Genomic DNA, 115,343 nt, shown 5'->3' with positions numbered 1-115,343 from the left:
AATATGCGTGACGAGTTTGCTATGGCGTATGGCATTGCGAAGAACATTCTCGACAGCGCGACAAAACATCATGCTGTCAATGACTACCGTCTTTTTGGGTATATCGTCAATTTTTAGCTGCTTGTTTTTGTTTGCCACTTCAAAGTTAGCGTCGGTAAGCACATCGTTGAGTACTAAAGACAAAGCGTGTTTTTGCATGTTGGCTTCGCCAGCTTCAGCACGACTAAGAGTAAGTAATTGGCTTACCAGCGCTTCCATACGATCAGCCTCCCGCTCAACACGAGATAACGTGGCAGGGTCTACATTTTGCTGATGGGCAAGACCTAGCGCCATTTGCAGTCGCGCTAGGGGTGAACGAAGTTCGTGAGACACATCGGCCAATAATCGCTTTTGTGCGCCCCACATTGATTCGAGCTGTTCAGCCATTTTATTGAAATCGCGCGCCAACTGACCTAACTCATCCTGACGCTTGGCAGCCTTGCCCACCCGCGTTTGCCAGTCGCCGCTTGCTAAACGTTTTGCTGAACCCTGAATGTGCAAAATAGGGTTGGTCAGCGTTTTGGCGAATAGCCAGCTCAAAAGCGTGGTAGTAATAAGTGCAATCGCCAAAAACAGCAGAACCGGAGGAGTTTGCTTTTCGGGCATATCTAGCTTTACCGCAAAAAGCGCAAAGCGTGAATTGTCTCGCTCGAAGAAAACCGGGCCGAGAATTTTGAATGCGCCGCGCTTTACTGCAATCGGGGAGGTTTGATTTACCAAACGCAGTAAATCTTCTTTATCGTTGTCACGAAGCGGAGGGCCTCCACCTGAAATAAGGCGGTTGTCGCGAATATCTACCGCAACCAGTCGACCTCTCACGCCACGTGAATTGCGATCTAGCGTCTCATGTAACGGTAGGTCCTGAAAGCGCCCACGCTGCATCCGCTCAATGGCTTGATTTAAATCTTCTACTTCGCGAGGCTTTATTTGCACAACTTGAAGGTCTTCAAAAAAGAGGCGACTTCCCCAAATGGCCAAAAGCGATGTAACAATGAACGTTGCCCAAAACCACAGAAACAAACGGCCCATGATGGCCCGCGTTGGGCTGATGCTGCGTAACAGTTTTACCATTAATGGCTTCCAACAATTAACATGTACCCTACTCCGCGGATGGTTTTTATTTTTTCATCTACGGCTACTGCACTGATTTTCTTTCGCAGATTGCTAACATGCATATCAATGCTTCTGTCAAAAGCTTGCAGTGGCTTACCGAGTATCTTTAAGCTTATTTCTTCTTTCGTTACCCGCTGAGCGGCATTTAGCATTAGTAAGCGCAAAATTAAAAACTCAGTTGTGGTTAGCGTTAATTCCACATCGTCTACTTTAGCGAGCTGGCTACTTGGGCTTAAAAAGATGCCATTCACAAATAAATCTTGTTCCACCGCTCCTCCCGTTGAGGAAAGATTATGACGACGCACAATCGCTTTTATTCGCGCCACCAGCTCACGATGGTTAAACGGTTTCGGTAAATAATCATCGGCGCCCATTTCCAGACCTAAAATGCGGTCGTAATCATCGCCTCTTGCTGTCAACATAAGTACAGGCGTGCTATGGCTGACACGAAGTTTTTTCAACACATCGAAGCCATCCATCTTTGGCATCATCACATCCAATAAAATAAGATCGTAATGTCGTCCAGATACAGCTTCAGATAACCCTTCTTCGCCGTCGTTACGCACTTGCACTTGATAACCCATACTCGACAGGTACGTGGAGAGCATTTCAGTTAGCTCAAGGTCATCATCAATAACAAGGATAGACTGCAAATGAAAATCTGAACTCATGGTATTAAACTCTTTAACGGTTGGAACTGCTGACCTTTGATTCATGAAAGTGCCTGTAATTTTTATAAACTTCAACCTGCGCTTGTGGTGAGTCTTGTCTAAATTAAACGAAAAACACTGACAAACGCATACTATATCTTTTCAGACCTTTACAATTACAAAACGGCATCACCTTTACAGAAGCTTTACAGTGTGTTGACTGCTTTTTGTATTTATCGCGCTAGGATTAACGTGTCCGAACAAAAAGGAGACGACAATGAAAAAGTTATTAATTGCTAGTGCAACTGTAGCGGCGATTAGCTTAGGGGGACTTGCGTTGGCTCAGCCAGCAGGCCCTGGTATGCGTCACCACGAACCGGTTAAAGAAATTGTTAAACACCTTCGCGGTTTAAGCTTAAGCGACGCACAACGCGAAGAGATAAAAACACTCATAAGCGCATTTAAAGACGCTAACCCTCGACCTGAAAATCACGATAGTGAGAAGCCAAGTTTCGATTTTGAAACTGCTTCTGAGGCACAAATCAGCACCTTTATACAAACTCAACTTGAAGAGCGTGAGTCGAAACACTTTGCGCTTGCGCAACTACGCCACAATATTTTTAACGTGCTAAGTGAAGAGCAGCAAGCGAAAGTCTTGGCACGCGAAGAAAGTAGAGATCAAAAAAGAGCGGCGAGAGGCGATAAGCGACGCAACGCGTCTGACGAGCAAAAGTCACAATTTGCAAAACGTATGGATGATGAAGGCAAAGGCAAAAAATTCCGTGGTCACGGTAAAGGTGAAAGAGGCGACAGAGATCACCAGCGGGATGGCACGCCGTTTAAAGGCATTGACCTGACCGATGATCAGCTGGCAAATCTTGCTGAACTTCGTGAATCATTCAAGGATACATCCAAAGCCAATAGAGAAACGTTGCGAAGCTTCAAGGAAGCCCAGCGCGATCTGATTAGAAGCTCGTCTTTCTCACAAGACTCTTGGAACGCTCTTGTTGCCCAGTACAAAGACGACCTTGTCAGTGCTGGTGTTGAAAAGGCCAAACAGCGCCAGGCCATGTTTGCAGTACTAACGCCTGAACAGCAAGCTGAGTTAAAAGCGCAGCGCGAAGAAGGTCGAAAGCTACGTGACTTACTGCGTTCTTAGTATTCAGTAACACCCTAACCCACCGTAAAAAGTGCTGGCCTTGGCCAGCCTTTTTTATGGCTGGCTTCCAACCTGCTGACTTTCTTTTAAACTACGTTTCGCCGAGAGAGTTAACGGCGTGACAAAGTCACCAATATGTACGCTATCACTACCTGACTCCGCTTTAAGCAAGCTGACGTCATCAGAAACTTCGTACACCTGCAAAGTCAAAGTCTTCGTTGAAAACAGTCCCGGCTTTCTTGATAAGCCCAACGCAGGCAGCGCCCGTTGCTTAACCAATGAAAACTCATCGCCCACGGCTAACCCACTATTTTTACCCAGATCTATAGCAATGTAGTCAGGCGAGATATCAATGACCTGCGCATAAGTCGTTTCGCACTGAAGTGCCGCGTGAATGTCAGTAATAGCAGCGTGTACCGTATTGAGGACCATGCGCCCAAAATCACTGCGCCACAACAAGCTGTTGCTCATATCCACCGAATAATGTTGAGAAAAGGGCCAATCGGCCTCGCTGTGATAGCTATCATTAAAAATCACCTTGGCTTTGAAAGTGTCGAGCACGTAAACCTGAACGGTAAAATTCCGGCGAAGCGCGACACCATCAGTTTCAAATACCGAGGTAGCCTGCGACACCTGTTCGAAAAGAGAAATGTCCTTTACAAACCCGAATACCACGAACTGCTGCCCATATTCACTTCGCAGAAAAGTCGACATAGTCGTTAAATCAATGTCTGACAGACTGGAGGTTAACCAGGTGTTAGCGTTAATAAGAGAAACAGGAATCTGGCTTACATCTCCACTTTGATAAAGACCGTTGAGTTGCTGAGCAAATCGTTGAGACACGTGGCTGCCAAATGAATAGAGCATGCCAGTCGCGGCCTGTTGAGGCGATGTTAAAGGAAATTCGGTCACTAAAATGCGATGGGCAAGTCCGTTGTTAGTGCAATTGAACAGAGGCGTAATGTTTACATTCACCACCACTGTAAGCGCGTCATCTTTGAGTGTTTCGCTTATGATCTCTACTCTTTGAACTCTGCCCTGAGAACGAATTTCGGCTTTGCTGGAAAGGAGTAGCCCGTCTACCGTGATATCCTGCGCGGAAATGGTACTGCCACTGCGAAAAGCCGCATCAGCAATAGCATTTTGTATGGCGCTGGTTCTCACGTCGCTAAGTTCTGCGCCAGCGAGTGCCATCGTAGCTTCACCCTGTACCCATTGAGCCCATGCGTGCTGAGTAACCAAAGAAGGAAGTAGTACCAGCACAGCAGTAAGACTGATGCGTAAGCTTGGCAAAATAGTGCCTTTCATAGCGCTTATCCAAATATTGAAAACAGCTTGCCAATCACTGTTCGCTGCTGATTATCTTGCAGCTCACCCGTACCGCTATACTCAATTAATGCGTTGCCGACTTTTGAAGACAATACGGTATTACTTTCATCCACATCTTTTTTTCTGACCTCTCCTGAAAAGCGAATGTATTCTTTTCCTCTGTTCATCGTTATCCACTTTTCACCCGTTACCAGTAAATTCCCTGCCGGCGTTATTCCCGTAACATACACGGTAATGCTGCCACTCATCGAATTTGACTGCTTAGTTTTAGCAGAGCTGGCGAACTCACTGTCCTGTTCGTGCTCCACCTCAACGTCATCTTCGTCAATTCGAATTCCCCCCACTTTTAGTGTGACGGGAGACAAATCAAAGGATGTGTTTTTATCTGTATTAAAATCGAGCGACTTCTCCGACTGCGTCTGTTCTTCAAGCTTAACTAGAATCATGTCGCCCACTTTGAAGCTTGCGTGGCGTTCATAAAGCCCTACAGAGTGCTCAGGATTAAATAGCGACCCCGTGGGTACATGCAAGGTCGACGTTGGCTCCATCCTAGGGGGGGAGTAACGGGGATCGCCAGGCGACGGCTCTTCCTCAACAGGCTTTACAGCTCGTTGCGACACATTTGGGTTGGTAGGGCTACTTTGAACAACCTGTTCTTCGTCAGTGAGTGTTTGGGCACAACCACCAAGTGTAAAGATTGCGATTAGTGTGTGTATATGGCATCGAACTTTCATGACATTGCTCAGTATTAGTTTTTATGCAGTGTGTAAATTAAGTGCCATCCATGACCTAACGGGAGCAAGTGTAAACGAACAAATTAAAAGAAATCTCGTTCACTTGACTTATTTGCAAAACCTTTACAAATCAAATATATGCCTGCGGGTAAGGGGATGTTATGGCCTTAGAAAACACAACAACTAACACTGCTGAAAATGGCGTCAGCGCACTACTTTCAAAATTTGGTTTACATACTGCTGACATTGAAAATAAATCGGCAAATTCAACAGAAGTAGCCAATGAAGCGGCAACCAGCGGCCAGTCTTTGCCGTCTTTGTTCGCATCGTTACTCGCAATAGAGAATCAACCGAATGAAGCTGATGCAATCGACAGCAAAATATCAGGCGAAGCTAATCTCTCAACACAATCTAATATACTTACCGGCACAGCCAGCGATGTTCAAGGCGCATTATCTTTGCTTTCTGGTACGAGTAGCGTCAATGGGGTTTTATCAGATGATGCAATTGCCACCATGCAAGGCACGCTGTTAAATGCATTGCAAAACGATGTATTTCAATCGCTAGTTACCAACAATGATACGTCCGTAAATGCTACTACTAGCGTTCTGGGAAATGGTGATAGCAACACGGCTGCCAATAATCAAAGTGATACTACTCCAACACTCTTCGATAATTTGTATTCCGGCGCTTTCGGAGACGATGGGCTTGATCTTAAAGACGGATTTGATGCGTTAAACATTGCAAATCACCTACCCATAGTTTCGGATATTTATGAAGCAACCACGTCAAATCACACGGCCGCGGCAGCAAGCTTGGCGGGAAGTTTTTTATATGGCGGAATAGGCGGATTAATGTATAACGCTATCGATTTGACCGTAGAGAATGTGACAGGACAAAGCATCTCAAACAATATGTGGTCGATGGGGCAGTCTTTACTCGCGTCAGTTTTTAGCAATCCAAGCATCGACAGTAAGGTAAGTGCTAATATTTCAGGTGCGCCACAAACGCAGGCGAGTGATGCCACCGCATCTATTCAGACTGATGATATAACCGCCGAAATAACCAACAAGGCAGCAGATGCTGCCTACCAGTTCGTTCAACGAGGTTTCAATTAACCTAAAGACCACCTTCTGCCCACCAAACTACAAGGCCGTTGATTTAACCAATCTTAAAAATTCGGTTTAACTGGCTTGTAGTCGGGTGACAGAAAAAGCGGCGACGTTATTACTAAGTCAGCTGTGGCGGGTGTGCAGGCAACTGGCACATTCCATACCGAACACAGTCGTAGCAGCGCTTTAACATCAGGGTCGTGAGGCGCTGGGTTTAGCGGATCCCAGAAAAAGAAAAGTGCATCTAGCTTGTTCTCAGCGATGAGTGCTCCTATCTGCTGGTCGCCACCAAGCGGGCCACTTTTGTAGCGCGTAACTTCTAGCCCCGTTTCATTGGCAATTAAACCGCCTGTTGTGCCTGTTCCCACTAAATTACACTGTTTGAGCACATCAATGTGCTGCTTAACCCAAGCAAGTAGCTCAGGCTTTTTATGATCGTGCGCAACAAGCGCCAAGGTAAGTTTGCCCATTTTATTTTCCGAGTTAATCCTAACAACCAATACTCACGGCCACTGTCGACATACGGTAACAATTTACCAGCTTTGCATGGTTAGACACTGTAACTAGTCATATCAAGCATTAATGATGAACGACGTGCATTACTGGTAAACATTTCCACTCAACCATATCGTACAGTGAGTATAAATATTCAGTTCTATTGCGTAACTTGTCAACTTACTGTCACAACTATAAATATATTATTAGTTATATTTTTTGTGGCGTAGTCGCCGCAACCACCCAATAAAATATTTATACATTTTTATTGCATAAACATTCAGATTAGATACACTAGTCGACGGTTAAAGCATCCAACTCATAATTTTGAGTTGCGACTTGATAGGAATTGATGATGACACAACCAACTCGCGTTGTTGGTTCAACCACTGGCAACGATAAAGAGTTTACCTCTCCCCTGGCTGGCTACACGATGCATAGCGTACGACGATGCGTGCGCCTTTCTATGCTTTTGCGGTAGCACACTTTTTACCTTTGTAATGTGGTAGCGGTTAGGCAAGGATTTACGCCCAACCAGTTTACAAAGGTAAAAAGTGTTTTTTTTCTCCTTTTATTGAATTTTTGATTATGTACAGCGTTTCGATTATTGGTGCCAGTGGTTACACAGGGGCACAACTTGTTCAGTTAGTTATTCAGCACCCTAAACTTGCATTAGCGGGGACTTACGTATCTGAGAATAGTAGCGATGCGAGTAAAAATATTGCAGAGCTTCACGGCAACTTGGCTCACGTTAATGCCACACTGACGCCTATTTCGGATGCGGCATTAAAAGAAATGGCTGACGGTGTCGATTTTATCTTTCTTGCCACTCCTCACGAGGCGAGCCACGACTGGATGCCTGTCCTATCTTCGGGCAAAGCCAAAGTGCTCGATTTGTCGGGTGCATTCAGGCTAAAAGACACCAATGTCTTCGAACAGTTCTACGGCTTTCCACATACGCAAGAGCAAAGCTTGGCTCAAGCTGTTTACGGCCTTGCCGAGTGGCACGAAGCGCAAATTGCCTCTGCCGACGTTATCGCTGTGCCGGGTTGCTATCCCACTGCGAGCCTTAGTGCACTTAAACCTCTTGCTCACAATAATTTACTAGATGAAAGCGTACGCCCAGTAATTAACGCTGTTTCCGGCGTATCGGGTGCAGGCAGGAAAGCCAGCCTAAACACCAGCTTTTTTGAGGTTAGCCTGCAAGCATACGGTGTGCTAGGTCACCGCCATACCCCTGAAATTGAAGCTTACTTGGGTACCCCAGTTATCTTTACGCCGCACTTAGGTAATTTTAAAAGAGGAATTTTGGCGACCGTAACCGTTAAGGTTAAAGCTGGTACCACCAGCGCACAACTTGAACAAGCGTACACTGACGCCTATGCTGATAAACCCATTGTGCGTTTGCGCAAGAGTTTTCCAAAAATTGATGACGTTGCTCATACCCCATTTGTTGATCTGCACTGGAAATTAGATGAAGCATCTGGATACGCAGTGATTACCGCTGCAATCGACAACGTAATGAAAGGTGCTGCCTCTCAGGCAATACAGTGCCTTAACATAATGACGAAACAACCAGTAGAGACAGGGTTAGTACTATGAGTGTTTCACCAATTGTAATTAAAGTTGGCGGTGCATTACTCGACGACACCGCCGCAATGACACGTTTATTTCTAAGCGTAAAAGACGTGCAGGCCACACGCCCCGTCGTAGTGGTTCACGGAGGCGGACCATTAGTGGAAACGCTTATGGCGAGTCTTGGTCTTCAAAGCACAAAAATAGATGGCCTTCGGGTTACGCCCGATGAACATATGCCTTATATCTGTGGAGCACTCGCAGGCTCTGCCAATAAGCAGCTATGCGCAGCGGCTTTGGCTTCAGGCTTAACCCCTGTTGGTTTGTCGTTGTTAGACGGCAATATGGTGGTGTGTGAGCCACTAGCTGACCAATACGGCGCAGTGGGCGTACCGTCAACAGCAGATGTATCATTTCTAAAAAGCGTATTAGCCCAGTCAACACTACCGATTATCAGTTCTATTGGTTCAAGCCCACAAGGCAGATTACTAAATGTAAACGCCGACCAAGCCGCAACGGTTATTGCCGAGCTTCTTAACGCTGAACTTTTACTCCTTTCCAATGTTGACGGTGTGCTTGATGGTGACAAATTGCTAATTAGCGAACTTAGCGCTGCAAGCATATCGAAGTACGCAGATGAAGGCGTTATTACCGACGGGATGAAAGTAAAAGTGGATGCGGCACTCGCCTCAGCGGAGAATTTAGGCCGCGCAGTGTATATCGCGAGTTGGGCCGCCGACATCAACGACATTTTAAATAAAAAAACGGGCACGCAAATACTGCCCTCAGCACTGACAAATACACCGTCAAAAAACGCTGATTTACCCCACACCGACTTTACAAAAGGCAATGCCGGAGAAGTACAATGAAACAGGACCTACTAACCTTTGCAGGCTGGACACCCGACGCAATGAAAAACTTGCTGCAATTGGCTGTAGAAATTAAACAAGCCCCAGCAAGTTACAGCAACGTGCTAGCGGGGAAGTCAATTGTTGCCCTGTTTGAAAAGCCGTCTTTGCGAACCCGCGTTAGCTTCGATATTGGTATCAACAAGCTTGGCGGCCACATGGTGTATTTAGATGTGCAGTCGGGCAAATTAGCAGGCCGTGAAGACGCAGTAGACACCGCCGCTAACCTTGCATGTTGGGCTGACGCCATAGTCGCTCGTGTATTTTCTCACGAGACGCTGGAAACCTTTTCTAAGGCAGCAAATGTGCCCGTTATCAACGCATTGTGTGATAAATATCATCCATGCCAAGGCCTTGCCGACTACCTCACAATGTTTGAACGCTTCGGCAAAACCGAAGGTCTTACCATGGCCTATGTAGGCGACGGCAACAATGTAACCCATTCTCTGTTAATTGTTGGGGCGCTGCTAGGTTGCAACCAAGTTGTAGTCACGCCAGAGGGGCACGAAGCGGCACCTGAAATTGTGGCGCAAGCCAAAGCGATTGCCGAGAAAACGGGTGTATCGATTGTTGAAAGCACAGAGCTTAGTGCTGCTAACGGTGCAGACGTTATCTATGCAGATACATGGCTTTCAATGGGTGACGAGACGCCACTTGAAGTGATCAAAGAAAAGTTCATGCCTTATCAGGTAAACGAAGCGTTGATGGAAGCAACCGGTGCTAGCTACGTTATGCACTGCCAACCTGCCCATCGCGATTTAGAAATTACGGGCTCGTTGATTGATAGCGATAAATCGCTATTAATGCAGCAAGCCGAAAATAGAATGCATGGCCAAAACGCCATTCTTACTCAATTACTTAACGCTTAAAAAGACGCCTACAAAGACGCTTAGAAGGATTATTTAGATGCAAAACGTTAAAAAAATCGTGCTGGCCTATTCAGGCGGGCTTGATACATCAGCCATCATTCCATGGCTTAAAGAAAACTATGGCTGTGAAGTTGTCGCGTTTGCAGCAGATGTGGGTCAAGGTGATGAAGAACTAGAAGGTCTTCATGAAAAAGCTATCGCATCTGGCGCAAGCGAATGCCACATTGTTGATTTGAAAGAAGAGTTCGTAAGCGAATATATCTTCCCAACTATCACTACCGGTGCGGTTTACGAAGGTGAATATCTACTGGGTACGTCAATGGCACGTCCGGTTATCGCCAAAGCGCAAGTTGAGATTGCGCGTAAAGTAGGTGCCGACGCACTATGCCACGGCTGTACGGGTAAAGGTAACGACCAGGTACGCTTTGAAAGTACCTTTGCTGCCCTAGCCCCAGACCTTACGGTAATCGCGCCATGGCGTGAATGGGACATGGTAAGCCGTGAAGATCTATTGGCTTATCTAGCTGAGCGCAATATTCCAACCACGGCGTCAGCAACAAAAATTTACAGCCGCGATGCAAACGCATGGCACATTTCACACGAAGGCGGCGAGCTTGAAGATCCATGGCAAGAGCCTACCAAGCAAGTGTGGACCATGACCGTTGATCCTGAAGATGCACCTGATACTCCAGAGCGCGTAACCCTGTCTTTTGACGAAGGTAAACTGACTCATGTTGATGGTGAGGCACTCTCGCCGTATCAAGCGCTAGTTAAACTTAATACTGTTGCTGCGGCGCATGGCGTTGGACGTATCGACATTGTTGAAAACCGCCTTGTTGGTATGAAGTCACGTGGCTGTTATGAAACCCCAGGAGGCACCGTACTGCTTAAAGCGTATAAAGCCCTAGAAACTATGGTGCTAGATAAAGCTGCGCTTAAATACCGTGAGCAGATTGGTCTTGAGTTCTCACACGTGATGTACGACGGCCGTTGGTTCACTGCCCTTAACGATGCACTGCTTGCTGGCGCTGCGTCTTTTGCTAAGAAAGTGACAGGCGATATCGTGGTTAAGCTTTATAAAGGCCAAGCTACGGTTACCCAGCGTAAATCGCCGAACAGCCTTTACTCTGAAGACTTTGCCACCTTTGGTGCTGACGATGTTTACGACCAGAAGCACGCTGAAGGCTTTATCCGCCTGTTCAGCCTTTCAAGTCGTATCGAAGCACTGAAAAAACAAGGTGAACAATAAGCTTTACCTACAATAGTAAAGCTTAAGTCAGAACAGCATTTAAGGAGCATCACATGGCGTTGTGGGGTGGCCGGTTTGAATCCGGTGCAAGTAGTATGTTTAAACAGGTTAACGACTCGCTGCCGTTTGACCAAGTTATGGCAAGCCAAGATATTCAAGGCTCTATCAGTTGGTCGCGTGCGCTGCAAAAAGCAGGCGTATTGACCGTTGATGAACAAGCCCAGCTTGAGTCTGCATTGAGCGAGTTAAAAGCGAAAGCTGATGCAGGTGAATTAGACTTTAACGCATCTAGCGAAGAAGACATTCACAGCTTTGTTGAAGCTGCGCTTATAGAGAAACTTGGCGATATTGGTCGTAAGCTTCATACTGGGCGTAGCCGAAACGATCAGGTTGCCACCGACTTTCGCTTGTGGGTACGTGAACATATTGCCTCACTTCGCGCTGATGTTTTAGGTGTGATCAAATCGCTTCTTAATGCCGCTAGCCGTCATCAAGAAGCGATCATCCCAGGTTACACCCACTTACAGCGTGCACAGCCTATTCACTTTGCACACTGGTGCTTGGCTTACGTTGAAATGCTAAAGCGTGACTTAAGCCGTTTAGACGACTTGAAAGTACGCATGAATCAGTGCCCTTTAGGTTCAGGCGCATTGGCAGGTACTACTTTCCCTGTAGACCGTCACGCCATTGCTGAAGAACTGGGTTTTGATTCTCCATGCCTTAACAGCCTAGACGCTGTGTCGGACAGAGACTTTGTGCTAGAGCTTTTATTTGTAGCCAGCACTAGCATGATGCACTTGTCACGTCTTGCCGAAGACATGATTTTCTATAACTCTGGCGAAGCAGGATTCTTACAGCTTGGCGATAGTGTAACCTCTGGTTCATCGCTTATGCCGCAGAAGAAAAACCCTGATGCGCTTGAATTAATGCGCGGCAAATGTGGCCGTGTGTTTGGCTCATTGCAGGCCCTGCTAGTTACCATGAAAGGCCTTCCTCTTGCGTATAATAAAGACATGCAAGAAGACAAAGAAGGCGCTATCGATACGGTTAATCAGTGGCATATTTGTTTATGTATTGCCAGCGAAGTGCTTGATTCACTGCAGTTAAACGAAGAGCGCTGTCGTGTTGCGGCAACCCAAGGGTTCTCTAACGCCACTGAACTTGCCGATTATCTGGTAGGTAAAGGTGTACCGTTTAGAACAGGCCACGATATTGCAGGACGCGTTGTGCTTCAGGCCATCGACAAAGGCTGTGCCATTGAAGATTTACCACTAAGCGACATGCAGGCGATTTGCGACAAAATTGAAGACGACGTATACCCGGTACTACAGCTAGAGTACGGCGTGAATCAACGCAATATCTTGGGCGGCACCAGCAAAGAAACCGTGACGAAAGCACTGTATCAAGAGCTGGAAAACTTGGATAAGCAAGGGTAGCGACAAGGAACTGCTTAGATGGTATTAGCGCATCATGACGGCATAAAACTGTTTCGCAGTTCACTGCCCTATATTAATGCTCACCAGGGAAAGACCTTCGTTTTGATGTTCGGTGGCGAAGCCATCGAACATCCTAATTTCCCTAATATTATTCACGACATTGCCCTGCTTAACAGCTTGGGCGTGCGCGTGGTCGTAGTGCACGGTGCCCGCCCTCAGATTGATCAGCGCGTAGCCCTTCGCAACATCGAAGGTCGCTTTGAAAGCGGTGTACGCATTACCGACAAACAAACCCTTGAGTGCGTTAAAGATGCCGCCGGCTCGGTACGCTCTCAGGTAGAAGCCTTATTGACTATGGGGCTACCAAACTCACCTATGCACGGCTCGCAAATACGCGTGTGCTCGGGCAACTTGGTCGTTGCCAAACCAATGGGCGTGCGAGGCGGCGTTGATTTTGAAAACACTGGTTTAGTGCGCCGTATTGATACGACCGGCATTAACGATCATTTAAACGATGGCTCAATTGTGCTGCTATCGCCTATGGGCTATTCATCAACAGGAGAAGTTTTCAACTTATCTCACGAAGATGTAGCTACGCAGGCGGCTATAGCCCTTAAAGCTGACAAGCTGATCGTATTTTCGAATTTTGATGGTGTATACAACCGCGAAGGTCGTTTACTTCGCACCATTGAACGCCCTCAACTAGAGCAGTTGATCATGGCAGGCGACATTACCACCGAAGATACGGTGTTAAGTGCCCTTACCACCAGCGTTGCTGCAGGTGTGCCTCGTGCCCACTGCATCAGCTTTGAAAAGGACGGTGCCTTGCTTCAAGAGCTGTTCACTCGCGACGGTACGGGCTCGCTAGTAATGGAACATCATTATGAACAACTGCGTGCAGCGACCATCGAAGATGTGGGCGGTATCTTAAAGCTGATAAAACCACTAGAAGAAAGCGGCGTATTGGTAAAGCGTTCTCGTGAGCGTCTAGAGAACGAAATTAACCAGTTTATAGTGATAGTGCGCGACGGCATGATCATCGCCTGTGCAGCCTTGTATTTATACCCTGAAGACGGCTGTGCCGAGTTAGCCTGCGTGGCAACCCATCAAGACTATCGAGGCAAAAACCGTGGCGAACGGATTTTAGATGAAGTGCGCGCCCGTGCTAAAGAAGCCGGTATTAACAGCATTTTTGTACTGACCACAGTTACCGCACACTGGTTTTTAGAGCAAGGGTTTGAACCTGCTGACATAAGTGCGCTACCTGCCGTGAAGAAAGAGCTGTATAACTTCCAGCGTAACTCTAAAGTATTCACTTTATCGGTATAAGGCCCTACGCACTAAGCTCAATCAATTAAGACGTTTCCTTATTGTTAATTAGTAAGGAAACTTCCCTCTCCTTTTTTTATCATATTGAATATATTAGTGTTATGACTATGTTTATTGCTACCACTAACATTAGCAAAGGGTTATATTAAACCATTCACTCCCGTGAATTATTTGCAACACTCTAGTATTGAACTTATTTAAACGTCAGCGGTTTACTAGTGATTTCTCGAACAATAAGAATTTTAAAACACTATCTTTTAGTTGATGAAGATAACCTAAGAACCACCGATGCTGACGTGTGGCGCCTCAGTGTGCTGCGCACTATTCTGCTCATTGGCGTTGTCCTTACCTCGGCCATCGTGGCGCACTCTTCATATACTGCGTATGTACAGGAACTTTATTATGTTATGTACTTAACGCTGGGCTTCACTGCCTTTCTCTTCGCCACACTTTCGATAGGCTTGAAGCATATAAAGATCGCTTCTGCTTGCTTAGTCTTAGCGGTAGTTGGAGCCTCTCTGTGCATACTCTTCTTCACAATAGACTTAGAATCAGCGCGTTATGGCTTACTTTTGCTGTTTACGCTGCCTATTATTATTCGAGTTTTGTATGGGGTGAAAGCATCCATTGCGACCATGCTGTTCAATCTCATTCCGTATTATTTACTGCTGAACAATACGCAAGTATCTCCTTTGTTCGGCATTGATATTACATTGCCGGATACCCACACGTATTTAGCATCGTTAATTTTCCTGTTTTTCAATTTCTGCATTCCAATGGCTGTACTGCGGGTCATGTCGTCATTAGAAAAACAGTCTGAGCACAATTTATTACAAAGCAAAAAGCTTAATAAACTTGTTAGCCGTTATCAGGAAATTTTTAACAATGGTGGTACACCGTCTTTCTTTTGTGACGAACAAGGACGCATAATTCAGGCTAACAAGGCTGCAAGAGCGCTAGTCAAAAAGTACCGCCCAGAAAGTGAATATATTCAAGATCTCTTCTCTTTATCTCACCCCATTACAAAGGGCGTAAATCAACACGCTTCCATTTTTAACGCACCCGAACGAGAATTTAAGCTTCAACCTGCTAGCCTTGAGCATCACAAAAAACAACTTATCCACTGCCATGATATATCCGCCAATAAGAAAAGCTTGATGGAGTTTGATGCATTCAAGAAGCAGCAGTATGAGAAGCACTATTTTAATGAACTAACGGGACTGAAAAACCATCACTTTTGGAAAATAGCGGAGTCGAGCGAGAGTATTTTAAATCGACATATTGTCCTGCTGAAACTGGCTAACCTCAGAGAAGTAAACCTGCAATACGGTTACAGTCAAGGTGACCAGCTGCTTTTAAGCGTAGCGTCACTTTTACAAAGCGAATTTACAAATGATGTCTCGGTATACCAATTCCCTGGCGCTAAATTCTTATTTACCGTAAACGGCAAACATCTTTCAACACAAAGTATAGAACATTATCTTGAGCGTCGATTGCCCACCAGCATGGTTATCAACTCAGCGCGAGGCACTGTAGAACATATGCTGAAATGGCGAGCGGGGCATTATCATGCCAGTCGTGAAATTAGTTTAGATGCGGCCGCCGAGTGCTGCGCAATAGCGCTAAGCCAAAGCGATGAATTTGCGCCGTACATCTCATTTAGTATCAATACGGTGAAAACTATTCGAGAAAATACGCAACAAAAAGATAAGGTAAAGGCCCTTCTTGATAATGGGTGTCTTGCTTTGTATTTGCAGCCTCAGGTGTCGCTCCATGGCGTTACGGTGGGCTACGAAGTGCTGGCAAGATTGAAAGAGCCAAAGTCTGGTACCGTTCTTCAACCATTTCAGTTTTTGCCTTTGGTTGAGGAAAACAAATGGGAAGTACTGTTCACGCAAAAAATTATCGATGGCACCTTGGCACTTTTAGACAAGTGGCCTAGCAACCTACCCAAGGTCCCCCTAGCGATTAACTTATCGGGGCCAGAATTACTTAGCGACCTCTTTTATGAAAAGCTATTACGTCGCTTCTCAGAGAGCCCTGAGCTTGGAGCACGCCTTAAATTAGAGCTAACAGAGACGTCTGTATTAGCCAGCCATTACGAGACTAAGCGACGCCTAACGTCGTTAGCCAATGTAGGAGCAACCATTATTATTGACGACTTCGGCACTGGTCACGCATCACTTTCCCAGCTTATTGATATGTCTGCTAGCGTTATAAAGGTAGATAGAGAGTTTGTAGAAAGGGTGGAAACGTCTGAACGACATCGCAAGATTGTTAAGATGACTCTAGACCTCGCTAAGAGTTTAGACATGCAGACCATTGCCGAAGGGGTAGAAACACAGGCACAGCTGCGTGTACTTAAAGACATGGGTTTCAATATTTTCCAAGGATATTTATTTGGAAAACCGGCTCCTATTGAGCATTGGGTTAAGACGGCAAAAGCACGCGCATAAAAACATGAAAATCGCGACTTGCGTTCAACATGTGTAATTATCAGAAATTGAAATAGTCGTACTATTGCAAATCTTAACAATCGGCGCTTTACTGGTATGACCAGAAGCGTAACGAAAACTAAGGTATGCCTTGTGAGCAAGACGATGACAAAGGACATTCAAGTAACCTGTGAAGATGGTACTCATCTAGCAGCTTCACTTTTCACTCCACATTCCCCCGCTAAAGCTGCAGTTATGATTGGCCCTGCAACGGGTATAAAACGGCAATTCTACAGCGCTTTTGCCGCCTATTTATGTGAACAAGGCTTTGGTGTTATCACCTTCGATAACAGAGGTATTGGCGGTTCGGTAAAAAGCAGCGTTAAAGAAAGCGATGCGTCGTTGGTAACATGGGGCGAGCAAGATATGCCAGCGGTGCTAGAGACATTGAAAATTCATTTCCCTAACGTCCCCTACTTTCTTGTTGGTCATAGTGCAGGTGGTCAGCTGCTGGGTTTGATGCATAATGTGCACGACCTTACTGCCTTTTGTAATTTTGGTAGCTCTTCGGGCAGTCTGAGAAACATGCGTAAAAGCTATTTGCTAAAAGCCCATTTCTTCATGAATTTCTACATTCCCGTGAGTAATTTACTGTTCGGCCATACTAAATCTCAGTGGGTCGGCATGGGAGAGCCACTACCTAAAAAAGTGGCCCGTCAGTGGCAAAAATGGTGTAACGGTAAAGGCTACGTAAAAACAGGCTTTGGCAGTGATGTTAACGAGCATCACTACGACACCATTCAGATACCTTCTAAATGGCTGCTCGCCAATGACGACGATATTGCTAATATTCATAACGTTCACGATATGATTAGCGTTTTCCCCAATATGGAAGCAGAAGTTGAGGAGCTAGATCCACAGGCCTACAACGTAAAAGAAATAGGTCACATGAAGTTTTTCTCCCGTAAATGTCAGCATTTATGGCCTAAGGTCACCAATTATTTTAATCAGTATGTGTGATATTACCCTCGAGCGAGCGCTTTTTATCAAAGCGCTCGAACTCAATATGGGCGCTCTGGTTACGCGCTAAGCAAGTGTGTATATTCTTCCTTCATTTGAAGGAATGAGGCCTTGCTGATGTTCGCTAAAGTCATCTTGTAGAGCGCTCAAACCTTCACGCTCTTTAACGTTTAACCAACCGGCGCTCCACACAATGGCTTTTGATACAAACCCGCTACTTAACTTCTGGTACTCAGCAACCCCAATCTCAGACATACGCTGCTGTATATGAGCAGGAGCAAAGAAGAACTCCTCATCGCTTGACGGCTTAATGTCCTGCCAGTGAGTAAGCCCTACGCTGATGTATCTTGTTAGGTGTTCACCAAGTTTATGTTTGATGGATGCTTTGACCTGAGCATTACCTGACATGTCGACCACAACAGTGCTTTTCAGTTGCAACATGTCCAGCTGTTCATAACCAATAACGGCGCCGTATACACCCAATGCTTCTAGTGATGCAACACGCTTTTCAGAGGTTACACCTATTGCGTTAATACCGGCTTCTTTAAACGCAAAAACAAGCCCTAAACTGGTTTTGCTTGAAGCACTTAATACTAATAACTGCTCTCTTTGTGCCCCAGGTATAGCATCGACCACTTCTGATAAACAAAAGGACGTTGCGTAAAGCGGCCACAGCAACATCTGAAAGTTTTCTTGCTCGTGCTGCTTAGTGCTTATTTCAGCGTTAGCGTGGGCCGTTAGTGAAGGAAGTGGTCGGTAGACATTATACCCTTGGGGCAACTTCAAACGATGAGGGCTACAGTCTATTAAATTGTTGTTTGTCACCGTAGTGTTAGCCATAACCAAATATTCAGCGGGCGGGAAATAACCAAGGAAACGACTTCCTACTTCTACCGCATCGTTGTTAGAGCTAATTACTTGACCCACGCCCCATACCGGAATAACACCCCAGTTTTCGTTACTACTTGTATTAATGGGTGGAAAAAACTGCCAATAACCAAGCTTGTCACCCACCATATAATAGGTCAAGTTATTGGCAGTAAACGCGAACCTTTCAATTTTGATTACTACGTTTTTTGCCTTTCCAGCACCCTCTGTCTGCGCGTTATCAGGGCTATCAACTGTTTGCATTATCCGAAAGCGATTTGGGTTCGTTTTGTCTATTTGAAACTGTTTCATCGATATTTATAACCTTTTAAAGCTGTCCGCTCGCTTTTAAGCTGTGTATGTAAGTCATCAGCTTTTGCATGGCCGGTGCCGCTGCTTGCTTCAATCGCCCTAACACCTGCATTTTTTGCATATCGTCTTTTGCCACGCCGTGTACTATTTTTGAAAAGCCATCTAGTCGACAATGGTAAATCCACGCTTTAAGCGCTGGGTCTTCACCCCAAATTTGCATGTTTCGTAACATTGCTGCAGTCATTGGTAACCAATCGATGTCGCGATTAGGCAGCGGGACCACTTGTGTCAGCATCTGCTTTTGTTGTTCATCGCTGTAGGCCGCCTCAACGTGAGCAATAAGCGCCGCACTAAAAACAGGTTGATAGGCACGCACTGTTTGAGGGGTGATGGTGTCGCCATCAAACACCGCTTTCATCTCTAAATTAGTAAGTGCAGAAGCTGAGCAGTCAATAACCAACGCGTTATCTGGCATACTCCACGTTGTATCTTCAAATCTGAGCTTATCGCGGCTGATATGTTTAACCCGACCTTGTCTAACGACAGATGGTAGAGTTTGTAAGGCTTTAAGCTCTAATTCGCTCACCGTTGCGCCGTGAAACATACTGGGTCTTACTTTCTTATCAATACGCAGTAAAACGCCCCGCTCTTCTAGTTTGTCGAACATATCCTCGATGGAACTTGACGCAGCGATAGCTTCCATTTGGTTTGCTTGTGCCCCAATAGAGTCAAAGAAGAATTCATCTAAAGGCTGGGTATTTTTCCGGTTCAGTAACCATGCATCTCGCGATACTACCCAGTGGATATTATGCGGGGCGACGTGATTTTCAAGTAGCCATAGGCAGGTATCAATACCCGTTTTACCCCCACCAACAACAACATAGTTGTTAAAGCCTTCGATATTTTCAACTACTGTATTAACCGGCGTAAATGCAACGTCGTCATCGCGGGTAAAGCTAGGTGTATGAGTAAGCGGAATATTAGTGTTTAGATAAGTGGCATCAACGATTTTCTTGTTAACCATAACGTTATAGTGCTTGCCATTTAACGTAGAAAGAAACTGTTTATTGCCCTTGTATTCGCAAAGCGGGTAATACTGCACACGGTTTGAAGATAAAAATGTTTCGTTCATTACGGCATCGAAATACGCACTCACTTCTTGCCCTGAAGCTAATCCCATTAGGCCTTCATTCAATCCTGTTTTATCAATAACGCCACGATTTAACTCTTTTGAACACACGCCGTAAAAAGCAGAAGGCTGGTGAAGAGTGACAAAGGGATAAGCATAGTTCCAATGCCCTCCGGGCTTCGCATTTTTATCTATAATCAAAATGTTAGCGTTAGTTTCGTGAAGTAGTACGTCAGCAAAAGCCATCCCTACCGCGCCAGCACCAACAATTAAATAATCGCAGGTTAATTGCTCAGTTTTCATATATAGTGTCCTTATGAACAACCTGCGGGCAGGCAGGTTAAGTGTTAAACCAAGAGATATAACGGCGTTATAAAACCACTTTACATAACGGTGTTATATTGCGCAACATGTAAATGATGTGTAAATGAAAAAAGATACGCGACAAAAGATCTTAGACGCTGCCTCAGCACTGTTTTTGAAAGGCGGAACGAATGCACTTAGCGTGCGTGCCATTGCTGACGGTGCGGGTATGTCAACGATTGGCATCTATAGCCATTTCAAAGGTAAGCAGGGTATTTTAGATGCGCTCTACATCGAAGGTTTCGAATTAGTTGAGCGTGAAATGTTGGCATCCGATGGCAATACTGCGGCAGAAAAAGTGATTAATGGATGCGAGCGTATTTTAACGTTTTCAGAAACTCATGCGGCCCATTATCGACTAATTTTTGCTTCTAATTTGAAAGACTATACGCCATCAGATGAAGCTATCGAGGCAGGTGAAAAAGCCTTTATCACGCTAACTAAGCTTACCGCTGCGTTAATTAAAAAAGATCTGTCTGTTGAAGAAAAGCAAGATGTAGCTATGCAAGTATGGGCACTAAATCATGGTTATATTACGTTGAATCAGCACGAAATTAGCAACCGTATTACTTGGAACAATTGGAAAGAACGCGCACTTCAGGCCATTCGCTTGCACGTTTACGCCCTAGTCGCTACCCAGTAAAAAAGGGGTCAGAGTACATTTTAATAAAGTACTCTGACCCCATTTACTCTATTTGCTGGCTACTGCTTTTCTCACACGAGCACCATAATCGCTGTCGGCTAAATCGTATTGAACGAACATTGCCTCTTGAACGTCCTTAGTAGCTTGGCTTAGGCCGTCAGCAATGTTGTTTACCAGCTGTTGTTTTTGATCTTCACTCATAATGCGGTAAAGATCACCGGCCTGTGAGTAGTTATCTTCGTCACGGTTATCGTAAATATCTAACCATGCGTCTTGCTCTAGCGGCATAGGCGGCTCTTGAACCTCTGGTGCTTCAGCCGGCTCACCAACTCGCGCGCGATTATTTGGATAGAAGTTGGCTCCACTTCCTGCAAGTGCTGGGTTAATTCCCGCAAAGGCTCCATCTCTTTGATAATTGTGCACTGGACAACGCGGCGCGTTTACCGGTATTTGGTTGTAGTTTGCACCAATACGGTATCTGTGCGCATCTTGATATCCAATTAGTCGCGCTTGAAGCATTCTGTCTGGCGACGCACCAATACCCGGTACCAAATTGCTCGGCGCGAACGCGGCTTGCTCAGTTTCTGCAAAGTAGTTATCAACATTACGGTTTAACTCCAACTGCCCTACTTCAATTAATGGAAAGTCGCTGTGCGGCCACACCTTCGTTAGGTCAAACGGATTAATGTGGTAATTACGCGCTTCCTCTTCATTCATAATCTGCACATTTACGGTCCACGATGGAAATTCGCCGTTATCAATGCTTTCGACCAAGTCTTGCTGAGCGCCATAAGCAGGCATCTTTGCCGCTTCTTCGCTAGTTAGCGTTTTAATACCTTGGTTAGTTTTAAAGTGCCATTTCACCCAATAGCGTTCGCCTGCGTTATTCCAGAAACTCAACGTATGAGAGCTATAGCCATTCACATGGCGATATGAAAGTGGAATACCGCGATCAGACATCAAGATTGTCGATTGGTGTAATGACTGAGGGTTGTTCGCCCAAAACTCATACACGGCCTGCGGATCCGGCAAATTCGTACGCGGGTTTTTCTTTTGACTGTGAATGAAGTCAGGAAACTTGATGCCATCTCGTAAGAAGAATACCGGAGTATTATTTCCTACCATGTCCCAGTTTCCCTGTTCGGTATAAAACTTCACTGAGAAACCACGAGGATCACGGGCATAGTCACTTGAATCCTGACCACCACCTACGGTAGAAAAGCGCAAAAACACGCCGGTTTTTTGCCCCTCTTTTTGCAGAAAGTCTGCAATAGTGTAGTCAGATAAGCTCTTAGTTAGCGTAAAGGTGCCATATGCAGCACTGCCCCTTGCGTGAACTACACGCTCTGGAATTCGCTCGCGGTTGAAGTGCGCAAGCTTCTCAAACAAATAATGGTTGTCGAACGTAACCGGCCCGCGTGGCCCCGCTGTTCGACTCTGATTATCATTGGCAACGGGCGCACCATTGCTAGACGTTAGCGTAGTAGGTTTTATAGCTGCACCTGAAAATGGACACTTACTCATTGCGAATTCCTTCTGTTTATTTCTCACCGATTTTTAGTCTTACTAAAATTGGGTGTCAGTGTGTGATTAAAGAAATGGTGTTAATCACGCTTTTCGTTTAAACAGATAGTCGCTGATTTAATAAAACAATTAAAACGAACAAAATAGATAGTTATAATCGTAATTACTGAATCATTGTCCAAAATTGGTTTCATGCTTAGAATGCATTGATGTGGTGTTATCGAGACAACGAATACGCGAGGCTTTTTATGTCGCTGTATTTAATGTCAGGTAAGCGTTAAGCGGCGTCTCTCCTGTTATTAAGCCAGCACCAGAACGCTTTAAGGCCACAGTACATTTGTCTCTCTGCGTATTACTTTTTTGCAATGAAAGTCTAGCTTTGACCTTTGTCCGTAACTAAAGAGACAAACGTTTGTCTAATGCTAAGGGCTTGAGACATGGCAAAGCCACTCATCTTCATTACTGGTTTTTTAATGCTGTGCATTATCACTTTTGCGTCTTGGAAAACCTTTGAAACATTAAGCCATTTCAACGATAAAAATAACGAGCTTTCTTTTATGGGCAGCTCAGGATGGCAGTGGCACAACAAATCACAGGGGCTTCAAATAAAACGAGTCGATGGCTATTTGCCTGCGCTGAGAAAAGTATCCAAGAGCAAAGAATATGCATCGCTCATTACCATTACAGAAAACGGCAGCTATCGCGGCTTTGTGTTTTTCGACCAAGATTGTGAAGAAGGCGCTATTGTCTCTGAGAAAGTAACTTACGCCGATACCAAATCACCACAAATTGAAGTGTTGCACTGCCTTCATGGAAAGCTGGTGTATATGAAAAACTGGCCGGCAGTACCCACCGAACGCTGGAGAGGTCGTGTGGGCAATTTTGAATTTAATGAAGCTTTGAATGAGTGGGATTTCACACCACTTCAAAAAGCCTATTTGAAGAGTGTTGCAGAGCTCATCTGAAAATTGGGGTCAGAGTACTTTTTAAGCTATCGGGCCAGAGTAAGTTTTGACCCCGTTTTATGTTGGTGCCCTTCGTTAGCCATTCTGATGCTAAAAAGATGACAAACATAACTAAAGTACTCTGACCCCATTATTTAGGCTTTGGTGAGTGCGTCGTCGATATCTTTTGCGCTGTGGCGGTTTTCTAACTGACCATCGTCGCCCCAGGTCTTATTGACAATACGGCCACGTTTAACGCCTTCTCGCTGCTCTAGTTGCTTAGCCCAGCGGACTAAATTGGTGTACTCGTGCACTTGAAGGAAAGTGGCTGCATCGTACAGATTTCCGAGCACTAAATTGCCGTACCACGGCCATATAGCCATGTCAGCGATACTGTACTCGCTACCTGCCATGAACTCATTGTTTGCTAAGTGCTTGTCTAGCACATCTAACTGACGCTTAGTTTCCATGGTAAAGCGGTTGATAGGATATTCCATTGGATATGGCGCATAGCTGTAGAAGTGCCCGAAACCACCGCCTAAGTAAGGCGCTGACCCCACCTGCCAGAACAGCCAGTTGAAACATTCCGCCTTTGCATGGGCGTCTTGCGGAATGAACTTACCGAATTTTTCCGCCAAGTAAACTAAGATTGACCCAGACTCAAATAGCTTGGTTTCTGGTGACGTTGTCGTGTCGACCATAGCAGGAATTTTACTATTCGGATTAACGTCAACAAACCCAGAAGAAAACTGATCGCCCTCACCAATGTTAATCAGCCAAGCGTCGTATTCTGCTTCGCTCACGCCAGCTGCCAACAACTCTTCAAGCATGATGGTAACTTTCTGACCATTAGGCGTAGCTAACGAGTATAGCTGCAAACCATGTTCACCATTAGGACGAGCCTTCTCATGGGTAGCGCCTGACACAGGACGATTAATGCTGGCCCACTTGTTGCCGTCATTCTCAGCCTGAGTCCAAACTTCTGGTGGTGTGTAGTTACTTTCTGTCGACATAGCAATTCCTTTAAATGACTTTATCGTTAAGGTTAGTGCAATACATAGCTACTAAGAACAGCTTTTAAAGACTTATAGCTCAACGGTGTCGACTAATAAACGGCGATATACGTTTATTGACATAAAAAAGCCGCGCTTTAGCTTTATCCAGAGCGCGGCTTTATGAATAAAAGGCGAGCAGTCCGTTGCCCGCAAACTGGTAATATCGATAGTTGCCATAAGCTTTTGCCAGCGATAACCGTGGCAGAATCGATAGTGTGTAAGAAGGATTAGCCGCGAATTACTTAACCTCGTAGTAGGCATCAATTAAGTCGGACTCATCCAGATAAGCAAACATTTCACTTTGCTCATCTACTGGGCTTTCTGAAACTGTACTAGCAGCCGTTTTAGCAGCCTTTTCATCTTGTGCTGCAACATCAACATTAGGTGCGTCGCAAGCTGAGAGTGTTGCAAGAGCGGCCATAACTAATGACGTAGAGAATGAGCGCCTAATAATTCGCGCGTAGAAAGGACTTACCTTGTTTTTTAACGTGGTCATCAATAACACCCCTTGCTCCTTGTTGTAACTATAAAGAGGTGTATCAATCATTGTGCCAACAAAAAATAAACTATTAATAACAGTAGGTTAAGAGCTTATTAACGAGAATACATATGAGCAACACATAGGAAATGTTGCGCATAGGCAACACCATATTACATTTGGTTGGAGTTCGGCCGCGAAATGGATGAAGTTCGAGCAGTGAGACGGTGGCTTACTTCAGCTTTTGAGTTGTAAGTCATGGTGAAAGCGTTGTTCACAAGTACAAAAAAAGCAGGCTAAGCCTGCTTTTATATAACATTATAGGATACTAGATGCTTACCCGCTTGTAAGGGCGGTACTCTGCTTTCCAGAAGTTACGCTCAATGCTGGCGCGCAATGCGTCGTCAGACATTTCAAGAGCAAGTCCCTGTTCCATCGCTACTCTACCCACCTCAAAAGCAATCTCTCTGCTAATTTCCGCAATGGCAGCAAGGGGTGGCAATAGTGAACCCTGACCCGTGTTGACTAATGGCGACGCTGAAGCAAGTGCGTTACTTGCAGCCATCAGCATTTCGTCACTAATAAGCTTCGCTTTAGATGCAACAACACCAAGGCCAATGCCTGGGAAGATGTAAGAGTTGTTGCATTGAGCGATAGGGAATATTTTGCCATCGTACTCTACAGGCTTGAACGGACTACCTGTAGCAATAATCACTTCACCTTCTGTCCATTCAATCACTTGCTCAGGACGCGCTTCAACTTGTCGTGAGGGGTTACTTAAAGGGAAGATGATTGGCAGTTCACAGCCTTGCTTCATGGCACGGATAACTTGTTCAGTGAACAAGCCCGGCTGGCCTGAAACACCAATAAGTACGTCTGGCTGCGCGCAGTGCATAACATCAAGTAGTGACGCATAATCTCCACTGAACGTCCAATCAGCCAAGTCAGCATTTTTCTGCTGAAGCTTTTGTTGGAAGTCGCGTAGACCTTCCATGCCTTCGGTTACCAAACCAAAACGGTCAATCATGAACACTTGCTTACGTGCTTGTTCGTCAGTCAGGCCTTCAAATACCATTTGTTGAATGAGCATTTCAGCAATACCACAGCCTGCCGAACCCGCGCCCACGAACACCACCTTCATGTCGCGTAGCTTTTGCTGCTTGGTTTTACATGCCGCCAAAATAGTACCAAGGGTAACGGCAGCAGTGCCTTGTATATCGTCGTTAAAACAACACACGTCGTTGCGATAGCGGTTTAATAACGGCATAGCATTTGGCTGCGCAAAATCTTCAAACTGAATCATTACATCAGGCCAGCGTCGCTTCACAGCATTAATGAACATATCAACGAATTCGTCGTATTCTTCCTGTCCAATACGCGGATGGCGCGCCCCCATATACATTGGGTCGTTTAGCAGCTTTTCGTTGTTAGTACCTACATCTAACATTACGGGCAATGTGTATGCTGGGCTAATTCCACCACACGCTGTGTAAAGCGATAGTTTACCGATAGGAATGCCCATTCCACCAATACCCTGGTCTCCCAAGCCTAAGATGCGTTCACCGTCAGTCACTACAATCACTTTCACTTTGCGCTTCGTTGCATTGCGAACAATGTCATCAAGCTGGTGACGTTCTTCATACGACACAAACAAGCCACGCGAACTGCGATAGATATCTGAAAACTGCTCACATGCATCACCTACAGTAGGGGTGTAGATGATGGGCATCATCTCATCGATGTGCTTTTGAATTAGGCGGTAAAACAAGGTTTCGTTATTGTCTTGAATTGCGCGCAGATAAATATGCTTGTTTAGTGCTTCGTCAAAGCTGCTGTATTGCATGTAAGCACGTTCAACCTGCTCTTCGATGGTTTCATACCTTGGTGGCACTAGACCCGTCAGGTTAAACGCCGCACGTTCCCGTGCAGTGAAGGCACTGCCTTTATTCAGTAGGGGGGTTTCCAGCAATGAAGGGCCGGCATGAGGAATATAAAGATATCGTTGTGAATCTTCTGACATTGGTTTTCCGATAATGTGTTCAGGCAAATACATCACCTAAGCCTGAAGCGGCACGCGTGCAACGTGCCTCTTAGTAATTAGAATATTTCTTCTGGCTCAGGCGCAGTAGTAGTATCCTGCGTGGCCGGATCCAACACTTCGTCATCGCGAACATAAGTCGTTGGCTCGGTTCCCTGCAGGAAATATTCGAATAGTGTCGTATGGTCTGTTCGTCTGGTCAACTTTCCACTGGTACGATCAATGCGAACGCGCACTATATTTTCTGGTACGGGCATTGGCGTATGTGGTTTATTTTCTAGAGCATGTTGCATAAATCTGATCCACGCTGGCTCAGCAGCTTTAGCTCCATCTTCAATGCCGATCATGGCGTTGCCTATCCAGTTGAATTTCTCAGCATTCTTATTAATAAGGTTTTGGTTTCGCGTAGCTCGCCCTAACTGACGCCCCATGTTGTCGAAGCCTACCCATGTGGTGGCCACCAAATCTTTGTGGAAACCACTGAACCATGTGTCTCGCGAGTCATTCGTTGTACCCGTTTTCCCAGCTATATCAGTACGCTGAAGAATATTACGAGCACGCCAGCCGGTGCCTAACCAATAGGTTTTCTTGCTCCAATTTCCGTTTGCTCTCACAGCCGTTCGCATCATTTCTGCCACTAAGAAAGCGTTTTGAGCAGTAATAACCTGAGGCGCAATCACTTTTTCTGCAGCTTCGTCATCATCGACGTCGCCAAGTAAAATATCTTGATTTAGTTCAGCGGCAAGTAAGGCTTCAATATCGGCTTCTTCGTCTTCAGGTAGTATTTCTGGATCGCTTTGATTTTCACAACGATTGCACGCCCAAACTGGGTTTGCTTTCCAAAGCTCATCGCCGTTTTCATCAAGCACTTTGCTGATAAAATGAGGGTTTACTAAATAGCCACCGTTCGCAATGACCGACATACCTCTTACTACTTCAAGCGGTGTATGTGAACTCGACCCAAGGGATACGGTTTCATCAAGTGGAATATCGTCTTTATTAAAACCAAAGCGTGTTAAGTAATCGGCCGTTTCTCTCAGACCAACACCACGCAATAGTCGAACCGATACCACGTTTTTCGATTTACCAAGGGCTTTACGCATTCTGATTGGGCCGTCGTACTCAGCTGGCGAGTTTTGCGGTCGCCAAGCTACACCCGTCGCCGCATTCCATTGGTTAATGGGAGCGTCATTGATGATGGATGCAAGGGTATAGCCACTGTCTAATGCAGCAGAATAAACGAAAGGCTTGATGTTCGAGCCCACTTGGCGCTTGGCCTGTGTCGCTCGGTTAAACTGGCTTTGATAAAAGCTGTAGCCACCAACAACCGCTTCAACCGCACCGTTTTTCGGATTAAGTGCGATAAACGCTCCGCTCACCTCAGGGATTTGCGAAATGCGCCACTGCCCTTCTTGCTGTCTGATATAAATGACCGCCCCTTCTTGAGTCACATCTGAAGCGCTTTTGGGGTCACTACCCTGCCTAAAGTCTGTAATGTAGCGTCGGGCCCAATCTAGTCCATCCCACTCTACCTTTATTGCTTTGCCATCTACAGACAACACTTCTATCGACTGCTCATTTACTTTCGTAACAACCGATGGCAAAAGAGGTTTAATGTGAGGAATCTCTTCAAGCACGCGCATGATTGATTCGTTATCCCACTCTTCTCGTGTTGTCTTATCACTTATGTCATAGCTCAATGAAAGTTGTGGAATCGCGTCATCCTTTCCTTCTGGCTTAGGAATATTCCATAAGTAGCCAAGGGCGCCTTTATAGCCATGACGCTCATCATAGTCATGAAGATTTCGAACCACCGCACGCTGAGCAGCTAATTGAAGATCTGACGTTGCAGTCGCAAAAACTTGGTATCCGCCGGTTTCTGCCTCTTCTTTTCCATAAATCTCTACCATTTCGTTATAAATGGTGTCGGCCAAATAAGGCGCATCCACTTCAATTTCAGCACCGTGCTTCTTCGCTGAAACTGGCGCATTCGCAGCTTCATCGAACTGCGCTTTAGTGATGTACTCTTCGTCAAGCATACGAAGTAAGACCACGCGTCTGCGTTCGACAGAACGTTGCGGCCCGCTGATAGGGTTAAGCACTGATGGCGCCTTGGGAAGACCTGCAATAGTAGCAATTTGAGCTAAAGAGAGTTCGTTAAGCGGTTTGCCATAGTACACTTGGGCGGCCGCCCCAAAACCAAACGCTCTATGGCCCAATTCGATTTTGTTGAGGTACAGCTCAAGAATTTCCTGCTTAGAAAGCTCTTGCTCCATGTGCAGTGCTATAAAGATCTCTTTGATCTTTCTGATATAGGTTTTCTCCCGACTAAGGAAAAACCCTCGTGCTAGCTGCATGGTTAACGTACTTGCTCCCTGACGCTTTTCGCCAGTAAGGACTAAACTTACTGCAGCACGCATTATACCAATGGGGTCAATACCATGGTGTTCGTAGAAGCGACTGTCTTCGGTAGCGAGTATGGCGTTAATTAATTCTTGCGGGACTTCCTCAAGTTTTACGGGGATCCGCCGTTTAACTCCATACTGTGAAATAAGTTTTCCGTCTTTGGTGTATATCTGCATGGGTGTTTGCAGGCGTACATCCTTAAGTACAGTAACACTTGGTAGGTCAGGTTTGATATAAAAGTAAATACCTACCAGTGCTGCAAAACCAAGAAGGCCTGATAGAAAACTAAATAAAATAAGTGGTTTGATGTACTTCACTGTAACGGATACCAAGACATTTTGTTGAAATGACGTATATTTTATACGTATGTGTTATCTCTAGAACCATACGCATAAGACTATTAGAGTAACATTGTACTTTAGAGCAACTACCTTTGAAACTGGACACTTGCACATGAAATCGCTGTTTAAGAAAAAGCTGCCGCCCATTGTGGGCTTAGATATAGGCACGCGTCAAATAAAAGCGGTGTGGTTAGAGCAATCGAAAGACGGGTTCGTCCTTCAAGGGTATGCCTGTGAGCCAATTAACAAAATCGCTTTCTCTGAGCGTGATATTAAAGATTATGAGTCAGTAAGCATTGCTCTCAAGAAAATTCGAAAGTCGCTAAAAACAAAATTAAAGCTGGCAAATGTTGCTGTGGCCGGCACGTCAGTGATCAGTAAAATCGTCTATATGGACCCAGAGCAAAGCGATTACGATTTAGAAAATCAAATTGAGATCGAAGCCGACAGTCTCATTCCCTATCCGCTTGAAGAAGTATATTTAGATTTTGAAGAAATGGGGCCAAGCACAACGCACACTGGAAAAGTAAATGTATTACTTACCGCTGCGCATAAAGATTTGGTAGACAGTCGCTTGCTGCTTGCAAGAGAAGCTAACTTTGAACCCAAAATTGTTGATATGGAAAATTATGCCATCGGCAATGCCATGGACTTTTTCCATACGCCTCATACCGAAGACATGCCACTTTGCTGTATTAATGTGGGCGCCTCGCTACTTCAAATATGCGTAATAAAAAACGGCGACGTCATCTACACCAAAGAGCACGCCTTTGGCTTAAATCAGCTAATTAACGATATTAGCGCCATTCATATGGTTGAGCGTGAAACCGCAGAGCGTCAGCTACTTGATGGCACGCTGTCTGGAAATTGGGTGGAAGATACGCTTCCTATATTTGCCGCTAACCTACAGCAAAATATCAACCGTGCATTACAAATGTATATGAGCACGCTACATGCAGAGCGCCCCACCAAAATACTGTTTAGCGGCGGTGCCGCTACTATTGAACCGTTAGTCGACATTTTAAAACAAGACTTAGGCCTAGAGGTTGATTGCTTCAATCCGTTTAGCAGCATGTCGATAAACCCTAAACTTGATGCCACGAGACTTAGCAAAATTGCACCACAGCTTGCGATTGCAGCAGGTCTAGCGAGCCGGAGCTTTACGCCATGGCACATGTAAATTTACTACCTTGGCGAGAGAAGCAGCGCCAACATCAAAAACAACAATACTTGGCAGGGCTACTTGCCGTTGCCGCCATTGTAGGATTGATTTTTTGGTTCATTGGTCAAGCTATCGACCAGCAAATCAGTAATCAAAACTCGCGTAATCAATACCTTGAACGGGAAATCGCGGTTTTAGATGCGCAAATTGCAGAGATAAAAAAGGTTAAAGATAGTAAAAATGCCATTGAGCAGCGCATGGCATTAATTGAGCAACTGCAAGCAAGTCGCAATGTGGCTCCTATAGTATTTGATGAACTTGCTAAACTCGTTCCTCCCGGTGTGGCCTTTGAGTCTATGACCAGAAGCAATAACCGTATTGAGATTGAAGGGACTAGTGATTCGAACAATCGTCTTTCCGACTTTATGCGCGCGCTGGACAACTCGAAAGTGTTCGTTGCCGCAGAGCTTTCTACCATTAAATCTGACAGCAGTGCAGCGAGAGCGATTAGCAACTTTACGCTTACGTTTTCGATAAACCCCAATGTTGCTCCCCTAGAAATAGAAAGTAGTGAGGCGCAATAACCATGAAGTTTGATGTTTCAAAACTAAAAGAACTCAACGAACTCGACTTTGAACAAATCGCTATTTGGCCAAACGAAGTTCGCATTGTTGTGGCGGCGTTTGTCGCAATATTGGTAGGTGCGTTGAGCTACTACATGCTAATAAGCCCCAAATTACCGATTAAAGATGCGGCTGAATTAAAAGAACAAGAACTAAAGTTACAGTTCGAAGCAAAGTACCGCATTGCGGCTAATTTAGAAGCTTACCAAGCCCAACTCGCGCAAATTAAAGAAGACTTCTCGTCTATGCTGAAAAGTCTTCCAACCAGCAACGAAACACCGGGTTTGCTTGACGATATCACTTACGTTGGTACCGCATCGGGCCTCACGTTTGAGTTGCTTAACTGGCAACAAGAAGTACCAAAAGAGTTTTATACCGAACTACCTATCGAAATGGAAGTAAGCGGTGGCTATCACAACTTTGGCGAATTCGTTTCCAAAGTAGCGGATTTACCTCGTATCGTTACGCTTCACGATTTTGACATAAAGCGTGAAGCAAATGGTCTGTCGCTGAAGCTGCAGGCGAAAACTTATCGTTCGGAAAACTCGACAGACATTGAAGGAGATGAACAATGATTCGTTCGTTTTTATCTCTTTTAATCATATTGTTAGTAACAGGCTGTTCACCTAAACTCGACGATCTGCATGCCTATACACAGAGCGTTAAAGAGCGTGCTCAGCCACAAATTGAACCGTATCCAGAATTCAAGACTCACCCACCTTTTAGCTATTCGGCAAGCGCTTTAAGAAGCCCGTTCGATCGCCCTAAGAACAACGCAGCTCCAGTAGCAAAAGCGCGGGTAGAAAACTGTTTACAGCCAAACTTCCAGCGCCCTAAAGAAGCATTGGAAGCCTATGGCGTGGACGCCCTCGCACTGACTGGCAACTTTGCCGTTAAAGGAGTGCAGTGGGCATTATTGAAAAGTAACGATGGCGTATTACATAAAGCTAAAGTAGGGAGTCGTATCGGCTTGTTTTATGGCAAAATTACGCAAATTAGCACCGACTCAATTACTATTGAACAGTTATTACCTGATGGTGCGGGCTGCTGGCAAAGGAAAACAACAACAATGACTACAGCATCGAAGGCGGGAGAGTAAGCATGGCCGAACGATACATATTTAACAAATCTCTGAATCGTAGAGTGCCTAGATGGTATTGGCTGGCTTTCGCTGTGGCTGCAATATTTTCATTAACCGTATTTGTTTCGCCAGTAAAAGCCCAAGAGCCTTTGTTAGTCGACCCTGATACTAAACGAAATGCATCAACCGTTACCACCACGGTCACAAACATCGACTTTACTCAAGCAGCTAACAATACCGCTGTAACACTGGTGAGTTTTGAGGGCCAAGCGCCAAAACTTCAGCTTATTGAGTCACAAGGAAAGGTATCCCTTACATTACCAAACACCAAGTTAGGCGAAGACCAATTAGTAGAACTTAATGTGACTGATTTCGGTACCTTGGTTTCTACCATCGAGACATTCGAAGATAAAGATGGCGCGCGAATTGAAGTTAATTATTCGGGCCCAGTTACGGTTAAAAATACGGTAAAAGACGGCGTAATTCGTATGGCGATAACGCCAATGGACAGCGCGCAGCAAGACGCCTTGGAAGCGGAAAAGAAATACACAGGCGACCCCATTTCACTCGATTTTCAAGATGTTCCTGTGAGACAAGTTTTACAAATTATTGCGCAGGTTAATGGGTTTAACTTAGTGACCACCGACACCGTAACAGGAAACGTGACGATAAGTTTGTCGGGTGTTCCGTGGGATCAAGCACTCGACATGATTTTGCGCGTTAAAGGTCTGGATAAACGCTTAGAGGGCAACATTTTGTTAATTGCACCGGCTGAAGAACTATCGGCTCGTGAAACCCAAGCCCTTCAATCTAAAAAGCAAGTTTCAGACTTAGCGCCTCTTCATACGGTTAATATTCCTGTTAACTATGCAAAAGCTGCTGCCCTGGCCACGATCTTAAAGTCGACAGAGGGCGGGATCTTATCTGAGCGAGGGGGTGTTACAGTAGACGAACGAACCAACACTTTACTTATTCGCGACACGTTAGCCTCTATTGATGAAGCAAGAAAAACCATCAATGCGTTAGATATTCCAGTGAAGCAAGTGCTGATTGAAAGCCGTATGGTTACTGTGCTTGACGATGTAGACGAGCAGCTTGGTGTTCGTTGGGGTTTCAGCGACCGTCAAGACGATAATGGTGTGTCGGGAAGCCTTGAGGGCGCAGACACCATTGCCGGCGGCATAGTGCCTAGCATTGATAATCGCCTTAATGTGAACCTGCCTGTGACCAGCGCCGCGGGTAGCATTGGCTTTCAAATTGCGAGCTTGGTTGATGGCACCATATTAGACCTTGAGCTTTCCGCACTAGAATCTGAAAACAAAGGCGAAATTATTGCGAGTCCTCGTATTACGGTTGCTAACCAGCATGAAGCTTACATTGAACAAGGTACGGAAATACCTTACGTACAAGCAACGTCTAGCGGTGCGACTTCAGTAGAGTTCAAAAAAGCCGTTTTGTCACTGAAAGTTACGCCACATATTACGCCTGATAATCGCATTATTTTGGATTTAGTTGTTACGCAAGATACCCGTGGCGAAACCGTTTCTACGTCTACTGGTGAGGCCGTAGCCATCGATACCCAAGAAATTAAAACGCAGGTATTGGTAGAAAACGGCGAAACCATCGTATTAGGTGGCATATTCCAACAAACCAGTTCTGATGGCGTGTCGAAAGTGCCTTTGTTTGGTGATTTGCCTGTCGTTGGTGCCCTTTTCAGAAACTCGTCACAACTTCAGCAAAAACGAGAACTACTTATCTTTGTGACACCCAAGATAGTCACTGAAAGACCATAATCCTCATTTTTAGCCTTCAAAAAAGCGCATTTTTGTGCGCTTTTTTGGTTTTCATCCTTTTTTTGTAACTAAATTTACAGGTATACGCTATTTGTTAGTAACAAAACTTGCAACGCCTTGCATGAAACTGAGATAATCCCCGCCTCGAAATTTAAGCGAGGTTTAAGGAGTGGTGCTTATTGGACACTAAATAGGCACGAGTCAATGGGTAGGCTGGTAAGGCAACAGTGCACTGCCCCTAACATGATTAAGTTGTGATATAAGCAAATATGGCTGAAAAACGTAATATCTTTTTAGTTGGCCCAATGGGTGCTGGCAAAAGTACCATCGGTAGACATCTGGCAGACGAACTTCACCTAGACTTTTTTGATTCGGATCAGGAAATTGAGCGCCGCACGGGTGCAGACATTGCCTGGATCTTCGACCTTGAAGGCGAAGACGGTTTCCGTAAACGCGAAGAAAACGTCATTAACGATTTGACAGATAAGCAAGGTATTGTACTTGCTACTGGCGGCGGTTCTATTGTAACTAAAGCTGTGCGTAATCGTTTATCTGCCCGCGGCATCGTTGTTTACCTACAAACGACAATCGATAAGCAAGTTGCCCGTACACAACGTGACAAACGTCGTCCTTTGCTACAAAACGAAGATCCAGAACAAGTACTTCGCGATCTTGCAGAAATGCGCAACCCGCTTTACGAAGAAGTTGCTGATTACATTGTTGATACAGACGACCAAAGTGCGCGTGCTGTAGCGAATCAGATTATCAGTAAAATTGGTTTATAAATTAAATATGTAATAGGAGGTGCTACGCCAATGTCAACCTTAACTGTGGAACTTGGAGAACGTAGCTATCCTATACAGATAGAGGCTGGGCTGCTTTCGCAACCTGGCCTTTTTAGTGCCTATATAAAAGGCCCACTTGCCGTCATTGTTACCAACGAAACTGTTGCCCCACTGTATTTAGAAACCGCTAAAGCGGCGTGTGGTAATGTTCAGGTTGAAACCATTATTTTGCCGGACGGCGAGCAACACAAAAATCTTGCCCAATTCGAAGTGGTTATGACACGCCTTCTTGAGCTAAACGCTGCAAGAGATACGACACTTATCGCACTTGGCGGTGGTGTAATTGGTGATCTTACTGGCTTTGTTGCGGCAACTTACCAACGCGGTGTGCCCTTCATTCAAGTTCCTACAACTTTGCTTTCTCAAGTCGACTCATCAGTAGGTGGAAAAACCGCGGTAAATCATCCTCTCGGCAAAAACATGATTGGCGCTTTTTACCAACCGGTTTATGTGGCCATTGATACTGATACCCTCGCTACATTACCCGCGAGAGAGTTTGCTGCTGGCATGGCAGAGGTCATCAAATACGGTATCATTTACGACGCTCCGTTTTTTGAATGGCTTGAAAGTAATGTAGATGCGCTTACGTCGCTTGATACTGAAATTCTTACCCAAGCTATTTCTCGCTGCTGCGAAATCAAAGCAGACGTGGTAGCAAAAGATGAACGTGAAGGTGGTTTACGCGCCATTCTTAACTTAGGCCACACGTTCGGTCACGCTATTGAAGCCGAGCAAGGCTACGGTAACTGGCTGCATGGCGAAGCGGTAGCCGCTGGTACTATAATTGCTTGTAAAGCTGCTGAAGCATTAACGTGGTTTGAAGCGTCAGAAACACGACGCGTATCGTCGCTATTTGAAGCATTTGCTTTACCGGTTGCAGGCCCAAATAGTATGACAAAGGATGACTACGTTAAGCATATGAAACGCGATAAAAAAGTGGAAGCTGGCAGTATTCGATTTGTACTTCCTCAAGGCATAGGCAAAGCGGTTGTTACCAAGGACGTCACGGACGCCATTCTTACTGACATCCTTTCTTAGTCATTAGCCCTCGCGACAACCAGGCAACGCGTCTATCTTGACTTCCCTACGTTAGTTGGAATCATAAAGAAATGCGTTGCAGGACAGTTTTTAAAGCAACGGTGAATAAGGGCAAACTCCCATGCAAAGTGAACTGCATGAACGTTTGGAATATTTGGTCAATTACTCTTCTCAGCTGATTTTTGTCAGTGGTGAGTCTATTGCTCAACAACAAAAGACCCTTGAAGCCTTTGTCTTCCAGCAACACGATGATACCGAGATTGCGTATTTAACTGCACAAGAAAATATGGAGCCCTCTGACTACCGTCGACAACTTTGTCGGCAGCTTCTTGGTCAAGTGGTGGGTAGCTTCGTTAGGCCTCTAAACGAACTACTTTCCGACCTAAATAGTCACGAAGGTCCAATTCTTATAGCCATCACCCAAGCCCACAATCTTCCTGATGCACTATTGCAAGAACTATGGGACTTGGTGTTGCAAAGTCGGTTCGCTGGTAACAAACAGCATTTAAATGTGCTTTTGTTCGCGAATAACGAATGGGCTGAGCGCGCCAAGCAGTGGCTTCCTGCAAAAAATACAGAAACCCCACTAATAATTAGCAGCCAGTCAGTCATTAGCGAACAGCCTAGCTTCGAGTCAGAGCTCGACAAAATGATTGCTTCACGTCGCGAGGCTTTTCAGGCTCATTTAGAAAATAGACAGCGTGAAAATACGCAAACTTTTATCAACCCGTTAAAGTCTAAGTGGTTTTATATCGCTGTTATATGCGTGTTCCTTGCTACGTTTTCTGGCCTTATTTACTGGCAATACGGTGATAAATTAGCATCGATTTTTGCGCCTATTAGTCAACCTTCGCCAGAACCTGAAAGAACGCAGGTTGAGCCCGGATCTGCTTATAACAAGCTTATAGGCAATGGTGAAACCGATGAAAGCGAAACAACAGCATCAAACTCAGCAACTCAAGCAACCAACCAAATAGGCAACGTAGAGCTTGTTTCCGCGCCCAATGATGATAGTGTAGACGTTGGTGGCTCGTTAATTGATGAATCGTCAGATAACGGTCCGTTGATTACCAATTGGGAAAATGCGGTTTCATCCTTACCTGAAGTTGCGCCATCTTCAGAACAGGCAGACAGTAACCAGTTTGAGAATGCCCCGATTGGAGATAATACCACTGATTCCAATGGTTCAGAGGTGGTTAGCAACGGTGCGCTACGTGATCAACAACCTGCTCAAGGTGCCAAATCAAACTCGGACGGCGTCAACGATAATGTAGCGCCAACCACAGTGGCCAGTGAATCGAGTCAAGAAGGCTGGATTGGGGAAAATGACTACGCTATACAGTTGTTAGCGATGAAAAGTGAGTCTGTTCTCAGTGAGTTCCTACGAGAAAACAATCTAACTGAGCAAACGCGAATTTATAAAACGACGCGCTATGGTGGCGACTGGTTTGTAGTAGTTAACAAGCAAATCTACACGTCGTTATCTCAAGCGCAACAAGCACGAACAAATTTACCCGAATATCCAGGTAAACAAAATGCTTTTATAAAGCGAGGAAACCAAATCCTCTCAGAGATGAGCAAAGCGCAAAATTAAGTCATTTCACAACCGTGTGGCTATAATATTTCCAGTAAATGAGCAAAATTCCGTTCTTGCGACACTTGTTGGTTGTCCGTTTTACTGATGAAAGTTACAATCTACCTTTAGTGTGGTGATATCTGATACTGATCAGCATAAAAGTATAAAGACGACCCTTTCCCTTGGAACGGCGGCGCACGGAAAAACCACCGTCTTCATTCCGTCTAGGTAGTAACGTTTAAGCATGATGCAGAAAAAAAACCGGGCTTTTTTAAAATGGGCCGGTGGCAAATACAGCTTGGTTGAGCATATTCAGGCCAGATTACCGCAAGCCAATAAACTCATTGAACCGTTTGTTGGTGCCGGATCTGTATTTCTGAATACGCAATACAAACGCTACCTGCTTAATGACATCAATCCTGATCTCATCAACTTATACAATTTCCTTAAAGCGCAGCCCGATGCACTGATTAACGATGCACGCGCGTTTTTTGATGGAAGTCGCAATGAAGAAAAGATGTACTATGACTTGCGCGAAGAGTTCAACGCAACGCAAGATGAATACTACCGAGCGATTCTTTTTCTTTATTTAAACCGACATGGGTACAACGGTTTATGCCGCTACAGCCTTCAAGGGCGTTTTAACGTACCTTTTGGCCGCTATAAAAAGCCGTACTTTCCAGAAGACGAGATGTTTGTGTTTTCGGAAAAATCGCAAAAAGCGACGTTTACTTGTCTTCCTTTTGAAAAGGTTTTTTCTAGAGCTAGGCGTGGCAATGTTATTTATTGTGACCCACCGTATGCTCCTATCAGCAAGACTGCAGCGTTTACCAGCTATGCGGCGCGAAGCTTCGGACAAGAATCTCAAGAGAAGCTGGCTGAGCTCGCCACCCGCGCGTCAAAAAAGCGAGGCATACCCGTCCTCATCTCAAATCACGATTTACCGCTAACTCGGTCGCTTTATCACGGGGCAGATTTCAGTATGCTGTCAGTTAAGCGTTCGATAAGTCAAAACGGTGCAAAGCGACAGCCTGTGGATGAAATTTTGGCTTATTTCCCTCCAGCTAACGTCGCACCAAAGCGAAACACTCGAAAAAAGAAGACGTTTCACCGCCCTTCAGTTTAGTGTGTGGTGCCTAAAAAACGTCTTATAGGTAGCGCATCGACCGCCTTACCCGCATACGATTTTAATGTGTATTCACGCAATTGCTATGCGCTATAGCCCGTATACCATTTAACGAACATAAAAAGCGTAACAACAAACAGCACGACCAAGATTACGCCAATGACGGCGAAACTGATAAAAGTGCCTTTAGTAAAGTCACGTTCGTAGTTTTTATGGCTCTGAACACCAAATAGACTAGCAACTACACTACCTAGAACTGACCAAAAACCAGTACCAGACTGCATAATTTTCCCCTAAGTGTCGTTAGCAGGTGAGGTGAAATCTCGATTACCTTCGTCGCTGTGCATCAACTCAAGTAGGTCTAAAAAGTGGAATTGGAAAGATGATGATTTCCCCGCTATCCATGACAGCCAACTGACTTCCTCAACACCCTCTTGATGACGGGCACATTGGTTTTGAATATGGCTTGCGGGCAACTTGGGGTTGAACTCCGTAACGGGTTGGAATTCGCATACTGACGAGTGTGAATTTGGCGTACTTGTGACCGCAACGCTAACAAGCGCTACCGCTCCACAAATCGCAAAAAATGGAAGAACCTTCATCCTGAATACTCCTTACACTCGTTTAAAAATTAATCTCATTATAATCAAAAGCAGGTTACGAACAAGTTAAAAATGCGTTGCTTGTAAGAAATGAAAAGCCTAACGAAAACACATTAGGCTTTTAGTACTCAACGTTTAATTTAAGAGGCCTATCCTTAGGCCTCTTAACTTAACTTTTAAAGTTCGAAATCTACTGAGTAAGCTACAGTGAATTTCAACTCGTCGTTATCTAGTGCGTCAGCACCAACATCATCTAAGTTCGTTCCAGTTACAGCAAAGCTGAAACCATCTTTCGCAATGCTTACGCCGTAGTCTGCATAGCTGTCAGTCTCACCGTCGCCAAAGTTGAAAGCTTCAACAAAGTCACCGCTGTGATAACCAGCATGTAGAGTCAACTCAGTGCCATTCAAAATTTCTGTGGTGTAATCAAAAGATGCGTAGTAAGCCTGGCCAAAGCCGAAATCTTGGCCTTCTGCTTCGTCAGCTTCGGTGTGCGCAAGTAGATAAACTGTTACGCTTACTCCACCCATGCCTACTGAACCGTAGATCTCTGCGAAATCGAATTCAGCTTCTGCGTCATAGTTGTAGTATAGGTAGCCGAAGTCATATGCAATGCCGTCAGACTCGCCTGAGTATCCGAAATATACGTCATGCTCGTAAGAATAAATATCATCTGATGCATAGCTTACGTTCGACGCCCATGTACCCGCATAAAAACCACTTTCATGCGCGTAATCGATACCACCCTGTACTGCGGCTTCGTTAACGGTTTGTGTTAAACCACGCCAAATATAGTTACTGGTTGCACTAGCGTTAGCAGTGAATGAACCTTCTGCATAGCTAGGCATGGCTGTTAACAGACACGCTGAAGAAATAGCAGCGGCAAGTATTGTTCTTTTTGTAGATGTTTTCATGTGTGTTCTCCAGTCAAATTCAAACTTGTTGTAATTCGTTTTTTCTGTCTGTGTTTTCTTTTTTGGACTGGATAACGCAAAGTTGATGCCCATTTATGGTTCACCAAAAAAACTCGCAAAAAATAAATTAACCAATTGAAATTTAAAATATAATTTCAATTAAAAAAATCACCCGCTGTCACCGAAACAAAAAAACGCTGCATAAAAATGCACCAACATAACGCGCGCTCACCAAAATTGGGCAACGCTCTGACAAAGTCCGTTTATCTTAAATTTCCGTGAAATTAACGCTGATTAACCCTTTGCATAGTAAAGAAGCACGGATTTGGGTAAACTTTCGCAAAGGTGAAACGTAAGTGGCAACGCACCTTGTTGTTTTTAGAATGAAAGGACATGCAATGAAACCATTCCTAATTGCTCCATCAATACTATCGGCCGATTTCGCTCGACTTGGCGAAGACGTAGAAAAGGTATTAGAGGCTGGCGCTGATGTGGTGCATTTCGATGTAATGGATAACCACTATGTACCCAATCTTACGTTTGGGCCAATGATTTGCGAGGCGTTAAGAAACTACGGCATTACAGCTCCCATTGATGTGCACCTAATGGTGAAGCCCGTCGATGACTTAATTGGAAAATTCGCGAATGCAGGGGCCAGCTATATTAGTTTTCACCCAGAAGCGTCTGAGCACATAGACCGCTCTCTACAGCTTATTATCGATGCAGGTTGCAAGCCGGGGCTCGTATTTAACCCAGCAACGCCACTACATTACCTTGACCACGTCATGGACAAACTGCACCACATTCTTATTATGTCGGTTAACCCAGGGTTTGGTGGTCAAAAGTTTATTCCTAGCACCTTAGATAAAGTGCGCGCGGTGAAACAGCGTGTATTAGAAAGCGGCTACGATATTCGAATTGAAATTGACGGTGGCGTAAAAGTCGATAACATTCGCGAAATAGCGGAAGCGGGCGCGGATATGTTTGTGGCTGGTTCGGCTATTTTTTCTCAACCCAACTACAGCGATGTCATTGAGCAAATGCGCAATGAACTAGCGTCACTGTCTAAAGCATAATTTTTGAAGCTTTATTTTCTCAAGCTTTATTTTCACAGTATTTAACGTATTACAGGTAAAAAGAAATGAGTAATAAACCCGTTGTATTAAGTGGCTGTCAGCCTTCAGGACAACTTACCCTTGGCAATTACATGGGTGCACTTAAACAGTGGGTTTCCATGCAAGACGACCACGACTGCTTATATATGATAGTGGATTTGCATGCTATTACTGTACGACAAGACCCTAAGCAGCTTGCTGAAGCTTGTCTAGACGGCCTTTCTCTTTACCTTGCTTGCGGTATTGATCCACAAAAAAGTACTCTGTTTTTGCAATCCCATGTGCCTGAACATGCACAGCTATCTTGGGTATTGAATTGTTACGCCCAAATGGGTGAGCTTAATCGCATGACTCAATTCAAAGATAAGTCTGCGAAGAACGAAAATAACATTAATGTAGGCTTATACAGCTACCCTGTACTCCAAGCAGCAGATATTTTGCTATACCAAGCAGATAAAGTACCGGTAGGTGAAGATCAGAAGCAGCACCTTGAATTGACTCGTGACATTGCTACACGTGTTAACAATCTATACGGCGATGTATTTCGTCTACCTGACCCGTATATCCCAGACTTTGGCGCTCGCATCATGAGCCTTCAAGAGCCTGAAAAGAAGATGTCTAAGTCTGACAACAACCCGAATAACTTCATCGGCTTATTAGAAGATCCTAAGAAGTTGGCCAAGAAAATCAAACGTGCCGTGACCGACTCTGACGAGCAAGCTAATATCTACTTTAACCCAACTGAAAAACCAGGCGTGTCTAACTTACTGACCCTACTTTCACTTGCGACGGGTAAATCAATTAAAGAGCTTGAGCCTGAATATACTGACAAAATGTATGGCCACCTTAAAGGTGATGTTGCAGACGCTGTGGTTGCTCTACTTGAACCCATTCAGGCCCGCTATGCTGAAATTCGCGCAGACAGAGCATATCTTGACGACGTAATGCGTCAGGGTGCTGAGAAAGCGTCAGCGCGAGCGGCTGAAACTTTGGCTAAGGTATACAAAGCAGTCGGCTTTATTCCAAAGCCATAACAGCCGAATTCCAACATCTTGCTACACGCCATGAAGGGTTCATTTAATCCTTCATGGCTAAAACCTTCGCAACTTAGAAATACCAAGGACTAGCACTGCTGTGTTGCTGTTAATTGATAACTTCGATTCGTTCACTCATAACCTCGCTCGGTATTTCACTGAGCTCAGCGTCGACGTTGAAGTGGTGCGAAATAACGCACTGACCTTAGACGACATATCTCGCTTAGCGCCTTCACAGTTAGTTATTTCACCGGGACCATGCACGCCTAACGAAGCGGGCATCAGCTTATCTGCGATTGAACATTTTGCAGGCAAGATTCCTATTTTAGGTGTATGCCTGGGTCATCAAGCTATAGGTCAAGTGTTTGGTGCCAAGGTAGTAGGTGCACAAGAGATTAAGCATGGAAAAATTTCACCCCTAACACACCGCAACAGTGGCCTGTTCAAAGGCTTACCTAACCCGTTTAACGTGACGCGCTACCACTCATTGGTTTTAGATCCCGCATCGCTACCTGCCTCACTGAGTGTTGATGCATGGTGTGAAACCGCAAAGGGCACAAAGGAAATCATGGCAATTTCCCATAACCATCATCCTATTTGGGGCGTGCAGTACCACCCCGAGTCACTGCTTACCGAACACGGTCATAGCGTACTGGATGCATTTCTTCAGTTTAAATCAATTTAAGTATACGAGTTTGATGCCGATACGCTTTTATAGCGTAAAAGGTTACGCTTGAAGGCCAGAATTACTCGCAATTCACTGATTTTTCGTTTAACTTTTCATAATTCGTTTTAGCCAATGCGCTGAATAAAGATTATACGAAGCATCGCACACGCAATATCAACAGTTGCAGGGTAAATAAGGCTTGCTTTCAAGCAGTAGCTACCATTTTTATCATTACCGTAGCGAAAGTAATAAAGGCCCCTGATGTACGATAATATTGCCGTTCACCAAAAAGTTATGAGCAGGAGTGCTTTTAATATGACAATGGGGGCAACCACACCGCCCACGATAGATGATCGTTTTGAAAATATGATCATATCGCCAGAGCGAGTGCTGGAAATGCTAGGAAGGCGCAAGGTGGGAGAAGTAAGCTTCGAGCAATCGGAGCAAGGTGATGCGCGCAGGCTGCTACTGCACGTTGAAAAAGTGGCGATTGAAAACAAGCGCCTTCAAGAGAAAACCGAAGCGTCATACCTTGAATCAGTGAGTCACCATCTTCACGAGATCCTTCTAGGTGAATTAACAGAGCAGCTAAGCTATACCGACGAGCTCGTTCAAAACGTACTTAACTTGCCCGAAAATATCGGCGAGCTTCTTGATGCACTTTCCGTGAAAGCATGCTCGGTTTCGAAACTAGAGCCAATTGCCGCAACCATGCCATGGCTTTATGATGAACTGATCGTTGTGGTGAATACTCCACAATTTAGACGCAAAGACTCCCGTGGGCGTATCATTGTTGTAGAGACACTGCGCACAGCATTGAGCTTTTTGGGTATTGAAAACCTACGCACATTGATACCGTCGCTCATCTTAAAGCGTGCTATGCCTCAGATTACCGACCCTTACCCGCTAATTAAACAAAAGCTTACGCCTTATACGACTGGCGTTGCCATAACGGCGAAACGCCTTGCAGCGCTTACGGATCTAAACAAAAACCAGGCTTATACCCTTGCGATGCTTAGTAATTTGGGGCGTTGTGTCGTAACAAGACTTTACTTCAAACTGTTCGATAAAATTCAGCTACATCTGTTGCAAGAATGCCAGAAAGACAAAGAGCAAAAGCGACATGAAGCGCTACTCAAAGTGGCTCCTTCAGCCAACCACCTTATTGCACTACAGCAAGAATTCGCAGATGCAATCAGCGCGGATATTCTGGAGTGGATGCATTTAATGCGCTTGCCTATTGCAGAACCTATGCGAGCGTGTGCCGATAAAGTACCCGCACAGCCTAAAACACTCAGTAAGGTACTTCATCAAGCCCGAACCTACACACAAATTCGGATGTTACATCAGTTAAAGCTTGTTGAAATGAAAGAAGTAAAGCCGCTTTTCATGGAGCAACGCTACCCTGCAGGTGCACTCGAAAAACTCAAAACCATTGATATTTTCACCCTTCCTTTGGTGAAAAACGAAGAGAATCATTAATTTTTTAGTGGATATTCATGCACTCGTTATGCACCTTTTTCATTTCATGTGCATGATGCCCCAAATTATTGACGGTTGCTCAATGCCTTGCCCGTTTTTAGCGACATTAAACAGGTAAGGCTTCCAGTCCTATCCCCCCTTTTTTATTGCCTCACAGTGCATTAAAACCCGTATGCAGCCCTTTTCTCAGCGCAAAAATTGATTATTACTAATTGATATAGCCCAGTAGTTAATAGTTATTCACTTTTCCTGCAAATTAAGCCACAGTCCTTATAAATAAAGGGCTGCAGCCCTTTGCATAGAAGACAAATGTTAAAAAAAATGGCATACTGTTGAACAAATCCGATTAGTTTTTACGCGCCCAATTAACGCTTATCGACCAAAGTAGTACTAAAATGTGCTCATAGATTCGATAAGCCAAATCACACAGTGTGATTGGCGCCCAACGCAGAGGTAACAAAGATGAACGTAACTCGCGCTACATTTGATGATGTAATGGTTCCTAACTATAACCCAGCAGGTATGGTACCTGTTCGAGGTGAAGGTTCACGCGTATGGGATCAAGATGGAGCTGAGTACATCGACTTTGCAGGCGGTATTGCAGTTAACGTTTTAGGTCACTGTCACCCAGAGCTTGTGAAAGCTCTTAATGAACAAGGCAGCAAGCTTTGGCACTTAAGCAACGTTTTCACTAACGAGCCAGCCCTTCGTTTAGCTAAAAAGCTAAATGACGCAACGTTTTCAGATAGAGTTTACTTCGCAAACTCAGGCGCAGAAGCGAACGAAGCAGCATTGAAGCTAGCTCGTCGCTGGGCGCTGGACAAGCACGGTGAAGACAAAAACCAAATCATCGCTTTCAACAAAGGTTTCCACGGCCGTACCTTCTTTACCGTAACAGTAGGTGGTCAAGCTGCTTACTCTGACGGTTTTGGTCCTAAGCCAGGCGCTGTTGACCACTGTGACTACAACGATTTAGCTGCCTTTGAAGCGCTAATTTCTGACAAAACCTGCGCGGTAATGATGGAACCGCTTCAGGGTGAAGGCGGTATTATTCCACCTGATGTAGATTTCGTAAAAGGCGTTCGCGAGCTTTGTGACAAGCACAACGCATTACTTATTTTTGACGAAGTTCAGTCGGGTGTTGGTCGTACTGGTCACCTTTATGCCTACATGGGTCTTGGCGTAACACCTGATATCCTAACTACCGCAAAATCTCTTGGTGGCGGCTTTCCAATTGGTGCCATGCTTACCACAGCAGACATCGCTGCACACCTTAAGCCAGGTACCCACGGTAGTACTTACGGTGGTAACCCACTAGCCTGTGCTGTTGCGGAAAAAGCGTTAGATATCGTGAACCAGCCAGAAGTGCTTGAAGGTGTACTTAAGAAAGAAGCCCTATTCCGTGAACTACTAGGTGCTATCAATGAAAAGTACAACGTATTTGAAGAAGTACGTGGTCAAGGCATGCTGTTAGGTTGTGCGTTAAATGAGAAATATCAGGGCCGTGCACGTGACTTCATGATGGCTGCAACGAAAGAGAACCTTATGTGTCTTGTTGCTGGCATGAACGTTATTCGTTTTGCACCTTCACTGGTTATTCCTGATGAAGACATCAAAGAAGGTCTTGCACGTTTTGAACGCGCCGTTGCTGCCGTTGTAAACGCCGAATAATTACAACACGAGTAGCGAACATGAATATCATTCGCCCTATCACGAAGGCCGACTATAACGCGCTTAAAGAAATCGCCGTTGAATCAGGTATTGGCTTTACGTCTTTACCTGTCAACGACGAGTTGCTGCAGCGTAAAATTGATCGTGCAGAAACTGCGTTTAACAAACTAAACGTAACCGAACCTGGCGATGAGTCATACTTGTTTGTAATGGAAGATACCACTACCGGACAGGTAGTGGGAACAACAGGTATTGAAGCGGCTGTTGGTATAGACGATGCGTTCTATCATTACCACCTAAGCAAAGTAGTGCACGCCTCGCGCGAGCTTAACATTCACAACACGGTAGACATTCTAACGTTTTGTAATGACTACACCGGTGTTACTGAAATATGTACGCTGTTTCTTCGCGAACAAGCCCGCGGCGGCATAAACGGCCGCTTCCTTTCAAAGGTTCGATTCTTGTTCATGATGGAGCACCGTGAACGCTTCTCAGAGACAGTTATTGCTGAAATGCGCGGTGTGAGTGACGAAGAAGGACGCTCACCGTTTTGGGAGTGGTTGGAAACCCATTTCTTCTCTATGGATTTTCCTACTGCCGACTACTTAACTGGCATTGGTAATAAAGTGTTTATTGCTGAACTTATGCCGAAGTACCCGATATACGTAAATCTGCTTAGCAAAGAAGCGCAGGAAGTCATTGGCGAAGTCCATGACAAAACACGCCCTGCTCTTCAGCTTCTTGAAGAAGAAGGCTTTTCTTGCCGCGGCTACGTAGACATTTTCGACGCAGGCCCGACGGTAGAAGCAAACTTAAGCCACATCCGCACGGCTCAGTCGAGTTTAAAACTGCCTGTAGTAATTGACGATAGCGCTGCTGCCCAAGGGCAAACGCACTACATCATTAATACATCAGTATCTGATTTTCGTGCAGTTGCCACCGAGATGACGGTAAGCGAAGAAAAGCAAGTTGCCGTGCTATCTCGCCAAGCCGCTGCTGCATTGAATGTCAAAGAGGGAGAGCACGTACGCTTCGCCCCCGTTACATTCAGAGATTAAAAGGACACCCACTATGCTACATACACATTTTATCAACGGTGAATGGGTTGCCGGACAAGGTCATGACTTAGCGTCAATTGACCCTGCAAAAAACGAAGTGATTTGGGAAGGTAAGTCTGCGACAGCCTCTCAAATTGATGACGCAATTAACGCTGCTCGTGCTGCACTTCCAGCATGGAGCATGAAAACCGTTGAAGAGCGTCTTGAAATTATTAAGGTTTATGGCACTAAGCTAGAAGAAGCTAAAGCGCACCTTGCCAAAGTTATGGCTAAAGAAACGGGCAAGCCAGAGTGGGAAACTGCCACTGAAGTTGGTGCCATGATGGGCAAAATTGGTATTTCTGAAAAAGCCTATTTCGAACGCACGGGTAACGTTGAAAACCCAATGCCTGTAGGTAAAGCCTTCATTCGACACAAGCCTCACGGCGTTGTTGCTGTATTTGGCCCATACAACTTCCCTGGCCACCTGCCAAACGGACACATTGTTCCAGCCCTTATTGCAGGTAACACAATTGTGTTTAAACCAAGCGATTTGACGCCTATGGTTGCACAAGAAATGGTGAAGTTATGGGATGCTGCTGGCCTCCCAGCGGGTGTACTCAACTTAGTACAGGGTGAAGTTGAAACAGGTAAGGCTTTGGCGTCGCATAACGATATCGATGGTCTTTTCTTTACGGGTAGCTCACGCACAGGAAAAATCTTGCACGAGCAGTTCGCAGGTCACCCAGGTAAAATTTTGGCTCTTGAAATGGGTGGTAACAACCCTCTCATCGTTAAGGATGTGGCTGATGTTGATGCTGCCGTACATGACATCGTTCAATCTGCTTTCATTACGTCCGGTCAGCGCTGTACGTGTGCACGTCGCCTATTCTTACCAGCCGATGCACAGGGTGATGCAATCCTTGCTCGCTTAATCGAAGTGACCAAGAATATTAAGGTGGGTGATTATGACGCTGAAGATCAACCATTTATGGGCGCAATGATCTCAAGCAATGCCGCTGCACTGATGGTAAAAGCACAGCAAGAGCTTGAAAACCTTGGTGGTAAAGTACTGGTTCGCCTTGAACAAAAAGATGAGAACAAAGGTTTTGCTACTCCTGGCATCATTGATGTGACTGACATGCTTGCTTCACTGCCTGATGAAGAACACTTTGGTCCACTACTTAAAGTAATTCGTTACAGCGATTTTGACGCAGCTATCGCAGAAGCGAATAACACCAGCTTTGGCTTATCAGCAGGTCTTCTAGGCGACAACGAAGAAGATTATCGCTACTTCTTCGCACGCATTCGCGCGGGCATCGTAAACTGGAATAGACCTATTACAGGTGCAAGCAGCGCAGCGCCATTTGGTGGCGTGGGCGACAGCGGTAACCACAGAGCAAGTGCGTTTTATGCAGCCGACTACTGTGCGTACCCAGTTGCTTCAGTTGAGCTTGATAAAGTTATTATGCCGGGCAAATTAAGCCCAGGCTTGTCGATGTAACTCAAGCTTTTCACGTTACAAAAAGGCCGACACGATTTTTGTGTCGGCCAGTTTAGTACCAACCCTATACGAACTATTCGTTTAAAAATAGTCAACGACAGAAAGGACCCTACCACCATGCATAGCAACATCGATACGTTGTTTAGCAACATGTGGGACGATTACGTTACCATCACTCCCTCAGCGCATAAAATTCATGCACTTTTGGCGGGTGAAGAAAACACGAACGACATCGTTAACGACCATGTAGCTTTTCGAACTTTTGCTCTTGATAAAACCCGCTTAGACAAGCTTGCTGCGCACTTCTTAGCATTGGGTTATGAAGCTAAAGGCGACTATGACTTTGAAGCGAAAAAGCTTACTGCAAAGCATTTCGAGCACCCTGACGATACTAAACCAAAAGTATTTATTAGTGAGCTTCGTGTAAATGAGCTTTCTGAAACTGCTCAAGCAATTATCAAGAAGATGGTTGATCAAATGCCTGAGTCTGTAGTGGATGCAGATAACTTCTTGTACTCGGGTAAGCATTGGGACGTTACTAAAGCAGAATACGACACACTGCTTAGCGAATCAGAATACGCGGCGTGGATGGCGGCATGGGGCTTCCGTGCTAACCACTTTACAGTAAGTGTTAATCACTTAACCCGTACTGACGAGCTTACCGACGTAAACACATTGCTTAAAGAAGCAGGCTTTGTGCTAAACACCTCTGGCGGCGAAATTAAAGGTGGTCCAGACGTATTTTTAGCGCAATCTTCAACGATGGCTGACCGTGCTGACGTAGCGTTTAGCGACGAAACTGTGGCAATTCCAAGCTGCTTCTACGAATTTGCACAGCGTTATGAAATGCCTGATGGTAAGCTTTACAAAGGCTTTGTTGCCGCATCGGCAGATAAAATCTTTGAAAGCACCAATGCTAAGTAACGAGCTTGCTTAGTCATTAAAAAAAGCCCGATAGGGCTTTTTTTGTTTATGCTTAGCTGAAGACATTACCGATTAGGCTCAGTAGTATGCCTTGCCAAGAACTGATCGTAAGGCATTGGTTTATCAAAGTAAAACCCCTGCATTAGCTGAATGTCGGCCTGCTCCATGAAAGGCAAATAAGACTCCAACTCTACGCCTTCAGCCACCACATCTATTTGCAAACTCTTTAACATGGCTATCAGACCATTAAATAGCGCATTGGCTTTGCTATCTTGGTGAATACCCTGAATTAAGCTTTTATCCACCTTAACCACTTCAAACTGGAAACTTCGCAAGTAGCTAAGAGATGAAAAGCCACTGCCAAAATCATCCAGAGACAGTCTAAACCCATGATCTCTCAACGTGTTTAATGCTCTAAGTGCTGATTTTTCATCGCGAATAAAGACCGACTCAGTGAGCTCTAGCTCAATAAATTCGGGAGACACATCATTATCCATACAGATAGACATTGCCTGATTTGGAAATTCTGGGTCAAGCATCTGATTAGCACTGATATTCACAGACAAAGGAATGGCATCACCCTGCTGCGACTCCATTATTGAAATGTAATCACATGCCGCTTCCAGTGCTTGAAGACCAATAGCACTGTCCAGCTTGTGCTCTTCTGCTATGGGAATAAACACTGCCGGCGATACAACACCGTGTAAGCCTGAAATCCAGCGACACAGTACTTCACCGCCTTTTAACTCACCGTTTAGATCATATTTACCCTGAATATAGAAATCGAGAAGGTGGTTCTCTACTGTTCTGCGCAAGTCATTCACCATACTGACCTGCTGGGTCATGCTCTCATAGAGACCTGACTCGTAAATAAACGCCTGCCCTTTACCCAGCTCTTTCGCACGGTACATTGCGGCGTCGGCGCACTGCACCAAGCTTTCTAGGTTATCACTATGTTCTGGAAATTCAGCAATGCCAATACTGGCAGACAGCCTAAGCTCCGACGTTTTTACGGTTATGGCGTCTTCTTCTATCTGGCTGATAAGCCGCTCAGAGCGTTCAGCAATTTCCTCAACATTCTGATTAGGCAATACGGCAATAAACTCATCACCACCCCACCTGCCGACTTCCCCTATTGGGCCGAATATGGCAGTAAGGAGCGCTCCTACGCGCTGAAGCTCAATATCCCCTCTTTCATGCCCTGCGTTGTCGTTAATTGCTTTGAACCCGTCCAGATCAATAAAGACCAAAACAAAGTGCTGTTCTTTTTGTACTAACCCGGAGATGGACTCACGCAGCGAATTGCGATTGGAAAGGCCGGTTAACTCATCGTGCAATGCCAGTTGACGTAGTTTGGCTTCGTTGCGTTTTCTATCGCTGATGTCGCGCATTGTGGCAATCAAATAAGATGACGTTTGCTGGTAGGTCTCAAACAAAGCCACCGAGATATCGACAACCTTAATTTCACCGTTTTGCGTCTTCACTTTCGACTCGAAGCGAATTTGTTTATCAAGCGCCAACTGCACTTTATCGACTTTCTCAGCAATGAATATTTGGTTGAAATCCAAACCAATGCATTGCTCTTTGAAAGGCGCAGCAATCAGCTGAATATATGCATCGTTACATTCTGTGATAACAAGATCAGGTGAGAGTACTAACATGGGCTCACGTGAGCTCGCAAAAGCAGAGGCCATTAAGTGAAACGATTGTTCAGCTTTGCGCTGTTGAGTAATGTCTTTTGTGGTACCAACAATTTGAAGCGCTTCACCCGCTTTTCCGCGCTTCAGCACACGCCCGCGCAGCCTTACCCACTGAAAATCGCTGTCGAGCTTTAACCGAAAAGAAAACTCTATACGGTCACGATTGCCGTGTAGCGCCATGCTCCAGTGAAACTGCAGGCCGTCTAAATCGTCCTCATGTACCCGCTCTAGAAGCTCAATTAAGGTGCCTGACCAGGTAGATACACTTTCAGAATGTAGTGAAAATGAGCGAAATTCCATAATGTCATTCTCTGCCTCCCAATTCCAAAAAGACTCCTGCGACGCCCATAGTGCAAGTTCCAAATCTTTCTGTGCACTTTGGCTTTTTTGAAGCGTAGCATACAAACTTTGCGTCTTTTCTCTCAGCAAAGCTTCGGCTTGCTCTCTCGCATTTCGCTCTCGCTTTAAACGCCTTTCAAGTAACGCAGCACGGTCGCTACCAGAAGGCGTGCTATGCGTTGTTCCATCTGACATAACATGCCTCCGTTAAACGAGAGATATACTAAATTCGTAGGTATGAGGCGTATCTAGTTGATGGGTTTCCCTTTCCAGGGTGCAGTTGTAATGAGCTGCGGCTGCGTCCATCAAGCCTTCTGCTAAAGGATATAATTCTCTTTCAGAATAATACTGTAAGCGCATGGTGTTATCGGTTCTGGATATCACCGTAAATCGGGGTAGGTCGGCGTCTGGGTAGAGCTTCTTAACCTGAACATGAATGTCGCCGTCCAAGTGCTCCAGCATATCCAACATGCCTTCTGTATTGGCCAGCACGTCGCCATGCACTGCACCTAACTTACCAAATAAGTAATAGCCGAAATCGTAGAGTAGCTCGTTAGCTGACTTACCCGTTTTCTCCACCAGCACACCTAACAGGCGTTGCATTTGTTCAAACGGGTAATAGCCCACTGCGGTATAAGCGCCGTCGTTTTCTAACCCAGCTTCCATGATGACATCGTCAGCAAACTCAGGAGAAACTTTCTCCTCGAGCATATCGATTAACGATGTAAAAACTATGCCTAGCATGTAAATTCCTCATCTAATCCCTTTTTGAGTGTAGTTCACCTAAGCATAAGAACAACTTAAACTTTATGACAAATCTTCAGATGTTTCGTCCTTGCTGGGTAAGACAACTTCAACCGTATCAACCCGCTGTAGTCCTCGCGGTAATTTATTCCCTCTTCGGCCTCTTTCTCCCTGATAGTGGGTAAGGTCGTCAGCCGTCAGTGTCATGTTGCGCTTACCGGCTCCCACTTTAATTGCGGCACCATCAGGTACAACAGCAAGCACCTTCACGTACTCTTCTCGAGATTGCGATTTTGCAGAAGGAATATTGATAAGCTTGTTCCCCTTCCCTTTACCTAAACTTGGTAAGTCGCGTAGTGGGAACATGAGCATGCGACCTTCATTAGAAATACTTAGGCACCAGTCGGAGTCTGGATTTGTAACCGGTGTTGGTTTCATCACTTTCGCCGCAGTAGGCAATGATAAGTAGGCTTTACCCGCCTTGTTCTTACTCACCATATCTTTAAATGTGCCGACGAAGCCGTAGCCTGCATCAGAACCTACTAAGAATTTGCTTTCGTCTTGCGCCATAATGACGTGTTGGAATGACTCGCCACCCACTATGCTGAAGCGGCCTGTTAGCGGCTCTCCCTGACTTCGTGCAGAAGGTAATCCATGAGCGTCACAAGAGAAAGTACGACCTGAACTATCCATGAACACGGCAGGCTGATTGCTCTTGCCTTCGGCGCTGGATAAATAGGCATCACCAGCTTTGTAGCTTAAACCTTCCGCATCGATATCGTGACCTTTTGCACAGCGTGCCCAGCCCTTTTCTGACAGCACAACGGTTACAGACTCAGCAGGTACCAGCTCTTTTTCAGACAGCGCTTTAGCTTCACCACGCTCAACAATAGGTGAGCGTCTGTCGTCACCGTACTTTTCAGCGTCTGCAAGGATTTCTTTCTTAATTAGGGTTTTAAGACGGCGATCTGAGCCTAGAAGCTGCTGGAGCTTGTCGCGCTCTTCTGCAAGTTCATCTTGCTCGCCTTTAATCTTCATTTCTTCTAACTTGGCTAAGTGACGAAGCTTCAATTCCAGAATTGCTTCCGCTTGTGTGTCACTTAAACCGAATCGCGCCATTAATTCTGGTTTTGGTTTGTCGTACGTGCGAATAATTTCGATAACTTCATCGATATTCAAAAACGCAATTAATAAACCTTCTAAAATATGCAAACGCGCTAACACTTTATCTAAACGGTATTGCAAGCGGCGCGTCACGGTATCTTTTCGGTACTGCAACCATTCAGACAAAATCGTACGTAAATCTTTCACCTGAGGGCGACCGTCCAGGCCAATCATGTTCAAGTTGACCCGGTAGTTTTTCTCTAGGTCGGTAGTTGCAAATAAATGCTGCATCAGCTGAGTTACATCGATGCGATTTGAGCGAGGCGTAATCACCAAACGGGTTGGATTTTCATGATCCGATTCGTCTCGAAGATCGCTTACCATAGGTAACTTCTTCGCCTGCATTTGCGCGGCAATTTGCTCTAGTATCTTGGCACCAGACGCTTGGTGAGGTAGAGCGGTAATGACAACATCACCGTTTTCTTCCATATACACCGCGCGCATTTTTATAGAACCACGCCCAGTCTCGTACAGTTTTTGAATATCAGCCTTTGGCGTAATAATTTCAGCTTCGGTAGGATAGTCAGGTCCATTAACGTGTTCTAGCACGTCGCTAAGCTCGGCTTTGCTGTTGTCTAACAACATGGCACACGCGTTGGCCAACTCTCTCACGTTGTGAGGAGGAATATCCGTCGCCATGCCAACGGCAATCCCTGTCACGCCATTTAATAGGATATGTGGCAAGCGAGCTGGAAGCACGCTAGGCTCGTTTAGCGTACCGTCAAAATTAGGTACCCAATCTACCGTACCTTGTCCAAGTTCATTCAGCAGCACCTCAGAGAAGCGCGAGAGCTTAGCTTCCGTATAACGCATGGCAGCAAACGATTTCGGATCATCCGGCGCACCCCAGTTACCTTGACCATCTACTAAAGGGTAGCGATAAGAGAAAGGCTGAGCCATGAGCACCATCGCCTCATAACAGGCAGAATCGCCGTGAGGGTGAAACTTACCCAGCACATCACCTACGGTTCTCGCCGATTTTTTATATTTGGCGTTTGCATTTAACCCTAGGTCTGACATCGCATAAATGATGCGTCGCTGAACAGGCTTTAAGCCATCCGAAATATGTGGAAGTGCACGATCCATGATGACGTACATGGAATAGTTTAGATAAGCGTCTTCGGTGAAACGTCGAAGAGGAAGTTGCTCTACCCCATCGCGATTAATGATGATCTCGTCACTCATGATAGTTTTTTCGTTTTGTTATTAATACCAATGCGCTCGTGCTAGTTAGGCTGTCGATTGTGGACAATTTAGCGCACCACTTAGTGAAAGCTCCCGAGCGTTAAAGGCTATTGTGGGGTAAACCGCATTTGTGTGCAATCCTTGAAACCAATTGTCGCGACTTTTGGGTCTTACTCACTGTATGGGGTGAGGGTTTGTTTTGTTATTCTTCAAAGAGAGTGGTTAAATAGCATTGGGTGAAATTTGCCGTTCAATTTTCACTCTTACGAGTAAAACTAAAAAATAATAAAGCCCCTAATCAAACGGTAACGTAAGTACAGATAATCATGGCTATCTTTCGCGTATTCTTTTTTTTATTTCTTGTTGTAAGCAGTTACCTGCCTTCGAATGCCAGCGCGCAGCATATCGAGCAGCTCTTCGATGAAGAAAGTACGCTAGATTTATCAGACTCTCTGTATTTTTTATTTGAAACCGATTATCAGCTTACTATCAGCGATGTATCACGAAGGCGCAATGACTTCCTTATGCATCCCCATGACAACCCTAACTTTGGGTTTCGTAATAATGGCATGTGGCTACTCACTTCTGTTGCCAATGTTTCAAACGATAAACACTGGGTGTTCTCAATAAATTTCAGCCAACTCGACAGTGTTGATTTTTATTTGGTGCAAAACGGCAAGGTAATAAAGCAAAGCCATCAGGGGAAAGCTCAAAAAGAACAGCGTTTTCGTGTGCCAACCTTTCGTGTTGAGCTGCCTGATAGCGATCCTGTCGACCTTTACATACGCATTGAAAGTCGCTCGTCTAGCCTAATTGCACCACTTCGAATTCAAGCCGAACCGCTACATAGCAGCTACTTCCAAATGGACAGCTTGCTCTGGGGCTTTTTCTACGGCGGATTGCTTATTCTCGCTATTTATAACCTTGCTCTATTTTTTGGCGTGCGGGAAAAAAGTCTGATTGCCTATGTTGGCTATATCGCTGCGGTTATTCTGTGGCAGTTTGTGTGGGGCGGCCATACGCACTTGCTGTTTAGTCAGGGGATCCCCTCTTGGCTGGTTGGGCATTCCGAGCTGATATTCGTAATTATTGGTATAAGCTCAGGCTTTTTTACCAAGACATTTTTGGAAACGGAAAAGCACTCTCCCACGGCACATCCTGTCATTAACTTACTGTTGGTTTGCCAAGCGTTAACAGGGCTGGTGTGCTTCGTCGATCTGCTTCCTTCTATTTGGAAGAACAACCTAGTATACGGCGTGGGTCTTGTGGCGATATTGAGTTATATCTACGCCGGGTTCGAAGCATTTTTCAATAAGTTTAAGCCCGCGCGTTACTTCATATTTGCATGGAGTATGCTCGCCACAGGCGCAATTATAGGTATGTTAAGCCTTATCGGAATTTTACCTTCCAACGACTTCACCACCTATTGTTTTCAGGTGGGTGTTTTCTTAGAAGCAGGGCTCTTTTCCTTTGCATTAATGGAGAAAAGCAGAGGCCAGCTGGAAAGCGAAGTTGAGCAAGCAACAAATGATTTGCGCAACAATATGGAGCTCATTGAAGAGCAGAATGCCCGTTTAGATATCGCGCGCAAAGATGCGATAAAAGCCAGTAACGTTAAATCTCAATTTCTGGCCAACATGAGCCATGAAATTCGCACACCTCTTAATGCTATCTTGGGGTTCAGCAAAGAGTTGAACAATGCGTCGCTGCCCACTGACCAGCAAGAGCAAGTCAGAATTGTTAACACGGCTGCGGACAACCTGCTAACAATCGTTAACGATATCCTCGATTTTTCTAAGATTGAGGCCGGTAAACTGCAAATTAATAATCAGCCTTTCTCGCCCAATAAGCTGCTTGAAGAAATGGTCACTATCATGGCTAAATCTTCCCACAGCAAGCGCATCGAATTTGTATTTGATTTGCACCCGCTCCCTGAAAAACTCATTGGCGATGTGTTTCGTATTAAGCAAGTGCTCAATAACTTGTTAAGTAATGCACTTAAATTCACGTCCAGCGGTACCATTACGTTTTCGGTGAGCGGACGCTCGCTTCCTCATGGTATTCACGAAGTAAATATTACCGTTGAAGACACAGGTATCGGAATAAGCCGACAAGACAGAAAAAAGCTATTTAACGCCTTCTCGCAAGTAGACGACGCCCTTAACCGTAATTACCAAGGCACTGGATTAGGTCTCGTGATAAGTCGAGAGCTGGTTCGCTTAATGAACGGTGATCTAACGCTAAAAAGTGTATTAGGCCAAGGCTCTACGTTTAACGTATCACTACGTATGAACCAGTTAAGCCAGAAATATGCGTTAACTAGTAGTGAAGACTGGAAAGGTAAGAACGTGGTTATTTTCGACCCGGTACCTGCAACACGTCGCTCAAGTGCAAGCATGTTATCGATTTTGGGTGCGCAGGTTACCTCTGTTGAATCACTAGATTATTTGATGTCACTTAAAGGCCAGTACGACTTTTTCATGGCAACTGTGCCGGTAAGTAAGATGGGATTGCGGGATACCTATTTAAGTCGTTTTGTACAATTCCCTGCGCAAAAGCGCATACTTTGGTATTCCGGCCCTGAACCTTTTGCGCAATACCCAAGCCTGTCGCAACATTTCCATTCACAAGCGCGTATGCCGATGACGCTTACCAAGTTAGATAGCCTGGTGCACCACCATACAACGCCAGCTAAAAATGCGATACAAGAGAAAATAGGCACGCTACCAAAAGCTAAAATTCTTGCCGTTGATGACATGGAAATGAATCTTAAACTGCTGCATACGTGGCTCGATCATTCTCCTGTCGAGCTCACCACAACGATTAGTGGACAAGACGCCGTCAATCAGTGCCAGACTCAAGAGTTTGACTTAATTCTCATGGACGTGCAGATGCCAGGCATGGACGGACTGCAGGCCACCCGAGAAATTCGTAAATCACCGTTGAATATGGGTACCCCAATAGTGGCAGTGACAGCCCACGCGTTTAAAGAAGAGCAAGAAAGATTGCTTGCCTCTGGCATGGACGATTACTTACCTAAGCCTATTGAGGTTGAGCTACTTATTACGCTTATCAATTCGTGGTGCCACAATGTTGAGCCCGGTGAAATCGTCTTTCCCTCTATCGACTGGCAGCTAGCACTTAAACGAGCAAATCAAAATCAAGATACAGCAAAAGAAATGTTAGACAGTTTTATTGCGTTACTGCCCGAAACTATCGAGACACTTTCGGCGCTTTGGGACGATCAAGATTACAATGGGCTTAAGACCGAAGTTCACAAACTACACGGTGCGTGTTGCTATACAGGTCTGCCGCGCATGCAGCATTTAGCCAACGAAACAGAGAGCTCACTTAAACTTGGTCAGCACAAGCTAGTCGAGGAAAACTTACCAGCCCTTATTGCCGAAGCCAAGAAAGTGCTTAACGAGAGTAAATTGAAGGACAGCCGCAGCTAGGCAAATAAAGTCTAATTGCTACGATGAGCTTAGCTGGCTTCAGAAGACTGCCTAGCTTTCTGGCACTGAGCAATAAGTCCTGCAAACTCGCTGGCATCCCTATCTAGCTCTGAGCTCGCGATAAAAATATCATACCCAAGGCGCTTTCTTAGCTCTACCATACGATGTGCCAGCATAGCTTTAATGCCTTTAATGATGGTCCCGTCTTCCATAACGTACTGCTTATCGTCAAACATAGATTGCTCATAACAGCTTCCAGAAGCGCAATTCTCATCTGTGTTCTGCATTAGCAATGGCCGCTGCTCCATTAACAAGTGCGTTGCAAGCCGTGGTGAAATCGTATTGAGGAAATCCGTGTAACTTTTGATTTTGAAACCGATGGTTTCAAGGGGAATATGCTCCAGCCCATGACGAACACGGGGGCAATCTGCGCGCTGTAAGTTGTCCCAGTGAATACGCCAGCTGCCTAAGCGATGACGATAGGTAATATAGTCTTTGGCTATTTCCAAACTATAGTCCGGCTCACGAATTTTGAAGTACCCTACGAGCAAGCACACTAACGCGGCACTGGTGATGAAAATCCCCGCTAAGAACAGCCAATCGGGAAGAAAGGCTAACCACAGTGCCGCAACACACAAACCGATACAGCCCAGCACCAGGCTGGTAATACCGTTACTTTTCGAGGCTGCTCGGATATAGATTGGTTCGACACTAGTACCAGACATAAAAATACACCACCAACATGATTACGGCCCAAACGATATAAAGTCTCATGCGTTTACACTTAACGCAGTCGGTTTGCCACCAACGCAAAAGAGGATTTGATTTTCGCATACGCTAAGTAAGCCAAATTTATACGTGGGTTAAAAAGGGATAGTTTAACCGTAAAATTATGCCAATGTGTGATTTCTATAACGGTATCGTTGAAAAGCCGCCACTATAGTTGGCGTAAAGACTAACGACAAGATTACCGAGAATCCTACTCCACCAGCCAGCACCACGGCCAACGGCGGCCAAAAGCTACCTTCACTGAACAATAGCAAAGGAATCAATCCACCTACCGTTGTGAAAGTAGTCGATAAAATATGGCGGCTACAGCTCATGGTTTCTTCAACAATGGCTTTCGTGTCTCCCTGCTTTGCTTTGGGGTTCGCGTTGATAGCGGCAATGACCACTATCGATCCGTTGATTGCTACGCCAATAAGGCCAGCACAACCTAGCAGCGGATTAAACCCAACCGGCAATCCAGATATCCAAAGACTGAACATACCCAGCCCTACAGAAAGTATTGCCACTAATCCGATTACACCCGCCATGCGCAAGCTGGTAAAAGTCAGAATGAGAGTTGTTACCATAAGAACCAACAGCACCGGCGCATAGGTCGCTAATTTACCTAATGCTTGCTGCTGTTCATCAGCGTCTCCCGCTAAATGAATACGATATCCTTCGGGAAGAATTAATCGACTTTCGAGAAGATCTCGCAAATGATTACTTGCATCAATGGCCGGGACACCAGGAAGCAAAAACGCCTGAATACGATTTAGCCTTTCGCCATCAAGGCGCGTAATACTGCTGGTTGCAGGCTGAAGCGTTAAGTTTGTTACAGCAGCAAGTGGCGACCAAGAAATAGCATTGTCTCCTGCAACCGGAATTGGCATGGCGTCTACGCCCGTTACATTTTGTCTATACGCCTCGTCTAGCCTTACGCGTACAGGAATTTCTTCTGTGCTTTCCAAAACAGAACCACCGGTAATACCTGAAAAGTTTATCTGCATTTGATTGGCAAGCTCGGAAAGCGTAAGCCCCAAGTAAGACAGGTTATCGCTGTCCGCGTTTATTTTAAGCTCGGGTTCTCCCATTGAAACGCTGGTTATAGACTGAGAAATGCCGTCGACTTCAGACATTAACATGCGTACTTTGTCGCCTAGGTCATTCAACACATTCAGATCAGGGCCGAAAATCTCTACCTCAACAGGCGCCGCAATAGGCGGCCCCTGCCCAAAGGCTCGCACTACAATTTGTACTTCTGGATACGCGCTATCAAGCTCTTGTTGTAGTTTGCCCACTAGCGCAACAGCGTCATCCACTGTATCTGTCGACACCACAGCATTTGCGAAATAAGGCATGTTGTCACGCGTCATCATCTGGTTGTAGTACACCGACGGCGCAGAGCCCCCGACTAACCAACTAACTTGTTTCACGCCTTGCTCACTGCGAATAGCACTATCTATTTTTTTAACATAGCTCGTTGTGTTGTCGATGCTGCTCCCTTCTTTGGTCCACAGGTACACTTCGAACTGGTCTCTATCTGCACTTGGGAAAAACACATTCGCCAAGGTGCCCGACAATACAAAACCCGATAAACAAAGGATAGCAATAACCGGTAACACCAAAATTGGCTGTTTAACCCATCTACCCAATTGCTTTTTAAAAGCGAGACTGAGCTCTGGCGCTTGTAATCCCACTTTCCACCACGCCTTCGATGCTATTTCATGTTGCAAACTATTGTCGTGCTTTGGCAAAAATCGGGCAGCGAGGGCTGCAATGATAGTAAGAGAAATAAACAGCGAGCCAATAAGTGCCATCACCACGCTAATGGCAATCGGGCCAACAAAGTCACCAATGTTTCCGTCTAAAAGAAAGATGGGCATAAAGCCTAAAATGGTCGTAAGCGTTGAAGCCAAAAGCGGTACAAATAGATGTGAAACGCTTTTGGCCATAGCACCTACTCGCGTTAAATTAGGATCTTGTAAATTAATGCGAATTTCATCGGTAATAACAATGGCATTATCGATTAGTAAACCAATGGCGATGATCATGCCAAAGATAGACATTTGGTGAATTTGCTCGTCGTAAAAACTTAAAGAGAACAGGGCAAAAGCGGCGCATAAGGGAAGTGCCAGGCCCACAATCCACGCAGCACGAAACCCCATGAAAAGTAGAATAACCATCATGACCACGGCGCACCCCATAAGCAGGTTCATCGATAAGTCAGCAAGGCGAGTAGCGGTATATTCGTTTTGCTCAAATGCGACGGTAGCGGTTAAGGTTCCGCTGAAGTCTTTATTGAACTGCTCCACTACTGCTAATGCATTTTCTGTCCATACATCAGAACGCAGTGACGGCTGCATACGCGCTGCCACAAATATAGACTCTTCACCATTTAGAAATGCCACTTCGTTGCGAGGGGTAGTAAAACTGCGCTCCACTGTAGCGACGTCTTCTACCCGTAAGTAGCGGCCTTGCTCGTTAACTAAGGGAATTGAAGCAATCATGTTCACGCCATTTAAGCCCTCTCCCACTGTAAAGCGCAAATTACTTTGCTGGGAGTTAAGCATACCCGCAGGTAATTTGGGGTCGGCGCGGCTTATTAAATTGCTTACTTGCTGTAAGGTAAGACCCGTTGCGGCAAGCTTAATAGGGTCGATATTGACGCTAATCTCTTCCTGCGGTGCGCCGTATACACGCACTAGCTCAGTGCCGTTAACGTTTCGCAGCCTGTCTGTAAGTTCTTGAGCCAAACGCGCGGTGAGTGTAATAGGGGTATTTTCAAAGTGGTCTGCTCGCACAGATAGCAATAAAGTGAACGCTGTCGCGCCGCGCTTTTCATCGAAAACTGGCGCCATTGCACCTTCAGGGAATGACTCAGCGGCAGCGCCAATGGCATCGCGAATTTCACTGAATAGTTGTTCGTTACTTGAATTATTTATCCAGTCTTGCGTTTCTATAAGGATAATGGAGATACCAGCACGCGACGTGGACTTCACTTCCTTTATTTCAAATATTTCTCTAAGCCTGTCTTCAAGCACATCACTAACCAAAGCCTCTACCCGTTCCGCCGATGCGCCTGGGTATTGAGTGATGATTAATGCGTTTCGCGTATCTATTCGCGGGTCTTCAATACGCGGCAGAGAGCCTAATGCTGACAACCCTGCTGTGACTAGCACCAGAAGACTCAGTATGAGTAAATGCCCTCGTCGGTAAAATAAGGTATACCATGGATAAGATTTATCTGAGCCGAAGTTAAAGGACTTCATTAGCGTGCCCCAGCTTGATGTTGACTAGGGATTGATACCATCTGGCCAGGTGCGAGTTTGTGTGTACCTTCGCTTACGTAAACCTCTCCATCTTTAAGCGCTCCGCGCACAAACGCGTTGTTTCCGTCGGTATATACAACTTCCACTACACGGGCTTCAAGGGTGGCGTTTTGCTCGTTTGATAAAACAAATACGCGCCACAAACCGCGCAAGCCGTTGCTTAGCGCGTTAACCGGCAGCCAACTTCCTGTCTCAGAGTGAGAACGAAAGCCAGACAAAATAGCCATGTCACCGGGGCGTACCCGCTCATTACTATTTAATGTCACTAAAATATCAATGGTTCGCGTTTGCACGTTGCGAACAGGTAAGCGTTGCGTAACAGTACCCGCCACATCAATATCCCCGACGCTAACCAGCACCGGCTCATTAAGGTCAAACTGATCCACAACATCGGCAGGTACCGCGAAACGTGCCTGATAATTCTCTATGCCTGTAATTCCAAACACCGGGGTTCCAGCGCTAACTACACTGCCTTCATCAAAAAAGCGTCGATTGACTACGCCATCGAAGGGAGAAATAAGGGTCGTTTTTTCTATTTCTACATTCAGTGATTCAAGGGCGGCCTGCATTTCACTAACTTGGGCCTTAGCGACATTGAGACTTGCCTTGGTTTCGTCTAGTCGCTGCGCTGATTCTAGCTTTTTCTCAACCAACGACGTGGTTCTTTCGCTGTTTACTTTAGCAAGTTCAAGGTCGGCGTTCGCACGCTCAAGTGAGGCTTGAAGCTCACGTTTTCTGGCATTGAGACGCTGAATATCTTGACGGGCTAGAACATCTCCCTTGCTTACTACATCGCCCTCTTCAACAAGTAGTGTATTGACTTGCCCTGCCATATCGAATGAAAGCGAAGTGGCCCGCGGGGATTCGATTAGCCCAAAAACATTGATTGGAGTTTCAAAGCCCGATTGAATTTTGACTGTTCCAGTGGACACTGCAACGGGAACTCTTGCCTCTGGCGTTTGTGTCGCATTGCCAAGACCTGCTGTCATCAAAAGAATGACCAACGCTGCAGTAAAAACGGCAATAGCGATAATAAGTGAGAGTTTGCCACTTTTAGAAGGCGTCGTTGCAGCAGTCATAACATTTCCTTTAACCAGTTTAGCGTTTGCTCTGGGCTATATTTGCATACTTATTGTGCTATGCTAGTATATAAATACTAGACCGTCCAGTTTGATATTTAAATATTCGTCAATAAAGTGAGAACGAACGTGGCTACCACTCGAAAGCAAGGCCGACCTAAAAGCGAAGAGAAATACCATCTTATATTGCATGCAGCGTCTTGCCTGTTCTTAAAAGAGGGCTTTGCCAACACATCTATGGACACTGTGGCTAAAGCCTCTGGTGTGTCTAAACAAACGGTCTATTCTCATTTCGAAGGAAAAGATGCTCTCTTTAAAGCGGCAATCTCATCGAAATGCAGATCTTACCAACTCGACACCCAGCAACTTATCGACGCCACTTCAGGTTCACTCTCACTATTAGAATGTTTACGAAAAGTTGGCTGTCAGTTTGTGCGACTATTACAAGATCCTGAAGCCATTGCTATCTTTCGAGTAATTATAGCTGAAGCGGTAAATAGCCCCCATGTGGCAACACTTTTTTATCAGGCTGGCCCCGAAGCTTCCCTATCTACATTGAGTGATGTCATAGAGAAGTTCGGAGAAGGTAGCTTAAGCCGTGATATCGCCCAACAGCTGGCAGTTGACTATTGCGCCCTGCTTAAGGGGGAATATCACACAATGATGCTGTGCGGCATACAGTCTCCGCTTCAAGACGAAGCGATTACAGCCCACGTAAATAGCGCGGCTGAAAAGATCCTTTTACTCTTTACCCACTATACTCAGCAACACAATTAGTCGACATATGCGCATATGCACACTTGCGTTTTGATTTGTGGAAAGCCCTTTTCAATAAAACGCCAAACTGAGAAAAACGTATGGCAAGATTAACGTTGCGCTAATGACTTAACCCCAGCGGTATTATAAACTAGCGCCGTTTTCGTTGATGATTGAGAAGCGCATGTCTGACTTTACCGGTAACCACATTCTTTCGGTTAATCAATTCGATCGCGAGGCCATTGAGAAAGTGTTCTCAGTTGCCAATTCCATGCAACCCTATGCCAAACGACAAAAGCGCACAACCGTGCTAGATGGCGCCATTCTCGGTAACCTTTTCTTTGAGCCAAGTACCCGTACGCGAGTTAGCTTTGGTACCGCATTCAACCTTTTAGGTGGTGAAGTTAGAGAAACCACCGGCATGTCGAGCTCTGCGCTGGCTAAAGGTGAGTCATTGTACGACACAGCCCGTGTGCTGAGCGGCTATTCCGACATTATTGCAATGCGACATCCTGCGGCGGGTTCAGTGGCAGAATTTGCCGAAGGTAGTCGTGTACCTGTTATCAACGGTGGTGATGGTGCAAACGAACACCCAACCCAAGCACTGTTGGACTTGTTCACGATTAAACGTGAACTGGAATACAATGGTCACGGCATTGACGGCTTACACATCGCCATGATTGGTGATTTGCGTTACGGCCGAACAGTACACTCTTTATCTCGCTTGTTATGTTTGTTTAAAAACATTCGCTTTACGCTCATTTCGCCAAAAGAGCTGGCCATGCCTCAGCCCATCATAGACGCCATCGAAAATGCGGGGCACCAGCTTACCATTACCGATACCCTTGAAGGGAATATGGATGCGGACATATGCTATCAAACACGCATTCAGGAAGAGCGCTTTCCTTCTCAAGAAGAAGCCAACAAATACCGAGGTAAGTTCCGCCTTAATCAGTCGATTTACACGAAACACTTTCAGTCGAAGACCGTTATCATGCATCCACTTCCACGAGATTCACGTATGGAAGCCAACGAATTAGATAACGATCTAAACCTCAATCCAAACCTCGCCATTTTTAGACAAACCGACAATGGTGTACTTGTCAGAATGGCATTGTTTGCGCTTACTCTGGGTGTAGAAAACCTTCTCACTAAGTACGAGCGTGACGTTGTTTGGTACAGCAATAAGAGTAAGTAATTACATGCAAAAATCTGAAGCCCTATTTACCCGCGCCCAAAAAACCATTCCTGGTGGCGTAAATTCACCCGTTCGCGCTTTTAAAGCGGTAGGCGGTACACCTCGCTTCATCACGAAAGCTGATGGCGCTTACATGTGGGATGCGGATGGTAAGCAATATATTGACTATATTCAGTCTTGGGGCCCTATGGTTCTAGGTCACAATAACGCCCAAATTCGCGAAGCGGTTATTGAAGCGTCGTATAACGGACTGTCTTTCGGTGCACCTACCGAAGCTGAAGTGATCATGGCTGAGTTGGTTAGCGAACTGGTTCCATCTATGGAAATGGTACGCATGGTGAACTCTGGTACAGAGGCCACTATGTCAGCTATTCGCCTGGCTCGCGGCTACACGAGCAGAAACAAAATTGTTAAGTTTGAAGGCTGCTATCACGGGCACGCCGACTCACTGCTAGTGAAAGCGGGCTCAGGGGCGCTAACCCTTGGTGTACCAAGTTCACCAGGTGTTCCAGCAAATGTTGCTGAGCATACGCTTACCGTTGAATACAACAACCTAGACAGCGTAAAAGAAATCTTCGAAGCCCATGGCGATGATATTGCGTGCATTATCGTTGAACCTGTCGCAGGTAACATGAACTGTATCCCTCCTGTGGAAGGCTTCCTTGAAGGACTTCGCGCTATTTGCGACCAATATGGCAGCGTATTGATTTTTGATGAAGTAATGACAGGCTTCCGCGTATCTCGCGGCGGGGCGCAAGAGCGTTATAACATCAAACCAGACCTGACTTGCTTGGGTAAAGTCATTGGCGGCGGTATGCCAGTGGGCTGTTTTGGTGGCCGTCGTGACATTATTACTCACATAGCACCGACAGGGCCAATTTACCAAGCGGGTACGCTTTCTGGTAACCCGGTAGCAATGGCTGCAGGTCTTGCTGCTTTAACGCAAATAAAGCAGCCTGGACTTTACGATTCAATTTTCGAAAATACGCAAACGCTAGTGGATGGTTTCCAAGCCCTTGCTGACAAACACAATATTAGTCTAACTACTAATATTGCCGGCAGTATGTTTGGGATATTCTTTACTGACGTAGAGAAAGTCACGAACTACAAGCAAGCAATTAACTGTAATACCGAGCAATTCAACAAGTTCTATCACGGTATGCTAGAGCAAGGCGTTTACTTAGCACCTGCATCTTATGAAGCGGGCTTTGTTTCTAAAGCGCATGACGCTGCAGTCATTGAGCAAACCCTTGCTGCAGCAGATAAAGTGTTCTCAACGCTTTAAGTTAATTCCTTTCTGGTAATTTTTGCACTAATACGCCCACCGTGGCGTATTAGTGCCTCTTCTTCATTGCTTCTCTCATACGTAACGCTTGAATTCCTCGCGGGCTAGATTATTAGCCTTCATTTAAAAGCAGTTTATAGGTGTGGTGTTATCAATGGATTGGCAGTTTGGCGCTATTTGCGCACTTTTTCTCTACAGTGTCGCTATCACAACTTTGCACGTAAGGCGCAGCCGTCGGTTTGCATACAGAGCTAGCCAATTTAAACGTCGGCGTCATGTCTCCACCACTGTCGCAAAAAACGACGATGAAACGCACTTTCACACAGCTGCCGATGAGGCCCAAAGGCTTACACAAACCTTTCAAAAATTCATTCCAAAGCAGTTTGTGGAGCACATGTCGAATTCTGACGTAGACGCGCTGGGTCTTGGCTATGCGGCAGAAAACGACGTTGCGATTATGTTTTGCGATATCAGAGGCTTTACCGGCTTTTCTGAACGTATTACGCCACAAGAGTTGATGAACTTTCTTAATTCTTATTTCACCAGAATGAATGATCCTATTCATCAAAACCACGGTTTTATTGATAAGTTCATGGGCGACGCCATTATGGCGCTGTTCGATCATCGCGAAGGATCTTCACAACAAAAAGCTATGGATGCGGTTAATGCTGCGCTCGACTTACGCAAAGCGCTGACAATATATAACGGCCATAGAAAGAACAGTAACTACGAACCAATTAATATGGGAATAGGTATCCACTTTGGCCCTGTTATTATGGGTACGGTAGGTTCAGAAGATAGGATGGATACCACCGTCATTGGCGATAGCGTAAACATTGCTTCTCGCTTAGAAGCTTTAACCCCCAAATACGAGGCGGATATTATCGTAAGTGCCCAAGTTCTTCAGACCATAGGGTCTGGCTTGCCAATTAAAACCCGCTTGCTTGACTGGGTAAGAGTGAAAGGACGAAAAGCGCCAATTGAAATATACGAGGTGTTAAGCCACCTTTCAGAGAGTGAGCAGGAAAAGAAGTTAGCGGTTCAGACCAAGATTGCCGCAGGTATCGCATGCCGTATAAATCAGCAATGGGACGAGGCCATTTCTTTTTTTGAGACCGCTGTCGCTATGAGCCCAAACGATTCGCTAGCGCATCATCACATAGATGTTTGTCGAATTTACAGAAGCGTCGATTTTAAGGAGGATTGGGATGGTGCGCTAGTCTACTAATCCCAATGGCCATAAGCGACGGTTAAATTTAGGACTCAGATAACTTAGCCTGCTGGCGAATAAAATTAATGGATGGCGCGAAAAACGCAGCACCTGTTTCAGCACTGGTAAAGTCCAGCCATCTGTCATAATCGCCTTCACCGTTGCCGTATATTTGGCTGTGGAGCATCTGTTTAAATGGCCGCGCACTGGCACTACAGCTTACAAAGAATAAACCTTGGGAGGCCATATCACCGTATGGCATGCCTTGCTTAATTAGCCTTGGTTCGTCGCCATCGGGCGCAACAGTGCTTGCCCTAACACAATGCGAAGATTCAGACTGTTCGCTACTTACCAAATTGTGTTCTTGCGTGGTGCCCATCACTTGTTCTTGCTGACGGCTTGAAAGACTATTCCAGCGCCTTAAATCGTGGCGATAGCGTTGTATGTGAACATAGCTGCCACCGCTAAAATCAGGGTCATCTTCGCCAATAATGCCGACTTGTCTCCGCTTCATGCCACGTGGATTATCTGCGCCATAGAGAAAACCATTGAGGTCACGGCCATCTAAGTACCTAAACCCTCTTATTTGCTCTACCAGTTCTACATGAATACGCAACAAATCCATCACTTCAATGCCAACCGCATGGCAAATATCCAGCCTATCAGCGCGAATTTGAATGAAGAGATCGCAAGGCATGGTGGGGGCACTTCTATCATCACACTGCATATCAGGAAAAGGGGCAAGCTCAACAGGTATCAAACCGGGGTATACCTCAGCCCAGTAACCGGTGCCAATAGCGACAACGCCGGTTACCATGGCTTCATAGTGCTCATTCTCAAAATGCTCGAATATATCCAGCACGCGAGATAGTTTGGCGCGTACGGCTTGGCTATCGTCATCAATGACGTTCAGTAGTAAATACTGTGCATGTAAATTTGGCTCAGCGCAGAGGCCTTTTTGTGGTTGTGTCATTGCCGCTCTTGTTGTTATTAACGCCTTGTTCTGACGTTTCGCTGCTGGCGATCATTCGCCGCGCTTTGTTGTGCGAACCTTATCGTAAAGTGTAGCGGCTGCTTCAAACTTTGAAACCCTTTAAAGCGAAGCAGCAAACGGGGGAACAAATTAACTCCGCCGCCTATTATTTACACTAGTGTGCTTAATAGCCCGCGGCTTGTCCATCTTTTCGCGTTTCTGAAGCGCCAAAATAGACACCTTTCTGCTCGTCCCAAGCGATGGCCTGATAGCCACCGAACGCGCCTACCACGCGTTGAAGCTTATGCCCCCGCTCCATGAGTTCTCGCTGAACGGTTTCACTGAACCCTGATTCTAAGCTCACATAGCCACCATCAGTCATCAACGCGCCCGTTGGGCTACTCGACCCACTGTGCAGTATGCGTGGAGCATCCCCCGCTTCCTGCAAATTCATTCCGAAGTCGAGAATGTTTACAATAATTTGCGCATGCATTTGAGGCTGAGTTCCACCGCCCATCACGCCAAAGCTCATCACTGGCTTACCGTTTCTTGTTACAAAAGCCGGGATAATGGTGTGAAATGGACGCTTTCCCGGGCGATATTCGTTAAAGTGCCCTTCTTCAAGCGTAAACATCTCACCTCTATTTTGAAGAATAAAACCTAGCCCTGGAGGTGTCATGCCTGAGCCCATTCCGCGGTAGTTACTTTGAATTAAGGACACCATATTGCCCTCTTTATCAGCAACGGTCAGATAAATGGTATCCCCTTCATAAATACCCGCATCAACGCGATTCGCTGCGCGTTCATTATCTATGAGCTTCTGGCGCTTAGCGGCATACTCTTTCGAAATTAGCCAGTCGACTGGAATATCGTTGAAGTCTGGATCCGCATAGAACTTAGCGCGATCTTCGAAGGCGAGCTTCTTGGCTTCAACAAAGGTATGGATGTAGTCTGCTGAGTTAAACCCCATTCCTTCGATATCATAGTGCTCAAGCACATTAAGAATCTGTAGGGCCGCTATGCCTTGTCCATTGGGCGGAAGTTCCCACACATCATAACCGCGATAGTTAGCAGAAACGGGCTCTACCCACTCCGAGGTATGCGATGACAAATCCTGGTATGACAAAAAGCCGCCTTGGGACTTCATGTAAGCATCGATAGTGCGTGCGATATCGCCTTTATAAAAAGCATCTCGCCCGCCTGTTGCAATCTTTTCATAGGTCACGGCTAAGCCAGGGTTTTTAAAAACATCGCCTTTTTGCGGTACTTTCCCGTCGATAAGAAAAGTCTCTGCGAAGCCGTCATAGTGACCAATTCGCTCTTGATTCATCTGCCAGTAATAGGCAATGACTTCTGAAACAGGAAACCCCTCACGGGCATATTTGATAGATGGCGTAAGCAGCGCAGACATGGGCAGCTTGCCAAATTTTTCGTGTAGTGCAAACCAGCCATCTACAGCGCCAGGGACAGAAACGGGTAGCGGACCAAATTTTGGAATTTGATGCAAACCACGCTCGGCAAACACCGCTTTGGTTAACTGTCTGGGTGAACGGCCAGAAGCGTTTAAGCCGACTAGCTTCTCTTCTTTTGCATCCCACACAATGGCAAATAGGTCGCCGCCAATACCGCTGCCTGTAGGCTCAACTAAACCTAACATGGCGTTAGCTGCAATAGCTGCATCAACTGCACTGCCGCCTTGTTTTAAAATATCCAACGCCACTTGCGTAGCTAATGGTTGGCTTGTTGCTGCCATGCCGTTCTTTGCAATAACTTCTGAGCGACTTGCAAAGGGATGCCCCGTTATTCTGTCATAGCCCAAACAGCTGATACTAAAGAAAGCCAGTATCAAAGGTAGAAGTCGCACACTTGCAATCATAACCGTCCTTTTACTAAAACGTTGCCGATAATAAATCTAGCGTTAGTCTATCGATTCATAGTGTAGCGTTATTGTCACATTACGCCTAGGCTCTTTTCCTAAGCTCAGTAATGGTCATAAAACACATTGCATGAAACGAAAAAAGCCCCGCATTAGCGGGGCTTAAACGAAGTAATAAGGCATTATTGTTATTGTTGTTTCGTTGCCTAATCGAGACTCTCTTACGAACGGCTGCTTGTGAAGTCTGGGTATGCTTCCAGACCACATTCGCTCATGTCTACGCCGTCGAATTCTTCTTCTTCGCTCACACGTACACCCATAACCGCTTTAATCACTAGCCATACCACTAGGCTCACTACGAATACCCATACAAAGATAGTCGCTGCACCAATTAGCTGACCAGAGATGCTTGAACCATCGTTAGTGAAAGGTACAAGGATAAGACCTAGAAGACCAACCACGCCGTGAACTGAAATTGCGCCCACTGGATCGTCAATCTTAAGCTTGTCTAGTGCAACAATGCTAAGCACTACTAAAATACCACCAAGGCCGCCGAACAGCGTAGCTTGTAGTGGTGTAGGTGTTGAAGGCTCTGCTGTAATAGCTACAAGACCGGCTAGAGCACCGTTAAGTACCATAGTTAGGTCAGCCTTACCGAATAGAATGCGTGCTACGATAAGTGCAGCAATTGCACCACCAGCAGCTGCAGCATTTGTGTTCATAAATACAATCGCTACTGAGTTTGCACTTTCAACAGTTGCAGTAGCCAGTACTGAACCGCCGTTGAAGCCAAACCAACCCATCCAAAGGATGAATGTACCTAAAGTTGCAAGCGGTAAGTTTGCACCTGGAATCGCGTTTACTTTACCGTCAGCGGTGTATTTACCCTTACGAGCACCAAGCACAAGAACACCAGCAAGAGCAGCAGCTGCACCAGCCATGTGAACAATACCTGAACCTGCAAAGTCAGAGAAACCAAGATCGCCAAGCGTATACATACCGAATACTGCTTCGCCGCCCCATGTCCAAGCACCTTCCATTGGATAGATGAAGCCCGTCATAACAACTGCGAACGCTAGGAATGCCCAAAGCTTCATACGCTCAGCTACCGCACCAGATACGATAGACATTGCTGTTGCAACAAATACTACTTGGAAGAAGAAGTCAGCAGAAGGTGCATACGTTGCTGGCTCTTCAGCGACACCTGTTGCGCCATCAGCCATGATACCGCTTAGGAATGGACCCCAGTCGCCGCCACCGTACATAATGCCGTAACCGCAAATCATGTACATAGTGCAAGCGATAGCGAATAGCGCCACGTTTTTAGTTAGAATTTCTGTGGTGTTTTTCGCTCGAACAAGACCTGCTTCAAGCATCGCAAAACCTGCAGCCATCCACATAACTAGTGCACCGCAGATTAGAAAATAGAAGGTATCTAGCGCATACCCAAGTTCAAAAGTGATTTCCATTATGGTTTTCTCCGCAAATATATCGTTGTGGCTTACAGCGCGTCGCTATCCGACTCACCAGTTCGAATACGAACGGCGTGTTCAAGGTCGTAAACAAACACCTTGCCGTCTCCAATTTTGCCTGTTTTGGCAGCGCCAACGATGGCTTCTACCAGGCGCTCTACTTGATCATCCTGAACAGCAATTTCCAGTTTGACTTTAGGTAGAAAATCCACCTGATATTCCGCTCCGCGGTAAAGTTCAGTGTGTCCTTTTTGACGTCCAAAGCCCTTCACTTCGGTCACGGTCAAACCGTCGATACCGATTTCTGAAATGGCTTCACGAACATCATCTAGCTTGAACGGCTTGATGATCGCTGTGACTAGTTTCATGAGTTGCTCCCAGTTTGTTTTGGTTATTCTGTGGTTTATGGTCGTGTTTCCAACTATGGGAAGATAAACCAAGAGCCATGCCACAAATGATTAGCCAAATAAATCAAATACATACAAGCAAACGCTTCATGAACGCACAAAAATAATGCACACTAATGGTGCACTGTTAAAAATTTGCCCAATTTTGAAGCGGTATGAGGTTGCGGTAAGGTGAGAGGACTAAAAAGTGCGATGAAATTAGGATGGAACTATTCGATAGGGCCCATGGTCTGTTGTTTACTATGACGACTATCACCCCATCTTTCTTTGCGCCTGAGCGCAGCATTGAACACCATTCCGTTGCAAAGAGAACGGCGTGGCGCCCACTATTAATTTCGGGCTGTGCACATGTGTTTGGGATCATCGTAGTGGTCATACTTTCTCAAATGGGCATCAACAACCAAAAAGCACGAGTAAATGTTTTGGAGCGAACGCAGGAGATAAGCGCCAGACTGTACTATCCCCCCGTTCCACGCCCTTCTGCCCAAGCTAAACCACAAGAAACTAAACCAATCGATGTTTCCCCTAAAAGGCAAGAAATTGAGTTGAAGCCTGACGCAACCAAAGCGACTGAAGCACTTGATAGTAAGAATGAAATTGTAGAAAGCCCTGCGCCCAAGCAGCAGAAAAATGCTGAGCCCGATACACAGCAGGTACCCATTGAAAGTAAGCCGACTAGTACACTGCCGTCGCCCACTTTATCAAAAGACGCAAATCGGCGCGCAGGCTCGTTGAATCTGTCGGTAAAAGATGGCGCCGCCCTCTATTTTGAAAAGTATCACAGTGACAAAGTCGCTGAAGACGCAGAACAAGCAGCAAAAGCATTTCAAGAGCGTAAAAATAGTCCTGTTCTTAGCGGGCCAAGCACACAGCAAATACAAGCTAATGAAAATCGACGCCCTTCAAAACGCGTAAACTGTAGCAGTACGACCAATAAAACTTTGGCGATATTGAGTGGAATTGCTGGTGGAACCTTAGAATGCACCAAAATGGACGACCACAAACGTTTTATAGAAGCCAGAGTCAATAAACTTCCTAAAGACGAAGAGATTAACTAGCCCTCTCTATCAACGATTTACCGTCATGTGAGGTAAGCCCTTATCACAGTCACTTTCTTTTGAAAAACTTAGGGGGTCGCCCGAAATACGCTTTGAACCGGCGACTGAATGCTGCAACATCTTCATACCCTGTTAGCTGAGCTATACCCAACATTGGTGTATCGGTATTTCTAAGTAGTGCTTTGGCCTTTTCCATCCTCACTTTTACAAGGTAATCTCGTAAACTATGCCCGGTGGCTTCTTTAAAGCGTGTTTTGAATTGCGTTGTTCCCATGCAGGCTATCCGTGCTAACTCCACCTGTGTAAAGCCTCGGGCAAGGTCGCGATGAATATGGCTTAATACAGGAGTCATTCGCTTATCCATGCTGCATCCTTTCAAGGATGTTTCTAGCAAGGTTAAAAATAGCGCCAGTATTTCTTCATGGCCTTGGTCAGCAAACTGGCTAATTTGAATCTCTACAAACGATAAAAACGCCTGTAATGCGGACGTTACCTGAAATATCGGGTGCAACCTGTCATTTAAATTAACTGGCACATACTCCAAGTCCGCCACAATAAATTTTGACAGTTCGTTAGCGCTAAAATAATGGACCTCATTCGGCGCTATGCATACGCCTTCGCCTACGCCTACCCGCCCGCTAAAATTATCGATTTCTATCAAGATATGTCCGTTGATGGGCAGCACTAACTGAAAGTAGTTGTGTTTATGGCGGCACGTTTGCTTCGTATATGAGCGTACGGATAGCGATGGAATTGGGCTGTCAGTCATTTTATTGCTCCCAACAGTCCATAATAGGTAGTACTGATCTTTTGCCTAACTCACCGTTTATTTGCATCTATTTCCTTGCCGTTAACTCAGTACTCTCTGCCGTTAGATTAAGCACTTTTATTCATTTTGTCACAAATACGTGCAATATTTGATACGCCTAGGAAGGCGTCGAACACTACGTTTAAGGAATAAATATACATTTAAAATAAAGACAATAACGGAAAATAAATGAATATAAACTTACGTCAAATAGTCGGCTTGGCAGGTGCGTTGTTACCCGCTATCGCCATGGGTCAGGTCTCCAATGGAGACTTTGAAACATGGACGTCTGGCGCACCTAATTCATGGTCAACTATCGACTCCGGCATTAGTGTAGCTGAAAACTCGGTCTACTCATTCTCGGGAAGCAAGTCTGCTGCAGTTACCGTCAATACGACAACGCAAGGTTCAACTGACTTCCGTCAGACAATCAATGTAACCGCCGGTCAAAATTATGAATTTTCAGTGAGGCTATATCACACTGAAGGTGCTGTAAAAGCACGCCTATATGTAGACGGTTATCAAGGTTATTCTGACAACTCATTAACTGGAAACTGGCAACAGCTTACTTTCTCTTATTCCGCTACAGCGTCAAAAGAGATTGAGGTGGGGTTACGCTTTTATGATCAGACGGGCTTTGATGGGTCAGAAACCGTCTATGTAGACGCATTCGAGCCGACTACGTTTGGGTCAGGTGGCAATAACGGCGGTGGAAGCACGTGTGCTAGCCATTCAGGCGTTTTGAACTTAACTACCGACAATTACGGCAGCGAAACCAGTTGGCAAATAACTAACGCAAACAACCAAGTTGAAGCCTCTGGCAGCAGCTACGCTAGCAACCAAAGTTATACTGAAGCGGTTTGCCTTACTGATGGAGAATATACCTTTACCATTAGTGATGCCTATGGCGATGGAATTTGCTGCTCCTATGGCTCTGGCAGCTATAACTTGCTAATAGAGGGCGTGTCTGTTGCTAATGGCGGCTCTTTCGGCGCGAGTGAAAGCACCAGCTTTAGCGTTGGTACAACGAGTGGCGGCGGCAGTGGTGGTGGTTCATCAGAACTCACTGGTTACTATGCAAGTGCCAACGGTCTGTCAGGCTATGCGTTAAAAACCGAGCTTTACAACATTATCAAAAATCATAATACACAAAGCTATGGCGACCTTTGGACATTCTATATTTCATACACAAGCGACAGCTACTATGAAAATGACGGCTCCATTTTGGACATGTATTCAGAAAACCCAAATGGTAGTGACGCTTACAGCTACACGGCTGGTTCTGACCAGTGTGGCAGCTATAGTGGAGAAGGCAGTTGCTATAACCGCGAACACGCCTTCCCGCGCAGCTGGTTTGGCGGTGCAGTCTCGCCTATGAATACTGATGTTCATCACGTTTTTGCAACCGACGGCTACGTTAACGGTCGCCGAAGTAGCTATCCGTACGGTGATGTCGCAAGTGCTACTTATACGTCATCGAATGGTTCCAAACTGGGCGCGGGCTCTTCTGCTTCTGGTTATACAGGCACCGTTTTTGAGCCCATCGACGAGTTCAAAGGTGACTTCGCTAGAGCGTATTTCTACATGGCGACACGTTATGAAAACGTCATTGCAAATTGGGAAACGAATAGCACCTATGGCGACGCAGTGTTGAATGGTACGAGTGATCAAGTATTTGAAAGCTGGTTCTTAACTCTGCTTTTAAGCTGGCATTCTCAAGACCCTGTAAGCCAAAAAGAAATCGATAGGAATGACGCTGCCTTCAATTTCCAGAACAATCGAAACCCTTTTGTTGATCATCCAGAACTGGTAAACAACATTTGGAGTAATTAACTTCAACATGAGAAGAGCACGAGCGTGCTCTTCTCAACTCACACTTCCTCTGATTTCGCCTTTTCTGTTGGTGATAGCCCTGAAAACTGCCTAAAAAGAACTGTGATTTATCGGCATTATTCCTGATTGTATATCACCCATGTTTTAAGTACGCTAAGCTGCTATTTACTGGGATTACTCTAACTGTAATACATAACAAAGGATATTCGACGTGGCCGCAGCTAACTTACTTGCCCTACTTGATGATATAGCAACGTTAATGGACGACATCGCAACCATGTCGAAAGTCGCGGCGCAAAAAACAGCGGGCGTCTTGGGCGACGATTTAGCGGTAAACGCCGACCAGGTCCAAGGCGTTAAAGCAGACCGAGAGCTACCTGTTGTATGGGCAGTAGCAAAAGGCTCACTTATTAATAAAGCAATATTGGTTCCTGCGGCGTTAGCCATCAGTGCTTTTGTGCCCTCACTTATAACCGTCCTTTTGGTACTGGGCGGGTTATATTTATGTTTTGAAGGTGCAGAAAAACTGCTACACAAATATCTTCCCCACGAAGATGAAGAAAAAACACGAGAAGCCAGAATAGAAGCGCTTACCCACGAAGATGTGGATATGGTAGCGTTTGAGAAAGATAAAATTAAAGGCGCTATACGCACCGACTTCATACTGTCTGCTGAAATCATTGTTATTGCATTAGGTACTGTGACCGATGCAACACTTACTACGCAAATTGGTGTACTAGTAGCACTAAGCTTAGCGATTACCCTTGGCGTTTATGGGCTGGTAGCGGCACTAGTTAAAATGGACGATGTTGGGCTTTACATGCTTCGCAAGTCGTTAACAGGTTCAATGAACACCCTTCAACGATTTATTGGCAGAGCGTTATTAGTTGCCGCCCCCGCATTAATGAAAACCCTTGCGGTTTTAGGCACTGTTGCTATGTTTTTAGTCGGTGGTGGCATCCTCACACACAGCATTGGCTTTTTGCACGTTATTACCGACTGGTTTACCGCACTTATCCCAGACGCATCGCTGGTTATGTCTATACTTGCTGATGGTGTTGTTGGTATTGCTGCTGGTGTGATCATTGCGCTAGTAGTGACAATGGTTTCACAATTTAGAAGTAAAGCGTCCTAGACCTATTCACTCTTTTATACATTGGCGGCGCTGCTCTTCTTTATAGACTAGCGCCCCTATTTCTGACCTTTCTCATGGTCACCAGTGTCGCTGCGCAAGTGTTAAAAAATTTGCGTTAGTCATTTTGACCACCTCTACATTAAATTCGCTAAATTTTAGTATTTCTTTAATCCCCCAATTCCACCTTCATTTTTTATCAAAAGTTAAAATTCACTAAATTCATATACTTACCTTATTTTTACGAGTTGGCACATCCCTCGCTATAAACTAATTGTTAATTGATAACGACTTATTATCGAAACCTTTAGCAACATGATAGCTGCCACGCAGTATGTTCAAGTGCAGTGTCTAACTTAATTTTTGGAGATTACTATGTTTATCGGTCGCAAAACTTTCACTGCACTTACTTTAGCAACTAGCGTATTGGGCGCATCAGCGTTCGCTGACGACACTCAGAACAACATTGTTTCGCATACAGATTTTATCGTTGAAAGCGCCATGCATGACGTTAAGCAGAACTTGGACCTAGGCGTGACTTATGACGTGTTAACTGCAAGCCATACGTTTGAGCCAGAAGTAGAAGAAGCAAATGCATTGGTTGCTGACATCACTATTACGCCGATTGAGCCTATCAGCTCAGACGATAACGACGCATAAGGAGAATGCACATGTTAACCGCCGCAACCCTATTTATGGTGGTACTCGGACCGGTTATTGCGTTTGTAGTCAGTGCGCTGGTGTTTTCAACAGCGCGCCTATTCCTTCAGAAAGGTCACTGAAAACGCAATAAAAACAAATAGGAACCTAACCGACTACCGCTAAAAGATTTGCCTTCCCTGGGCCTTTTACTCCAGAGGGAGATAGAAAGCACGGACTGTATCCCAGCCAAGTGATTGTGTTTTCTATCTTCTTACTGGAGTTTTTTTATCCGAATATCCGTTCCCACCAGCTTTTATCATCCTTGTCGCTGTCTTTGTCTACAGGACGGCCTGAACAATCTTGTTGAGGTGGAGGAAGCACATCCAAAATAGCCGGTACGCTTAAACTCCCAGCACATCCTGCAACCACAACCGCGCCGGTCTTGGCGTCAAAATGTGCAATGCCTAAGCCTTTTGGGAAACGCCTTGATAATGACTTGGGTGACTGAGATTTCATGTAGTTTATAAAGACGGGCAAGGCCCCACCTGCACCGGTCAAATTAACCGGTTGGTTGTCATCATTGCCTACCCAAACCGTAACCACATTGTTTCTATCGAAGCCACTAAACCAGCTATCGCGGTAATCGTCTGTGGTGCCCGTTTTGCCAGCCATATTCACATTCCCAAAATTCCAACCGATGCGCTTCGCAGTACCTTCGGTGGTTACTTTATACAAGGCATAGTTTAGCAAATAGGTTGCTGCTTCATCGGTGCGCTGAGCAAAAAACTCCGCCTTTTTCCAAAGCAGCGCGTTATCTGCTGTTACTACAGAAGTCACCGTATGAAGAGGTATGTAACGCCCATCATTTGATAAGGTCTGGTACATTTGGTTTGTACTAAATGGTGTCAATTCAAAAGCACCAAGGGTCAACGACGGTACTTTATCTACGGGGGTGGTTACCCCTAATCGCTCTATCGTATCGGCTAGCGCATCAAGCCCTATCTGCATGCCTAAATTAACCGTAGGTATATTTAAAGACTCGACTAGCCCTTGAAGTAAAGGCACCTGGCCTCTGAATTCTTTATCGTAGTTTTGCGGCGACCACGTTTTTCCATTTCGACTTTCAAGGGTAATGGGCTCGTCTTTAAGCGGCGTTGCCAGGTTAAATTGTGTAGGATCTTCTAGTGCGGTTAAGTAAACCGCAGGTTTAATCAACGAGCCTATTGGGCGTTTTGCGTCTAGTGCTCGGTTAAAGCCTTTGAACGCAAAGTCTTTTCCGCCAACGATAGCGCGTACTTCACCACTTGCACTATCTGTGACTACCATTGCGCCCTGTAATGGCACTTTCCTGTCTTTTTGCAAACCGTCTAGCGTACCCGACAATGCGCTTTCAGCACGTCGTTGGGCTACGATATCAAGTGTTGTAAACACTTTTACGCCCGAATCTCTTAAGCTAGGCTCAGCCAGAATTTCATTGAGTTCCCGACGAACCTGCTCCATGAAAGCAGGGTGTTTACCGCTTGCTAAGCTAGCCCCACTGGCGAGCCCTAACGGCATATTCACAAAACGTTCGTAGTCTTGACGACTAATTTCATTTTCATCAAACAGCATGCGCAACACTAAATCACGACGCTCTTTCGTGCGCTCAGCATATTTGCGTGGGTTGTAATAAGATGGGCCTTTAATAATAGCAACCAACGTGGCTATTTCGGGCGTACTTAGCTCGTTAGCTGGTCGGTCAAAATAGAAATAGCTAGCAAGTCCAAAACCATGTACGGCCATATCACCATTTTGCCCCAAAAACACTTCGTTTAAGTACGCTTCAATAATTTCTGATTTGCTGTAACGGGCATCAATGATCACCGCCATAATGGCTTCTTTTGCCTTACGCACAATGGAACGCTCACGGGTTAAAAACATGTTTTTAACCAGCTGCTGCGTTAGCGTACTGCCGCCTTGAACCGTTCTACCGGCTGCAATATTTGCCATTAGAGCCCGCAATATTGAAAGCGGCGCAACGCCATGGTGATTATAAAAATTGCGGTCTTCCACCAGGGTTAGCGCTTTTGGCAACATTTCAGGAATGGTGTCTAACGTTACCAGCATACGGTCTTCTTGAGACCCGCTTGTCATGCGCGTTACTAACCAGGGTTCTAGCTTTGCAGAACCATACGGGCGGCCTTGCGACTTGTCATAAATTTCCCCAATACGTGCACCTTCCCACGTTATCACTAAATGACGCAGAGGCTCTGCGCCTTCTGGAAACTGAAACGCGCGGCGCTGTACAGTCAGCACCTTATTTTGATAGCTATATTCACCGCTACTGTCGGCAAAGGTTACCTTGCGGTAGCCCAGCAAATTGAGCTCATCAATGACTTCTTGGGGCGTTATCTCTTCACCTTTGCTGATTTCCAACGGACGGGCGAAGATCTGCGCGGGAACTTCCCATTTATTTCCAGAGAACGCATGCTTAATTTGGGCGTCAAGGTAGAAGGCATAGGCCCCAAGCACAACCAAACCAATAAGAGTGACTCGCCAAAACAGTTTGAAAAACCACGAGCGCTTGGCCGAGCCTTTGCCATTGCTTGATGCTTTACTTTTTGAAGATGGATTGTCTTTTGTCTGTCTTTTTGCCACGTGAAAACGCCATGAAGATCATTGAGGATGACATCGCACATATTGCGATATAAATTTAACGAACGCCTTTATAACGTTAGTTTTAATAGTATCAACATTACCATTCGGGCCGCCTCTCAACAACTGTTTCCAAATATGCACACTGCGAATTTGTATACTTCTGAAACGTCCCATGGCGCTAGTATGTTGAAGGACTAAAATGAATTTTACTCGCGTTTCACGGTCACAATGCGATAGCATGCTGGCAAGTAACACAGGAACCGTACTATGCGCTTAGCTTCATTTAAGTCTTCTTTTTTCTCTACTCGTTCGCCTAAAGGGGCCAAGTCTTACGCCTCATTTTTTCGACCGTCACTTCGCACGTCTATGGCTCTGCTTCTCGCGGGTGCGACAATGAATACAGCGCTAGCCAATGAACAATTCGCTAGCTGCACCGCAGCGCTTGCTGGTAAAGCCAAGCAGGAAGGGGTTAGCCAGCAGACTATCGATGATGTGTTTCCTCGTCTTGTTCACCAAGACCGTGTGATTGAGCTAGACCGAAGCCAACCAGAATTTGTACAAACCTTTCCAGGGTACTTCAGCAAGCGCGTTACCGACTGGCGTACCGAAAAAGGTAAAGAGATGTATGCAAAGCACGACAAACTTTTGCATAAGCTAAGTGAAAAATACGGCGTGCCTCCTCATTATCTGCTTGCTTTTTGGGGGCTAGAAACAAACTTTGGCTCTTACAAAGGCAAAATGCCGGTACTCGATTCGCTTGCCACTTTAGCGTGTGATAAGCGACGAAGCACCTACTTCACCCAAGAGTTTCTTGTTGCTGTGAAATTAATGGAGCGAGAGAAGCTGCAAAAAGAAGACATGATTGGCTCGTGGGCCGGTGCAATGGGGCACACCCAATTTATGCCTTCGGCCTATACCCACTACGCTATTGATGGCGATGGCGACGGACAAATAAATTTGTGGGCAAGTGAAGAAGATGCGTTGTCTTCTGCGGCAAACTTTCTTGCCAACTTGGGTTGGGAGCGCAGCTTCCGCTGGGGTCGTGAAGTGCAACTGCCTGAGAACTTTGACTATCAAGAGTCAGGCTATAAAAATAGAAAATCTCTCAGTGAATGGCACGCCCAAGGCGTGAAAAAAGCTGATGGTTCTGAATTGGGCGAAGGCGATACTACAGCCTATGTTATTGTGCCAGCTGGTCACAACGGACCCGCCTTTATCGCCTACAAAAACTTCCGCGTTATTATGCGCTGGAACAACTCAGAGTTTTATGCCATTGCCGTAGGTGTATTGGCCGACCGCATCGCTGGCGCGTCTGGCATTAAAGCCACGTTACCTGATCTACCTGCGTACAATCGCAAAGATATTATTGCCCTTCAAAGCAAGCTGAATGATTTGGGCTTTGATGTGGGTAAGCCTGACGGCATTATTGGCCCCGCCACCCGCGAAGGCATTCGCAATTACCAAATTAGTAACAACATGATTGCTGATGGGTTTCCGGGACTTGAAGTGATGGCTGCACTTAATATAGACCTTGCAACGACGACTTCTTAAACTTGAAATATGCTGCGCCATTTCTGGCGCGCATTCACTGTTTGGTATTTTCAGTGGCCTACAAGGTGTAAACCACTCACTTTGTTGGTGACTGAAAGTACTCAAACGTTAGGCTTGAAAAATAGGTTTCGAAATCTGCGGCCGCGCTATTTGCAAGTGGGACTCCCCAAACTGTATTCAGAATTACAGGTCCTTCGACGTCAAATTTAAATGTCGCCTTGCCCTCACTATCCGTTTTAACCGCTTGCTCTTTAGCGCTGTGATCAACCAAGGAATACGCATCAATAAGCGCGTTACTTAAAGGCTTACCTTTAAATAATACCTGAACAGATAGCGTGTTTCCTGCAAGCTTGTAAGGATGTTCAAGAGGCACTATTTCCAATGTGTGGCCAATGGGTTTTAATACGTTGTTCGTTACCGCGTCACCAACTTGCACAATGGTTTTCGCCTTTCTAGAGTACAGCTCTTTGCCGGCGATATCGTTTTGTCCCCTCGCCTCGCGGTGCGCCAGCACCTCAGTTAAGCCTTCTTCTCTTGCATACTGATTAAACTTCTTCGCTTCTAATGTGCTTGTGGCGTGATAGCTTTCAAACCCTATGACGTGGGTACCGGATGGGAGCTTGGTTGTTTTTGCCATGCCCGGCAGCATTGAGGTTTTAGGTACAACACTGGCAGCCATATCAGTCACACCGTCAAAAGAGTAGGTGCGCAACGCGACTATTCTATCCCATGCAAGGTTCCAATGAGAGGTATCTTCCTTATGACCCACTTTAAACTGCAATGCCAGCGAACTCGGCTCTTGAGGACGATATGCTGTGGGCTCTAGCCAAAAATCGTGAGCTTGTACGTTAATTGAAGTAGTAAATAAAAAAGCAGCAGTGGCAATACAAGATAGTTTCATTGCGTAGTTTAACCCGTAAATAAGAGTGAGGTTTCATACTCCAACTTAGCGCAAGTTTCAGCGCACGACCACTGTCGTAAAAAACATACTGTGTACGAAACTGGCATATAGGAAAATGGCGTATAGATACTACTCTTGTTTAAAATAAACAAAAATCACCTGAAAACGATGGTTTGTGTAGCCGTATCAGCGCGCTACATATGCTTTTTTGTTTTGCTGGTCGGCGATGCATTTGCGGGGTCATCTGGCCAAAAGTGCTTTGGATAGCGCCCCTTCATTTCTTTTTGTATTTCCTTATAACTGCCATGCCAAAAGGCGGCTAAATCACTGGTGGTTTGTAATGGCCTACCTGCTGGCGACAGCAGCTCACATACAACGGTAATTCGCCCACCCGCTATCGTTAATGGCGTGCCTTGAGAATATAACTCTGGCATTTTGACCGACAGCACCACATCTCCATTATCGCGATAATCCAGGCTAGCCTCTCTGCCCGTTGGAATAGTCACGTGAATTGGCAAGAGTGTGGCTAAGGCATCTTGCTGAGGCCAAGAAAGACCATTATTCAAGGCTGTTTTCCACGGTAACTGCTTAAGGTTTTTGATGTTTTTACAGTTTTTTAAGACGGGCGCTAAACTGTCTTTGGCCTGGTGCACGAGAGCGTTCAATGACAACGGCCACGGATCGGGTTCATCGAAGGCTTTGTCTTGTGGCAAATTGAGCTTCCCAGCCATTGCCACTCTTCGCCACCATTGCCAGTCTGCGTCAGAAAGCGGCCAGCTTGATAGAGGAAGTGCATCAAGATAGGCGAACCATGCGTTGCATAACGCATCATCCCAGAATGCTTTTTCACGACTTTTTTCCTGTCCAGAAACCGGTGTGCTATTTAACGTTATCTCATAAAAGCCCGTACTTACTCTGGCTTCCATTACCCCAGTATCGCTGTTAAGAATAACGCTGCGCTTTTCTTTGAACGCGTCAGGAAAGGCTAAACGCAACCAGCTTTCAGGCACTGACTGTGCCAAGCGTATTGCCACCGTGCTTTTTATCAGCTGCCCGTCGAGCACTGCCAGCCATGGTCCATCGCCATTTTCGCTCTCATTAAAAATGGACGCACTACCAGCAGCAGTGAGCTCTGCACCTTTGCCACTTGCCAGTTTGTATTCGACTATACCGGTCTTAGGCTTACCATTTGTTGTATTCGAGCTCTCTGCCGATTTATCTGACGCACTGCGCCTATAGCCCACCTGCAAAGGAAATGCGATAGCGATACAAAGCCCAAGGGCTTGCTCGTCTAGTTCGTTAATATCAGGCTTAAAGCGTTGTGCTTTTCCTTCATTATTTTGCACGTAGCGCGCATAACGGGTAGCTTGCTGTGTAAGCTGACTGCGCGTGTTGCTATTGGCGTGGAGCAGCGCATCCATGACATTTGTTGCGCCACCTACACTGATATTACTCTCGCTAAGAGCCACAACAAAGGGAGCAGCGTGGCGAAGCGCTTCGTTGTCATCAGCACTAAGTCCATCAATCCCTTGTTTAACGGTCAGCAATAAGTGGGCTAAATGGGGCTGACAGGGTAACTGGGCCAGCGCTCTTCCATAGGGAGTAATGCTGGATTGTGAGATAGCATTAACCCGCTGAAGCTTTTGTTGTGCAACCTGTTGCTGCGCTTGTGTAGGCTTCGTCAACAATGCCAAGGTATCTGGGCTACTGCCCCAGGCTAAGGTATCAAGCAAAAAGCTACTTAAGTCTTCCTTTTCAATTTGCGCCGCATTGTGTTTGGCCAAACGCTCGAAGCTGCTTTTGCTACACAAACGATAGCAGGTTCCGGCCATTACACGCCCCGCGCGCCCCGCTCTTTGAATGGCGGATGCTTGCGAAATGCGCTGCTGGGTAAGCGCAGTTATGTCACTGGACGGATGATACTGAGCACTGTTTTCCCATAGGCTATCAATAACCACCGTCACGCCTTCAATGGTAAGACTCGTTTCAGCAATATTGGTAGATAATATGATTTTTCGTCTGCCTTGCGGGTCTGGCGTAATAGCGGCTTGTTGCACAGATTTACTTAACGCTCCATAGAGCATGTGAACGGCTATGCCCGCACTCTCAGCAACGCCTTTTATATCCTTAGCAACGGCATTAATGCTTCCTCGCCCAGGTAGGAAAACCAAAATATCACCGCCGTGTTCGCCTACTGCCTGCTTTATGATATTGCAGGTTTTGGGTACTAACTCATGCGCCTGCACATCTTGTGTGTAGCGAATGTCAACGGGAAACATGCGCCCTTGCGTATTCAAGTTCACTACTGGCAGTACGCTATGCGCATTGAGCAACATTTGAAGGGGTGCTACATCCAAGGTAGCCGACATTACAACTAATCGTAAGTCATCGCGAAGCCCCGACTGTACTTCAAGCGCTAGTGCCAAACCGAAGTCACTGTGAATACTGCGTTCATGAAATTCATCGAAGACAATAGCAGCTACCCCAGCAAGCTCAGGGTCTTGCTGAATCATGCGAGTCAGGACCCCTTCGGTTATGATCTCAAGCCGAGTGGCAGACGATGTTTTCGACTCCCCCTTAATGCGATAGCCAACCGTTTCGCCCACATTTTCATTTAATTGCCTAGCTAAATAGTCCGCAAGGTTTCTCACCACCACGCGCCGTGGCTGCATAAGTAATATTTTTCCTTTAAGCGATGATTTCAGCAGTGACAAAGGAAGTACGGTGGACTTTCCCGCGCCCGGAGGAGCCCCTATGATGATGTTGCTAGCGGCTACAGCTTCTTCAAGCGGCGTAACGAGTTCATAAGCGGGTAAGTGAGAAAACGGCTGTAACATAAAGGGCATAAAGGTGTTATAAGTTGATGGGTATAGTGTACCTGATTTGAGCAATGCACCCGAACCTCACTGCTATTTTTTTAAATTTGGCAAATAGCTCAATACTTGCGTCTTGTTTTGGAAATCGCAGGTAGCGCCATGGTAAACTTAGGTTTGTATGGACATTAACGTGATGTACAAGCTAAAGGGCAAATTGGAAGGAGGAAAGCTATGCGAAGCTTTATTGGTTTAGATCTTAGCGCCACAGAAAAACTTGCTCTAGATAGCTGGCGCCAACAGGCATTGCCTGAAGTTATGCCCCGGCAATGGGTAAAAAGCGAGTCTACCCGTTCTCGAAAGTCTACCAATGCGCGCTACGATCACACCAATAGCCAAGGGCCCGCGCAACCGTACGCAGTGCCGGCGGCGAACTTCCACATAACGCTTAGCTTTTTAGGTGAGATAAATCACCGGCAGCACGAAGCGTTGGTGTATGAACTCGATCAGCTTGTGAGCGAACCCTTTTCTCTAACCCTCGATGCAACGGGATTATGGAACGGCCCTAAGATACTCTTCGCTTCGCCGACAGATGCGCCAAAGGCGCTAGGTGAACTCGCCAAATTGTCGCGAAAAGCAGCCCGCAAGGCGGCAATAGAGGTAGAAAGCAGAGAATATAAGCCTCACGTTACGCTTGTCAGAAAGGCTACGTCGGGCTTGCCTCTTCCCCTTTACAGCCCCAATGTAGACGTTCACGTTTCGGCATTTCACCTTTTTGAGTCTGTCTCTACACCGCAAGGGGTAGTCTACCCTATCCGCCAGTCTTGGCCGTTAAAACACAATATGTCGGTAAGAGAAAAGCTGCGCCGAGGGATAACCGACGAGTAAAGGCAAACGCAATACCGTGCTGACTTGGGTAAACTGATGTCCATTTGACTCGCACCTTTTGAGCTTAAGACCTCATGTGATTATGAGTTATAGCAATTTAAGCTGGTTTAAAGTAGCGCGTCGCCTTTACAACACATGGCGGCACAGGTAAAAAGAAAGCCTGTTTTTTTATTCAAACTGCCCAAATGCAACAAACATTTAGATTAGTAATAGACTGCCCAGACCAAATTGGGCTCGTTGCCAGCGTGTCGCAATTTTTGGCCGACCATAACGCTACCATCGTTGAAGCAAGCCATCACACTGACTTACAAACCGGCCGCTTTTTCATGCGCCATGAAATTAGCACCGACTCGCTAAAGTTAGATCATCAAAGCTTTGTTAAAGAATTCACCCCGCTTGCTAACGAATATCAGATGAACTGGAAGCTGAGCGACTCCAACAAAAAACAGCGCGTCGCTCTGCTTGCCAGCCTTGAGTCTCACTGTTTAGTTGACCTGCTTCACCGCTGGCACACAGGCGAACTACACTGTGATATTCCGGTTATTATTGGCAACCACCCGCAAATGAAACAGTTTGCAGACTGGTACAAAGTCCCTTTCCATTGGGTAGACTTTAAAGCGTTAGGGAAAGAAGCCGCTTTTGCGCAAATCACGACTTTACTTCAAGAATACAAAATTGATTTGACCGTGCTTGCCCGCTTTATGCAGATTTTACCTGATACGCTTTGCCAAGAATTGCAAGGTAAAGCCATAAACATTCACCACAGCTTCTTGCCGAGCTTTGCAGGTGCTAAGCCTTACCAGCAAGCCTATGATCGCGGCGTAAAGCTAATCGGCGCAACCTGTCACTACGTAACTAAAGATTTAGATGAAGGCCCTATTATTGAGCAAAGCGTTAAGCGTATTAGTCACAGCGACAGTGCAGCTGATATGGTGCGTAAGGGTAAAGATTGTGAAGTAACGGCATTAGCTCATGGCGTGCGCTACCACTTAGAAGACCGCGTGATTATTCATAGAAATAAGACCGTGGTGTTTGCGTAAGTCTTTACAGTGATAAATTAAAAAAGCCCGCGAGTAAACATTACTTTCGGGCTTCTCTTTACACTTTTTTCGCTTTATTTAGACATTCTTTTTTACGTTGTTAAATCCATCATCACCTAGCACCACTTGAAGTCTCGCTTTTATTACGGCTTCCTTATGAGGATAGTGAAAGTCAAACCCTTTACCGTTGCCGCTTTCCAAAATGACTCCAAGGTAATGGTGAGAAAAATTAAGCGCATAGATAGTATTGGCGTTCACCCTGAGGGGCTGGCGATCAAGTCCCTGTAAAAAATGAAACACCACAAAATTACCATCTTTTTCTATCAATTTTTCAATGGGATATCTATTACCGAAGCGCCTGCTTCTTAAATAAGAGAAAAAGCCTATACATAGCCCAACACTACCTAGGGTAGCCGCTAGTTTAACTTCACCTTCTGCAGTGATATTTAAAATAAAAAGAGCCAGTAGAAACACTGGAACACCAAGAAATAGTGCCTTGTCGATGGGTTTGCGTTGCATCGTCTTCCCTGTGAAATTTTGATTCCCTTTAAAGACGCAATAAATCACAAAGCGGCTATGGTTTCAATACAAGCAACGGTTTCAATACGTCCACTTTCTTGTCATTAGGTTAGTGCTGTTATCGGTCTGACATGAACTACTTTACGCTTCAAACAGGGCTGGTGCGTATGGCACGTCTTAGCTTCATGTAATACCACAGGTTCGAGGCTGCAAACAGGGCTTCAGTAATGGCTAATCCCCACGTTTGCGTAATTATTCCGTACGCAGTGAAGTTGATGGAGCCAATGATCATGCATACCCTTAAACCCGCTTCCTTGCAGTGAAGTTCGCCAAACCGGTATGCCATAAAAGTTAACACCGGCATAGCTTCAACTAACGATGTTTTACCGGTTAGGTTATTCACCGTCAGCACAATAACCATCATAGAGATTAATGTAATGTAGGTTGCCACAGGAGACAGAAGTTTTTGTTTTATTAAACGATAACTGGTACTCAGCCCCGCCACCGTAATTACTACAGCTCCTCCCCACGCTTGCTCGAAAACCAAAAGTGAGCCAATAGCAATACATAACCCTAAATTCAGTAGCAGTAATTTACGTTCAGTGTTCGACCAAAAGGAAGCCAAAGCGAATGCAACGGGAAACGCGTGAAGAAGTAATTCAAACATGATGATCACAGTAAAAAAGTCAGTGGTTTACGAGCTGCGGAAGACAGCTATTCAGAACGCGCGCAGTGTAATTTCCAACCAGCATAAAGCCAATCAAAATTTGACCAATTTCGACGAATTACATATCAGCGCGATTTCTCTTCAAACCGCTGTGCTGCAAGGAATTACGTTAAAGAGCATTTAACTTATTTTTACATTATCTTAAGATGGTTTTTGTCATAAAACGTATAGATAAAAACAGACAGGAAAACTCATGGGTAAATTTAAATCATCACTCACCGCTATGGCGGTTGTGGTTGCACTCGGTGCATGTTCAGAACAAAAAGCACCTGAGACCACCAGCACAGATGTACAAAATACAGCGACATCTCAACAAGCACAGTTTGATAACGTGCTGCTTCAAGAGTTTAAAGGCCCGTACGGTGGCATGCCTGCTTTCGATAAAATGAATTTGGAAGATTTGAAGCCTGCGCTAGAAAAAGCCATGGAACTGAATCTTAAAGAGATCGAAGCCATCGCAAATAACGAAGCGCCACCAACGTTTGAAAACGTCATTGTTGAAATGGAGCGCGCAGGTGCAGAGCTTGGACGCGTATTCACGTATTACGGCATTTGGAGCTCAAACAAGTCTAGCCCTGAATTCCGCGAAATTCAGGCCGAGATGTCACCAAAACTGTCAGCTTTCTTCACTCAAATTACGCAAAATGAAAAACTCTTTGAAAGAGTGAAAACGGTGTACGAGTCTGATGAACTGAAATCGCTCACGCCAGAAGAACAGCGTATTACGTGGATGACTTACAACAGCTTCGCGCGCAACGGTGCAACGTTAGATGGCGAAGCGAAAAAGCGCTATGCTGAAATTAACCAAGAACTTGCTACTCTGCACACCAAGTTTTCTAACAACGTGCTAGCAGACGAAGAAAACTACGTTACTTATATTACTGAAGACCAGCTTGACGGCCTACCCGCTTCGTTTGTAAAGGCAGCTAAAGCGGCAGCAGAGTCTCGCGGCGAAGAAGGTAAGTATGCGATTACCAATACGCGTTCGTCTATGGACCCGTTCTTGACCTACTCAACCAATCGTGAGCTTCGCGAAAAAGTATGGCGTACTTACTACAACCGCGGTGACAATGCCGACGAGTTTGATAACAATGACATTATCAAGCGCATCCTAATCCTTCGAGATGAGCGCGTTGAGCTGTTAGGTTACGAAAATTACGCACAGTGGCGTTTAGAAGATCGTATGGCGAAGAACCCAGAAAACGCCATGGATCTGATGATGAAAGTATGGCCTGCCGCTATTGCTCGCGTTGAAGAAGAAGTGGCCGACATGCAGGCCATTGCCGATGCAGAAGGTGCAGACATCACTATTGCGCCATGGGACTACCGCTTCTATGCAGAAAAAGTGCGCCAAGCGAAGTACGACCTAGATTCAAACGAAGTAAAGCAGTACTTACAGCTTGATAAGCTGCGCGAAGCGATGTTTTACGTTGCAGGTCGCTTGTTCAACTTCAACTTCACACCTGTTGAAGAAGGCAAAGTACCCGTTTTCCACGAAGACGTGAAAGTATGGGAAGTAACTGACAAAGACAGCGGTGAGCATATCGGTCTTTGGTACCTTGACCCATTCTCACGCCAAGGTAAACGCTCTGGTGCTTGGGCAACGACGTATCGCTCTTACACCACGTTCGATGGCAAGAAGACCGTATTGTCTTCAAACAATTCGAACTTCGTGAAAGGTGCTGATGGCGAAGCTACACTTATTTCGTGGGATGATGCTGAAACCTACTTCCATGAATTTGGTCATGCTCTTCACTTCTTAGCGTCTGACGTAGAATACCCGTCTTCGCATTCTGGCGTACGCGATTACACTGAGTTCCAGTCTCAGTTATTAGAGCGCTGGTTGACCACCGATGAGGTAATCAACAACTACCTGGTTCACCATGAAACAGGCGAGCCAATTCCAGCAGAACTAGTTGAGAAGATTAAGAAGGCCTCAACCTTCAATGAAGGCTTCAAAACCACTGAGTACATGGCTTCTGCCATTATGGATCTGAAGTATCATACTACCGATCCTAGCAAGATTGACCCTGATACTTTTGAGCGTGAAGAGCTTAAGAAGCTTGGTATGCCAGAAGAAATCGTTATGCGTCACCGTTCACCTCACTTCGGTCACGTGTTCTCGGGTGAAGGTTATGCTGCGGCCTATTACGGCTACATGTGGGCAGAGGTTCTTACTGCTGACGCAGCAGAAGCCTTTATGGAAGCACCGGGTGGTTTCTACGATAAAGAAGTAGGCGATCGCTTAGTGAAATATCTATTCGCCGTACGTAACGCAATGGATCCAGCTGAAGCATATCGCAAGTTCCGTGGTCGTGACGCCAAGGTAGACGCATTGATGCGTGACCGTGGTTTCCCTATTCCTAAGGAAAGCAAAGAGTAAGTTAACGCACTTACCCTTCCTAGGTCCTGTTGTTATTCGCTCTACATCAAAGAGCAACAGGCCCTAGCTGTGGCTAATTAAATATTTAGCTTCAGTACGCCATTGGCCCTCTTGTTTTCTTCGTAAGCCAGAGGGCTTTTTTATAACTGACGTTTTTGTAAAGCCTCATCTTTCTATTGACCTATTGGTCAATTATGCTTCACAATCTCTTTGCCCTAGCAAAAAGTATAAACTTTGCAGGGAAAAGGTCGATAACTTGTCTGCGCTTTAAAAATAACAATAGCACTAGCGTAAGAATCAGAGAGTAGTACTGACCCGCCTAGGACTCAGTATCAGACGTTGCTGTGCCTGCAATGCCACGTCACCCTTGATCATAAATTTCAGCATTAACTTACGTGGTCGAAAGTCATGACTTTCAGTATAAAACAAAAACTCATTATTTCTCTTATTGTGGCGGTGCTCGCTGCTGCTATTCTTGTAGGTTCTATTAGCCAATGGATTGCCCGTGATCTCGTTAAAGAGAACATGGAAGAACTTCAGCTTCCTTCATTACTTAAACAAGTTGGTAACCGAGTGGACGGGGAAGCAAGTGTAATGCTTACCGTTGCTCACGGCATTGCTTCTAACCCCGACATTCTTGCCTGGTCGTCGGCAGGCGCAGATAGCGCTGGCGAACGCCGTCTCCTTAGCTATTTAAGTAATATCGTTGATTTTAACGATTTAACGGTAGCCTCATTTGTAGACAGAACCACCTACAAATATTGGAACCAAGATGGTTTCTTGCGGGTGCTACAAAATGATGAATTTGATGGGTGGTTTTTCGCTTACAAAAATAGCGGCGAACCAATTTCACTAAGCCTATACAACGAACCGGGCCAAGGTTACCGACTTTTTGCGAATTACCAGCAAGTAAACGGCAGAGGTATGTCGGGTGTCGCTAAATCGGTCGATGAGCTGCTAGATATCATCAATGCGGTGAAAATTGCGCAAACCGGCTTTGTCTTTCTTGTTGACGGAAACGGCACCATTATCGCTCATCCCAATACCGAGTTATTAGGAAAGGCTAAGTTAGCGTCCATAAGCGATTCAAGCACATCAGGGCAACTACTCAATCGTCAGGGCTTTGCTATGGCCACCAGCGACGCGGCAGGCGACACGCAACTGTTTGCCAGTACCTATGTGGAAAAAGCCGGTTGGTACGTGGTTGCACAAGTACCCGAGCATGAGCTTTACGCATCGCTAAATGCAGGCAGCCGCCAGATTATTATTTGGGCTTTGGTGATAGCAGGCGCTTTCGCACTTATTGGTATTTGGCTAGCAGGCACGCTTACTAAGCCACTTGAATCACTGGCCGATGTTTTCCAGCAGCTTGGCAGAGGACAAGGCGACTTACGCTCTCGTATTCCTATGCCAGAACAAAAGGAAATTGCCCGATTAGTGGAAGGGTTCAATAACTTTATTGATCACCTTCACGGCACCATTTCGCAAGTGGCGAAAACAAGTCACGCACTAAAGGCGTCAGCACAAGATGTTGCGAAGCAGTCTCATCAAACAGAAAACTCTACCAAGAGCCAGCGCGATCAAACCTTACAGGCGGCAGCCGCGCTAACAGAGATGGGCAGTACGGTAAATGAAGTAGCCCAGTCAGCTACCCATGCTGCGCAAAATGCGAATATGGCTACAACTAATTCCGCTCACGGTCGAGAAATTACCCAACGTGCAGTACACGCGATAAACGGTCTTTCGGGTCAAATTCAAGATGTGTCTCGGGTTATTCAATCACTAGATGAACACACCGCAGCCATTGGCGGTATCCTCGATACAATTCGAGGTATTTCAGAGCAAACCAATTTACTTGCGCTAAATGCTGCTATAGAAGCAGCTCGGGCTGGCGATCACGGCCGAGGCTTCTCAGTCGTTGCTGATGAGGTGCGAACACTTGCACAACGTGCCGCTCAAGCGACTGATGAAATACAGGTGAAGATCGATAAGTTCCAGCAAGACTCTAAATCTGCCGTTTCGCAAATGGAGTCAAGTCGAGCACGCACAACCGATGTGGTAACCGCAACCAATGAAATAGACAAATTGCTTCAAGATATCGCCGAAGAGATTGCTCACATTAATGATGTGAACACGCAAGTGGCGACGGCTACGGAAGAGCAAGCCACGGTGGTTGAAGATATCAGTCGAAACATTAATGACATTAGTGCATCAAGTGAAGAAACCCTGAATGCGACTAAGATATTGGTTAGCGTGAGTGACAAGCTCGATGAACTGGCGCAAGAACTCTCGTCTGAAGTGAGCAGATTTAAGCTATAAGTTTACTTATGCCTTATGAATGGCAAAGCGGTGAGATAACACAACCTTATGCGCCACCATTTAGAAAGTGATGGCGTATTCTACTTTTACTTGATTGTCACGGCTGGAACGCCATGGCAATTGCATTGATGCTCCTTCACTTTCCCACGACTCTCTCATAGCTCCAACAGTAAGAAGGTGCTTGTCTTCCTTGAATGGAATTTCTACGTAAAGGCCTGCTGATGTACTGGTAGGCAGACGAATTGTATCGGCAACCGGAATGCTCATCTCATGACGGGGGCGTACTTTATGGCTTAACCCCAACCGATAATCACCTCTATCCCACCAGCTAACCACTTCAAATTCGTGGCTTCTGACACGCTGAGACATAACACCGTAGTCAAGCAACCCTTTGTTGTAATGGACAATGGCTTCAACGTTAAACATTGGCGCCAGTTTTTGGCTAAATGCAAGTTGATACTGCTTTTGTTTGCAGCCTTTGAACTTAATTTTATTCTTAGTGAGAGTTAGGGAAAACGTATCGTCACTGTCTGAATATTTGTTGAGCCATTCTTGTGCCTTTTCGACCACAGAGGCATTAGCTGCACCCGCCAATAAAAAACATGGACAAAAGCACATTGCTAAAAAGGACTGGTTTAAACGTCTCATTTTTCGCTGCCTCTCAAATTGTGGTTGGCTACAACTTATTCGATCACAATTTCAGTATAGACAGGAAAGTAGGCAGTTGGGTATTAGCCATTTTACTAACATCGACTAAAAGATAACTTTAAAAGAACAGCTGCTGACAATGAAAGAGCGCTTATTCACAACCGTGAATAAGCTTGGGGGGATTGGCTGCCAGACTTCAATCAGCTCGCTTTTTTATAGCGTTGCTCGTTACGGCGTTACCTGTTTTGGCGCTACTTGTTATGGCATCACTCTGGCGCTAGACAACGATGCTTTGCGCCCTTCCGTAGCTTCTTCGCTGAACCAATATGTGCCGCTATTATCCACGCATATGCCTTCAACTTGTTTATATTGCTCAAGCGGCCATACATCAAGAAGGGCAAAGTCGCTTGATACTTGAGCCATGAAAGTAGCAAAGTTTCCAAATGGATCTGATTTGTAGCCGGTGATAACAAACCTATTTTGGTGCTGATCGAAGTCTACCCCAGTTACCACGCCCGGCAGTCCATCAATGGACGCAAACGTACTAATGGTTTGCTCAGCTTCGTCTTCGTTCACTTTATAGATATGGGTTATACCAGTTTTCCAACTTTTAGAAAAAAGAAGCAGGTCATCGCCATGCTTAACCATCGCCTCTGAGTCAAAATCATGTGCATAAGGAATGTTATTCGAAGCGTCATTACCCTCGTATTTCAATGTAATAGAGGTGATGTCATTCACATTTGAGCGGTTTACTTTATGTATTTCGACCTGCTCTCTTTTGCCTTTATTGTTTCCCACATCCGCAATGTAAAACGATGAAGCGTCAGCGGTTATTGCTTCCCAGTCTTTATTGGTGAGCGGTAAGCGCGTTCGTTCAATAATTTCACCCTGGTAATTTATACGATAAATGATGGGAGCATTACCTGAGTCATTTAATGAGTACATGCCGTCCGTTTCGCAAAATAGACCCGATGTTTCTGAAAGTTCTTCCGGCAACTCAACGATATTTTTTATTTGTAACTGTGCAGAAGGGATGGGATATTGAACTGCGCATGCCGATGCTAGTACAAGCGATGCTGATAAAGCCGCGAATTTAAAGTGAGTGTTCAATGAAAGGCTCCGAAAAGAACGATAAGTGACGAATAATATCAAACCTACCCACTCTCTAACATGCATTTTAGTGCGCTAAATAAGGTCTATTGGTCTAAACTTTTAGCCCAAGCGTATATCGCTATAAACTTAGGTTGGCCTAAAGTCTCTGTATGACAAATGTTTAGGCTGATATACCATGGAATAATATCAACACGTTAAGGACTCACTTTGTCAGACCCGCTTCTTTCACTCGTTGCAGTTGGATTGCTGTCAATTACCTGCCAATACTTAGCCTATAAGGTTAGGCTCCCTGCTATTTTACCGTTGTTAATTGTCGGTATTGTGGTTGGCCCTGTTTTTGGCGTGCTCAACGCGGACGACTTATTCGGTGATTTGCTGTTTCCTGTCGTTTCTCTCTCTGTTGCCATTATTCTTTTTGAAGGGTCACTGACGCTGAAGTTCAGCGACATCGCGGGTCATGGGAACATGGTTCGAAACCTTTGCTCTGTGGGCGTGGTTGTAACCTGGCTTGTCGCAGCCACTGCAGCGCACTACAGTCTTGATCTTACTTGGCAGCTATCCTTCCTATTCGGAGCCATTGTTACCGTAACAGGCCCCACGGTTATAGTGCCCATGCTCAGAACCGTGCGACCGAAAACGAATTTGGCCAATATCTTACGCTGGGAAGGGATTGTCATAGACCCTATCGGCGCTCTGCTCGCCGTACTGGTTTTCGAGTTTATCGTTGCATCGCAAGAAACCGCCATTACCCATACGCTAATAGCGTTTGGCAAAACCATTGGAATTGGCTCCGTACTTGGTCTCGCTTCTGGCTATCTGCTTGGTCTGTCTATTCGCAAAGACTGGATACCGCACTATTTGCTTAACACCGCAGTGTTAACCGTTATTCTGGGTGTATTTGCAGCGTCTAATTATGTTGCGCACGAGTCTGGCCTTTTGGCCGTTACCATATCTGGTATGGTACTGGCCAATATGAAGGACGTAGACGTAGAAGACATTCTTGAATTTAAAGAAACCCTCAGTGTTTTACTTATTTCAGGCTTATTTATTCTGCTTGCCACGCGTTTGAACTTACAATCGGTAGTGGATGTAGGTTGGGGCTCCGTTGTAGTGCTTGCCGCCATTATGTTTGTGGCTCGGCCTTTGTCCGTATTGGCGTCCTCCGTTGGTACCGGACTCAAGTTAAACGAATTAGCCTTGCTAAGCTGGATTGCACCTCGAGGTATTGTTGCAGCGGCGGTATCAGCCCTTTTCTCTTTAAAGCTTGAAGAAATTGGCTATGAAGGCGCGGGTATTATCGTTCCTATTGTCTTTATGGTGATTATTGCAACAGTGGTGGTACAGAGCCTTACTTCACGCACTGTTGCGTCACTACTTAAGGTGAGAGCGCCTGCGCCAACTGGCTATCTGATTTTCGGTGGCAGCAAATTCAACCGCGCCTTAGCGACAGAAATGATAAACCAAAAGCTAGACGTTACCATTGCAGATACTAACTGGGACGCAATAAGAGAAGCGCGTATGAAGGATATCCCAGTATATTTTGGCAACCCAATGTCTGACCATGCAGCGCGACATCTTGATCTGAATACATTCGGTACCGTGCTGATTATGTCGCCTTATAAGCAGCTTAACCCACTTATTGCTTATCACTTTGAATACACGATGGGCAAAGACAAAGTATGGGCGCTGACAAATAACGAACAATCTACGCGACCAAGTCACCAAGTTAGCGAACAATACGCGAAAAAACTTACTCTGTTCGATGAAGGCGTTACTTATGGGTATTTAGCATCGGCCATTGCCCGTGACTCAATGGTGAAGACCACCCGTTTATCTGAAGAGTTTACTTACGAGCAGTACATTAAACAGTATGGTGAGCGCGCTACACCTCTCATTGCGATCAACGCTGAAGGTAAGAGCTATACTTTTATCAACGGTAACAGTATTCAGCCTAAAGCAGGATGGCGTGTGATTAGCTTGATTGAACCAGAACGAAAAGAAGAAAAAGTAGAAGTGTAAAAGTAAGAAAACCTCCTGCCCACAGGCAGGAGGTCTCTCCCTGGAAAACGCGCAACGCAGTGCCCTTTTTAAAAGGTGCATATTTATTTGGATTTTACTGTTGTTACGCTGTCGCACACTTTATAGCAAGCAGCGAACCAACTTTGACAATCCTTGTATAATCAAATAGATAGCTAAAAACCAAGTCCCTATTCATTATCTTTTAGCTGTCACAGCGCCTAATTTGGTGCATCAGACGCACAAATGCGGGGTTCCTTTTTTGTTCAATAACAACGAGTTGCTGTTTTTGACTGACGGCATTTAACGAATACTGCGATGTATACACGCTAAAGTAGAATCTAACGCGCCGCTGTTATCCTGTAGTACCTTTTTACCGGCCATTCCCGCTTTTTCAGCTTTACTGGGTGATTCAAGCCATTCTTGTACCGTTGAAGAAACGCGAGAAGCATCTTCTACAATGCTTAATGCGCCACATTCTTTTAAATAGTCGCAGATAACAGGGTTATTATAGGTGTGTGGCCCCATCATTATTGGCAACGAGAATGCTGCCGGCTCAAGGGCATTATGGCCGCCTCTATCGGCAATAGAGCCGCCAACAAAGGCAAATGTTGCTACCGCATAAGCATGATTTAACTTACCCATTTCATCCAACAGGATAACGTTCACATCGTCTGGAACGTTATCCACCTCTGAACTTTTGACGAAGTTCAGATTATGCCTTTCAAGTAATTTTGCTACGGCTTCAAAACGCTCTGGATGGCGAGGGACAATAATCACCCGTAGTTGAGGGCTCTCTTTCCATAAAACCTTTGCAGATTCAACGATAACGCTCTCTTCAGGTTCGTGCGTGCTGCCTGCAACTAGTATTGGCCTTGCACCCTTAGCTAACCCAAGAAAATGTGCAGAAGAGCTCGCTGTATTTGCGGCTTGATCAAACTTAATATTATTCGTGAGGGTTAGCTTATCTTGCGCAACACCAAGCCATGCATAATTATCATAGTCTCTCTGCCCTTGAGCACATACGTGAGATAGCTTAGCCAACATAGGGTTAAATAGCTGTCCGATTTTTTTATAACGTTTAGCCGAGCGCTCAGTCATGCGAGCATTTATTACCATAACGGGAATATTTCGCTTCCAGCACACGTGAATTAGGTTTGGCCATAGTTCAACTTCTGTAATCATTACTGCTTTGGGCTTAATGCGTTTCAGCATTGAAGACATAGTCAGCGACAAATCATAAGGCAGATAGAAATGGTGAACGGTGTCTTTGAATATATCTCGAACGCGAGCAGAGCCTGTAGATGTGGTTGTAGTAACGGTTATTTGCGCGTCTGGCTCGTGTTGCATTATTCGCTTTATTACGCATGAAGCAGCCACGACTTCCCCCACTGAAACACAGTGAAACAAATAGCCATTCTGCTTGAGCGGCTTTGGGACTATACCAAAACGCTCAAATCTCCCTCGATGCGAGTCATCGCTTGCTTTCGTGGCTTTTATCAATAAATGAATAAATGCGAAGGGAATCGCAATCGCCAATACAAGCGAATATCCCCACCGGCAGAGCGTTTCAAGTAGAGTAGGTTTATAGCCACGTGTATTGGCAACAACCATAAATACATCCTTTTTGATACAGATACTTCGACGGCACGACTACAAGTGATCGACTATCGATGTTGAATTATGCTTTTCAAATACGGTGTGCTGGGCACTGCGGAAACACCCACTTCCAGCGTTAAGCAGGTAATTCTAGCTATCTAGTGCCGCAGTTCCCGATAGATTCTTTCGACATTGTAGTGGCTAAATAGCCCGCGTCTAGGGCAAAGCGACCTATACGTAAGTAAATAGTGTATTTGAGAAAGGCAATAATATATTGATCACTCGCTTTATGCGTATAGTGGTGTTTAAACAGCAGGGTGTTACCACAACCATATAAGAAAAGCCGCAAAAAACGGTCTTAAATACAAAAGCAGCGTATACAGAATATTAAATAAATTTTAAGGAAGGCATTTGAGTATACGCGTTCTTCACATTGAACTTGGCATACATCTTCACGGTGGCGCAGAACAAGTTGCATACCTCATCAATGCGTTAGAGCACCATGATGATATATCACTTCACTTGGTTTGCGCTGAAGACAGTGAGATTCGTCATACGGCTTTTGGGCATTGTGAAACGCATACCATTAAGTATGCCGGTGAGTCAGACTTCCTATGTGTAAAGCGTTTACTGGAAGTCGTAAATGGGGTTAACCCAGATATTATTCATGTACACAGCGAACGGGGTTCGGATGTATGGGGTGCCATGCTCGCCAAAATTTCAGGTGTGCCTACGGTTTGCACAAGGCGAATAGATAACCCCGAAACTCACTTTTCATTTTATAAGTACAAACAATTCGATGCAGTTATCAGCGTATCTGAAGGTGTGAGGAAAGTGGTTTCACTACATTGTGAAGGCGTAGAACATCAGCGCGTTATATATCCAGCAGTAGACTTAACAGAGTATTCCCAACGCAAAGATAGCGGTTGGCTGCGACGTACATTCTCTATTCCTGAAGACCATATCGTCATTGCAAACTTCGCTCAGTACACATCTCAAAAAGGGCAAGCGGATATCATTTTGGCTATGCACGATGTATTGAACAAGCATGAAAATGTAACCTGTTTATTGTTTGGCGAGGGAAATCTAAAAGAGAGCTATCAATCACTTATAGAACGCCATAAGCTAGACGAGCATGTGAAGCTTTGCGGTTTTACAAAAGAGGTAGCCAAAATACTCCCTAATGTAGATATTCTGGTTCATCCTTCCTATTCAGAGGGTTTAGGCGATATTTTACTTCAGGCAGGTGCTAATAAATGTGCAGTGTTATCTAGTCCTGTGGGGGGAATACCCGAAGTTATCAAGCATAAGGAGACAGGTGTAATGGTAGCGCCGGGAGATATTGACGGAATTGGGGAGAGCTTAATTAGTCTAATTGAATCCCCTGATGAAAGAGCACAATATGGAGAGGCTTTGTATAAGCTTGTCACAAGTAAATTTGGTATAGAAAGGATGTCCAAAGCCTACGCTGATTTATACAAGACGCTAGTCTTCACCGGCGCTGATAATGAACACGCTTAAGCCTATGGAAGCACGTTAAAGAAACTGCAGATACAAAAAAGCCGCTCGAGAGCGGCTTTTTTAAGACTTGAAAAAAGTTAGCGATTAAACGCCAGCTTTCTCAACAACGTCAACTAGCATCCAAGATTTGCTCTTAGATAGTGGGCGACATTCACGTACTGTTACTACGTCACCTTTATTGCATACGTTGTTTTCGTCGTGGGCGTGAAGCTTAGTAGAGCGCTTGATGAACTTCCCGTAGATTGGGTGCTTAACAAAACGTTCAACTACAACAGTGATAGACTTATCCATCTTGTTGCTAACCACACGACCTTGTACTGTACGAATTTTTTGCTCAGTCATTACGCATCAGCCTTTTGAGTCAGAATGGTTTTAACACGCGCGATGTTACGACGTACTTTTCTCAACTGATCAGTTTTTTCAAGCTGACCTGTTGTGTGCTGCATGCGTAGGTTGAACTGTTCGCGTAGCAGGTTAATCAACTCTGCGTTCAGCTCTTCTACGCTCTTTTCTTTCAGTTCAGTCGCTTTCATTACATCACCGTCCGAGTTACAAAGGTTGTTTTAAATGGCAGTTTAGCCGCTGCCAATTCAAACGCTTCGCGTGCAAGATTTTCAGGAACACCTTCCATCTCGTATAGCACACGACCAGGCTGAATTTGGCATACCCAGTACTCAACGTTACCTTTACCTTTACCTTGACGCACTTCTAGAGGCTTCTCAGTAATTGGCTTGTCAGGGAAAACTCGAATCCAAATTTTACCTTGACGCTTAACGTGACGAGTCATAGCACGACGCGCTGCTTCGATTTGGCGCGCAGTCATTCGACCACGACCAACTGCTTTAAGGCCGTAAGTACCAAAGGCAACAGTATTACCCGCTGCTAAGCCGCGGTTGCGACCTTTGTGCATCTTACGGAACTTCATGCGTTTTGGTTGTAACATGATTAGCCCTCTCGCTTAGCGTTGCGGCCTTTCTTCTTAGGTTGAGCAGCTGGTGCTTGCTCTTGAGTTGTAGGTAGACCACCTAGAACTTCACCTTTGAAGATCCATACTTTAACGCCGATGATACCGTAAGTAGTTGACGCTTCAGAGGTTGCGTAATCGATATCCGCACGGAAAGTGTGCAGAGGAACGCGACCTTCACGGTACCATTCAGAACGTGCAATCTCTGCTCCGCCCAAACGGCCGCTAACTTCAACTTTGATACCTTTCGCGCCTAGACGCATTGCGTTTTGTACTGCGCGCTTCATAGCACGACGGAACATAACACGACGCTCTAGCTGGCTAGAGATGCTGTCAGCTACTAGCTGGCCATCTAGCTCTGGCTTACGTACTTCAGCGATGTTGATCTGAGCTGGCACGCCGGCTAGCTTAGATACGTAGTTACGCAACTTCTCTACGTCTTCACCTTTCTTACCGATTACAACGCCTGGACGAGCAGTGTGAATAGTCACACGGATGCTCTTAGCAGGACGCTCGATCACGATTTTAGAAAGTGAAGCGTTCTTTAGTTGCTTAGTCAGATACTGACGTACCTGATGATCGTTATACAGGTTGTCTGCATAGTCTGCAGTATTAGCGTACCAGGTAGAAGTCCATGGTTTGCTGATACCCAGGCGTATACCTGTAGGATGTACCTTCTGTCCCATTATCTACTCCTAGTTATCCGCTACAACCACAGTGATGTGACTGCTGCGCTTGAAGATACGATCAGCACGGCCTTTAGCACGTGGCTTGATACGTTTCATAGTTGGACCTTCGTCAACGAAAACTTTAGACACGCGTAACTCGTCGATGTCTGCGCCTTCGTTGTGCTCTGCGTTAGCAATCGCAGATTCCAATACTTTCTTTACTAGCGCTGCGCTTTTCTTCGGGCTGTACGCAAGAAGCTCTAGAGCTTTCTCAACGTGCATTCCGCGAATTTGATCCGCAACCAAGCGTGCCTTTTGAGCCGACGTGCGGGCAAAACGGTGTTTAGCTAATGCTTCCATCTTCCTACCCCTTAACGTTTAGCTTTCTTATCCGCGACATGGCCGCGGTAAGTACGCGTTGGCGCAAATTCGCCCAACTTGTGGCCGACCATTTCGTCACTAATAATGACAGGTACATGTTGGCGACCGTTATGGACCGCAATGGTCAACCCAATCATATCTGGGATGATCATAGAACGACGAGACCAAGTTTTGATTGGTTTACGTTCGTTCTTTTCCACTGCAGCCTCTACCTTCTTCAGCAAGTGAAGGTCAATAAAAGGACCTTTCTTGAGAGAACGTGGCATGGTGAATCCTCGCTATTACTTGTTTCGACGACGTACGATAAGCTTATCAGTACGCTTGTTGCTTCGGGTTTTCTTACCTTTGGTAGGAACACCCCAAGGAGTTACTGGGTGACGACCGCCTGATGTACGACCTTCACCACCACCGTGTGGGTGATCAACCGGGTTCATGGCAACACCACGAACGGTAGGACGAACACCACGCCAGCGTGTAGCACCAGCTTTACCTAGTGAACGAAGCATGTGCTCTGCATTGCCAACTTCACCGATAGTGGCGCGGCAATCAGATAGAACTTTACGCATTTCGCCAGAGCGTAGACGTAGGGTAACGTAGTTTCCGTCACGTGCTAGGATCTGAGCATAAGCACCAGCAGAACGTGCGATTTGTGCACCTTTGCCAGGCTTCATTTCAATTGCGTGTACAACAGTACCTACAGGGATGTTACGCATAGGTAGAGTGTTACCAGACTTGATCGGAGCGTCCGAACCAGACTGGATTGCATCACCTGCTTGCATACCCTTAGGAGCCAGAATGTAACGACGTTCACCGTCTGCGTACAATACTAGTGCAATGTTTGCAGAACGGTTTGGATCGTATTCTAAACGCTCAACTTTAGCTGGAATGCCGTCTTTGTTGCGTTTAAAGTCGATTACACGGTAGTGTTGCTTATGACCACCACCAATGTGACGAGTGGTAATACGACCATTGTTGTTACGACCGCCAGATTTGCTGTTCTTTTCAAGCAAAGGTGCGTACGGTGCACCTTTGTGCAGGTCAGGATTTACGACCTGAACAACGTGACGACGACCGGCAGAAGTTGGCTTAGCTTTCAATAATGGCATTTCTAATCCCCTTCTTACTCAGCACCACCGACAAAGTCGATGTCCTGACCTTCTTTAAGAACCACGTAGGCCTTTTTCCAGTCGCTGCGCTTACCGAAAGACATGCCGTGACGCTTGGTTTTACCCTTAACGTTCACAGTACGAACACCTTCAACTTCAACTTCAAACAGTTTTTCAACTGCAGCTTTGATTTCGGCTTTGTTCGCGTCTTTAGCTACTTTAAATACAACTGTGTTGTTCGCTTCAGCAGCCATTGTAGACTTTTCTGAAACGTGAGGTGCTACTAGCACCTTCAGTAGACGTTCTTCTTTCATGCTAACGCCTCCTCAAGTTGTTTAACCGCATCAGCAGTCATTAGCACTTTTTCAAATGCAATCAAGCTCACTGGGTCGATGCCTGCTACGTCACGTACGTCAACTTTGTACAAGTTGCGCGCCGCTAGGAACAAGTTCTCATCAACTTCAGGAGTAACGATTAGAACGTCATTTAGTTCATATTCGTTAAGTGCAGAAATAAGAGCTTTAGTCTTAGGTGCGTCTACACCGAACTTCTCTACAACAACCAAACGGTCTTGACGGATTAGTTCAGACAGGATGCTCTTGATCGCACCGCGATACATTTTCTTGTTAACTTTTTGGTCAAAGTCACGAGGCTTTGCTGCGAAAGCACGGCCACCGCCAACCCAAATTGGGCTACGGATTGTACCAGCACGAGCACGGCCAGTACCTTTTTGACGCCATGGCTTCTTACCGCCACCACGAACTTCAGCGCGAGTTTTCTGCGCTTTTGTACCCTGACGAGCACCTGCACCGTAAGCTACAACTACCTGGTGTACCAGGGCTTCGTTGAATTCACGTCCAAAGGTCGCTTCGGATACTTCAAGAGCGCTTTGCGCGTCTTTCAATGTTAATTCCATCAGTTCACTCCCCAGACGTTACGCTTTAACAGCTGGCTTTACGATTACATCGTTGCCAGTTGCGCCAGGTACGGCACCTTTAACTAGGATAAGGCCGTTCTCTACGTCAACACGTACAACTTCCAAAGACTGAGTAGTCACTTGCTTGTTACCAAGCTGACCAGCCATTTTCTTGCCTTTGAATACTTTACCTGGTGATTGGTTTTGACCAATTGAACCAGGAGCACGGTGTGACAAAGAGTTACCGTGCGTCATACGCTGAGAACTGAAGTTCCAGCGCTTGATAGCACCTTGGAAACCTTTACCTTTTGATGTACCAGTTACATCAATTTTCTTAGTGTCGTTAAAGATTTCAACAGTGATTTCACTGCCTACTTCAATATCGGCACCTTCGTTTTCTTCTAGGCGGAATTCTACTAGAGTGCGTCCAGCTTCAACACCAGCTTTAGCAAAGTGACCTGCTTCAGCTTTGTTGATGCGGTTAGCTTTCTTAGTTCCAGCAGTAACCTGAAGAGCGCGATAACCGTCAGTTTCCTCAGTACGAAGCTGAGTAACGCGGTTTGGGGTCGCTTCAATAACAGTCACAGGGATAGACGTACCATCTTCAGTGAAGATGCGAGTCATACCCACTTTACGACCGACTAGACCAATCGCCATTGTTATAACCCTCTCTTATTAGCCCAGGCTGATTTGAACATCAACGCCAGCAGCCAAGTCCAAACGCATCAACGCGTCAACTGTTTTATCAGTTGGCTCGATGATGTCTACCAAACGCTTGTGAGTACGGATTTCATATTGATCACGCGCGTCTTTGTTAACGTGCGGAGAAATCAGAACTGTATAGCGTTCTTTGCGAGTAGGTAGAGGAATAGGACCACTTACCTGAGCACCAGTGCGTTTCGCAGTTTCAACGATTTCAGCCGTAGACTGATCGATCAACTTGTGATCAAACGCTTTCAAACGAATGCGAATTCTTTGATTTGGCATCGATTAAGCTCCAATCGAAAGAACAAAAAAATTCACCCTTTCTCTTCCATTTATTCCGGAAAGAAAGGATGTGCGTAAACCGATGGTTCCCAATCGGAACCCTGTTCTTTTTTCTAGCACGCCAGCAACAGGCTAATCACTGATGATGAATCCGTTACTTCGGCAACCACCCTAAAAGCAGTGAGGTCGCGGCTAAAAATTACGTGCCCTAATTGGGCAGTGGGCGCGAATTATACAGAAAGGCAGAAGCAATGCAAGAGGCAGTTTGCTTTTTATACACATATTTTTACGCTATACCAGTGTATGTAACTGTCTATAAGTAGTATTGTTGCTTTCGTGGTATAGGTATATCTTGTTACCCTAGCTTAACAGGCACTTGTAACGCCAAATGCATAAAGGACTAGGCGCCAACATTATTAGTAGTGAGAATATGGAAGTAGTGAATAACCAGCAAACTTTTGCACAAATAAAACGCATTCTAAATAACCACTCCACGTTACTGGATGCATATGGTTTATTAGAGCCAATTATCCTCGGTTTGTTTGATGCCCAACGTATGAGTATTTTTCAACGTCGACGTCAGCATCAAGATTTGGTCGCGAGATTTAAAACGGGTAAAGAGACGCTGGAAATAAAAGTGCCAATTAGCCCAATGTCGATTGCTGGTTATGTTGCCCTATCACAAAAGGCTGTGGTTATTGACGACCCGTATAATCCTGCACTACTTCAAAGCATTCACCCTCGCCTGCGCTTCGCTGATAAGTTCGACAAAGACAATGACTTTAAAACCCAGAACATTTTATGCGTACCTATAATGAATGCGGGCGTGTTGATGGGTGTTATCCAAATCATCAACAAAGTCAGTGGTGGTTTTACTGAAGAAGATTTAAAGCTAGGCAATGCCCTTGCACTGATTCTTGGCGACAAGTTCAGGTTTGAACTGGGCGGCACAAACAACCCTTTCGATCTACTAGTCCACAAAAGCTTATTAGACGAAGCTACATTAAACGATATTCAAAGTTCTACTCCAGACATTCGCGCTCTTATACAGCGTCTTGTATCGGAACACCGCATCTCTGAAGAAGAAATTGGCAACTCGCTTTCTATTCACTATCAGGTCCCTTTTATTCCTTATTTACCTGATAAGTATCACAGGTTCGAAAATGAAAGCCGTCTGAATGTTTCTTATTTAAAAAGAAACTATGTGGCTGTCATTGCCGATGCCCATGACAAGCCCATCGTGTTGATGGCTGAACCTAATAATGCGGCGCTACTTATGGAAATAGAGAGCGCCATGGGTATTGATAGCTACGAGATAGCTGTCAGCCTACCAAGCTTAATTCTTCAATATTTGGGGGAAAACAGCGGTGGCGGTGGCCCCGGCGAGATGAGTGATATTCTCGACGAGATTGGTACATCAACTGAAGATAACGACGACCAAGTCGATGAGCTGTCGGACGACGCCCCTGCTGTGGTGCGCTTAGTAAGCCGTATTCTGCACGATGCAAAAAGACTCAACGCGTCAGATATTCATATAGACCCAGAGAAAAATGCGCCCACTCGTGTACGTATGCGCGTGGACGGTGTGTGCCGCGACATGAACCAAGTGCCTAATTCGCACCACAGTGCGGTTATTGCACGCATAAAGATAATGTCGAATTTGAACATTGCCGAAAAACGCGTACCTCAGGATGGCAAACTCGCGTTTAGAATGAATGGTCAACTTGTTGAAGTTCGTGTTGCCACCATTCCTACGGTTGCCGGTGAAGGTGTTGTTATGCGTATTCTGGCATCTGGCGGTGCGATGCCTATTGATAAGATGAACTTGGCACCGAACAACCGTGCGCGTTTAGAAGAAATGATTAAGAAGCCTCACGGCATTCTTCTCGTTGTTGGGCCAACGGGTTCAGGTAAAACCACCACGCTTCACGCTATATTGGGATATTTAAACACGCCTGAAAAGAAGATTTGGACCGCTGAGGACCCGGTGGAAATCACGCAACCCGGCCTACAACAGGTTCAAGTAAGCCCTAAGATTGGCTTCAACTTTGCTGCGGCCCTGCGCGCATTCTTACGTGCTGACCCTGACATTATTCTTATTGGTGAGATGCGTGATAAAGAAACCGCACATGCGGGGATTGAAGCCTCGTTAACCGGTCACTTAGTACTGTCTACACTGCATACCAACTCAGCCCCTGAAACGATTACCCGTTTACTTGATTTGGGTCTCGACCCTGTGAACTTCTCAGATGCCTGCGTGGGTATACTGGCTCAACGTCTTATTCGAACGTTATGCAGTAACTGTAAAGAAAAGTACATCGCCACTGAAACCGATATGGCCTTTATTGAGCGCCAGTATGGTCATGCGCACATGGCGGAGCTGAATATTCAGACGCCACTAGAGCTTTACCGTGCTAAAGGCTGTGAAGAATGTGGAAACACGGGTTACAAAGGTAGAACAGGGGTACATGAACTACTAGGTATGACGCCAGAGCTTCGGTCAATGGTGTACAAAGAAGCCAGCGTCGCCGATATGAAGTCTCAGGCTGCTGCTGATGGCATGCGCACCCTCGTTCAAGACGCAATTTTCAAAGTGCTTAAAGGCGACACCGACCTTGCACAAGTCCAAATTATTGGTGGAGATTAATCACTCAACTCTTAAAATTTTTAGTAACATAAAACAAATACTGTACTTTTAGACGGTTCACTATGAGTGTGAATTGCGTTATAAATTTATCAAAAAGAAGGGATACTACATGAAAAATCTATTAGCAATAGCTGCCGTTTTATCTTCAGTTGTACTTTCAGCCCCTACGTTGGCTCAGTCGCATACTAAGAATCATATTTGGAAATCCGAATATTTATCTACTTTAGAATTGGGCTTGCACGCCCTGAAGGCAGAGAAGTATGAAAAAGCACTGGAGAAGCTGACTGCTTCTGCAAAAATGGGAAATAAAGAAGGTCAATATTACCTCGCGCAAATGTATTTCCAAGGATGGGGGACGCCCGTTAATTATGAAGAAGGCTGGCTCTGGTTGAATGTTGCAATGGAACAAAAAACCGCTGAATGGAACCGTTCTTACCGACAGATAAAGAATGCTTTACCTGAAGACTACATCAATGCTTTAGAGCCTTATGTAGAAGAATATATCTCTCTTTACGGTGCACAAGCCCAAGATTTGAGATGTGAGACACGCGCTGCCATCGGCTCGAATATTAAAGAAGTAATCTGCGAAAAACGCTATTACTAACATCACATGGCATAGCGACTTCTCACTACAGAGAAGTCGCTAACCACTACCCTTATACGTGCTATTTCTTCAAGTATTCTCTTATCACGTAATGCAGAATGCCGCCGTTTTCAAAGTAAGTGAACTCGTTTGATGTATCAATTCTGATATCCATCATAAACGTTGTTGTTTTTCCTTCATCCGACACGGCTTTAACTTCAACCTCAGTCTGCCCACGTTCAATAGCGTTAATAGAAAAAGACTCATTGCCTTTAAGCTCCAAAGAACTCGCGCTATCACCTGACTTAAATTGAAGTGGCAAAATCCCCATTCCAATCAGGTTAGAGCGGTGAATTCTCTCGTAGCTCTCGGCTAATACTGCTTTCACCCCCATCAAAGAAGGGCCTTTAGCAGCCCAATCTCGACTCGAGCCAGTACCGTACTCTTTTCCACCAATAACAATGGCTGGTACGCCGTCATCTTTGTAACGCATAGCAGCATGGAAAATAGACATACCATCGCCACTTGGGAAGTGTGTGGTAGCACTGCCTCTTGTGCCGGGTGCTAATTGGTTTTGAAGACGCACGTTAGCAAACGTACCTCTCATCATAACCTCGTGGTTACCACGACGCGATCCATAAGAGTTAAAGTCTTTAGGCTCAACCCCTTGGGCCTGCAGGTACTCTCCGGCTGGGCTATCTTCTGCGATGGCGCCGGCTGGAGAAATATGGTCGGTAGTAATCGAATCGCCCACCTTAACCAAGCATCGTGCGTTTTCAATTGCAGTTAGAGCCTCTGGCTCCTTACCCATTACTTCAAAGAAAGGCGGATGCTTAATGTAGGTTGATTCTGGCCAGTCGTAGACCGATGTTTTACTTACCTGCAGTTCATTCCATTCACCGCTTCCTTTAAATACATCTGCATACTTTTCTTTAAACAAATCACCGGTGACGTTTTCCGCTATGTATTGCTGAATTTCGTCTTCGGTAGGCCAGATGTCTTTTAGATATACCGGAGAACCATCACTCGCCTTACCTAACGGCTCTTTAGTGATATCTACATTCATGTTTCCAGCCAACGCGTATGCAACAACCAGTGGTGGTGATGCCAGGTAGTTTGCAGCCACATCAGGATGGATACGCCCTTCAAAGTTGCGGTTACCAGATAAAACCGAGGTAACCGTAAGTTTCGCTTTTCTAATGGCGTCGGTAATGGCATCAGGTAGCGGTCCAGAGTTACCAATACAGGTTGTACAACCGTAGCCAACCAAGTTAAAGCCTAGTGCTTCAAGCGGGTCCATAAGACCAGCATCTTCTAAATACTGAGTAACAACCTGCGAACCAGGTGCTAATGAAGTCTTAACCCACGGCTTACGAGTTAGCCCTTTTTCTGCTGCTTTCTTCGCAAGTAAGCCTGCGCCAACGAGCACTGATGGATTTGACGTATTGGTACAGCTGGTGATAGCAGCTATTACAATAGCGCCATCTTCAAGGTTGAACTTGCTTCCCCTGAACTCCACGAATGAATCGTGTTCTTCGTCCACCTCGTCTGTTGTACCTAACCCCGCTTCTGCGATGAGATCGGTTTCTTCATCAAGTACTTTCACGTCAATTTGCGAACGATGCCACTCTCTAAATGCCTCTGCTGCATTATCGAGGGCAATTCTATCTTGAGGACGCTTAGGTCCAGCAAGTGAAGGAACCACTTCATCTAAGTTAAGTTCCAGGGTCTCATGATACTGGGCATCTTTTGAGTGGTCGTCGTGCCATAGGTGGCTGAATTTCGCATATTCCTCTACAAGAGCAATTTGATCTTCGTCTCGGCCGGTGAGTCGCAGGTAATCTAGCGCAACATCATCAATAGGGAAAATACCGCAAGTAGCACCATATTCAGGCGCCATGTTTGCGATGGTGGCGCGGTCTGCCGTAGTAAGATGCTTAAGACCCGGTCCATAGAATTCTACAAACTTTCCAACAACGCCATGTTCACGTAGTTGTTGTGTGATAGTTAGCACCATGTCGGTGGCAGTTACGCCAGCAGGCAACTTACCCGAAAGCCTGAAGCCAACCACTTTTGGTAATAACATTGTTACTGGTTGACCCAGCATCGCCGCTTCTGCTTCAATGCCTCCCACACCCCAGCCAAGTACGCCAAGGCCATTAATCATAGTGGTATGCGAATCTGTTCCTACTAGGGTATCTGGGTAAACCAACGTTTCCCCATCCTGTTCCTTAGTAAACGCGCAACGAGCAAGATACTCTAGGTTAACCTGATGCACGATACCGCGACCAGGGGGAACCACTTTGAAATTGTCAAAGCTAGACTGACCCCATTTTAGAAATTGATAACGCTCTCTATTTCGCTGAATTTCAATGTCGGTATTCTTTTCAAGCGCATCGTCTTCAGCAAAATGATCTACCATTACTGAGTGGTCAATAACCAGCTCTACTGGATTGAGGGGATTAATCGCCTGAGCGTCGCCACCTAAACGATTAACCGCATCGCGCATGGCTGCTAAATCAACAATAGCAGGCACACCCGTAAAATCTTGGAGGATGACGCGTGCGGGAACAAAAGACACTTCGTGATCAACGTGATTATCTGTGTCCCACTTTGCTACTTGCTCAATATCGTTGCTGTTAACAAACTCTTGGTCTTCATGACGAATCAGGTTTTCCAAAAGAATTTTGATACAAAACGGAAGCCTGTCGAGCGCATATTTACTGCCTATACCGTCAAAATTAACCGCCTTGAAGTTTTTGCCGTTTACTTCAAGCTGCGAAAAAGACTTATATGTCATACGCTCACCATCCTTCTTTGCCTGTTCGTGAATATTGTGTACGTTTCAATTTTGCCAACGCAAGAAACGAGCAACGTGTTTTTAGTCGCCTTATTTTTCAATTTGTACGGCCTAAACATGAAAAAAAGTTCACCTCCTATTAGTAATGGCATCGCTTTTTTAGCTATTTCTCATTATTGGTTTAAACAGATGGATTATGGAGAAGCGCTGTAACAGTTGGAAAAAGCTGACTAGGGCAGATAGCGCTTATTGGTAAATAAGCTTGGCACACTTTATATTGAGATTAATTGGTAAGAAAACTTCGCGTGTGCACAGAGTACTTGCTGATTAAGATGGTTTACAAATATGCAACATTTCTGTTTTCTTATAACGCACCAAACGGTATGCTTAAAAGAAGGTTAAACATTAAATGTCTTAATACATGCTTAGGAAAGCTTTGAGATATACAAGCATTAGTAGTAAGCAATAACAATAATAACGAAGTTATCATGACACACCCGCTAGTTAAGAAGTACAACCTTGCACCTCACCCCGAGGGAGGTTTCTATCGTCAAGTTTTCCGTTCTGAAAACGAAACTAAATCGTTTGTGCACAATGCTAGTCGACCCGCGCTTACTCATATTTATTTTCTTCTATTAAAGGGACAAGTTAGTCGTTTTCATCGCGTGTTACATGATGAAGTGTGGAATCACTACGAAGGGGCTCCACTACAACTGTTTCAACTTGAAAAACAACAGTTGTGGGAACGTCGCATTGGTGGGCAAAGCACTGACTATGTAGAAGTTGTTAAAGCGGGGAATTTTCAGGCAGCCGCAACGATGGGTGATTACTCACTTGTTGGTTGTACAGTAGCACCTGGCTTCGACTTCGAAGACTTTAGCTTTATTGAAGAGCCATCAATGAAAGAGTGGATAAAAGTTGCTCATCCAGACCTTACCCATTTTATATAATATATTCCCAAGTTATAGTGATAAACACACGTCTTACCTGCGATTTTGTACCAGCATAAACTGGATTTTTAAGCGCCAATCAAGGATGATAACAGCAGATTTTTAAATATACGTCTGAACGTCCAATTTCTGGAATTATCTCAGACTATTTCACTCTAACGCCGCAGGTAACCCAACTATGTATAAATTGGTACTTATTCGTCATGGAGAAAGTCAGTGGAACTTGGAAAACCGTTTCACAGGCTGGCACGACGTTGACTTGACCGACACTGGTGTAGCACAAGCAAAGACCGCAGGTCAGCTTCTTAAAGATGCTGGATTTACATTTGATCAGGCTTATACGTCTGTACTTCTTCGCGCAATTAAAACACTTAATATTGCACTTGAAGAAATGGGTCAGCACTACCTTCCAGTTGAGCGTCACTGGCGTCTGAACGAGCGTCACTACGGTGCGTTAACTGGTCTAGACAAAGCAGAGACTGCCGCTAAGCATGGTGAAGAACAGGTTAAAATCTGGCGTCGTAGCTTCGACATCCCACCTCCGGCCGTTGAAGATGATAGCGAGCACTTCCCAGGTCACGATCCGCGTTACAACAATGTAGATGCTGACATCTTGCCACGTGGTGAAAGTCTAAAACTAACTATCGAACGTGTACTACCATACTGGCACGACGTTATTCGTCCAGACATCCAAGCAGGCAAGCGCGTAATTATTGCTGCGCACGGCAACAGTCTTCGTGCTCTTGTTAAGTACCTTGATGGTATGTCAGACGAAGAAGTGTTGGGTCTAAACATTCCTACAGGTGTACCGCTAGTATACGAACTAGATGAAAACCTTAAACCAATCTCTAAAGAATATCTTGGCGATGCTGACGCTATCAAAGCAATGATGGATGCAGTCGCTAAGCAAGGCAAAGCGAAGTAATCGAGTGCCTTTTTAGATACGAAAAAGCCTGCGTTCGCAGGCTTTTTTAATGGGTGTCTGATTAGACTAGTTTGGCACTTTCACCAACCAATTGTGAGTGTCTTCAGCCTTACCCCATTGGATATCATTTAACGCTTGTCTTAGCTTCATCGTTACTGGGCCAGCTTCTCCGTTACCCACCTGATACTCTTTATCATTGTGAATAAAAGTACCTACCGGTGTAAGTACAGCCGCTGTACCAGACAGTGCTGCTTCAGTGTTCGGTTTGGCTGAACGCTCTAGTAGTTCGTCTACAGTAATATCACGCTCGCTCACTTTCATGCCGTGGTCTTTGGCAATTTGAAGAATCGTTGCTCGGGTCACACCGTGTAGGAAGCTAGAATCTAACCCTTTGGTAATGATTTCATCACCATCGATAAGCAGGAAGTTAGCAGCTCCGGTTTCTTGTACATCGCCATTAGGGCAAAACAGAATTTGATCAGCCTGAACTTCTGCACGCGCTTTAAGAATAGGAGGCAACGCACTGGCGTAGTTACCACCGCTTTTTACCATTCCCATGTGCGGTGCACAGCGCATGCCTGTTTCGTCAAGCAACAAGCGAAGTGGCTTCAAACCGCCGGCAAAGTAATCGCCAACCGGCGATAATAGAACGTATAGCATTGAACTTGCTGATGGTGCTGCCGCTTTACCGATAGACGCTTCTGTGCCGATATGCGTAGGGCGGATATACATAGAACCTGGAGGCTCTGGAACCTCGGAGGCGTATTTTGCAACAATATCGATGATCATCTTTTCGACTTGCGCTTTGTCTATTTCAGGCAAGTTAAGTAGACGGCTACTTTGAGCAAAGCGCTCAATATTCTTATCCATTCTAAAAATGTTGATGCTGCCATCTTCGTGCTTAAATGCTTTCAATCCTTCAAAGCATGTACTTGAATAATGAAGCACGTGTGCACCAGGGTGCAGCTGAATACTATCTGCACTGACAAATTCGGTGTCAGTCCACTTATCGTTGACAAAGGTAGCAAGTGCCATTTGTGGCATGAATACTGTACCGAATACGGCCATTAGTTTGTCCTATTTACTTCGACTAGAAAAATACTCGACAGAGTTTACCAAAAAACGCTCACTTTGCTAAAAGTAAGTCAGATCTATTAAGGCTTTTATCGAATAAGAATGTCTACAAATACTGACAACACAAAAATAATGGGGTCAGAGTACATTTTTACTTATCTAACAAATGGGGTCAGAGTACATTTTTTTGATTTATCAGTACTGGACGAAAAATGTATGACTACGCTCCAGTATTTAGCGTAATAAAGTACTCTGATTTAACGGCGCTGGAGGGCATGGGTACTTTGACTCGGTTCTGGTAACCTGAGTAATAAAGTACTCTGACCCCAATTTGAGGTTTTGCTGGGGGGAGTGGGGATTAATGTACTCTGACCCCATTTTTTTCTTTCTTCCAAACGCAAAAAACCCGCCGTTAGGCGGGTTCTTCTTAATGGGACCTGGCAGTGTCCTACTCTCACATGGGGAAACCCCACACTACCATCGGCGCTAATACGTTTCACTTCTGAGT

General features: G+C 45.5%; 97 protein-coding genes and 1 rRNA gene (1 of these 98 running past the window's edge). 50 read left to right on the top strand and 48 right to left on the bottom strand.

What is annotated here, in order from left to right:
- On the bottom strand, nt 1-1,110 hold the 5' portion of the coding sequence (locus tag AC0J2X_RS15970; RefSeq protein WP_014948060.1) for an ATP-binding protein. 252 nt of this gene lie to the left of the window's left edge; the window shows 1,110 of its 1,362 coding nt (coding positions 1-1,110); its start codon is at nt 1,108-1,110; its stop codon lies beyond the left edge, outside the window.
- Entirely contained in the window at nt 1,110-1,823 is a 714-nt protein-coding gene (locus tag AC0J2X_RS15965; protein ID WP_039225152.1) for a response regulator transcription factor, read from the bottom strand. Before AC0J2X_RS15965 ends, AC0J2X_RS15970 begins: the two co-directional genes overlap by 1 nt.
- Before the next feature lie 256 nt (nt 1,824-2,079).
- Between AC0J2X_RS15965 and AC0J2X_RS15960 the strand changes: the two genes are divergently transcribed.
- Nucleotides 2,080-2,961, top strand: coding sequence for a Spy/CpxP family protein refolding chaperone (locus AC0J2X_RS15960; RefSeq protein ID WP_039225068.1), 882 nt, complete (start codon nt 2,080-2,082; stop codon nt 2,959-2,961).
- 54 nt (nt 2,962-3,015) lie between these two features.
- Here AC0J2X_RS15960 and AC0J2X_RS15955 read toward each other — a convergent pair whose 3' ends face one another.
- Both AC0J2X_RS15955 and AC0J2X_RS15950 read right to left on the bottom strand, forming a co-directional pair.
- A complete protein-coding gene (locus tag AC0J2X_RS15955; RefSeq protein ID WP_462586087.1) occupies nt 3,016-4,269 on the bottom strand; it encodes a flagellar assembly protein T N-terminal domain-containing protein in 1,254 nt (417 codons plus the stop codon).
- A 5-nt stretch (nt 4,270-4,274) separates the two neighbouring features.
- Complete coding sequence (locus AC0J2X_RS15950; RefSeq protein ID WP_014948056.1) at nt 4,275-5,024, bottom strand: flagellar basal body L-ring protein FlgH; 750 nt, start codon at nt 5,022-5,024, stop codon at nt 4,275-4,277.
- 161 nt (nt 5,025-5,185) lie between these two features.
- Between AC0J2X_RS15950 and AC0J2X_RS15945 the strand changes: the two genes are divergently transcribed.
- Entirely contained in the window at nt 5,186-6,142 is a 957-nt protein-coding gene (locus AC0J2X_RS15945; RefSeq protein ID WP_462586089.1) for a hypothetical protein, read from the top strand.
- A gap of 53 nt (nt 6,143-6,195) precedes the next feature.
- Here AC0J2X_RS15945 and AC0J2X_RS15940 read toward each other — a convergent pair whose 3' ends face one another.
- Nucleotides 6,196-6,606: a methylglyoxal synthase gene (locus AC0J2X_RS15940; RefSeq protein WP_014948054.1), complete on the bottom strand. Its 411-nt coding sequence runs from the start codon at nt 6,604-6,606 to the stop codon at nt 6,196-6,198.
- A 613-nt stretch (nt 6,607-7,219) separates the two neighbouring features.
- On the opposite strand from AC0J2X_RS15940, the gene argC reads away from it, so the two are divergent.
- The 8 genes from argC to AC0J2X_RS15900 all read left to right on the top strand — a co-directional run bounded on the left by argC (nt 7,220) and on the right by AC0J2X_RS15900 (nt 17,452).
- Nucleotides 7,220-8,233, top strand: coding sequence for an N-acetyl-gamma-glutamyl-phosphate reductase (gene argC / locus AC0J2X_RS15935; RefSeq protein ID WP_239244631.1), 1,014 nt, complete (start codon nt 7,220-7,222; stop codon nt 8,231-8,233).
- Nucleotides 8,230-9,075, top strand: a complete 846-nt coding sequence (gene argB, locus AC0J2X_RS15930; protein ID WP_462586093.1) for an acetylglutamate kinase — start codon at nt 8,230-8,232, stop codon at nt 9,073-9,075. The genes argC and argB overlap by 4 nt, the downstream gene beginning before the upstream one ends.
- The gene (locus AC0J2X_RS15925) at nt 9,072-9,983 is read left to right on the top strand and encodes an ornithine carbamoyltransferase (RefSeq protein ID WP_239300316.1); all 912 of its coding nucleotides are present in this window, start codon (nt 9,072-9,074) and stop codon (nt 9,981-9,983) included. The genes argB and AC0J2X_RS15925 overlap by 4 nt, the downstream gene beginning before the upstream one ends.
- A 37-nt stretch (nt 9,984-10,020) precedes the next feature.
- Nucleotides 10,021-11,232, top strand: coding sequence for an argininosuccinate synthase (locus tag AC0J2X_RS15920; protein ID WP_110289422.1), 1,212 nt, complete (start codon nt 10,021-10,023; stop codon nt 11,230-11,232).
- Between the two features lie 53 nt (nt 11,233-11,285).
- Complete coding sequence (gene argH / locus AC0J2X_RS15915) at nt 11,286-12,668, top strand: argininosuccinate lyase (RefSeq protein ID WP_462586096.1); 1,383 nt, start codon at nt 11,286-11,288, stop codon at nt 12,666-12,668.
- An 18-nt stretch (nt 12,669-12,686) separates the two neighbouring features.
- Nucleotides 12,687-13,997 carry an amino-acid N-acetyltransferase gene (gene argA / locus AC0J2X_RS15910; RefSeq protein ID WP_075177760.1) on the top strand — a complete coding sequence of 437 codons (1,311 nt, stop codon included), beginning with the start codon at nt 12,687-12,689 and terminating at the stop codon, nt 13,995-13,997.
- A 218-nt stretch (nt 13,998-14,215) separates the two neighbouring features.
- On the top strand, nt 14,216-16,453 hold the full coding sequence (locus AC0J2X_RS15905; protein ID WP_039225080.1) for a bifunctional diguanylate cyclase/phosphodiesterase: 2,238 nt from the start codon (nt 14,216-14,218) through the stop codon (nt 16,451-16,453).
- A 144-nt stretch (nt 16,454-16,597) separates the two neighbouring features.
- The gene (locus AC0J2X_RS15900) at nt 16,598-17,452 is read left to right on the top strand and encodes an alpha/beta hydrolase family protein (protein ID WP_014948047.1); all 855 of its coding nucleotides are present in this window, start codon (nt 16,598-16,600) and stop codon (nt 17,450-17,452) included.
- Nucleotides 17,453-17,518: 66 nt separating this feature from the next.
- On the opposite strand, the gene AC0J2X_RS15895 is transcribed toward AC0J2X_RS15900, so the two are convergent.
- Both AC0J2X_RS15895 and AC0J2X_RS15890 read right to left on the bottom strand, forming a co-directional pair.
- A complete protein-coding gene (locus AC0J2X_RS15895; RefSeq protein ID WP_462586099.1) occupies nt 17,519-18,631 on the bottom strand; it encodes a DUF2855 family protein in 1,113 nt (370 codons plus the stop codon).
- 16 nt (nt 18,632-18,647) lie between these two features.
- Complete coding sequence (locus AC0J2X_RS15890; RefSeq protein ID WP_462586101.1) at nt 18,648-20,063, bottom strand: NAD(P)-binding protein; 1,416 nt, start codon at nt 20,061-20,063, stop codon at nt 18,648-18,650.
- A 124-nt stretch (nt 20,064-20,187) separates the two neighbouring features.
- On the opposite strand from AC0J2X_RS15890, the gene AC0J2X_RS15885 reads away from it, so the two are divergent.
- Nucleotides 20,188-20,766 (top strand): TetR/AcrR family transcriptional regulator, encoded by a 579-nt coding sequence (locus AC0J2X_RS15885; protein WP_462586104.1) that lies wholly within the window; start codon nt 20,188-20,190, stop codon nt 20,764-20,766.
- Between the two features lie 48 nt (nt 20,767-20,814).
- On the opposite strand, the gene AC0J2X_RS15880 is transcribed toward AC0J2X_RS15885, so the two are convergent.
- Nucleotides 20,815-22,290, bottom strand: a complete 1,476-nt coding sequence (locus tag AC0J2X_RS15880; protein ID WP_462586106.1) for a catalase — start codon at nt 22,288-22,290, stop codon at nt 20,815-20,817.
- Between the two features lie 437 nt (nt 22,291-22,727).
- On the opposite strand from AC0J2X_RS15880, the gene AC0J2X_RS15875 reads away from it, so the two are divergent.
- Nucleotides 22,728-23,255: a hypothetical protein gene (locus AC0J2X_RS15875; RefSeq protein WP_171338044.1), complete on the top strand. Its 528-nt coding sequence runs from the start codon at nt 22,728-22,730 to the stop codon at nt 23,253-23,255.
- 134 nt (nt 23,256-23,389) lie between these two features.
- On the opposite strand, the gene yghU is transcribed toward AC0J2X_RS15875, so the two are convergent.
- From yghU to AC0J2X_RS15855, 4 genes are all read right to left on the bottom strand, one after another.
- Nucleotides 23,390-24,247 (bottom strand): glutathione-dependent disulfide-bond oxidoreductase, encoded by an 858-nt coding sequence (yghU, locus tag AC0J2X_RS15870; RefSeq protein WP_472996194.1) that lies wholly within the window; start codon nt 24,245-24,247, stop codon nt 23,390-23,392.
- A 280-nt stretch (nt 24,248-24,527) separates the two neighbouring features.
- Complete coding sequence (locus AC0J2X_RS15865; RefSeq protein WP_014975481.1) at nt 24,528-24,785, bottom strand: hypothetical protein; 258 nt, start codon at nt 24,783-24,785, stop codon at nt 24,528-24,530.
- 310 nt (nt 24,786-25,095) lie between these two features.
- Nucleotides 25,096-26,787 (bottom strand): NAD-dependent malic enzyme, encoded by a 1,692-nt coding sequence (locus tag AC0J2X_RS15860; RefSeq protein ID WP_014978126.1) that lies wholly within the window; start codon nt 26,785-26,787, stop codon nt 25,096-25,098.
- 77 nt (nt 26,788-26,864) lie between these two features.
- Complete coding sequence (locus AC0J2X_RS15855) at nt 26,865-29,528, bottom strand: penicillin-binding protein 1A (protein ID WP_472996193.1); 2,664 nt, start codon at nt 29,526-29,528, stop codon at nt 26,865-26,867.
- Nucleotides 29,529-29,664: 136 nt separating this feature from the next.
- Between AC0J2X_RS15855 and pilM the strand changes: the two genes are divergently transcribed.
- From pilM to AC0J2X_RS15810, 9 genes are all read left to right on the top strand, one after another.
- The gene (gene pilM, locus AC0J2X_RS15850) at nt 29,665-30,732 is read left to right on the top strand and encodes a type IV pilus assembly protein PilM (RefSeq protein ID WP_462586113.1); all 1,068 of its coding nucleotides are present in this window, start codon (nt 29,665-29,667) and stop codon (nt 30,730-30,732) included.
- Nucleotides 30,720-31,298, top strand: coding sequence for a PilN domain-containing protein (locus AC0J2X_RS15845; protein ID WP_014948036.1), 579 nt, complete (start codon nt 30,720-30,722; stop codon nt 31,296-31,298). Before pilM ends, AC0J2X_RS15845 begins: the two co-directional genes overlap by 13 nt.
- A gap of 2 nt (nt 31,299-31,300) precedes the next feature.
- Complete coding sequence (locus AC0J2X_RS15840) at nt 31,301-31,912, top strand: type IV pilus inner membrane component PilO (RefSeq protein ID WP_014948035.1); 612 nt, start codon at nt 31,301-31,303, stop codon at nt 31,910-31,912.
- Nucleotides 31,909-32,436 carry a pilus assembly protein PilP gene (locus AC0J2X_RS15835; protein ID WP_014948034.1) on the top strand — a complete coding sequence of 176 codons (528 nt, stop codon included), beginning with the start codon at nt 31,909-31,911 and terminating at the stop codon, nt 32,434-32,436. The genes AC0J2X_RS15840 and AC0J2X_RS15835 overlap by 4 nt, the downstream gene beginning before the upstream one ends.
- Nucleotides 32,437-32,438: 2 nt before the next feature.
- Nucleotides 32,439-34,211 (top strand): type IV pilus secretin PilQ, encoded by a 1,773-nt coding sequence (locus tag AC0J2X_RS15830; protein WP_014948033.1) that lies wholly within the window; start codon nt 32,439-32,441, stop codon nt 34,209-34,211.
- Nucleotides 34,212-34,480: 269 nt separating this feature from the next.
- On the top strand, nt 34,481-34,996 hold the full coding sequence (gene aroK / locus AC0J2X_RS15825) for a shikimate kinase AroK (protein WP_014948032.1): 516 nt from the start codon (nt 34,481-34,483) through the stop codon (nt 34,994-34,996).
- Between the two features lie 30 nt (nt 34,997-35,026).
- The gene (gene aroB / locus AC0J2X_RS15820; RefSeq protein WP_156077807.1) at nt 35,027-36,094 is read left to right on the top strand and encodes a 3-dehydroquinate synthase; all 1,068 of its coding nucleotides are present in this window, start codon (nt 35,027-35,029) and stop codon (nt 36,092-36,094) included.
- Nucleotides 36,095-36,215: 121 nt separating this feature from the next.
- Complete coding sequence (locus AC0J2X_RS15815; RefSeq protein WP_462586115.1) at nt 36,216-37,688, top strand: SPOR domain-containing protein; 1,473 nt, start codon at nt 36,216-36,218, stop codon at nt 37,686-37,688.
- Between the two features lie 226 nt (nt 37,689-37,914).
- Complete coding sequence (locus tag AC0J2X_RS15810; protein WP_039231082.1) at nt 37,915-38,796, top strand: Dam family site-specific DNA-(adenine-N6)-methyltransferase; 882 nt, start codon at nt 37,915-37,917, stop codon at nt 38,794-38,796.
- Nucleotides 38,797-38,879: 83 nt separating this feature from the next.
- On the opposite strand, the gene AC0J2X_RS15805 is transcribed toward AC0J2X_RS15810, so the two are convergent.
- The 3 genes from AC0J2X_RS15805 to AC0J2X_RS15795 all read right to left on the bottom strand — a co-directional run bounded on the left by AC0J2X_RS15805 (nt 38,880) and on the right by AC0J2X_RS15795 (nt 40,405).
- Nucleotides 38,880-39,080, bottom strand: a complete 201-nt coding sequence (locus tag AC0J2X_RS15805; RefSeq protein WP_014948028.1) for a DUF2970 domain-containing protein — start codon at nt 39,078-39,080, stop codon at nt 38,880-38,882.
- Between the two features lie 9 nt (nt 39,081-39,089).
- Nucleotides 39,090-39,398, bottom strand: a complete 309-nt coding sequence (locus AC0J2X_RS15800; protein ID WP_014948027.1) for a hypothetical protein — start codon at nt 39,396-39,398, stop codon at nt 39,090-39,092.
- A 176-nt stretch (nt 39,399-39,574) separates the two neighbouring features.
- Nucleotides 39,575-40,405 carry a TorF family putative porin gene (locus tag AC0J2X_RS15795; protein ID WP_081099323.1) on the bottom strand — a complete coding sequence of 277 codons (831 nt, stop codon included), beginning with the start codon at nt 40,403-40,405 and terminating at the stop codon, nt 39,575-39,577.
- 305 nt (nt 40,406-40,710) lie between these two features.
- Here AC0J2X_RS15795 and rpe point away from each other — a divergent pair, with 305 nt between their 5' ends.
- From rpe to AC0J2X_RS15755, 8 genes are all read left to right on the top strand, one after another.
- On the top strand, nt 40,711-41,388 hold the full coding sequence (gene rpe / locus AC0J2X_RS15790) for a ribulose-phosphate 3-epimerase (protein WP_462586118.1): 678 nt from the start codon (nt 40,711-40,713) through the stop codon (nt 41,386-41,388).
- A 65-nt stretch (nt 41,389-41,453) separates the two neighbouring features.
- Nucleotides 41,454-42,461, top strand: coding sequence for a tryptophan--tRNA ligase (gene trpS / locus AC0J2X_RS15785; protein WP_039225099.1), 1,008 nt, complete (start codon nt 41,454-41,456; stop codon nt 42,459-42,461).
- A gap of 100 nt (nt 42,462-42,561) precedes the next feature.
- The gene (locus AC0J2X_RS15780; protein ID WP_014975476.1) at nt 42,562-43,146 is read left to right on the top strand and encodes an anthranilate synthase component II; all 585 of its coding nucleotides are present in this window, start codon (nt 42,562-42,564) and stop codon (nt 43,144-43,146) included.
- Between the two features lie 297 nt (nt 43,147-43,443).
- Entirely contained in the window at nt 43,444-44,610 is a 1,167-nt protein-coding gene (locus AC0J2X_RS15775) for an HDOD domain-containing protein (protein WP_014975475.1), read from the top strand.
- 462 nt (nt 44,611-45,072) lie between these two features.
- On the top strand, nt 45,073-46,281 hold the full coding sequence (locus tag AC0J2X_RS15770) for an aspartate aminotransferase family protein (protein ID WP_014978113.1): 1,209 nt from the start codon (nt 45,073-45,075) through the stop codon (nt 46,279-46,281).
- 20 nt (nt 46,282-46,301) lie between these two features.
- On the top strand, nt 46,302-47,339 hold the full coding sequence (gene astA / locus AC0J2X_RS15765) for an arginine N-succinyltransferase (RefSeq protein ID WP_462586120.1): 1,038 nt from the start codon (nt 46,302-46,304) through the stop codon (nt 47,337-47,339).
- A 13-nt stretch (nt 47,340-47,352) separates the two neighbouring features.
- Nucleotides 47,353-48,822 carry a succinylglutamate-semialdehyde dehydrogenase gene (gene astD, locus AC0J2X_RS15760; RefSeq protein ID WP_472996192.1) on the top strand — a complete coding sequence of 490 codons (1,470 nt, stop codon included), beginning with the start codon at nt 47,353-47,355 and terminating at the stop codon, nt 48,820-48,822.
- 117 nt (nt 48,823-48,939) lie between these two features.
- The gene (locus tag AC0J2X_RS15755) at nt 48,940-49,746 is read left to right on the top strand and encodes a DUF1338 domain-containing protein (RefSeq protein ID WP_014948018.1); all 807 of its coding nucleotides are present in this window, start codon (nt 48,940-48,942) and stop codon (nt 49,744-49,746) included.
- A gap of 65 nt (nt 49,747-49,811) precedes the next feature.
- Here the strand turns inward: AC0J2X_RS15755 and AC0J2X_RS15750 are convergent, their stop codons facing one another.
- The 3 genes from AC0J2X_RS15750 to parC form a co-directional block, all read right to left on the bottom strand.
- Nucleotides 49,812-51,980, bottom strand: coding sequence for a putative bifunctional diguanylate cyclase/phosphodiesterase (locus AC0J2X_RS15750; protein WP_110289410.1), 2,169 nt, complete (start codon nt 51,978-51,980; stop codon nt 49,812-49,814).
- 12 nt (nt 51,981-51,992) lie between these two features.
- Nucleotides 51,993-52,529, bottom strand: coding sequence for a heme NO-binding domain-containing protein (locus tag AC0J2X_RS15745; RefSeq protein ID WP_014948016.1), 537 nt, complete (start codon nt 52,527-52,529; stop codon nt 51,993-51,995).
- A 63-nt stretch (nt 52,530-52,592) separates the two neighbouring features.
- On the bottom strand, nt 52,593-54,878 hold the full coding sequence (gene parC, locus AC0J2X_RS15740) for a DNA topoisomerase IV subunit A (protein WP_472996191.1): 2,286 nt from the start codon (nt 54,876-54,878) through the stop codon (nt 52,593-52,595).
- A gap of 326 nt (nt 54,879-55,204) precedes the next feature.
- On the opposite strand from parC, the gene AC0J2X_RS15735 reads away from it, so the two are divergent.
- A complete protein-coding gene (locus tag AC0J2X_RS15735) occupies nt 55,205-58,333 on the top strand; it encodes a hybrid sensor histidine kinase/response regulator (protein WP_239300336.1) in 3,129 nt (1,042 codons plus the stop codon).
- Nucleotides 58,334-58,362: 29 nt separating this feature from the next.
- Here the strand turns inward: AC0J2X_RS15735 and AC0J2X_RS15730 are convergent, their stop codons facing one another.
- From AC0J2X_RS15730 to AC0J2X_RS15720, 3 genes are all read right to left on the bottom strand, one after another.
- Complete coding sequence (locus AC0J2X_RS15730) at nt 58,363-59,058, bottom strand: DUF2982 domain-containing protein (protein WP_472996190.1); 696 nt, start codon at nt 59,056-59,058, stop codon at nt 58,363-58,365.
- Nucleotides 59,059-59,223: 165 nt separating this feature from the next.
- On the bottom strand, nt 59,224-62,370 hold the full coding sequence (locus tag AC0J2X_RS15725) for an efflux RND transporter permease subunit (protein WP_239300341.1): 3,147 nt from the start codon (nt 62,368-62,370) through the stop codon (nt 59,224-59,226).
- Nucleotides 62,370-63,509, bottom strand: coding sequence for an efflux RND transporter periplasmic adaptor subunit (locus tag AC0J2X_RS15720; RefSeq protein ID WP_472996189.1), 1,140 nt, complete (start codon nt 63,507-63,509; stop codon nt 62,370-62,372). The genes AC0J2X_RS15725 and AC0J2X_RS15720 overlap by 1 nt, the downstream gene beginning before the upstream one ends.
- A gap of 129 nt (nt 63,510-63,638) precedes the next feature.
- Here AC0J2X_RS15720 and AC0J2X_RS15715 point away from each other — a divergent pair, with 129 nt between their 5' ends.
- The 4 genes from AC0J2X_RS15715 to AC0J2X_RS15700 all read left to right on the top strand — a co-directional run bounded on the left by AC0J2X_RS15715 (nt 63,639) and on the right by AC0J2X_RS15700 (nt 67,976).
- Entirely contained in the window at nt 63,639-64,286 is a 648-nt protein-coding gene (locus AC0J2X_RS15715) for a TetR/AcrR family transcriptional regulator (protein WP_014975467.1), read from the top strand.
- Nucleotides 64,287-64,449: 163 nt separating this feature from the next.
- Nucleotides 64,450-65,463, top strand: a complete 1,014-nt coding sequence (locus AC0J2X_RS15710; protein WP_014948009.1) for an aspartate carbamoyltransferase — start codon at nt 64,450-64,452, stop codon at nt 65,461-65,463.
- Nucleotides 65,464-65,467: 4 nt separating this feature from the next.
- Nucleotides 65,468-66,748 (top strand): glutamate-1-semialdehyde 2,1-aminomutase, encoded by a 1,281-nt coding sequence (hemL, locus tag AC0J2X_RS15705; RefSeq protein ID WP_014948008.1) that lies wholly within the window; start codon nt 65,468-65,470, stop codon nt 66,746-66,748.
- Nucleotides 66,749-66,902: 154 nt separating this feature from the next.
- On the top strand, nt 66,903-67,976 hold the full coding sequence (locus tag AC0J2X_RS15700) for an adenylate/guanylate cyclase domain-containing protein (RefSeq protein WP_472996188.1): 1,074 nt from the start codon (nt 66,903-66,905) through the stop codon (nt 67,974-67,976).
- 28 nt (nt 67,977-68,004) lie between these two features.
- On the opposite strand, the gene AC0J2X_RS15695 is transcribed toward AC0J2X_RS15700, so the two are convergent.
- The 4 genes from AC0J2X_RS15695 to glnK form a co-directional block, all read right to left on the bottom strand.
- On the bottom strand, nt 68,005-68,931 hold the full coding sequence (locus AC0J2X_RS15695) for a Dyp-type peroxidase (protein ID WP_014948006.1): 927 nt from the start codon (nt 68,929-68,931) through the stop codon (nt 68,005-68,007).
- A 184-nt stretch (nt 68,932-69,115) separates the two neighbouring features.
- Entirely contained in the window at nt 69,116-70,807 is a 1,692-nt protein-coding gene (gene ggt, locus AC0J2X_RS15690; RefSeq protein WP_131137939.1) for a gamma-glutamyltransferase, read from the bottom strand.
- A 221-nt stretch (nt 70,808-71,028) separates the two neighbouring features.
- The gene (locus AC0J2X_RS15685) at nt 71,029-72,276 is read right to left on the bottom strand and encodes an ammonium transporter (RefSeq protein ID WP_014948004.1); all 1,248 of its coding nucleotides are present in this window, start codon (nt 72,274-72,276) and stop codon (nt 71,029-71,031) included.
- Nucleotides 72,277-72,308: 32 nt separating this feature from the next.
- Complete coding sequence (glnK, locus tag AC0J2X_RS15680) at nt 72,309-72,647, bottom strand: P-II family nitrogen regulator (RefSeq protein WP_012516988.1); 339 nt, start codon at nt 72,645-72,647, stop codon at nt 72,309-72,311.
- Nucleotides 72,648-72,928: 281 nt separating this feature from the next.
- On the opposite strand from glnK, the gene AC0J2X_RS15675 reads away from it, so the two are divergent.
- A complete protein-coding gene (locus AC0J2X_RS15675; RefSeq protein ID WP_472996187.1) occupies nt 72,929-73,744 on the top strand; it encodes a hypothetical protein in 816 nt (271 codons plus the stop codon).
- A 49-nt stretch (nt 73,745-73,793) separates the two neighbouring features.
- On the opposite strand, the gene AC0J2X_RS15670 is transcribed toward AC0J2X_RS15675, so the two are convergent.
- Nucleotides 73,794-74,513 carry an AraC family transcriptional regulator gene (locus AC0J2X_RS15670; RefSeq protein WP_014975463.1) on the bottom strand — a complete coding sequence of 240 codons (720 nt, stop codon included), beginning with the start codon at nt 74,511-74,513 and terminating at the stop codon, nt 73,794-73,796.
- 228 nt (nt 74,514-74,741) lie between these two features.
- Between AC0J2X_RS15670 and AC0J2X_RS15665 the strand changes: the two genes are divergently transcribed.
- The 3 genes from AC0J2X_RS15665 to AC0J2X_RS15655 all read left to right on the top strand — a co-directional run bounded on the left by AC0J2X_RS15665 (nt 74,742) and on the right by AC0J2X_RS15655 (nt 78,177).
- Nucleotides 74,742-76,385 (top strand): endonuclease, encoded by a 1,644-nt coding sequence (locus tag AC0J2X_RS15665; protein WP_014975462.1) that lies wholly within the window; start codon nt 74,742-74,744, stop codon nt 76,383-76,385.
- Nucleotides 76,386-76,596: 211 nt separating this feature from the next.
- Nucleotides 76,597-77,520, top strand: a complete 924-nt coding sequence (locus tag AC0J2X_RS15660; protein WP_014975461.1) for a DUF808 domain-containing protein — start codon at nt 76,597-76,599, stop codon at nt 77,518-77,520.
- A gap of 372 nt (nt 77,521-77,892) precedes the next feature.
- Nucleotides 77,893-78,177, top strand: coding sequence for a hypothetical protein (locus AC0J2X_RS15655; RefSeq protein ID WP_014975460.1), 285 nt, complete (start codon nt 77,893-77,895; stop codon nt 78,175-78,177).
- Between the two features lie 267 nt (nt 78,178-78,444).
- Here the strand turns inward: AC0J2X_RS15655 and mrcB are convergent, their stop codons facing one another.
- Entirely contained in the window at nt 78,445-80,796 is a 2,352-nt protein-coding gene (gene mrcB / locus AC0J2X_RS15650; RefSeq protein WP_014975459.1) for a penicillin-binding protein 1B, read from the bottom strand.
- A gap of 267 nt (nt 80,797-81,063) precedes the next feature.
- On the opposite strand from mrcB, the gene AC0J2X_RS15645 reads away from it, so the two are divergent.
- Complete coding sequence (locus AC0J2X_RS15645; RefSeq protein ID WP_014975458.1) at nt 81,064-82,347, top strand: lytic murein transglycosylase; 1,284 nt, start codon at nt 81,064-81,066, stop codon at nt 82,345-82,347.
- Between the two features lie 76 nt (nt 82,348-82,423).
- On the opposite strand, the gene AC0J2X_RS15640 is transcribed toward AC0J2X_RS15645, so the two are convergent.
- Nucleotides 82,424-83,248 carry a DUF4198 domain-containing protein gene (locus tag AC0J2X_RS15640; RefSeq protein ID WP_014975457.1) on the bottom strand — a complete coding sequence of 275 codons (825 nt, stop codon included), beginning with the start codon at nt 83,246-83,248 and terminating at the stop codon, nt 82,424-82,426.
- Between the two features lie 194 nt (nt 83,249-83,442).
- On the bottom strand, nt 83,443-86,139 hold the full coding sequence (gene hrpB / locus AC0J2X_RS15635; protein WP_014975456.1) for an ATP-dependent helicase HrpB: 2,697 nt from the start codon (nt 86,137-86,139) through the stop codon (nt 83,443-83,445).
- Nucleotides 86,140-86,295: 156 nt separating this feature from the next.
- Here hrpB and thpR point away from each other — a divergent pair, with 156 nt between their 5' ends.
- Together thpR and purU are read left to right on the top strand one after the other, a co-directional pair.
- Entirely contained in the window at nt 86,296-86,949 is a 654-nt protein-coding gene (thpR, locus tag AC0J2X_RS15630) for an RNA 2',3'-cyclic phosphodiesterase (RefSeq protein ID WP_014975455.1), read from the top strand.
- A gap of 185 nt (nt 86,950-87,134) precedes the next feature.
- Nucleotides 87,135-87,989 (top strand): formyltetrahydrofolate deformylase, encoded by an 855-nt coding sequence (gene purU / locus AC0J2X_RS15625; protein WP_014975454.1) that lies wholly within the window; start codon nt 87,135-87,137, stop codon nt 87,987-87,989.
- A 78-nt stretch (nt 87,990-88,067) separates the two neighbouring features.
- Here purU and AC0J2X_RS15620 read toward each other — a convergent pair whose 3' ends face one another.
- Nucleotides 88,068-88,508: a hypothetical protein gene (locus tag AC0J2X_RS15620; protein ID WP_014975453.1), complete on the bottom strand. Its 441-nt coding sequence runs from the start codon at nt 88,506-88,508 to the stop codon at nt 88,068-88,070.
- A gap of 148 nt (nt 88,509-88,656) precedes the next feature.
- Nucleotides 88,657-89,175, bottom strand: coding sequence for a YgjV family protein (locus AC0J2X_RS15615; protein ID WP_014975452.1), 519 nt, complete (start codon nt 89,173-89,175; stop codon nt 88,657-88,659).
- On the opposite strand from AC0J2X_RS15615, the gene AC0J2X_RS15610 reads away from it, so the two are divergent.
- From AC0J2X_RS15610 to AC0J2X_RS15600, 3 genes are all read left to right on the top strand, one after another.
- Entirely contained in the window at nt 89,174-89,359 is a 186-nt protein-coding gene (locus AC0J2X_RS15610) for a hypothetical protein (RefSeq protein ID WP_014975451.1), read from the top strand. The genes AC0J2X_RS15615 and AC0J2X_RS15610 overlap by 2 nt on opposite strands.
- Nucleotides 89,360-89,428: 69 nt before the next feature.
- On the top strand, nt 89,429-91,618 hold the full coding sequence (locus AC0J2X_RS15605; protein WP_014975450.1) for a M3 family metallopeptidase: 2,190 nt from the start codon (nt 89,429-89,431) through the stop codon (nt 91,616-91,618).
- 408 nt (nt 91,619-92,026) lie between these two features.
- On the top strand, nt 92,027-93,937 hold the full coding sequence (locus AC0J2X_RS15600; protein ID WP_014975449.1) for a methyl-accepting chemotaxis protein: 1,911 nt from the start codon (nt 92,027-92,029) through the stop codon (nt 93,935-93,937).
- A 60-nt stretch (nt 93,938-93,997) separates the two neighbouring features.
- Here the strand turns inward: AC0J2X_RS15600 and AC0J2X_RS15595 are convergent, their stop codons facing one another.
- A complete protein-coding gene (locus AC0J2X_RS15595) occupies nt 93,998-94,585 on the bottom strand; it encodes a hypothetical protein (protein WP_014947986.1) in 588 nt (195 codons plus the stop codon).
- A 258-nt stretch (nt 94,586-94,843) separates the two neighbouring features.
- Complete coding sequence (locus AC0J2X_RS15590) at nt 94,844-95,695, bottom strand: SdiA-regulated/phytase-like domain-containing protein (RefSeq protein WP_014975448.1); 852 nt, start codon at nt 95,693-95,695, stop codon at nt 94,844-94,846.
- Between the two features lie 210 nt (nt 95,696-95,905).
- Between AC0J2X_RS15590 and AC0J2X_RS15585 the strand changes: the two genes are divergently transcribed.
- Nucleotides 95,906-97,717 (top strand): cation:proton antiporter, encoded by a 1,812-nt coding sequence (locus AC0J2X_RS15585; protein ID WP_061439208.1) that lies wholly within the window; start codon nt 95,906-95,908, stop codon nt 97,715-97,717.
- A 300-nt stretch (nt 97,718-98,017) separates the two neighbouring features.
- Here AC0J2X_RS15585 and AC0J2X_RS15580 read toward each other — a convergent pair whose 3' ends face one another.
- Nucleotides 98,018-99,328 (bottom strand): 3-deoxy-D-manno-octulosonic acid transferase, encoded by a 1,311-nt coding sequence (locus tag AC0J2X_RS15580; protein ID WP_014975446.1) that lies wholly within the window; start codon nt 99,326-99,328, stop codon nt 98,018-98,020.
- A 396-nt stretch (nt 99,329-99,724) separates the two neighbouring features.
- Between AC0J2X_RS15580 and AC0J2X_RS15575 the strand changes: the two genes are divergently transcribed.
- The gene (locus tag AC0J2X_RS15575) at nt 99,725-100,834 is read left to right on the top strand and encodes a glycosyltransferase family 4 protein (protein ID WP_014975445.1); all 1,110 of its coding nucleotides are present in this window, start codon (nt 99,725-99,727) and stop codon (nt 100,832-100,834) included.
- Between the two features lie 84 nt (nt 100,835-100,918).
- Here the strand turns inward: AC0J2X_RS15575 and rpsQ are convergent, their stop codons facing one another.
- The 11 genes from rpsQ to rpsJ are packed head-to-tail and all read right to left on the bottom strand — an operon-like array spanning nt 100,919 to nt 105,856.
- A complete protein-coding gene (gene rpsQ, locus AC0J2X_RS15570; protein WP_014975444.1) occupies nt 100,919-101,176 on the bottom strand; it encodes a 30S ribosomal protein S17 in 258 nt (85 codons plus the stop codon).
- Nucleotides 101,176-101,367 carry a 50S ribosomal protein L29 gene (rpmC, locus tag AC0J2X_RS15565; RefSeq protein WP_014947980.1) on the bottom strand — a complete coding sequence of 64 codons (192 nt, stop codon included), beginning with the start codon at nt 101,365-101,367 and terminating at the stop codon, nt 101,176-101,178. Before rpmC ends, rpsQ begins: the two co-directional genes overlap by 1 nt.
- Nucleotides 101,367-101,777 (bottom strand): 50S ribosomal protein L16, encoded by a 411-nt coding sequence (rplP, locus tag AC0J2X_RS15560; protein WP_014947979.1) that lies wholly within the window; start codon nt 101,775-101,777, stop codon nt 101,367-101,369. Before rplP ends, rpmC begins: the two co-directional genes overlap by 1 nt.
- 2 nt (nt 101,778-101,779) lie before the next feature.
- Nucleotides 101,780-102,484 carry a 30S ribosomal protein S3 gene (gene rpsC, locus AC0J2X_RS15555; RefSeq protein ID WP_014947978.1) on the bottom strand — a complete coding sequence of 235 codons (705 nt, stop codon included), beginning with the start codon at nt 102,482-102,484 and terminating at the stop codon, nt 101,780-101,782.
- 9 nt (nt 102,485-102,493) lie between these two features.
- Nucleotides 102,494-102,826 carry a 50S ribosomal protein L22 gene (rplV, locus tag AC0J2X_RS15550; protein ID WP_014947977.1) on the bottom strand — a complete coding sequence of 111 codons (333 nt, stop codon included), beginning with the start codon at nt 102,824-102,826 and terminating at the stop codon, nt 102,494-102,496.
- An 11-nt stretch (nt 102,827-102,837) separates the two neighbouring features.
- Complete coding sequence (gene rpsS, locus AC0J2X_RS15545) at nt 102,838-103,113, bottom strand: 30S ribosomal protein S19 (RefSeq protein ID WP_012516961.1); 276 nt, start codon at nt 103,111-103,113, stop codon at nt 102,838-102,840.
- Between the two features lie 15 nt (nt 103,114-103,128).
- The gene (gene rplB, locus AC0J2X_RS15540; RefSeq protein ID WP_014947976.1) at nt 103,129-103,953 is read right to left on the bottom strand and encodes a 50S ribosomal protein L2; all 825 of its coding nucleotides are present in this window, start codon (nt 103,951-103,953) and stop codon (nt 103,129-103,131) included.
- A 14-nt stretch (nt 103,954-103,967) separates the two neighbouring features.
- Entirely contained in the window at nt 103,968-104,267 is a 300-nt protein-coding gene (rplW, locus tag AC0J2X_RS15535; protein WP_012516959.1) for a 50S ribosomal protein L23, read from the bottom strand.
- Nucleotides 104,264-104,869 (bottom strand): 50S ribosomal protein L4, encoded by a 606-nt coding sequence (rplD, locus tag AC0J2X_RS15530; protein WP_012516958.1) that lies wholly within the window; start codon nt 104,867-104,869, stop codon nt 104,264-104,266. Before rplD ends, rplW begins: the two co-directional genes overlap by 4 nt.
- A gap of 18 nt (nt 104,870-104,887) precedes the next feature.
- Entirely contained in the window at nt 104,888-105,526 is a 639-nt protein-coding gene (gene rplC, locus AC0J2X_RS15525; RefSeq protein WP_014947975.1) for a 50S ribosomal protein L3, read from the bottom strand.
- An 18-nt stretch (nt 105,527-105,544) separates the two neighbouring features.
- The gene (gene rpsJ / locus AC0J2X_RS15520; RefSeq protein WP_010179497.1) at nt 105,545-105,856 is read right to left on the bottom strand and encodes a 30S ribosomal protein S10; all 312 of its coding nucleotides are present in this window, start codon (nt 105,854-105,856) and stop codon (nt 105,545-105,547) included.
- Between the two features lie 388 nt (nt 105,857-106,244).
- Between rpsJ and AC0J2X_RS15515 the strand changes: the two genes are divergently transcribed.
- Nucleotides 106,245-108,503 carry a GspE/PulE family protein gene (locus AC0J2X_RS15515; RefSeq protein ID WP_014947974.1) on the top strand — a complete coding sequence of 753 codons (2,259 nt, stop codon included), beginning with the start codon at nt 106,245-106,247 and terminating at the stop codon, nt 108,501-108,503.
- Nucleotides 108,504-108,612: 109 nt separating this feature from the next.
- Nucleotides 108,613-109,107 (top strand): SEL1-like repeat protein, encoded by a 495-nt coding sequence (locus AC0J2X_RS15510; protein WP_014947973.1) that lies wholly within the window; start codon nt 108,613-108,615, stop codon nt 109,105-109,107.
- Between the two features lie 61 nt (nt 109,108-109,168).
- On the opposite strand, the gene acnA is transcribed toward AC0J2X_RS15510, so the two are convergent.
- Complete coding sequence (acnA, locus tag AC0J2X_RS15505) at nt 109,169-111,886, bottom strand: aconitate hydratase AcnA (protein WP_014975442.1); 2,718 nt, start codon at nt 111,884-111,886, stop codon at nt 109,169-109,171.
- Nucleotides 111,887-112,374: 488 nt separating this feature from the next.
- On the opposite strand from acnA, the gene AC0J2X_RS15500 reads away from it, so the two are divergent.
- Together AC0J2X_RS15500 and gpmA are read left to right on the top strand one after the other, a co-directional pair.
- Nucleotides 112,375-112,836: a cupin domain-containing protein gene (locus AC0J2X_RS15500; RefSeq protein ID WP_014975441.1), complete on the top strand. Its 462-nt coding sequence runs from the start codon at nt 112,375-112,377 to the stop codon at nt 112,834-112,836.
- A 178-nt stretch (nt 112,837-113,014) separates the two neighbouring features.
- Entirely contained in the window at nt 113,015-113,761 is a 747-nt protein-coding gene (gpmA, locus tag AC0J2X_RS15495; RefSeq protein WP_014947970.1) for a 2,3-diphosphoglycerate-dependent phosphoglycerate mutase, read from the top strand.
- A 66-nt stretch (nt 113,762-113,827) separates the two neighbouring features.
- Here gpmA and AC0J2X_RS15490 read toward each other — a convergent pair whose 3' ends face one another.
- Together AC0J2X_RS15490 and rrf are read right to left on the bottom strand one after the other, a co-directional pair.
- Nucleotides 113,828-114,829 (bottom strand): branched-chain amino acid aminotransferase, encoded by a 1,002-nt coding sequence (locus AC0J2X_RS15490; RefSeq protein WP_014947969.1) that lies wholly within the window; start codon nt 114,827-114,829, stop codon nt 113,828-113,830.
- 441 nt (nt 114,830-115,270) lie between these two features.
- Nucleotides 115,271-115,343: ribosomal RNA gene (gene rrf / locus AC0J2X_RS15485) — 5S ribosomal RNA — on the bottom strand; the annotation flags it as partial.

The organism is Alteromonas sp. R7 (assembly GCF_055755235.1).
The sequence above is the reverse complement of the archived record's forward strand: the minus strand, read 5'-3'. Positions and strand labels throughout refer to the sequence as shown.

Coding starts and splice junctions, on each gene's coding strand:
- AC0J2X_RS15865 (WP_014975481.1), bottom strand. CDS start 24,785: ATGACCACGTTAAAAAACAAGGTAAGTCCTTTCTACGCGCGAATTATT.
- aroB (WP_156077807.1), top strand. CDS start 35,027: ATGTCAACCTTAACTGTGGAACTTGGAGAACGTAGCTATCCTATACAG.
- AC0J2X_RS15490 (WP_014947969.1), bottom strand. CDS start 114,829: ATGGCCGTATTCGGTACAGTATTCATGCCACAAATGGCACTTGCTACC.
- aroK (WP_014948032.1), top strand. CDS start 34,481: ATGGCTGAAAAACGTAATATCTTTTTAGTTGGCCCAATGGGTGCTGGC.
- rpsQ (WP_014975444.1), bottom strand. CDS start 101,176: ATGACTGAGCAAAAAATTCGTACAGTACAAGGTCGTGTGGTTAGCAAC.
- AC0J2X_RS15830 (WP_014948033.1), top strand. CDS start 32,439: ATGGCCGAACGATACATATTTAACAAATCTCTGAATCGTAGAGTGCCT.
- AC0J2X_RS15720 (WP_472996189.1), bottom strand. CDS start 63,509: ATGACTGCTGCAACGACGCCTTCTAAAAGTGGCAAACTCTCACTTATT.
- argB (WP_462586093.1), top strand. CDS start 8,230: ATGAGTGTTTCACCAATTGTAATTAAAGTTGGCGGTGCATTACTCGAC.
- AC0J2X_RS15925 (WP_239300316.1), top strand. CDS start 9,072: ATGAAACAGGACCTACTAACCTTTGCAGGCTGGACACCCGACGCAATG.
- AC0J2X_RS15875 (WP_171338044.1), top strand. CDS start 22,728: ATGGCAAAGCCACTCATCTTCATTACTGGTTTTTTAATGCTGTGCATT.
- astD (WP_472996192.1), top strand. CDS start 47,353: ATGCTACATACACATTTTATCAACGGTGAATGGGTTGCCGGACAAGGT.
- AC0J2X_RS15960 (WP_039225068.1), top strand. CDS start 2,080: ATGAAAAAGTTATTAATTGCTAGTGCAACTGTAGCGGCGATTAGCTTA.
- AC0J2X_RS15640 (WP_014975457.1), bottom strand. CDS start 83,248: ATGAAACTATCTTGTATTGCCACTGCTGCTTTTTTATTTACTACTTCA.
- AC0J2X_RS15965 (WP_039225152.1), bottom strand. CDS start 1,823: ATGAGTTCAGATTTTCATTTGCAGTCTATCCTTGTTATTGATGATGAC.
- thpR (WP_014975455.1), top strand. CDS start 86,296: ATGCGAAGCTTTATTGGTTTAGATCTTAGCGCCACAGAAAAACTTGCT.
- AC0J2X_RS15620 (WP_014975453.1), bottom strand. CDS start 88,508: ATGCAACGCAAACCCATCGACAAGGCACTATTTCTTGGTGTTCCAGTG.
- AC0J2X_RS15580 (WP_014975446.1), bottom strand. CDS start 99,328: ATGGTTGTTGCCAATACACGTGGCTATAAACCTACTCTACTTGAAACG.
- AC0J2X_RS15615 (WP_014975452.1), bottom strand. CDS start 89,175: ATGTTTGAATTACTTCTTCACGCGTTTCCCGTTGCATTCGCTTTGGCT.
- acnA (WP_014975442.1), bottom strand. CDS start 111,886: ATGACATATAAGTCTTTTTCGCAGCTTGAAGTAAACGGCAAAAACTTC.
- AC0J2X_RS15685 (WP_014948004.1), bottom strand. CDS start 72,276: ATGGAAATCACTTTTGAACTTGGGTATGCGCTAGATACCTTCTATTTT.
- AC0J2X_RS15745 (WP_014948016.1), bottom strand. CDS start 52,529: ATGCTAGGCATAGTTTTTACATCGTTAATCGATATGCTCGAGGAGAAA.
- AC0J2X_RS15880 (WP_462586106.1), bottom strand. CDS start 22,290: ATGAGTAAGTGTCCATTTTCAGGTGCAGCTATAAAACCTACTACGCTA.
- glnK (WP_012516988.1), bottom strand. CDS start 72,647: ATGAAACTAGTCACAGCGATCATCAAGCCGTTCAAGCTAGATGATGTT.
- hemL (WP_014948008.1), top strand. CDS start 65,468: ATGCAAAAATCTGAAGCCCTATTTACCCGCGCCCAAAAAACCATTCCT.
- argC (WP_239244631.1), top strand. CDS start 7,220: ATGTACAGCGTTTCGATTATTGGTGCCAGTGGTTACACAGGGGCACAA.
- AC0J2X_RS15655 (WP_014975460.1), top strand. CDS start 77,893: ATGTTTATCGGTCGCAAAACTTTCACTGCACTTACTTTAGCAACTAGC.
- AC0J2X_RS15750 (WP_110289410.1), bottom strand. CDS start 51,980: ATGTCAGATGGAACAACGCATAGCACGCCTTCTGGTAGCGACCGTGCT.
- AC0J2X_RS15945 (WP_462586089.1), top strand. CDS start 5,186: ATGGCCTTAGAAAACACAACAACTAACACTGCTGAAAATGGCGTCAGC.
- trpS (WP_039225099.1), top strand. CDS start 41,454: ATGAGTAATAAACCCGTTGTATTAAGTGGCTGTCAGCCTTCAGGACAA.
- AC0J2X_RS15840 (WP_014948035.1), top strand. CDS start 31,301: ATGAAGTTTGATGTTTCAAAACTAAAAGAACTCAACGAACTCGACTTT.
- AC0J2X_RS15810 (WP_039231082.1), top strand. CDS start 37,915: ATGATGCAGAAAAAAAACCGGGCTTTTTTAAAATGGGCCGGTGGCAAA.
- AC0J2X_RS15700 (WP_472996188.1), top strand. CDS start 66,903: ATGGATTGGCAGTTTGGCGCTATTTGCGCACTTTTTCTCTACAGTGTC.
- rplB (WP_014947976.1), bottom strand. CDS start 103,953: ATGCCATTATTGAAAGCTAAGCCAACTTCTGCCGGTCGTCGTCACGTT.
- AC0J2X_RS15645 (WP_014975458.1), top strand. CDS start 81,064: ATGCGCTTAGCTTCATTTAAGTCTTCTTTTTTCTCTACTCGTTCGCCT.
- rpmC (WP_014947980.1), bottom strand. CDS start 101,367: ATGAAAGCGACTGAACTGAAAGAAAAGAGCGTAGAAGAGCTGAACGCA.
- AC0J2X_RS15940 (WP_014948054.1), bottom strand. CDS start 6,606: ATGGGCAAACTTACCTTGGCGCTTGTTGCGCACGATCATAAAAAGCCT.
- AC0J2X_RS15895 (WP_462586099.1), bottom strand. CDS start 18,631: ATGAAACAGTTTCAAATAGACAAAACGAACCCAAATCGCTTTCGGATA.
- purU (WP_014975454.1), top strand. CDS start 87,135: ATGCAACAAACATTTAGATTAGTAATAGACTGCCCAGACCAAATTGGG.
- AC0J2X_RS15675 (WP_472996187.1), top strand. CDS start 72,929: ATGACGACTATCACCCCATCTTTCTTTGCGCCTGAGCGCAGCATTGAA.
- AC0J2X_RS15695 (WP_014948006.1), bottom strand. CDS start 68,931: ATGACACAACCACAAAAAGGCCTCTGCGCTGAGCCAAATTTACATGCA.
- rpsS (WP_012516961.1), bottom strand. CDS start 103,113: ATGCCACGTTCTCTCAAGAAAGGTCCTTTTATTGACCTTCACTTGCTG.
- AC0J2X_RS15800 (WP_014948027.1), bottom strand. CDS start 39,398: ATGAAGGTTCTTCCATTTTTTGCGATTTGTGGAGCGGTAGCGCTTGTT.
- AC0J2X_RS15670 (WP_014975463.1), bottom strand. CDS start 74,513: ATGACTGACAGCCCAATTCCATCGCTATCCGTACGCTCATATACGAAG.
- rpsJ (WP_010179497.1), bottom strand. CDS start 105,856: ATGCCAAATCAAAGAATTCGCATTCGTTTGAAAGCGTTTGATCACAAG.
- AC0J2X_RS15955 (WP_462586087.1), bottom strand. CDS start 4,269: ATGAAAGGCACTATTTTGCCAAGCTTACGCATCAGTCTTACTGCTGTG.
- AC0J2X_RS15835 (WP_014948034.1), top strand. CDS start 31,909: ATGATTCGTTCGTTTTTATCTCTTTTAATCATATTGTTAGTAACAGGC.
- AC0J2X_RS15845 (WP_014948036.1), top strand. CDS start 30,720: ATGGCACATGTAAATTTACTACCTTGGCGAGAGAAGCAGCGCCAACAT.
- yghU (WP_472996194.1), bottom strand. CDS start 24,247: ATGTCGACAGAAAGTAACTACACACCACCAGAAGTTTGGACTCAGGCT.
- AC0J2X_RS15730 (WP_472996190.1), bottom strand. CDS start 59,058: ATGTCTGGTACTAGTGTCGAACCAATCTATATCCGAGCAGCCTCGAAA.
- gpmA (WP_014947970.1), top strand. CDS start 113,015: ATGTATAAATTGGTACTTATTCGTCATGGAGAAAGTCAGTGGAACTTG.
- AC0J2X_RS15510 (WP_014947973.1), top strand. CDS start 108,613: ATGAAAAATCTATTAGCAATAGCTGCCGTTTTATCTTCAGTTGTACTT.
- AC0J2X_RS15725 (WP_239300341.1), bottom strand. CDS start 62,370: ATGAAGTCCTTTAACTTCGGCTCAGATAAATCTTATCCATGGTATACC.
- AC0J2X_RS15665 (WP_014975462.1), top strand. CDS start 74,742: ATGAATATAAACTTACGTCAAATAGTCGGCTTGGCAGGTGCGTTGTTA.
- astA (WP_462586120.1), top strand. CDS start 46,302: ATGAATATCATTCGCCCTATCACGAAGGCCGACTATAACGCGCTTAAA.
- AC0J2X_RS15815 (WP_462586115.1), top strand. CDS start 36,216: ATGCAAAGTGAACTGCATGAACGTTTGGAATATTTGGTCAATTACTCT.
- pilM (WP_462586113.1), top strand. CDS start 29,665: ATGAAATCGCTGTTTAAGAAAAAGCTGCCGCCCATTGTGGGCTTAGAT.
- rpe (WP_462586118.1), top strand. CDS start 40,711: ATGAAACCATTCCTAATTGCTCCATCAATACTATCGGCCGATTTCGCT.
- AC0J2X_RS15805 (WP_014948028.1), bottom strand. CDS start 39,080: ATGCAGTCTGGTACTGGTTTTTGGTCAGTTCTAGGTAGTGTAGTTGCT.
- AC0J2X_RS15775 (WP_014975475.1), top strand. CDS start 43,444: ATGACAATGGGGGCAACCACACCGCCCACGATAGATGATCGTTTTGAA.
- AC0J2X_RS15610 (WP_014975451.1), top strand. CDS start 89,174: ATGATGATCACAGTAAAAAAGTCAGTGGTTTACGAGCTGCGGAAGACA.
- argH (WP_462586096.1), top strand. CDS start 11,286: ATGGCGTTGTGGGGTGGCCGGTTTGAATCCGGTGCAAGTAGTATGTTT.
- AC0J2X_RS15890 (WP_462586101.1), bottom strand. CDS start 20,063: ATGAAAACTGAGCAATTAACCTGCGATTATTTAATTGTTGGTGCTGGC.
- AC0J2X_RS15950 (WP_014948056.1), bottom strand. CDS start 5,024: ATGAAAGTTCGATGCCATATACACACACTAATCGCAATCTTTACACTT.
- AC0J2X_RS15860 (WP_014978126.1), bottom strand. CDS start 26,787: ATGTCAGAAGATTCACAACGATATCTTTATATTCCTCATGCCGGCCCT.
- AC0J2X_RS15920 (WP_110289422.1), top strand. CDS start 10,021: ATGCAAAACGTTAAAAAAATCGTGCTGGCCTATTCAGGCGGGCTTGAT.
- rplW (WP_012516959.1), bottom strand. CDS start 104,267: ATGAAAGAAGAACGTCTACTGAAGGTGCTAGTAGCACCTCACGTTTCA.
- AC0J2X_RS15770 (WP_014978113.1), top strand. CDS start 45,073: ATGAACGTAACTCGCGCTACATTTGATGATGTAATGGTTCCTAACTAT.
- AC0J2X_RS15710 (WP_014948009.1), top strand. CDS start 64,450: ATGTCTGACTTTACCGGTAACCACATTCTTTCGGTTAATCAATTCGAT.
- rpsC (WP_014947978.1), bottom strand. CDS start 102,484: ATGGGACAGAAGGTACATCCTACAGGTATACGCCTGGGTATCAGCAAA.
- AC0J2X_RS15755 (WP_014948018.1), top strand. CDS start 48,940: ATGCATAGCAACATCGATACGTTGTTTAGCAACATGTGGGACGATTAC.
- AC0J2X_RS15900 (WP_014948047.1), top strand. CDS start 16,598: ATGACAAAGGACATTCAAGTAACCTGTGAAGATGGTACTCATCTAGCA.
- AC0J2X_RS15795 (WP_081099323.1), bottom strand. CDS start 40,405: ATGGGCATCAACTTTGCGTTATCCAGTCCAAAAAAGAAAACACAGACA.
- rplC (WP_014947975.1), bottom strand. CDS start 105,526: ATGGCGATTGGTCTAGTCGGTCGTAAAGTGGGTATGACTCGCATCTTC.
- rplD (WP_012516958.1), bottom strand. CDS start 104,869: ATGGAATTAACATTGAAAGACGCGCAAAGCGCTCTTGAAGTATCCGAA.
- rplV (WP_014947977.1), bottom strand. CDS start 102,826: ATGGAAGCATTAGCTAAACACCGTTTTGCCCGCACGTCGGCTCAAAAG.
- ggt (WP_131137939.1), bottom strand. CDS start 70,807: ATGATTGCAAGTGTGCGACTTCTACCTTTGATACTGGCTTTCTTTAGT.
- parC (WP_472996191.1), bottom strand. CDS start 54,878: ATGAGTGACGAGATCATCATTAATCGCGATGGGGTAGAGCAACTTCCT.
- AC0J2X_RS15595 (WP_014947986.1), bottom strand. CDS start 94,585: ATGAGACGTTTAAACCAGTCCTTTTTAGCAATGTGCTTTTGTCCATGT.
- argA (WP_075177760.1), top strand. CDS start 12,687: ATGGTATTAGCGCATCATGACGGCATAAAACTGTTTCGCAGTTCACTG.
- rplP (WP_014947979.1), bottom strand. CDS start 101,777: ATGTTACAACCAAAACGCATGAAGTTCCGTAAGATGCACAAAGGTCGC.
- AC0J2X_RS15605 (WP_014975450.1), top strand. CDS start 89,429: ATGGGTAAATTTAAATCATCACTCACCGCTATGGCGGTTGTGGTTGCA.
- AC0J2X_RS15515 (WP_014947974.1), top strand. CDS start 106,245: ATGCATAAAGGACTAGGCGCCAACATTATTAGTAGTGAGAATATGGAA.
- AC0J2X_RS15600 (WP_014975449.1), top strand. CDS start 92,027: ATGACTTTCAGTATAAAACAAAAACTCATTATTTCTCTTATTGTGGCG.
- AC0J2X_RS15500 (WP_014975441.1), top strand. CDS start 112,375: ATGACACACCCGCTAGTTAAGAAGTACAACCTTGCACCTCACCCCGAG.
- AC0J2X_RS15735 (WP_239300336.1), top strand. CDS start 55,205: ATGGCTATCTTTCGCGTATTCTTTTTTTTATTTCTTGTTGTAAGCAGT.
- AC0J2X_RS15885 (WP_462586104.1), top strand. CDS start 20,188: ATGAAAAAAGATACGCGACAAAAGATCTTAGACGCTGCCTCAGCACTG.